Annotated in this window: 87 protein-coding genes, 1 tRNA gene, 3 pseudogenes and 1 riboswitch (2 of these 92 only partly in view); of the genes and pseudogenes, 51 read left to right on the top strand and 40 right to left on the bottom strand. The window is 73.9% G+C overall.

Going from position 1 to position 115,343, the window contains the following annotated elements:
• The 3 genes in view from nirB to EKH77_RS01810 are tightly spaced (at most 53 nt apart) and all read right to left on the bottom strand, a layout consistent with a single transcriptional unit that may run on beyond the window.
• Positions 1-2,334: the 5' portion of a nitrite reductase large subunit NirB gene (gene nirB, locus EKH77_RS01800; protein ID WP_240667681.1), read on the bottom strand. The gene continues 171 nt to the left of window position 1, outside the view; only the first 2,334 of its 2,505 coding nucleotides appear in the window; the start codon lies at positions 2,332-2,334; its stop codon lies off the left edge, out of view.
• 53 nt (positions 2,335-2,387) lie between these two features.
• Positions 2,388-3,608, bottom strand: coding sequence for an NAD(P)/FAD-dependent oxidoreductase (locus tag EKH77_RS01805; protein ID WP_126912680.1), 1,221 nt, complete (start codon positions 3,606-3,608; stop codon positions 2,388-2,390).
• Between the two features lie 14 nt (positions 3,609-3,622).
• Complete coding sequence (locus EKH77_RS01810; protein ID WP_126912681.1) at positions 3,623-5,743, bottom strand: molybdopterin oxidoreductase family protein; 2,121 nt, start codon at positions 5,741-5,743, stop codon at positions 3,623-3,625.
• Positions 5,744-5,934: 191 nt separating this feature from the next.
• Here EKH77_RS01810 and EKH77_RS01815 point away from each other — a divergent pair, with 191 nt between their 5' ends.
• The 3 genes from EKH77_RS01815 to EKH77_RS01825 are packed head-to-tail and all read left to right on the top strand — an operon-like array spanning position 5,935 to position 8,236.
• A complete protein-coding gene (locus tag EKH77_RS01815; RefSeq protein ID WP_126912682.1) occupies positions 5,935-7,080 on the top strand; it encodes a uroporphyrinogen-III synthase in 1,146 nt (381 codons plus the stop codon).
• Positions 7,080-7,859 carry a sirohydrochlorin chelatase gene (locus EKH77_RS01820; RefSeq protein ID WP_126912683.1) on the top strand — a complete coding sequence of 260 codons (780 nt, stop codon included), beginning with the start codon at positions 7,080-7,082 and terminating at the stop codon, positions 7,857-7,859. The genes EKH77_RS01815 and EKH77_RS01820 overlap by 1 nt, the downstream gene beginning before the upstream one ends.
• 2 nt (positions 7,860-7,861) lie before the next feature.
• The gene (locus EKH77_RS01825; RefSeq protein WP_126912684.1) at positions 7,862-8,236 is read left to right on the top strand and encodes a DUF488 domain-containing protein; all 375 of its coding nucleotides are present in this window, start codon (positions 7,862-7,864) and stop codon (positions 8,234-8,236) included.
• A gap of 16 nt (positions 8,237-8,252) precedes the next feature.
• Here EKH77_RS01825 and EKH77_RS01830 read toward each other — a convergent pair whose 3' ends face one another.
• Positions 8,253-9,572 carry an aminotransferase class I/II-fold pyridoxal phosphate-dependent enzyme gene (locus tag EKH77_RS01830; protein WP_126912685.1) on the bottom strand — a complete coding sequence of 440 codons (1,320 nt, stop codon included), beginning with the start codon at positions 9,570-9,572 and terminating at the stop codon, positions 8,253-8,255.
• Between the two features lie 120 nt (positions 9,573-9,692).
• On the opposite strand from EKH77_RS01830, the gene EKH77_RS01835 reads away from it, so the two are divergent.
• The 8 genes from EKH77_RS01835 to EKH77_RS01870 all read left to right on the top strand — a co-directional run bounded on the left by EKH77_RS01835 (position 9,693) and on the right by EKH77_RS01870 (position 17,406).
• Positions 9,693-10,901 carry an MFS transporter gene (locus EKH77_RS01835; protein ID WP_126912686.1) on the top strand — a complete coding sequence of 403 codons (1,209 nt, stop codon included), beginning with the start codon at positions 9,693-9,695 and terminating at the stop codon, positions 10,899-10,901.
• A gap of 141 nt (positions 10,902-11,042) precedes the next feature.
• A complete protein-coding gene (locus EKH77_RS01840; protein ID WP_126912687.1) occupies positions 11,043-11,984 on the top strand; it encodes an FkbM family methyltransferase in 942 nt (313 codons plus the stop codon).
• Positions 11,985-12,190: 206 nt separating this feature from the next.
• Positions 12,191-12,424: a hypothetical protein gene (locus EKH77_RS01845; protein WP_126912688.1), complete on the top strand. Its 234-nt coding sequence runs from the start codon at positions 12,191-12,193 to the stop codon at positions 12,422-12,424.
• Positions 12,421-13,743 (top strand): aminotransferase class III-fold pyridoxal phosphate-dependent enzyme, encoded by a 1,323-nt coding sequence (locus tag EKH77_RS01850; RefSeq protein WP_126912689.1) that lies wholly within the window; start codon positions 12,421-12,423, stop codon positions 13,741-13,743. Before EKH77_RS01845 ends, EKH77_RS01850 begins: the two co-directional genes overlap by 4 nt.
• A 36-nt stretch (positions 13,744-13,779) precedes the next feature.
• Positions 13,780-15,153: an aspartate kinase gene (locus tag EKH77_RS01855; protein WP_126912690.1), complete on the top strand. Its 1,374-nt coding sequence runs from the start codon at positions 13,780-13,782 to the stop codon at positions 15,151-15,153.
• Between the two features lie 37 nt (positions 15,154-15,190).
• On the top strand, positions 15,191-15,643 hold the full coding sequence (locus EKH77_RS01860) for a MarR family winged helix-turn-helix transcriptional regulator (RefSeq protein WP_126912691.1): 453 nt from the start codon (positions 15,191-15,193) through the stop codon (positions 15,641-15,643).
• 16 nt (positions 15,644-15,659) lie between these two features.
• Positions 15,660-16,568 carry an ABC transporter ATP-binding protein gene (locus tag EKH77_RS01865; protein WP_126912692.1) on the top strand — a complete coding sequence of 303 codons (909 nt, stop codon included), beginning with the start codon at positions 15,660-15,662 and terminating at the stop codon, positions 16,566-16,568.
• Positions 16,528-17,406, top strand: coding sequence for an ABC transporter permease (locus EKH77_RS01870; RefSeq protein WP_126912693.1), 879 nt, complete (start codon positions 16,528-16,530; stop codon positions 17,404-17,406). Before EKH77_RS01865 ends, EKH77_RS01870 begins: the two co-directional genes overlap by 41 nt.
• 1 nt (position 17,407) lies before the next feature.
• On the opposite strand, the gene EKH77_RS01875 is transcribed toward EKH77_RS01870, so the two are convergent.
• Positions 17,408-18,313, bottom strand: a complete 906-nt coding sequence (locus EKH77_RS01875) for a DUF2127 domain-containing protein (RefSeq protein ID WP_126912694.1) — start codon at positions 18,311-18,313, stop codon at positions 17,408-17,410.
• Between the two features lie 202 nt (positions 18,314-18,515).
• Between EKH77_RS01875 and EKH77_RS01880 the strand changes: the two genes are divergently transcribed.
• Positions 18,516-19,031, top strand: coding sequence for a hypothetical protein (locus EKH77_RS01880; protein ID WP_126912695.1), 516 nt, complete (start codon positions 18,516-18,518; stop codon positions 19,029-19,031).
• A gap of 35 nt (positions 19,032-19,066) precedes the next feature.
• On the opposite strand, the gene EKH77_RS01885 is transcribed toward EKH77_RS01880, so the two are convergent.
• The 3 genes from EKH77_RS01885 to EKH77_RS01895 form a co-directional block, all read right to left on the bottom strand.
• A complete protein-coding gene (locus tag EKH77_RS01885) occupies positions 19,067-19,345 on the bottom strand; it encodes a DUF1540 domain-containing protein (protein WP_206279985.1) in 279 nt (92 codons plus the stop codon).
• Between the two features lie 139 nt (positions 19,346-19,484).
• On the bottom strand, positions 19,485-20,465 hold the full coding sequence (locus EKH77_RS01890) for an NAD-dependent epimerase/dehydratase family protein (RefSeq protein ID WP_240667176.1): 981 nt from the start codon (positions 20,463-20,465) through the stop codon (positions 19,485-19,487).
• Between the two features lie 58 nt (positions 20,466-20,523).
• Positions 20,524-21,180, bottom strand: a complete 657-nt coding sequence (locus EKH77_RS01895; protein ID WP_206279793.1) for a class I SAM-dependent methyltransferase — start codon at positions 21,178-21,180, stop codon at positions 20,524-20,526.
• A gap of 87 nt (positions 21,181-21,267) precedes the next feature.
• Here EKH77_RS01895 and EKH77_RS01900 point away from each other — a divergent pair, with 87 nt between their 5' ends.
• The 4 genes from EKH77_RS01900 to EKH77_RS01915 all read left to right on the top strand — a co-directional run bounded on the left by EKH77_RS01900 (position 21,268) and on the right by EKH77_RS01915 (position 25,195).
• Positions 21,268-21,864 carry a helix-turn-helix domain-containing protein gene (locus tag EKH77_RS01900; RefSeq protein WP_126912697.1) on the top strand — a complete coding sequence of 199 codons (597 nt, stop codon included), beginning with the start codon at positions 21,268-21,270 and terminating at the stop codon, positions 21,862-21,864.
• Positions 21,865-21,944: 80 nt separating this feature from the next.
• Positions 21,945-23,813 carry a CASTOR/POLLUX-related putative ion channel gene (locus EKH77_RS01905; RefSeq protein WP_240667177.1) on the top strand — a complete coding sequence of 623 codons (1,869 nt, stop codon included), beginning with the start codon at positions 21,945-21,947 and terminating at the stop codon, positions 23,811-23,813.
• 97 nt (positions 23,814-23,910) lie between these two features.
• The gene (locus EKH77_RS01910; protein ID WP_126912698.1) at positions 23,911-24,486 is read left to right on the top strand and encodes a TerD family protein; all 576 of its coding nucleotides are present in this window, start codon (positions 23,911-23,913) and stop codon (positions 24,484-24,486) included.
• Between the two features lie 64 nt (positions 24,487-24,550).
• A complete protein-coding gene (locus EKH77_RS01915; protein WP_126912699.1) occupies positions 24,551-25,195 on the top strand; it encodes a transglycosylase SLT domain-containing protein in 645 nt (214 codons plus the stop codon).
• A 34-nt stretch (positions 25,196-25,229) separates the two neighbouring features.
• Here the strand turns inward: EKH77_RS01915 and EKH77_RS01920 are convergent, their stop codons facing one another.
• Complete coding sequence (locus tag EKH77_RS01920; RefSeq protein ID WP_126912700.1) at positions 25,230-25,967, bottom strand: pentapeptide repeat-containing protein; 738 nt, start codon at positions 25,965-25,967, stop codon at positions 25,230-25,232.
• Between the two features lie 256 nt (positions 25,968-26,223).
• On the opposite strand from EKH77_RS01920, the gene EKH77_RS01925 reads away from it, so the two are divergent.
• From EKH77_RS01925 to EKH77_RS01935, 3 genes are all read left to right on the top strand, one after another.
• Positions 26,224-26,520, top strand: coding sequence for a hypothetical protein (locus EKH77_RS01925; RefSeq protein ID WP_126912701.1), 297 nt, complete (start codon positions 26,224-26,226; stop codon positions 26,518-26,520).
• Positions 26,521-26,698: 178 nt separating this feature from the next.
• A complete protein-coding gene (locus EKH77_RS01930) occupies positions 26,699-27,499 on the top strand; it encodes a maleylpyruvate isomerase family mycothiol-dependent enzyme (protein ID WP_126912702.1) in 801 nt (266 codons plus the stop codon).
• Positions 27,500-27,657: 158 nt separating this feature from the next.
• Positions 27,658-28,443, top strand: coding sequence for an ATP nucleotide 3'-pyrophosphokinase (locus EKH77_RS01935; protein WP_126912703.1), 786 nt, complete (start codon positions 27,658-27,660; stop codon positions 28,441-28,443).
• Here EKH77_RS01935 and EKH77_RS01940 read toward each other — a convergent pair.
• Positions 28,428-28,841, bottom strand: a complete 414-nt coding sequence (locus EKH77_RS01940) for a RidA family protein (RefSeq protein WP_126912704.1) — start codon at positions 28,839-28,841, stop codon at positions 28,428-28,430. The genes EKH77_RS01935 and EKH77_RS01940 overlap by 16 nt on opposite strands.
• A 54-nt stretch (positions 28,842-28,895) precedes the next feature.
• On the opposite strand from EKH77_RS01940, the gene EKH77_RS01945 reads away from it, so the two are divergent.
• Positions 28,896-30,341, top strand: a complete 1,446-nt coding sequence (locus EKH77_RS01945) for a sensor histidine kinase (RefSeq protein WP_240667178.1) — start codon at positions 28,896-28,898, stop codon at positions 30,339-30,341.
• Between the two features lie 7 nt (positions 30,342-30,348).
• The gene (locus EKH77_RS01950) at positions 30,349-31,038 is read left to right on the top strand and encodes a response regulator (RefSeq protein ID WP_126912705.1); all 690 of its coding nucleotides are present in this window, start codon (positions 30,349-30,351) and stop codon (positions 31,036-31,038) included.
• Positions 31,039-31,137: 99 nt separating this feature from the next.
• Here the strand turns inward: EKH77_RS01950 and EKH77_RS33540 are convergent.
• Positions 31,138-31,356 (bottom strand): annotated as a pseudogene (locus EKH77_RS33540) (phosphatase PAP2 family protein); the annotation flags it as partial.
• Here EKH77_RS33540 and EKH77_RS33545 point away from each other — a divergent pair.
• Entirely contained in the window at positions 31,265-31,813 is a 549-nt protein-coding gene (locus tag EKH77_RS33545; protein WP_240667826.1) for a hypothetical protein, read from the top strand. The pseudogene EKH77_RS33540 and the gene EKH77_RS33545 overlap by 92 nt on opposite strands.
• 6 nt (positions 31,814-31,819) lie before the next feature.
• On the opposite strand, the gene EKH77_RS01960 is transcribed toward EKH77_RS33545, so the two are convergent.
• Positions 31,820-32,983, bottom strand: a complete 1,164-nt coding sequence (locus EKH77_RS01960) for an FAD-dependent oxidoreductase (RefSeq protein ID WP_126912706.1) — start codon at positions 32,981-32,983, stop codon at positions 31,820-31,822.
• 134 nt (positions 32,984-33,117) lie between these two features.
• Here EKH77_RS01960 and EKH77_RS01965 point away from each other — a divergent pair, with 134 nt between their 5' ends.
• The gene (locus EKH77_RS01965) at positions 33,118-33,660 is read left to right on the top strand and encodes a TetR/AcrR family transcriptional regulator C-terminal domain-containing protein (RefSeq protein ID WP_164737695.1); all 543 of its coding nucleotides are present in this window, start codon (positions 33,118-33,120) and stop codon (positions 33,658-33,660) included.
• Between the two features lie 74 nt (positions 33,661-33,734).
• Here the strand turns inward: EKH77_RS01965 and EKH77_RS01970 are convergent, their stop codons facing one another.
• Together EKH77_RS01970 and EKH77_RS01975 are read right to left on the bottom strand one after the other, a co-directional pair.
• Positions 33,735-35,189, bottom strand: a complete 1,455-nt coding sequence (locus tag EKH77_RS01970) for an MFS transporter (RefSeq protein WP_126912708.1) — start codon at positions 35,187-35,189, stop codon at positions 33,735-33,737.
• Positions 35,186-35,806, bottom strand: a complete 621-nt coding sequence (locus EKH77_RS01975) for a TetR/AcrR family transcriptional regulator (protein ID WP_126912709.1) — start codon at positions 35,804-35,806, stop codon at positions 35,186-35,188. The genes EKH77_RS01970 and EKH77_RS01975 overlap by 4 nt, the downstream gene beginning before the upstream one ends.
• Before the next feature lie 116 nt (positions 35,807-35,922).
• On the opposite strand from EKH77_RS01975, the gene EKH77_RS01980 reads away from it, so the two are divergent.
• Entirely contained in the window at positions 35,923-36,093 is a 171-nt protein-coding gene (locus tag EKH77_RS01980; protein ID WP_126912710.1) for a hydrophobic protein, read from the top strand.
• Positions 36,094-36,147: 54 nt separating this feature from the next.
• Positions 36,148-36,582: an SRPBCC family protein gene (locus tag EKH77_RS01985; RefSeq protein ID WP_126912711.1), complete on the top strand. Its 435-nt coding sequence runs from the start codon at positions 36,148-36,150 to the stop codon at positions 36,580-36,582.
• Between the two features lie 20 nt (positions 36,583-36,602).
• Here the strand turns inward: EKH77_RS01985 and EKH77_RS01990 are convergent, their stop codons facing one another.
• A complete protein-coding gene (locus EKH77_RS01990; RefSeq protein WP_126912712.1) occupies positions 36,603-37,511 on the bottom strand; it encodes a hypothetical protein in 909 nt (302 codons plus the stop codon).
• Positions 37,512-37,553: 42 nt separating this feature from the next.
• On the bottom strand, positions 37,554-37,736 hold the full coding sequence (locus tag EKH77_RS01995; RefSeq protein WP_126912713.1) for a CsbD family protein: 183 nt from the start codon (positions 37,734-37,736) through the stop codon (positions 37,554-37,556).
• A gap of 172 nt (positions 37,737-37,908) precedes the next feature.
• On the opposite strand from EKH77_RS01995, the pseudogene EKH77_RS02000 reads away from it, so the two are divergent.
• Positions 37,909-38,421, top strand: a pseudogene (locus EKH77_RS02000) (phosphatase PAP2 family protein); the annotation flags it as partial.
• A 107-nt stretch (positions 38,422-38,528) separates the two neighbouring features.
• Positions 38,529-38,613 (top strand) — tRNA-Leu (locus EKH77_RS02005).
• A gap of 78 nt (positions 38,614-38,691) precedes the next feature.
• Here the strand turns inward: EKH77_RS02005 and EKH77_RS02010 are convergent.
• Positions 38,692-39,477 carry an aminotransferase class IV gene (locus EKH77_RS02010; RefSeq protein WP_126912714.1) on the bottom strand — a complete coding sequence of 262 codons (786 nt, stop codon included), beginning with the start codon at positions 39,475-39,477 and terminating at the stop codon, positions 38,692-38,694.
• Between the two features lie 71 nt (positions 39,478-39,548).
• The gene (gene metE / locus EKH77_RS02015) at positions 39,549-41,873 is read right to left on the bottom strand and encodes a 5-methyltetrahydropteroyltriglutamate--homocysteine S-methyltransferase (RefSeq protein ID WP_126912715.1); all 2,325 of its coding nucleotides are present in this window, start codon (positions 41,871-41,873) and stop codon (positions 39,549-39,551) included.
• A 158-nt stretch (positions 41,874-42,031) separates the two neighbouring features.
• Positions 42,032-42,176, bottom strand: a riboswitch (cobalamin riboswitch).
• A gap of 396 nt (positions 42,177-42,572) precedes the next feature.
• On the opposite strand from metE, the gene EKH77_RS02020 reads away from it, so the two are divergent.
• From EKH77_RS02020 to EKH77_RS02050, 7 genes are all read left to right on the top strand, one after another.
• The gene (locus tag EKH77_RS02020) at positions 42,573-42,797 is read left to right on the top strand and encodes a CbtB domain-containing protein (protein WP_126912716.1); all 225 of its coding nucleotides are present in this window, start codon (positions 42,573-42,575) and stop codon (positions 42,795-42,797) included.
• 19 nt (positions 42,798-42,816) lie between these two features.
• On the top strand, positions 42,817-43,575 hold the full coding sequence (locus EKH77_RS02025) for a CbtA family protein (protein WP_126912717.1): 759 nt from the start codon (positions 42,817-42,819) through the stop codon (positions 43,573-43,575).
• 240 nt (positions 43,576-43,815) lie between these two features.
• Positions 43,816-45,315: a CoA-acylating methylmalonate-semialdehyde dehydrogenase gene (locus EKH77_RS02030; protein WP_126912718.1), complete on the top strand. Its 1,500-nt coding sequence runs from the start codon at positions 43,816-43,818 to the stop codon at positions 45,313-45,315.
• A gap of 5 nt (positions 45,316-45,320) precedes the next feature.
• Positions 45,321-46,469: an acyl-CoA dehydrogenase family protein gene (locus tag EKH77_RS02035; RefSeq protein ID WP_126912719.1), complete on the top strand. Its 1,149-nt coding sequence runs from the start codon at positions 45,321-45,323 to the stop codon at positions 46,467-46,469.
• Positions 46,466-47,515 (top strand): enoyl-CoA hydratase/isomerase family protein, encoded by a 1,050-nt coding sequence (locus tag EKH77_RS02040; protein WP_126912720.1) that lies wholly within the window; start codon positions 46,466-46,468, stop codon positions 47,513-47,515. Before EKH77_RS02035 ends, EKH77_RS02040 begins: the two co-directional genes overlap by 4 nt.
• Positions 47,515-48,441 carry a 3-hydroxyisobutyrate dehydrogenase gene (mmsB, locus tag EKH77_RS02045; RefSeq protein ID WP_126912721.1) on the top strand — a complete coding sequence of 309 codons (927 nt, stop codon included), beginning with the start codon at positions 47,515-47,517 and terminating at the stop codon, positions 48,439-48,441. Before EKH77_RS02040 ends, mmsB begins: the two co-directional genes overlap by 1 nt.
• Positions 48,441-49,220 (top strand): enoyl-CoA hydratase, encoded by a 780-nt coding sequence (locus tag EKH77_RS02050; RefSeq protein WP_126912722.1) that lies wholly within the window; start codon positions 48,441-48,443, stop codon positions 49,218-49,220. The genes mmsB and EKH77_RS02050 overlap by 1 nt, the downstream gene beginning before the upstream one ends.
• A gap of 144 nt (positions 49,221-49,364) precedes the next feature.
• Here the strand turns inward: EKH77_RS02050 and EKH77_RS02055 are convergent, their stop codons facing one another.
• Positions 49,365-49,841, bottom strand: a complete 477-nt coding sequence (locus tag EKH77_RS02055) for a GNAT family N-acetyltransferase (RefSeq protein WP_126912723.1) — start codon at positions 49,839-49,841, stop codon at positions 49,365-49,367.
• Positions 49,842-50,146: 305 nt separating this feature from the next.
• Here EKH77_RS02055 and EKH77_RS02060 point away from each other — a divergent pair, with 305 nt between their 5' ends.
• Positions 50,147-51,481 carry a wax ester/triacylglycerol synthase family O-acyltransferase gene (locus EKH77_RS02060; protein WP_126917831.1) on the top strand — a complete coding sequence of 445 codons (1,335 nt, stop codon included), beginning with the start codon at positions 50,147-50,149 and terminating at the stop codon, positions 51,479-51,481.
• A gap of 82 nt (positions 51,482-51,563) precedes the next feature.
• Here EKH77_RS02060 and EKH77_RS02065 read toward each other — a convergent pair whose 3' ends face one another.
• Positions 51,564-52,199 (bottom strand): hypothetical protein, encoded by a 636-nt coding sequence (locus EKH77_RS02065; RefSeq protein ID WP_206279794.1) that lies wholly within the window; start codon positions 52,197-52,199, stop codon positions 51,564-51,566.
• Positions 52,200-52,524: 325 nt separating this feature from the next.
• Here EKH77_RS02065 and EKH77_RS02070 point away from each other — a divergent pair, with 325 nt between their 5' ends.
• Positions 52,525-53,919, top strand: coding sequence for a cryptochrome/photolyase family protein (locus tag EKH77_RS02070; protein ID WP_126912724.1), 1,395 nt, complete (start codon positions 52,525-52,527; stop codon positions 53,917-53,919).
• Between the two features lie 25 nt (positions 53,920-53,944).
• On the opposite strand, the gene EKH77_RS02075 is transcribed toward EKH77_RS02070, so the two are convergent.
• From EKH77_RS02075 to EKH77_RS02090, 4 genes are all read right to left on the bottom strand, one after another.
• Entirely contained in the window at positions 53,945-55,750 is a 1,806-nt protein-coding gene (locus EKH77_RS02075) for a hydroxysqualene dehydroxylase (RefSeq protein ID WP_126912725.1), read from the bottom strand.
• 90 nt (positions 55,751-55,840) lie between these two features.
• Positions 55,841-56,383, bottom strand: a complete 543-nt coding sequence (locus EKH77_RS02080) for a DUF1707 and FHA domain-containing protein (RefSeq protein WP_126912726.1) — start codon at positions 56,381-56,383, stop codon at positions 55,841-55,843.
• Positions 56,384-56,479: 96 nt separating this feature from the next.
• Entirely contained in the window at positions 56,480-57,184 is a 705-nt protein-coding gene (locus tag EKH77_RS02085; RefSeq protein WP_126912727.1) for a hypothetical protein, read from the bottom strand.
• Positions 57,181-57,699, bottom strand: coding sequence for an RNA polymerase sigma factor (locus tag EKH77_RS02090; protein WP_126912728.1), 519 nt, complete (start codon positions 57,697-57,699; stop codon positions 57,181-57,183). The genes EKH77_RS02085 and EKH77_RS02090 overlap by 4 nt, the downstream gene beginning before the upstream one ends.
• 385 nt (positions 57,700-58,084) lie before the next feature.
• Here EKH77_RS02090 and EKH77_RS02095 point away from each other — a divergent pair, with 385 nt between their 5' ends.
• Together EKH77_RS02095 and EKH77_RS02100 are read left to right on the top strand one after the other, a co-directional pair.
• On the top strand, positions 58,085-59,644 hold the full coding sequence (locus tag EKH77_RS02095; protein WP_164737696.1) for a trypsin-like peptidase domain-containing protein: 1,560 nt from the start codon (positions 58,085-58,087) through the stop codon (positions 59,642-59,644).
• Between the two features lie 158 nt (positions 59,645-59,802).
• Positions 59,803-61,035 carry a styrene monooxygenase/indole monooxygenase family protein gene (locus tag EKH77_RS02100; protein WP_126912730.1) on the top strand — a complete coding sequence of 411 codons (1,233 nt, stop codon included), beginning with the start codon at positions 59,803-59,805 and terminating at the stop codon, positions 61,033-61,035.
• 89 nt (positions 61,036-61,124) lie between these two features.
• Here EKH77_RS02100 and EKH77_RS02105 read toward each other — a convergent pair whose 3' ends face one another.
• The 3 genes from EKH77_RS02105 to EKH77_RS02115 all read right to left on the bottom strand — a co-directional run bounded on the left by EKH77_RS02105 (position 61,125) and on the right by EKH77_RS02115 (position 64,436).
• A complete protein-coding gene (locus EKH77_RS02105) occupies positions 61,125-61,991 on the bottom strand; it encodes an isocitrate lyase/PEP mutase family protein (protein WP_206279795.1) in 867 nt (288 codons plus the stop codon).
• A gap of 310 nt (positions 61,992-62,301) precedes the next feature.
• Entirely contained in the window at positions 62,302-62,772 is a 471-nt protein-coding gene (locus tag EKH77_RS02110) for a VOC family protein (RefSeq protein WP_126912732.1), read from the bottom strand.
• A 167-nt stretch (positions 62,773-62,939) separates the two neighbouring features.
• Positions 62,940-64,436 (bottom strand): M28 family metallopeptidase, encoded by a 1,497-nt coding sequence (locus EKH77_RS02115; protein ID WP_126912733.1) that lies wholly within the window; start codon positions 64,434-64,436, stop codon positions 62,940-62,942.
• 244 nt (positions 64,437-64,680) lie between these two features.
• Between EKH77_RS02115 and EKH77_RS02120 the strand changes: the two genes are divergently transcribed.
• Positions 64,681-65,370, top strand: a complete 690-nt coding sequence (locus tag EKH77_RS02120) for a CBS domain-containing protein (protein ID WP_126912734.1) — start codon at positions 64,681-64,683, stop codon at positions 65,368-65,370.
• On the opposite strand, the gene EKH77_RS02125 is transcribed toward EKH77_RS02120, so the two are convergent.
• Complete coding sequence (locus EKH77_RS02125; protein ID WP_430980969.1) at positions 65,316-66,596, bottom strand: globin domain-containing protein; 1,281 nt, start codon at positions 66,594-66,596, stop codon at positions 65,316-65,318. The two genes, EKH77_RS02120 and EKH77_RS02125, sit on opposite strands and share 55 nt — an antisense overlap.
• 127 nt (positions 66,597-66,723) lie before the next feature.
• Complete coding sequence (locus EKH77_RS02130) at positions 66,724-67,251, bottom strand: GbsR/MarR family transcriptional regulator (RefSeq protein ID WP_126912735.1); 528 nt, start codon at positions 67,249-67,251, stop codon at positions 66,724-66,726.
• 106 nt (positions 67,252-67,357) lie between these two features.
• On the opposite strand from EKH77_RS02130, the gene EKH77_RS02135 reads away from it, so the two are divergent.
• Together EKH77_RS02135 and EKH77_RS02140 are read left to right on the top strand one after the other, a co-directional pair.
• Positions 67,358-68,284, top strand: coding sequence for an ABC transporter ATP-binding protein (locus EKH77_RS02135; protein ID WP_126912736.1), 927 nt, complete (start codon positions 67,358-67,360; stop codon positions 68,282-68,284).
• The gene (locus tag EKH77_RS02140) at positions 68,281-69,912 is read left to right on the top strand and encodes an ABC transporter permease (RefSeq protein ID WP_126912737.1); all 1,632 of its coding nucleotides are present in this window, start codon (positions 68,281-68,283) and stop codon (positions 69,910-69,912) included. The genes EKH77_RS02135 and EKH77_RS02140 overlap by 4 nt, the downstream gene beginning before the upstream one ends.
• 80 nt (positions 69,913-69,992) lie before the next feature.
• Here EKH77_RS02140 and EKH77_RS02145 read toward each other — a convergent pair whose 3' ends face one another.
• The gene (locus EKH77_RS02145; RefSeq protein ID WP_240667179.1) at positions 69,993-71,420 is read right to left on the bottom strand and encodes an NAD(P)/FAD-dependent oxidoreductase; all 1,428 of its coding nucleotides are present in this window, start codon (positions 71,418-71,420) and stop codon (positions 69,993-69,995) included.
• Positions 71,421-71,585: 165 nt separating this feature from the next.
• On the opposite strand from EKH77_RS02145, the gene EKH77_RS02150 reads away from it, so the two are divergent.
• Entirely contained in the window at positions 71,586-72,014 is a 429-nt protein-coding gene (locus tag EKH77_RS02150) for a hypothetical protein (RefSeq protein ID WP_126912738.1), read from the top strand.
• Here the strand turns inward: EKH77_RS02150 and EKH77_RS02155 are convergent.
• The 7 genes from EKH77_RS02155 to EKH77_RS34245 form a co-directional block, all read right to left on the bottom strand.
• A complete protein-coding gene (locus tag EKH77_RS02155; RefSeq protein WP_126912739.1) occupies positions 71,981-72,823 on the bottom strand; it encodes a polyphosphate polymerase domain-containing protein in 843 nt (280 codons plus the stop codon). The genes EKH77_RS02150 and EKH77_RS02155 overlap by 34 nt on opposite strands.
• The gene (locus tag EKH77_RS02160; protein WP_126912740.1) at positions 72,820-73,449 is read right to left on the bottom strand and encodes a DUF4956 domain-containing protein; all 630 of its coding nucleotides are present in this window, start codon (positions 73,447-73,449) and stop codon (positions 72,820-72,822) included. The genes EKH77_RS02155 and EKH77_RS02160 overlap by 4 nt, the downstream gene beginning before the upstream one ends.
• A 172-nt stretch (positions 73,450-73,621) precedes the next feature.
• A complete protein-coding gene (locus EKH77_RS02165; protein WP_397613564.1) occupies positions 73,622-74,203 on the bottom strand; it encodes a LuxR C-terminal-related transcriptional regulator in 582 nt (193 codons plus the stop codon).
• A 428-nt stretch (positions 74,204-74,631) separates the two neighbouring features.
• The gene (locus EKH77_RS02170; RefSeq protein ID WP_126912742.1) at positions 74,632-77,445 is read right to left on the bottom strand and encodes a helix-turn-helix transcriptional regulator; all 2,814 of its coding nucleotides are present in this window, start codon (positions 77,443-77,445) and stop codon (positions 74,632-74,634) included.
• A 4-nt stretch (positions 77,446-77,449) separates the two neighbouring features.
• Positions 77,450-78,124 carry a helix-turn-helix transcriptional regulator gene (locus tag EKH77_RS33550; protein WP_240667683.1) on the bottom strand — a complete coding sequence of 225 codons (675 nt, stop codon included), beginning with the start codon at positions 78,122-78,124 and terminating at the stop codon, positions 77,450-77,452.
• Between the two features lie 803 nt (positions 78,125-78,927).
• Positions 78,928-80,163 carry an AAA family ATPase gene (locus tag EKH77_RS33555; RefSeq protein ID WP_240667180.1) on the bottom strand — a complete coding sequence of 412 codons (1,236 nt, stop codon included), beginning with the start codon at positions 80,161-80,163 and terminating at the stop codon, positions 78,928-78,930.
• A complete protein-coding gene (locus tag EKH77_RS34245; RefSeq protein WP_276319213.1) occupies positions 80,150-83,107 on the bottom strand; it encodes a LuxR family transcriptional regulator in 2,958 nt (985 codons plus the stop codon). The genes EKH77_RS33555 and EKH77_RS34245 overlap by 14 nt, the downstream gene beginning before the upstream one ends.
• A 330-nt stretch (positions 83,108-83,437) precedes the next feature.
• On the opposite strand from EKH77_RS34245, the gene EKH77_RS02185 reads away from it, so the two are divergent.
• Genes EKH77_RS02185 through EKH77_RS02215 form a run of 7 tightly spaced genes read left to right on the top strand, consistent with a single transcriptional unit; the run spans position 83,438 to position 95,524 of the window.
• Positions 83,438-84,814, top strand: a complete 1,377-nt coding sequence (locus EKH77_RS02185; RefSeq protein WP_126912745.1) for a glycosyltransferase — start codon at positions 83,438-83,440, stop codon at positions 84,812-84,814.
• 15 nt (positions 84,815-84,829) lie between these two features.
• The gene (locus EKH77_RS02190) at positions 84,830-85,888 is read left to right on the top strand and encodes a DegT/DnrJ/EryC1/StrS family aminotransferase (protein ID WP_126912746.1); all 1,059 of its coding nucleotides are present in this window, start codon (positions 84,830-84,832) and stop codon (positions 85,886-85,888) included.
• A gap of 41 nt (positions 85,889-85,929) precedes the next feature.
• Positions 85,930-87,117, top strand: a complete 1,188-nt coding sequence (locus EKH77_RS02195) for a cytochrome P450 (RefSeq protein WP_126912747.1) — start codon at positions 85,930-85,932, stop codon at positions 87,115-87,117.
• Positions 87,117-87,311 (top strand): ferredoxin, encoded by a 195-nt coding sequence (locus tag EKH77_RS02200; protein ID WP_126912748.1) that lies wholly within the window; start codon positions 87,117-87,119, stop codon positions 87,309-87,311. Before EKH77_RS02195 ends, EKH77_RS02200 begins: the two co-directional genes overlap by 1 nt.
• Positions 87,312-87,356: 45 nt before the next feature.
• Positions 87,357-88,115 carry a thioesterase II family protein gene (locus EKH77_RS02205; RefSeq protein ID WP_126912749.1) on the top strand — a complete coding sequence of 253 codons (759 nt, stop codon included), beginning with the start codon at positions 87,357-87,359 and terminating at the stop codon, positions 88,113-88,115.
• Positions 88,115-90,235 carry an aminodeoxychorismate synthase component I gene (gene pabB, locus EKH77_RS02210; RefSeq protein ID WP_126912750.1) on the top strand — a complete coding sequence of 707 codons (2,121 nt, stop codon included), beginning with the start codon at positions 88,115-88,117 and terminating at the stop codon, positions 90,233-90,235. The genes EKH77_RS02205 and pabB overlap by 1 nt, the downstream gene beginning before the upstream one ends.
• Before the next feature lie 60 nt (positions 90,236-90,295).
• Positions 90,296-95,524, top strand: coding sequence for a type I polyketide synthase (locus EKH77_RS02215; protein WP_126917835.1), 5,229 nt, complete (start codon positions 90,296-90,298; stop codon positions 95,522-95,524).
• Between the two features lie 72 nt (positions 95,525-95,596).
• On the opposite strand, the gene EKH77_RS02220 is transcribed toward EKH77_RS02215, so the two are convergent.
• The gene (locus EKH77_RS02220; RefSeq protein WP_126912751.1) at positions 95,597-96,466 is read right to left on the bottom strand and encodes a N5-glutamine methyltransferase family protein; all 870 of its coding nucleotides are present in this window, start codon (positions 96,464-96,466) and stop codon (positions 95,597-95,599) included.
• Between the two features lie 224 nt (positions 96,467-96,690).
• Here EKH77_RS02220 and EKH77_RS02225 point away from each other — a divergent pair, with 224 nt between their 5' ends.
• Positions 96,691-97,698, top strand: coding sequence for an ATP-binding cassette domain-containing protein (locus EKH77_RS02225; protein WP_126912752.1), 1,008 nt, complete (start codon positions 96,691-96,693; stop codon positions 97,696-97,698).
• 51 nt (positions 97,699-97,749) lie between these two features.
• Positions 97,750-98,616 (top strand): ABC transporter permease, encoded by an 867-nt coding sequence (locus EKH77_RS02230; RefSeq protein ID WP_126912753.1) that lies wholly within the window; start codon positions 97,750-97,752, stop codon positions 98,614-98,616.
• A gap of 76 nt (positions 98,617-98,692) precedes the next feature.
• Here the strand turns inward: EKH77_RS02230 and EKH77_RS02235 are convergent, their stop codons facing one another.
• Both EKH77_RS02235 and EKH77_RS02240 read right to left on the bottom strand, forming a co-directional pair.
• Positions 98,693-114,415, bottom strand: a complete 15,723-nt coding sequence (locus EKH77_RS02235) for a type I polyketide synthase (RefSeq protein ID WP_240667684.1) — start codon at positions 114,413-114,415, stop codon at positions 98,693-98,695.
• Between the two features lie 173 nt (positions 114,416-114,588).
• Positions 114,589-115,343 (bottom strand): annotated as a pseudogene (locus tag EKH77_RS02240) (SDR family NAD(P)-dependent oxidoreductase); its annotated part runs 14,685 nt beyond the window's last position; the annotation flags it as partial.

The following is a 115,343-nucleotide window of genomic DNA, read 5'->3' on the forward strand; positions in this document are numbered from 1 at the left end:
GCGGGCCATCAGCTCGTCCAGTTCCCCGGCGATGCCGAGCGCGTCGTCGACGACGACGGCGCGCAGGTGGTCGAGGCCGCCTTCGAGGCGTTCGACCCAGGGGGCGGTGCGCTCCAGGCGGTCGGCGGTGCGGATGTAGAACATCAGGAAGCGGTCGATGGTGCGGATGAGGGTGCCGCGGTCGGTGTCCTGGAGGAGGAGGTCCGCGTGGCGGGGCGTGGCGCCGCCGTTGCCGCCGACGTAGAGGTTCCAGCCCTGGGCGGTGGCGATGACGCCGAAGTCCTTGCTCCGCGCCTCGGCGCACTCGCGGGCGCAGCCGGAGACGGCGGCCTTGATCTTGTGGGGGGAGCGCAGGCCCCGGTAGCGGAGCTCCAGTTCGATGGCGAGGGCCACGGAGTCCTGGACGCCGAAGCGGCACCAGGTCTGCCCGACGCAGGACTTCACGGTGCGCAGGGACTTGCCGTAGGCGTGCCCGGACTCGAAGCCCGCGTCGACGAGGCGGCGCCAGATCTCGGGGAGCTGGTCGACGGTGGCGCCGAACATGTCGATGCGCTGACCGCCGGTGATCTTGGTGTAGAGGCCGAAGTCCCGGGCGATGGCGCCGATGGTGATCAGGCCGTCGGGGGTGATCTCGCCGCCGGGGACGCGGGGCACGACGGAGTAGGAGCCGTTGCGCTGGAGGTTGGCGAGGAAGTGGTCGTTGGTGTCCTGGAGGGCGGCCTGTTCGCCGTCGAGGATGTAGGAGGTCTCGCCGAGCCCGGCCAGGATGGAGGCGACGGCCGGCTTGCAGACGGCGCAGCCCTGACCGGTGCCGTGTTCGGCCAGGAGCCGGGCGAAGGAGGTGATGCCCTTGACGCGGATGATCTCGTAGAGCTCGGCGCGGGTGTGGGTGAAGTGCTCGCACAGGCCGCGGCTGGTCGGGGCGCCCGCGGCGGCGAGTTCGCCGGTGACGATCGAGGTGAGGAGCTTCTCGCAGCTTCCGCAGCCGGTGCCGGCCTTGGTGCACTTCTTGACGGCGGGCACGGTGGTGCACTCGCGCTCGCTGACAGCGGCGCGGATGGTGCCCTTGGTGACGTTGTGGCAGGAGCAGACGACGGCCCCGTCGGGCAGCGCCGCGGCGCCGACACTGCCGCCGCCCGCCGACCCGGCGGGCCGGGGCAGGAGCAGTTGTTCGGCCGGTACGGGCAGGGGGGCGCCGTTGCCCGCGAGGGGGCGCAGGGTGGCGTAGTCGTCGGTGTCCCCGACGAGGATGCCGCCGAGCAGCGAGCCGTCGGGGCCGAGGGTCAGCTTCTTGTAGACGCCGGCCCGGCTGTTGGCGTAGGTGACGTCCAGGGCGCCCTCGGTGGTGCCGTGGGCGTCGCCGAAGCTGGCCACGCCCACGCCGAGGAGCTTGAGCTGGGTGGAGGTGTCGGCGCCGGTGAACTCCCCGGAGGCGTCGCCGGTGATGGCGCGGGCGGCGGTCTCGGCCATGGCGTAGCCGGGGGCGACGAGCCCGTAGACGCGGCCGTCGACGGCCAGGGCGCATTCGCCGATCGCGAAGACGTGCGGGTCGGCGGTGCGGCAGCGGGCGTCGACGACGATGCCGCCGCGTTCGCCGACGGGCAGGCCGCAGTCCCGGGCGAGCCGGTCCTGGGGCCGGACGCCCGCCGAGAAGACGACGAGGTCGGTGGGGAAGCCGGTGCCGTCGGAGAGCGTCAGGGCGCCGACGCGTCCGTCGGGGCCGGTCCCGACGGCCTGGGCGCCGGCGCCCGTGTGGACGGTGACGCCGAGTTCCTCGATCTTGCGGCGGAGCAGCGCGCCGCCGGCGTCGTCTATCTGAAGGGACATCAGCCGGGGGGCGAATTCGACGACGTGGGTCTCGAGTCCGAGGGCACGCAGGGCTCCGGCGGCCTCCAGGCCGAGGAGCCCGCCGCCGATGACGGCGCCGGCGCGGGCCCGGGCGGCGTCGGCGCGGATGGCGTCGACGTCATCGAGGGTGCGGTAGACGTGGCAGCCGTCGGCGTCGTGGCCGGGGACGGGCGGGACGAAGGGGTAGGAGCCGGTGGCGAGCACGAGGGTGTCGTAGGGCACGCGGGCGCCGGAGGCGGTGGTGACGGTGCGGGCCGGGCGGTCGACGGCGACGGCCGGGTCGCCCAGACGCAGGTCGATGCCGTGGGTGGTGAGGAAGTCCGGCGGGCACAGGGACAGTTCCTCGGCGGTGGTGCCGCTGAAGGCCGAGGTGAGGTGGACGCGGTCGTAGGCGGGCCGGGGCTCCTCCGCGAGGACGGTCACCGCGAAGCGCCCGGCCGTGCCGGTCCGCTCGTGGAGGGCTTCCAGGAAGCGCTGGCCGACCATGCCGTGGCCGACGAGGACCAGCCGGTGCGGGGCCGAGGTGGAGAGCGGGGGCGTCACGCGCGGGCTCCTTCGGGGTTGAGCAGGTAAGAGGGGTCTGCGGGCAGCGGTTCGTCCCGTTGCCAGGCGAGGGCGATGTCGCCCGTGGCGGCGAGGTCGCCCAGGAGGACGCCGGCGACGAGCCGGTCGCCGCGCAGGACGAGCGTGGTGGAGGTGCCGCGCGTGGTGTCGGAGTAGCGCAGCACGTCGTGGCCGGGGGCGTGTTCGGCGGTCATGTCGCCGAACGCGGCGAGCTGGAGGGGGCCCGCGGACAGCCGGGTCAGGGGGCGGGCGCCGGTGTGGCGGGCGCCGGGGTCCGTGCCGGAGAGGTGGGCGGCGAGCGCGTCGGCCTGGGCCCAGGCGGGTCCGGTCAGTCCGTGGACGGCGCCCCGGTGCTCGGCGCAGTCGCCGATGGCGTGGACGCCGGGGGCGGAGGCGGCCAGCCGGTCGTCGACGACGACGCCGTGGCGTACGCGCAGCCCCGCCGCCCGGGCCAGCGCGGTGCGGGGCCGGACGCCGCAGGCGAGCAGGACGAGGTCGGTCTCCAGCTTGGTGCCGTCGGCGAGTTCGAGGGCCTGGACGTGGTCGGTGCCGTGGAGGGTGACGGGCCGGGCGGCGAGGTGCGTGGTGATGCCGAGGGCGGCGAGCCACCCGCGCGCCAAGTGCGCGGAGCGGTCGTCGAGGTGGCGTTCCATCAGCCACGCGCCCCGGTGGACGATCGTGGTGGGCGTGCCGAGGGCGGCCAGGGCCCGGGCGGCGCTGACGCCGAGCACTCCCCCGCCGATCACGACGGCGTGCGTGGCGCGGCGGGCGGCGTCGGCCAGGGCCCGGCAGTCGGCGAGCGTGCGCAGGAGGTGGACGCCGCCGGGTTCCGGTTCGCCGTCGCGCAGGCCCCGCAGGGGTGGCACGACGGGGGCGGCTCCGGTGGCGAGGACGAGCGCGTCGTAGGGGGCGGTGGTGCCGTCGGCCAGGGTGAGGGAGCGGGTGGCGGGGGCGACGGCCGTGACGCGGGTGCCGGTGCGCAGGGTGGTGCCCTCCCCCAGCGGCAGGCCGATGGCGTCGGGGTCGTAACGGCCGGTGAGGACGTCGGCGAGGAGGGCACGGTTGTAGGGCGCGTCCGGCTCCGCCCCGTACAGCGTCACCTCGGCGGCACCGGGGGATGTGCGGGCGAGGAGTTGCTGGGCGAAGCGGGCGGCGGCCATGCCGGCGCCGACGACGGCGACGCGGCGGATATTCATGCTGCCGCTCGTGTTCATGGGCGGGCCTCGGCTTCGGCCGCCTTCTCCACCCGTACCGCGCAGACCTTGAACTCGGGCATGCGCGACTGGGGGTCCAGGGCGGGGTTGGTGAGGGTGTTGGCGCGGCCGGGTCCGTCCCAGTGGAAGGGCATGAAGACGGTGTCGGCGCGGATGGCCGCGGTGATCCTGGCGGGGGCGAGGGCGCGGCCGCGCCGGCTGGTGACGGCCAGGACGTCGCCCTCGCCGACGCCGAGGCGCTCGGCGAGGTGGGGGTGGAGCTCGACGAACGGGCCGGGGGCGGCCGCGTTGAGCTCGGCGATCCGGCGGGTCTGGGCGCCGCTCTGGTACTGGGCGGTGACCCGGCCGGTGGTGAGGTGCAGCGGATAGGCGGGGTCGGGCTCCTCGGCCTGCGGTCGGTGGCCGGCCTCGGCGAACCGGGCCCGGCCGTCGGGGGTGGCGAAGCGGTCGAGGAACAGGCGCGGCGTCCCCGGGTGCGCGGGGTCGGGGCAGGGCCAGAAGACGCCGTTCTCGGCGCGTATGCGGGCGTAGTCGATGCCCGCATAGTCGGCGGCGCCGCCCGCCGAGGCCCGGCGCAGCTCGTCGAAGACCTCCCGCGGGTCGTCGGGGAAGCCGTGGGTGGTGCCCAGGCGCGCGGCGAGCTCCTTGAGGAGGGTGAGGTCCGTGCGGACCCCGGGGGGCGGGGGGACGGCCGCCTGGCGGAGGATGACCCGGCCTTCGAGGTTGGTGGTGGTGCCGGTCTCCTCGGCCCACTGGGCGGCGGGCAGGACCACGTCGGCCAGTTCGGCGGTCTCGGAGAGCACGACATCGCTGACGGCGAGGAAGTCCAGCGCGCGCAGCCGCTCGGTGACATGGGCGGCGCGGGGCGCGGAGACGACCGGGTTGGAGCCCATGACCAGCAGGGCCCGGATGCCGTCGGGGGTTCCGGCGCGGTCGAGGAGCTCGTAGGCGGAAGGGCCCGGTCCGGGCAGGGAGTCGGGGTCCACGCCCCAGACGGCGGCGACGTGGGCGCGGTCGGCGGGGTCGGTCAGGGAGCGGTAGCCGGGGAGCTGGTCGGCCTTCTGCCCGTGCTCGCGGCCGCCCTGGCCGTTGCCCTGGCCGGTCAGGCATCCGTAGCCGCTGCCGGGGCGCCCGGCCTTGCCGGTGGCCAGGCAGAGGTTGATCCAGGCGCGGACGGTGTCGGTGCCCTTGCTGTGCTGTTCGCTGCCGCGCGCGGTGAGGACCATGCCGGTGCCGGCCCCGGCGAACATGCGTACCGCCTCGCGCAGTTGTGACACCGGCACCCCGGTGATCTGTTCCACCCGCTCGGGCCAGTGGGCCATGGCGGTGGCGCGGGCCCCTTCGAAGCCGGTGGTGCGGGCGGCGATGAAGTCCTTGTCCAGATGGCCGTCGGCGATCACCAGGTGCAACATCCCGAGGGCGAGCGCCAGATCGGTGCCGGGCACCGGGCGCAGGTGGAGGTCCGCCTGTTCGGCGGTGCGCGTCCGTCGGGGATCGACGACGATCAGCCGGCCGCCGGCCTCGCGCATGCGGGTGAAGTAGCGCAGCGCGGGCGGCATGGTCTCGGCGGGGTTGGCCCCGACGAGGACGACGCAGCCGGTCGTGGCGATGTCCTCCATCGGGAAGGGCAGGCCGCGGTCGACGCCGAAGGCCGCGCGGTGGGCGGTGGCGGCCGAGGACATGCAGAAGCGGCCGTTGTAGTCGATGTTCGGGGTGCGCAGGACCACGCGGGCGAACTTGCCGAGCGCGTAGGCCTTTTCGTTGGTCAGTCCGCCCCCGCCGAAAACACCGACGGCCTCGCGGCCGTGGTGTTCGGCGGCCCGCCGGAAACCGTCGGCCATCCGGTCCAGGGCCTCGTCCCAGGACGCCTCGCGCAAGGTTCCGTCGGCGGAGTCGCGAACCAGGGGCGCGGTCAGGCGGAGGGCGCGGGCGAGGAGGGCGGGCGCGGTGCGGCCCTTGCCGCACAACGCGCCCTGGTTGACGGGGAATCCGGGGCGTTCCTCGACATCGACCGGCGGGGCGGAGGGCGGCGTGCCGCCGGGACCGGTGGGTCGCGGCCGCAGTCGCATGCCGCACTGCAACGCGCAGTACGGGCAGTGGGTGTCGGTCGGAGTCATACGCCGAGCATGAGTCCGGCCCGTTACACGGCCGGGTCCGGAATGTTGCGGCCGTGGCACCAATTCCTCACGCCCCGGCGGCGGTTGTGTGATGTGGGTGGCATCCGCATTTAACATGAGCCGGGCAAACGCTGACGCCGCCATGACAGTGCGGCAACTCGCCGGTAACAAAGCGCCGCGAGCCTGAGCCCATGAGTACGGGGAACACGACCGCCGGCCGGGACGACGGGGCGGTGGGACCGCTGACGGGTTTCACGATCGGGGTGACGGCGGACCGCCGCCGCGAGGAGCTGGTGGCACTGCTCGTGCGCCGGGGCGCCCGCGTCGTCGAGGCCCCCGCGCTGCGCATCATGCCACTCGGTGACGACGCCGCGCTGCGCCGCGCCACCGAGCGCTGTCTCGAAGCCCCGCTGGACTACGTCGTCGCCACGACGGGCGTGGGCTGGCGCGGCTGGATGAGCGCCGCCGAGGGCTGGGGGACGGCCGACGCGCTGCTGGGCGCCTGCCGGGCCGCCACGGTCGTCAGCCGTGGCCCGAAGGCCACCGGCGCGGTACGGGCCTGTGGCCTGGCGGAGGCGTTCGCGCCCGGGACCGAGGCCAGTCACGAGGTGCTGACGTGGCTGCTCGCCCGGGACCTCGACGGCCGCCGGGTCGCGGTCCAGGAACACGGGGCGCCGCTGCCGGACTTCACGGCCGCGCTGCGCGAGCGGGGCGCGGAGGTGATCGAGGTCCCGGTCTACCGGTGGGGGCCTCCGGAGGATCCCGGCGCGGTCCGCCGCCTCGTGGAGGGCACCACGCGCGGCGAGGTGCACGCGCTGACGTTCACCAGCGCCCCGGCCGCCGTGGCATTACTGGAGGCGGCCGCGGCGGCCGGGCAGCGGGAACGGTTCCTGGCCGCGCTGCGCGAGGACGTGGCGGCGTTCTGCGTCGGCGAGCTGTGCGCGCACCCCCTGCGGGAGGCGGACGTGCCGGTGCACTGCCCGGAGCGGAGCCGGCTCGGGGCGCTCGTCCGGACGCTGGAGGACGTCCTGTCCCTGCGCGGCCGCCGGGCCCTCAGCCCCGCGCCGGACCCCCTGGTGCTCCAGGGCAACGCGCTCCTCGGCGACGGCGCCCCGGTGTGGCTGCCGCCTCTGCAGGCCGCGGTGCTGCGCGCTCTCGCCGAGCGCCCCGGCCAGGTGCTCAGCCGCACCGAACTGCTCGTCCGCGCCTGGCCCGACGGCCGCGCCGACCGGCACGCGGTCGACATGTCCATCGCCCGGCTGCGCAGGGCCCTGGGCCGCCACGCCGCCCTGGTCCGCACGGTCCCGAAGCGCGGCTACGCCCTGGCGGGGGCGTGATGGGAGGGCCCGCTCCCGTCCTCGTCGCCGTCGCGCACGGCACGCGGGATCCGGCCGGGGTGCGGACCGTGCGTCTGCTGCTGGACCGGGTGCGGGCACTGCGCCCCGGTCTGCGCGTGGAGTGCGGGTTCCTGGGGCTCGCCGCCCCGGCCCCGGGGGACGTGCTGGAGCGGGTGGCGGGGCCCGTCGTGGTGGTGCCCGTGCTGCTCGGGCCCGGCTATCACGTCCGCGTCGACATCCCCGCCGTGCTGGACGCCGCCGGCGCCGGCCACCGGGCCGTGACGGCGCCCGCGCTCGGCCCGGACCCGCTGCTCGCCGAGGCCCTGTCGGGGCGGCTGCGCGAGGCCGGCTGGTGCGGCCGGGCGCCCGGCGCGGCCGTGGTGCTGGCGGCCGCCGGGTCCCGGGACCCGGCGGCGACGGCGGCCACGCGCGCCATGGCCGGGCTGCTGAGCGCGCGGCTGGGCGCGCCCGTCGTCCCCGCGCACCTCGGCGGGCCGCTGCCCCCGCCCGCCGAGGCCGTCGCCGCGCTGCGGCGGCGCGGCCTCCCCGGGCCGCTGGCGGTGGCCCCCTACCTGCTGGCGCCGGGCGACTTCGCCCGGCGGGCCGGGTCCGGCCGCGGGGCCGACGCCGTGGCCGCGCCGCTCGGCACGCACCCGGCCGTCGCCCGCCTGGTCCTGCGCCGCTACGACCAGGCGGCGGCCCGCGCGGCACGGCCGGTTCCGGGTGCGCGGCCGGCCGGCGCGGTAGATCATGGAAGCCGGAGCCGGACCGGGAGGTGACCGTGACGGCGAAGAAGACCCGGGACATCCGGGTGCGCAGGGTCTACGAGGAACCCGCGACGGCCGACGGCAGCAGGGTGCTGGTCGACCGGATCTGGCCGCGCGGCCTCAGCAAGGAGGCGGCCGCACTCGACGAGTGGTGCAAGGACGTCGCCCCCTCGACCGGGCTGCGCACCTGGTACGGCCACGACCCGGGGAAGTTCGCCGAGTTCGGCCGCCGCTACCGGGCCGAGCTCCACGGCGACGCGACGCACGAGAACGCCCTCGGGCATCTGCGCGAGGTGGCCGGGGAGCGACCGCTCACCCTGCTGACGGCCACCCGCGACCAGGACATCAGCGCCGCCGCCGTCCTCAAGGAGGAGCTCGAGCGGCGCTGATCCCCCACCGTGGGTCTCATCCCCCGTACGTCGCCTGGGACTCGCCCAGCACCGCCGCGAAGTCGGCGGCCAGCCGCCGCCCGTCGGCGGGCGGCAGCCCGGCGGCGGTGATCCGCACCCCGGGCGCCCCGCCGATCCGGAAGCGCGCCCCGGCCGCGACCCACCAGCCGTGCGTCCGCAGTCCGTTGACGACGGCGGACTCGTCGCGCACGGGCACCCAGACGTTCATGCCGCTCACCCCGTGGGCCGTGATGCCGTGCCGGCCGAGCTCGCCGATCAGGGCCAGCCGCCGTTCCTCGTAGGCGTCGCGGGCCCGGCACACCAGGTCCCGGGTCGCGGGGTCCGTCATCAGGCCGAGCACCGTCTCCTGGAGCAGGTGGCTCACCCAGCCGGAGGTGAGCAGCATCCGCCCGTCGTGCCGGGCGAGGGTCGTCGCGTCGCAGGCGGCGGCCGCCCAGCGCAGGTCCGTGCCCAGGTACTTGGTGACGGTCGCGACGTGCGCCCAGCGCGCGAGCCCGCCGCCGGTGAGGGTGTGGAGGGGGGCCGCCGCGACGCTCCCCGCGTGGTCGTTCTCGATCACGAGGACCTCGGGCGCCTCGCGCAGGACCGCCACCAGCGCGTCCCTGCGGGCGGGAGTGAAGCGGCCGCCCCAGGGGTTCTGCGCCCGGGGACCGCACACCACGGCGCGCGCTCCCGCGCGCAGCGCGTCCCGCAACGCCTCGGGGCGCATGCCCTCGTCGTCGACCGCGACGGCGACGGTGCGCAGTCCGAGCGCCGTGACGAGGTCGAGCAGGTGGTGGTAGCCGGGGTCCTCCACGGCCACGGCGTCGCCCGGGCGGAGCTCGACGGACAGCAGCCGTCCGATCATGTCCAGCGCGCCGTGCGCGAACGTCACGTGCTCCACCGGCACCCCGTCCGCCCCCAGCCAGTCGCGGACGGCCTCCTCCAGGCCCGGCAGCCGGGGGGACGAGCGGTGGGAGCGGGCGCCGGGCGAGAGCCGGACGGGCGGCAGGAGGTCGGGGAGGAAGGCCGGGTCGGGGTGGCCGCCGGCCAGGTCGCGCAGTCCTTCGGGCACCTTGGGCGGGCGCCGGGAGGCCACGGCGGGGGCGGGGGCGACGACCGTGCCGCCCCTCCCCCGCGTGACGACGATCCCGCGCCGCCGCAGTTCCTTGTAGGCGGTCGCGACCGTGCCGGGGCTGATCCCGAGGTCCTCCGCGAGCCGCCGGACCGGCGGCAGCGCGGCGCCGGGCTCCAGGGCGCCCTCGGTCACCGCCCGTTCGACGGACGCGGAAAGGGCCTTGGCTGTCGTACCAGTGATCGCATATTGTGTTGCCACACCGTCAATTATGTATTGATACATATCTGGTTGGCAAGGGAACCGGGGGGAACGATGCGCGGCGCACGGACATCAGCATGGATATCGGGACGGATACCAGGAGGGCGGGACGGGCGGCGCATGCTCGCCGTCGCCCTCGTCGACCGGGTCGGCAGCGGCCTGTGGGCCGCCACCTCGGTCCTGTACTTCACCTATGTCGCCCACCTCGGCGTGGCTCAGGTCGGCACCCTGGTCGCCACCGCCGGGATCGTCGGCATCGCGGGCGCGCCGCTCGGCGGGCTGCTGGCCGACCGGCTGCCGGTCGTCCGCGTCCTCGCCGCCCTGCAGATCCTGCGCACGGCCGCCGCCGTGGGCCTGCTCCTGACCCACGACTACACGCTCCTGCTGGTCTGTTCGGCGGCCGGCGGCTTCGGCGACCGGGCGTCGAACGTGCTCACCAAGCTCTACGCCTCCCGCATCGCCGGGCCCGACCGGGTGCGCTACCAGGCGCTCCACCGCACCGTCGCCAACGCCGGCTGGGCCGTCGGCGGGCTCGGCGCGGCGGCGGCCCTCTCCGCCGGCACGACGACCGTCTACACGGGCCTGCTCCTCGGCGACGCCCTCTCGTTCGTCGCCGCCGCCCTGATCATCCTGCGCTGCGCGGAGACGTCCGCGCCCGCCCGCACCGTCACGGGCGCCGACGGTCCCGTACCGGCGGCACGCCCCACGAACCCCTGGCGGGACCGCGCCTACCTCGCGTACGTGGTCAGCGACACGGTGCTCTTCCTCGACGACGCCGTCTTCCGGGTGGGCCTGCCCCTGTGGGCGATCCGCGCCACCGACGCCCCGCATGGCCTGGTCCCGCTGCTGCTGGTGCTCAACAGCGTGCTGGTCGTGGCCCTCCAGGTGCCCCTCGCCCGCTTCGGCGCCACGACCACCAGGGCGCGGGCGCTACTCCTCCCCCTCGCCGCCGTCTTCGCCGCGTCCGGCGTCGCCATGGCCGCCTCCGCCACCCACGGCGCCGTGCCCGCCACCGCCTTCCTGACCCTCGCGGCCACCGGCTTCACCCTCGCCGAGATGCTCCACGCCACCGTGTCCTGGGAGTTGTCCGTCGCCCTGGCCCCCGACACCGCCCAGGGCGCCTACCTGGGCGTCCACGGCCTCGCCCAGGCGACCCAGCGCGCCGTCGGCCCCCTGGCCGTCACGGCCGCCATCGCCACGGGCCCCCTCGGCTGGACGGCCTTCGGCACCCTCATCGCCGCGACCTGCGCCGCCCAGCACCGCCTCGTCCGCGCCCGCCTCACCGAACCGGCCCCGCGGCCGGAGCCGGTCCCGGCGACGCGGGGCTGACCGCGTCCGTCCGGTCACCCGCCCGCGCCTCGCGTACTCCTTCCGACGGCATCCCTCGCCCGAACCGCCCGGAAGACACCGGTCCTTCACTACCGTGATGGTCTTCGGGACGCACCCGAAGGGCGCTGAAAGGGAGGGGCGATGGGACTCGCGTATCTGCGGTCGGACGCCGACCGGGCGGCGGGGACGGGCACGGCACGGGTGCTGGCGCGGGAGGCGGCCGGATGTGTGCGGGACATGGCGGTGGGCCTCCGGCGGGGGCGGGGGGCCGGGCGGGTGACGGTGCCGTACTGGATGGCCCGGCGCTTCGCCGGCGCCGCCGGCACGCCCCTCGACAGCGAGGCGTTACTCGCCTTCCGCTTCGCGACGCCCGACCGCCCCGCCTCGGTGGTCCTCCGGCGGGGCCAGAGCGACCTGCTGATCCTGTGGCAGGTGTTCCTGCGCCGCTTCTACGAGCTCGACGCCGTCTACGCGCTGGACGAGCCCCTCACCACCCTCGACACGGTGGTGGACCTCGGCGGCAACACCGGGCTGGCCGCCGCCTATCTGACCGCCCGCTACCGGCCGCGCAGGCTGCTGACGGTCGAGCCCATCGCGGAGAGTCTCGCGGTGCTGCGGCGCAACGCCGAGCTGTCGGGCCTGGACTGGATCGTCGAGCCGCTGGCGGTGGACGGCAGGGAGGGGGAACTGGAGTTCGCGGTGAGCGGCTTCTGGGACACCTGCACCGCCGTCCCCGCCGTCCGCGAGCTGCGCGGCAGCCGCCCCCACCGGCTGGAGAACGTGCTGGCCCGGCCGTCGCGCACGGTCCCGGCGGTCACCGTGGAGCGCCTGCTGGACAAGCACGGCATCGACCGCGTCGACCTGCTGAAGATCGACGTCGAGGGCAGCGAGGCCGGGATCTTCGCCGAGGCCCGGCCGTGGATGGCGCGGGTGGCGCGGATCGTCATGGAGATTCATGACAAGTACATCGACGGCATCGCCGTCCGCTCCACGCTGGCCCGGGCCGGTTTCCACCGCGTCCCGCCCCGGGTCCCCGACCCGGTCGGGTTCAACCCGGTGGAGCTCTACATCCGCCGCGCCTAGGCCCTCCGTTTCCCCTTCGCGGCCACGTTACCTACCGTGGAAGAAGGAGAGGGACAAAACGCTACATTCCATACGTCAAAAGCTCGACGTGAAGATTCCGCACCCGCCGTCGTCCGGGCCCATCGGATGAACGGCGCCCCTCGGCAATCCGTACATATGGACAGGTAAGGCGCACACGCTGCGGATCCGCCCCGCAGGGAGAGGTCATGACAGAGTCGACAACGGCCGCGGGGTCCGCCGGGACCCGGGCCACGGGCGTGCCGCCCGGCGTCCGGGCCCTGGCGGAACGGCCCGGATGCGCTCGCGCCGCCCTCGACCGCCTGCTCACCGTCGGCATGCCCCTGCCCACCTACGGTGTCCACCTCCTCGACGTCCGCCCTCTCGACGAGAGACTCCACCGCGGGCCGCCGCCCGAAACGATCGCAGGAGGTGCGTCATGACCGCGCTCGTCGCCGCCCGCCCGCTGACCGCCCCGTACGTCGACGGCGAGCTGCCCGGTCCGCTCTCCGCCGAGCTGCTGGCCCGTCAGGAGCTCCGGGAGTCGAGCGCCCGGACGTATCCGAGGCATCTGCCCATCGCGCTGGCGGAAGGTTCCGGGAGCTTCGTCCGCGACGTCGACGGCAATGTCTTCATCGACTTCCTCGCCGGTGCCGGAGTCCTCTCCCTGGGCCACAACCACCCCGAGGTCGTCGCGAGCGTGACCCGGCAGCTGGGGCTGCTCGCCCACGGCCTGGACTTCCCCACCCCCGCGAAGGACGCCTTCACCGAGGCCCAGTTGTCCATGCTGCCCCCGGAGCTGCGCGAGAAGATGAAGATCCACTTCTGTGGGCCGACCGGCGCCAACGCGGTCGAGGCCGCCGTCAAGCTGTGCAAGACCGCGACCGGCCGCGGGGACGTCGTCTCCTTCCAGGGCGGCTTCCACGGCAGCACCCACGCCGCCATGGCGCTCAGCGGCCTGGTGTCCGCCAAGCGGAACGTGCCCAACACCATGCCGGGCGTCCATTTCTTCCCGTACAACCGCGCCGAGCCCCTGGAACAGGCGCTCACCGACAGCCTCGGCGGCATCCCGCCGCCCGCCGCCGTCCTGCTGGAGCTGGTGCAGGGCGAGGGCGGCGTGGTCCCGGCCGGCCCCGAATTCGTCCGGCGGGTGCGGGAGCTGACCCGTGACCTCGGCGTGCCCCTGGTGGTCGACGAGGTGCAGACGGGCTGCGGGCGCACCGGCACGTGGTTCGCGTTCGAGCAGTACGGCATCGAGCCGGACGTCGTCGTGGCGTCCAAGGCCCTGAGCGGCATCGGCATGCCGGTCGCCGTCATCCTCTACGACGCCGCCCTGGACACCTGGGAGGCCGGTGCGCACATCGGCACCTTCCGGGGCAACCAGCTGGCGTTCGCCGCCGGGGTGGAGGCGATCCGGGTGATCCGGCGGGACGACGTGCTGGGCAACGTCCGGCGGCGCGGCGAGCAGATCGCCGGCCGGCTGGCGCCGCTGACGGGCCGTCCGGGGGTCCGCGAGGTGCGGGGCCGGGGCCTGATGTGGGGCGTCGAGCTGGCCGACCCCGTGACCGGCCGGCCCGCCACTGAGGCCGCTTCGGCCGCGCAGGCCCACGCGCTGCGCCACGGTCTGATCGTGGAGCTCGGCGGCCGCGACGACTGCGTCGTACGGATCCTGCCGCCCCTCAATGTGACGGCCGAGGTCGTCGACACCGCCTGCTCGATCCTCGTCGACGCGATCACCGCCCGCGCCGCACGTACTCCTTAAGCAGTGGCTCCTCAAAGCAGTGGAAGGCCCCGAACGATGCTCATCGTCCAGAAATACGGCGGCTCCTCGGTGGGGAGTACCGAGCGGGTCCGGCGCGTCGCCGAACGCATCGTCGCCACGCACGACGAGGGCCACGACGTCGTCGTGGTGGTCTCCGCCATGGGCGACACCACCGATCGGCTCCTCGGGCTGGCGCGGGAGATGGCCCCCGTCCCCTCCCGCCGCGAGCTGGACATGCTGCTGAGCGCCGGCGAGCGGATCTCCAACGCGCTGATGGCCATGGCGGTCCAGACCCTGGGGGTGCCGGCCTGTTCCTTCTCGGGCCCGCAGGCGGGTGTGATCACCAGCTCGGTGCACGGCCGGGCCCGGATCATCGGGGTCGAGCCCACCCGGGTCCGGCAGGCGCTGGACCGCGGGCTGGTCGTGCTGGTCGCGGGGTTCCAGGGCGTCAGCCGGGAGACCGGCGAGGACACGACGCTGGGGCGCGGCGGTTCCGACACCACGGCCATCGCGCTGGCCGCCGCGCTCAAGGCGGACGTCTGCGAGATCTACACCGACGTGGACGGCGTCCACACCGCCGACCCGCATCTGGTGCCGCAGGCCAGGCCGCTGTCCCGGCTGGACTACGACACGATGCTGGAGCTGGCCGCGAGCGGCGCCAAGGTGCTGGCCCCGCGCAGCGTGGAGTACGCGCGCCGGCACCGGGTGACCGTGCGCGTCCGCGCCGCCGAGGGCGGCTGCCCCGGCACGGTGGTGACGGCGTGCGCGGGCGAACCGGAGCGCGGGGCGTGCGCGGAACACGCCGCCTGTCCGGAGCGCGCGCCGTTCGTGGGCGTCGCGCACGACCTGTCCGCGGCCGAGATCACCGTGGCCGCCGTCCCGGCCCGTCCGGGGGCGGTGTCGGCGGCGTTCCGGGTGGTGGCGGACGCCGGTGCGGAGATCGACACGGTCGTCCAGTCGGCGCCGCGCGAGCCCGGGGAAGAGCCCGGCGAACGGGCCGGCGAACAGGCCGGTGACATCAGGTTCGTCCTACCGAAGAGCGACGTGCCCGCCGTGCTCGCGGCGCTGTGCGAACACCGCGCCGAGATCGGCCACACGGATGTGACCAGCCGCGACGACATCGGCAGGGTCTCGCTCGTCGGCTCCGGTGTCCGGACGGGCACGGGCGCGATCGCGGCGTTCTGCGAGACGCTGGCCCGGGCGGACGTGCGGTTCGAGTCCATCACGGCGACGGAGACCCGGATCTCGGTGCTCTGTCCCGCCGACCGGCTCCCGGACGCGCTGCGCGCGCTGCACCGGTCCTTCGGTCTCGGCGCGGACGCCGAACCGGCCAAGCGCGTCGTGCCGTCCGGCCGGGCGGCGCCGGCGGGCGCGGGGCCCGAACCGGCGCGTGCGGGCGTCTGCCGGTAGCTGGCCACTGGCTCTTACACAGAGCTAAAATGATGGTATGGCCGCAGGGAGTCTTCCCGACGAGCTCGCCGGGGTTCTGTCCGGTATCCAGCGGATGGCCCGCCGGAGGCTGTGGCACGGCCTTCCGGTACCACGGCCTCGTGGCGCCCAGGTCGAACTGATGCGACTGGTCACGACCCGCCCCGGCATCGGCGTCTCGGCCGCCGCCCGCGAGCTGTGTCTCGCCGCCAACACCGTCAGCACGCTCGTCAATCAATTGATGTCGGCCGGCCTGCTGCGCCGGGAGGCCGACCCCGGGGACGGGCGCGCCGTGCTGCTCTTCCCGACGCCGTCGTGCGGGGAACGGCTTCGGGACTGGGACGCGCGGCGCGCCGCGCTCTTCCGGGACCACGTCCGGGAGCTCACGGACGAGGACCGGGCGGCCCTTGCCGCGGCGCTGCCGGCGCTGCGCAGGCTGGCCGCGTCGATGCGGGCGGCGGAGCCCGTCTGACCACCACGGAGGTGCCATGACCACTTCCTTCCCCCACCACGTCGAGACCGCCGGACAGGCCGCCGGACGGACCGCCGGCAGCGCGGCGATCAGCTGTGTCGACCTGCACTACGCGTTCGGCGCCACCAAGGCCGTCGACGGCCTGGACCTGCGGGTCGAGCAGGGCGAGGTCTTCGGCCTCCTGGGCCCCAACGGCGCGGGCAAGACGACCACGATCCGCGCGATCACCACGCTGCTGCCCGTCCCGCCGGGCGTCGTCGAGGTCTTCGGGCACGACGCGGCCCGGCAGAAGATGGCCGTCCGGCGGCTGCTCGGCTACGTGCCCCAGCAGTTGTCCGCCGACGCCGGCCTCACCGGCCGCGAGAACGTGGCTCTCTTCGCCCGGGTCTTCGACGTCCCCCGCCGCGAACGCGCCGCGCGCGTCGCGCAGGCGCTGGACGCGGTCGGCCTGACCGACGCCGCGCAGCGGTCCGCCGGAACGTACTCGGGCGGCATGGTCCGCCGCCTCGAGCTCGCCCAGGCCCTGGTGAGCGCCCCGCGCCTGCTGATCCTGGACGAGCCGACCATCGGCATGGACCCGATCGCCCGCGACAGCGTCTGGGAGCGGATCTCCGACATCCGCGCGGGCACGGGCATGACCGTGCTGGTGACCACCCACTCCATGGAGGAGGCCGACCAGCGCTGCGACCGGCTGGCGCTGATGCACCGGGGACGCGTCCGCGCCCTGGGCACGCCCGAGGAGCTCAAGGCCGAACTGATCGCCCACCGCCGGGAGTCCGGCGACGCGGATCCGCGGCCGCCCTCCCTGGAGGACGTCTTCCGGCACTTCGCGGGCAGCGGCCTGGGCGACCCGGGACCCGACGAGCGGCGAGGGGAGTTCAGCGATGTCCGCCGTACCCGCCACACCGCGTCCCGCGTCGGCTGACGCCGCGCCGGACCGGCCCGCCGCCCCCGACCAGCGGTTCGCGCTGCTGCTGACCCCGCCGCGCGCCCGCGGCGGGCTGCGGGTCGTCCCGGCCCGGGTGGCCGCGATGTGCGCGGTCGAGCTGCAGAAGCTGCGGCACGACCGCACCGAGCTCTACACCCGGGCCGTCCAGCCGGCGCTCTGGCTGCTGATCTTCGGTGAGACCTTCACCCGGATGCGCGTCATCCCCACGGGCAACGTCCCGTACATCGACTACCTCGCCCCCGGGATCATCGCCCAGTCGGCGATGTTCATCGCCATCTTCTACGGCATCATGATCATCTGGGAGCGGGACTCCGGCGTCCTCACCAAGCTCCTGGTCACCCCCACCCCCAGGGCGGCGCTGGTGACGGGCAAGGCGTTCGCGTCCGGGGTGAAGGCGGTGATCCAGGCCGTGGTCGTGATCGCCATCGCCGCGGTGCTGGGCGTCGCGCTCACCTGGAACCCGCTGCGGCTGCTGGGTGTTCTCGTGGTCGTCCTCCTCGGCTCGGCCTTCTTCGCCTGCCTGTCGATGACGATCGCCGGGATCGTGCTCACCCGCGACCGTCTCATGGGCATCGGCCAGGCCATCACCATGCCGCTGTTCTTCGGCTCCAACGCCCTCTATCCGGTGGACGTGATGCCGGGCTGGCTGCGGGCGTTCAGCGCGGTGAACCCGCTCAGCTACCAGGTGGACGCCCTGCGCGGGCTGCTCATCGGCACCCCCGCCCACCTCCTCACCGACTTCGCCGTCCTCGCCCTCGCCGCGCTCCTGGGCATCGCCGCGGCGGCCTCCCTGCTGGGCCGGCTGGCCCGCTGAGCTACGGGTGGGCGCCGCCGGGCGTGCCGGGTGCGGCGGGCGGGTGGGCGTGCCCGGTGAAGACGCGTTCCAGCGCGCCCCATCCGGTGTCGTGGGCGCGCTCGGCGGCCTCGGCCCTCCCACCGCCCCGGATGCCGAACAGCCGCTTGGCGAAGAGCAGATACAGCACGACGGCCAGGTTGATGACCAGCGTCAGGACCTTGGTGGCGCTGATCCGCCCGGTGAGCTCGTACACCTCCGGCACCAGCAGCACCGACGTCGCCACGAAGGTGAGGTACTCCGCCCACCGCTTCGCGTACCAGAGCCCCACGGCCTCGACCCCTTCGAGCACCGCGTACGCCGCCAGGACCAGGCCGACGAGCCAGAGCGTGGAAGCGTGCGCGGCGAAGGCCCTGTCGAGGTCCTTGAGCAGCCCGTGGTTCGACATCCCGCTCGGCCCTCCGACGCCGTTCTGGATGGCGTCGACGATCCGGTAGAACGGCTTCTGGAGCCGGGTCCGCTCATGGGCGAACACGAAGACGGCGGCGGCGAGCACGGCCAGTACGACGAAGTGCAGCATCCGGTCGACGGCGATCAGCCGCAGGACGTACCGGTCCCGCAGGGGCCTGCCCCGCAGCGGGAGCGCGAGCTCCGCCCGGGCGGGCGGGAACTCCCGCTCCGGCGAGGCGGGCACGGGCAGCGGCAGCCACGCGTCACAGCGGAGGCAGCGGTGCCAGCGCGCCCCGTCGGACGTCTCGCGCACGACGAGCGCGTCCGCCTCGCGCACGGCGGCGGCGTCGGTGCCCACGAGGCGGTGCCCGTGGAGGGCGCAGTCGATCAGCTCGTAGACGGGGGCGCGGCGGCGTCGTCGCGGCCCGGGGTGGGGGTGCGCGCCGGGAGCGGGTACGAGGGCGGGCTTTTCCGTCACGGTCGTGGAGTATGCCCGGGTCCGGCGGGGCTACGCCCATGGGTGGGCAAACCGTGGGCGAGCCGGTCGGTCACCGCTATCTACCGTTCGAGTGAACCGACATGAGCGTTTGTGCTGTCAGAACGCCGAAGACGTCCCTGTACCGTAGCGGCGGCGGATTTCCCGGGCGGACGGTCCCGGCGACGACGGAGGCGGAGAGACCTTGAACGATCCCGGCCGGACCGAGGCGTACATGGCCGAGGACCGCGCGACCATGACCGGGCCCGCGTGCGCGTTCCTCGACCAGTGGCTGGCCACCATGGACACCGCGCTGGCGGAGTGGCGCCGGGCCCATCTCCCGGCCGGATTCCCCTTCGACTTCGGCCTGGATTCGCTGGACGCGCTGGAGCCGCTGCTGCTGTCGCGCTTCCCGGACCGGGCCGCCATCGACGCCGCGTCCAACGCCGACTTCACGACCGGTGCCGTGCGCTACATCGGCGAGACGCTGCTGCGCGCCGTGCCCGCCCGGTGGGGCTACGAGGACCGCGGTGCGGAGGACACCCACCGGTACAACCGGGTCCCGGTCGTCCGCTCCAACACCCCCGCCGCCTTCATGGAGGCGGTGGCGCCCTGTCTGGCCCTGCACGTGCTGGTCCGCGACCGGGGGCTGGGGACGCTGCGGCAGTTCACCGGCCCGCTCCTCGACGCCCACGAGGCGGCCGAACTCGCGGGCGGCTGACCTCGCGGGCGGCCGAACTCGCGGGCGGCCGACCGTCACCGGGCCGTGTACGTCAGGCAGTCCGCCGCGTCCTGGAGGGCGGCCACCGTGATGCCGGGCGCCTGGCACTCGAGCCCGACGTTGTGGAGGCACCCGGCCATGTGGCAGGCGCCCACCCGCCCGACGGCGGAGGTGTCGCCGCCCTTGACCGGGTGCACGAAGAACGTGTCGCAGCGCGCGCGGGTCGCGTCGCCCACGGTGATGGCCAGGGCATGGCAGGCGCTGTCCTCGTTGTACGCGCACTCGGCGACCTCGCACACGGCCACCTGGGGCATCTCCACAGCGCTCTCCTCGTTCCTGGGGGTTCGCGCCTGATGCCTTCCTCGGGCATGAGGGCCTGACACCGCCCGTCCCGTCCGTTCACCCGGAAGCCGGGGCCGGGCGGTTCTGGCGGCGGTCCTGCCGGCGGTCCTGTCACGCCAGCAGTTCCCTCTCCTGTTCGGGGCTGAATCCGCGCCGGAGCGGGGGCAGACCGCGGGCGCGGTCCCAGGCGAGGACGTCGGCCGCCGTCACCTCCAGCGGGGTCGCGGGCAGGCCCGCCGCGCGGGCGCGGGCCGGGCTGCGCTGCTGGGACGGCCAGTCCGGGCGCAGGAGGGGGAAGAGCGGCGGCAGCTCTTCGGGGGCCACCGTCACCGGGACGATCTCCACCCGCGTCCCGGCCACACGGGCGCAGGTGCGGATGAGCCCGCCGAGCGTGGTGGGTTCGGCGGGGCCCACGGCGTGGAACGCGCCGGGGCGGTCGTCGGCGAGCAGCCGGCCGACGAGGCGGGCCAGGTCGCGCGAGTCGACGATCTGGACCGGCTGGGTGGGGTCGGTGGGCAGGGCGACGCGGCCGCCGAGGGCGGCCCGCCGCACCCAGTGGGTGAAGGTGTCCGACGGGTCGTGGGGGCCCGCGACCTTGCCCGGCCGGACGATCGTGGCCCGGGTGCCGTACCGGGCCAGGACGTCATCTTCGCAGGCGACCTTGCACGGCCCGTACGTGGTGTTGTCGAGCACCTCGGTGTCGCGCACAGGCGGGCGGCGCGGGGTGTCCTCGTCGGAGCCGGGCCGCAGGCCCGTGTTGTCGTAGACGGCGTGGCTGGAGATGAACAGGTACCGGCCGACGCGGTCGCCCAGCGCGTCCATGGCCTGGCCGACGTGGCGGGGGACGAAGCCGCTGACGTCCACGACCGCGTCCCAACGGCCGTCGCGCAGCGCGGCGTAGTCGCCGGTGTCGCGGTCGCCGATGAGCCGGGTCAGCCCGGGGAAAAGGTCGGTGCCCGTCCTGCCCCGGCCGAACAGGGTCACCCGGGCGCCGGCGCGCAGGGCGTCCTCCACGATCGCGCGGCCCACGAACGATGTGCCGCCGAGCACGAGGACGCTCATGTCCATGGCGTTGTCGATGGCGTTGTCCATGGCCGTCGACCCTACCCGGCGGGGTCCCGGACGGAACCCGCCCGGCGGGCCCGGGTGTTCACCGCGCGCGGCGCCGGAGGGCGATGACGTTGTCGGTGACGGTGGCCGTTCGCCCGTCGGGGCCGGTGACCTGGCGGGCGGGGGCGTCCAGACGCTCGGTGTGCCACTCGTCGAGTGCGAGGCCCAGCGCGGCGAGCTCCTCCTCCGGGGTGGGGACGGCGTCCTCGTGGGGGTGCCAGGACCACGGGGGGACGGTGGCGTGGGTGACGACGAGCAGGAGGCCGCCGGGCGCGACCTGCTCCGCGACCGCGCGCAGGATCCGTTCGCGGGGCAGTTCCACGTTGGACTGGAAGAACTGGGCGGACACCAGGTCGAAGGGGCCGTCGGGGAGGGTGCGGGCCAGGTCGTGCCGCTGGAAGTCGATCCGGTCCGCGACGCCCGCCTCGGCGGCGTGGCCCGAGGCCCGCTCCAGGGCGGTGGCGGCCACGTCGGCGGCGGTCACCCGCCAGCCGCGACGGGCCAGCCAGACCGCGTCGGCGCCCTCGCCGCAGCCCAGGTCGAGGGCCGTGCCCGACGGCAGCGGCTCGACGACGTCGACGAGGACGGGGTTCGCCCGGCCGCTCCACACGCGTTGGCGCTCCTGGTAGCGCCGCTCCCAGTACTCGGCGGGGTCGACGTCCTCGGCCTGGTGGTGCCGGTGCTCGCTGATGCTCATGGGGAGCCCTCCCTCTCGGTTCACCGTGAGCCTCGCCCGGACCCCACCCGCTTGACAAAAATTCTTGCCGGATCGGCAAATAGGGGGATGACCGACGACGACATTCCCCAGGTGCTCAGCGCTGTCGGCCCCCGCCTGCGGGCGCTGCGCCACGAGCGCGGGGTCACCCTGGCGCGGCTGAGCGAGACCACCGGGATCTCGCTCAGCACCCTCTCCCGGCTGGAGGCCGGGCAGCGCAAGCCGACCCTCGAACTGCTGCTGCCGCTGGCCAAGGCCTACGGCGTCCAGCTGGACGAGCTGGTCGGCGCGCCGCCCACCGGCGACCCGCGCGTCCACCCCCGCCCGTTCAACCGGAACGGGAAGACCTTCATCCCGCTGACCCGCGACCTCGGCGGCGGTCTGCGCGCCTTCAAGCACATCGTCCCGGCCAAGGGGACGAAGGACGTCCGGCCCGAGCAGAAGACCCACGAGGGCTACGAGTGGCTGTACGTGCTGTCGGGACGGCTGTGGCTGGCGCTCGGCGAGCACGATCTCGTCCTCACCGCCGGCGAGGCCGCCGAGTTCGACACGCGCGTCCCGCACGGCTTCGCCAACGCCGGTGAGGAGCCGGTGGAGTTCCTCAGCCTCTTCGGCCCGCAGGGCGAGCGCATGCACGTACGGGCCCGTCCCGGTGGCGGCGCGTGAGGGGCGCGCGGACCGGGCTACCGGCGCCCCGACGGGGGTAGAACCACCCCCGTCGGCGGCGGACGGCGGGAGTGGTGCGGGTGAAGTGGCGGGACCGGCTGCGGTACTGGTTCGACAGCACCATGGACCGTGGCACGCCGGCCCTCATCGGCTGGCTGGCGCTGGCATCGGTGGTGCTGGTCGGCGTCACGACCGTACTGGTGGTGACCCTCACCAATGAGGACACCGAGGCCAACGGCGGCTGGGCGGGCGTGGCGTGGATGAGCATGCTGCGCACCCTGGACCCCGGCACCATGGGCGGGGACCACGGCGGCTGGATGTTCCTGGCGCTGATGCTGATGGCGACCGTCGGGGGCATCTTCATCGTCAGCACCCTCATCGGTGTGCTCACCACGGGGCTGAACAACCGGATCCAGCAGTTGCGCAAGGGTCACTCGCAGATCATCGAGAGCGGCCACACCGTCGTCCTGGGCTGGTCGGAGCAGGTCTTCACGGTGGTCGCGGAGCTGGTCGAGGCCAATCAGAGCGAGCGGCGCTCCTGCGTGGCCATCCTGGCGGACCGCGACAAGGTGGCCATGGAGGAGCAGATCCGGCTGCGCGTCCCCGAGACCCGCCGTACGCAGGTGATCTGCCGGTCGGGCAATCCGCTGAAGCAGGCGGACCTGGAGCTGGTGAGCCCGGACACGGCGCAGGCCGTCATCGTGCTCCCGTCGTTCTCCCCGGACAGCGACACCAGAGTGATCAAGATGCTGCTGATCCTCAACAACAGGCGGTGGTCCAGGAGCCGGCCGCCGCTGATCGCGGCCGTGCAGGACGCGGGCAACCTCGCCGCCGCCCGGCTCGCGGCGGGGCCGAGCGGACTGGTGGTCGACGCGGACGACCTCGCCGTACGGCTGACCGTGCAGTCGCACCGGCAGTCCGGCCTGTCCACGGTCTGCAACGAATTACTGAGCTTCTACGGCAACGAGATCTACATCGTCCCGGAACCGGCCCTCGCCGGGGTGGCCTTCGGGGACGCCCTCCATCGCTACGCCCTCGGCGTACCCATCGGCGTGGCCCGGGCGGACGGCCGGATTCTGCTGAACCCGCCCATGGACACTCTCATCGGCGCGGAGGACGGCGTCATCCTCGTCGCCTGGGACGACGAGTTCATCCGGCTCGCGGACGAGCCGCCGCCGATCGTGGAGGAGGCGATCGCCAGAGCCGCCGGGCGGCCGCCGGCCCCCGACCGTACGCTGCTGATCGGCTGGAACTCCCGGGCGCCCAAGATCATCGAATTGCTGGACCGGTTCACCCGGCCCGGCTCGGCCCTCGACGTGGCCTCCCCCGACCGCCCGGACGGCTTCGACGACCTGACACCGGAGCGCCTCACGCTCGGCCACAAGCACTGCGAGCCGACGAACAGACGGTCGCTGGAGGCCCTCTCCCCGGGCGACTACCAGCACATCCTCCTCCTCTCGGACGAGACCGTGGACCCCGAAGCGGCCGACAACCACACGCTGGTGACGCTGCTCCACCTCCGCGACATAGAAGTCGGCCTCGGCGACCCGTACTCGATCGTCTCGGAGATGAACAACGACAGCAACCGCGAGGTCGCCCAGGTCACCAAGGCCGACGACTTCATCGTCAGCAACAAGCTGATCTGTCTGCTGCTGACGCAACTGGCCCAGAACCAGCGCCTCTACCGGGTGCTGCGCATCCTGCTCGACCCGGCCGGCTCGGAGATCTACCTCAAGCCGGCGGACCACTATCTGGTGCCCGGCGTCGAGGCCACCTTCGCGACCGCCGTCGAGGCCGCCCGCAGACGGGGCGAGGTCGCGATCGGCTACCGCCTCGGCCGGGACCGCGACACCGCGCCCTCGTACGGGGTGCACCTCAACCCGTCCAGGACCGAGCCCTTGACCCTGCGCGAAGGGGACCAGATCGTCGTACTCGCAGAAGAGGGATGAAATACTTCATTGCTTGCGCAAGCTGGGAACCATGGGTTCTGGCCTGGCGTTATGCGAAATGACAAGCACGCGATCCAGCGAACTCCGGAGGAAGAACATGGCCGTGACCCTGGCCAAGGGCGGCAACGTCTCACTGAGCAAGGAGGCCCCGGGCCTGACGGCCGTCATGGTCGGGCTGGGCTGGGACGTGCGCACCACCACGGGCGCCGACTACGACCTCGACGCCTCCGCCCTGCTGTGCGACACGGCCGGGAAGGTCCTCTCCGACCAGCACTTCGTGTTCTTCAACAACCTCCGCAGCCCCGAAGGCTCGGTCGTGCACTCCGGGGACAACCTCACCGGCGGCGGCGACGGGGACGACGAGCAGATCCAGGTCTCGCTGGGCCAGGTACCGCCCGGGGTCGCCCGGATCGTCTTCCCGGTGTCCATCTACGACGCCGACCAGCGCGGCCAGAGCTTCGGGCAGGTGCGCAACGCGTTCATCCGCGTGGTGAACCAGGCCGACGGCCGTGAGCTCGCCCGCTACGACCTCACCGAGGACGCCTCCACCGAGACGGCGATGGTCTTCGGCGAGCTCTACCGGCACGGCGCCGAGTGGAAGTTCCGGGCCATCGGCCAGGGTTACGCCTCGGGGCTGGCGGGCATCGCCTCGGACTTCGGCGTCAACGTCTGACGGACGGCGGGAATCCCCGGGCGGGTGATCCCCGGGGCGGGGCGGGTGAGGAGGCGGACGGCGCATGGCAGCTCGGCGACCCCTGATGCGGCTCGTCGCGGCGGTCGTGGTGACCGCGGCGGCGGCCGGGGCCCTCACGGCCTGCGGCGGCACGGGCGACCGCGCCGCGCCGCCGCCCGCCTCGGCGAGCCCCGGCGCGCCGGGCGGGTCGTCACCGTCCGCGAACCAGGACCCCGCGCGCTTCGCGCCCCAGGTCGTGAAGTACGCGGGCCGGGCGAAGATCGACGCCCAGTTGCTGATGGCGATCCTCTACAACGAGTCGTACAAGCCGCACGACCCGGCGCTGGAACGGGCCTGGCAACGGATGAAGCCCGATTCGGCGTTCGGCATCGCGAACATGCACAAGGCGGCCTTCGACGACACCAAACAGGGCCGCGACTTCGCGAACCGGTCGTGGGACGAACTGCCCGACGACCCCGGCCTGGCCGTCGAGGCGGCGGCGTGGTTCCTCCACGACCTGGCCTCCCAGCTGCCGGGGCAGCCGTCCGGCCCCTACACCAGGAACGAGCTGCTGGCCCTGGGTTACAACGCCGGCGCGGGCAACATGGGCGCGTTCGCCCGGGGCGCGAAGCCCGGCCCTCAGGCCCAGTCGTATCTGGACCGGCTCCGCGCCAACTGGGCGAAGGCCGGACAGGCCGTCAAGCGATAGGGCCTCCGGCGGGGGCCCTCACCGGCCGGGGTCCTCAGCCGACCACCCGCAGACCGAGCGCGGCGCACACGGCGGCGGCCTGATCCGGTGAGATCACCGTGCCGCGCAGCCGGGACACCACGGTCTCGCCGATCTCGCCGAGGTCGGCACCGCGCAGATCGGCGCCGTCCAGCCGGGCATCCCTCAGATCGGCCTCGCGCAGCCGGCAGTCCTCGAAGACCGCGTCCCGCAGGTCGGTGCGGTGGAGGTGCGCCTCGGTCAGGTCGCAGCCGGTGAAGTGGATGCCGCGCAGGGCCGTGTCGCGCAGGTCGACGAGCTGCATCGCGCAGTTCCGCAGGGTCAGGGTGACGGCCAGGCCGCGCAGCGCGGACAGGTCCGCGCCGGTCATCCGGCAGCCCGTGAACGCGGCGTCGTCCAGCAGGGCCCGGGTGAAGCAGGAGTTGGCGAGGTCGGTCCGCTCGAAGACGGCGTCACCGAGGTCGGCGTCCTCGAAGTCCGCCGAGGCGAAGGAGCCGCCCAGGAAGCGGGCCCGTGTCAGCACGGCCTCCGTGAGCCGGGCCCCGACGGCGACGCAGTCGTCGAACACGGCCTCGTCGAGATCGGCGCCGCGCAGATCGGCCCCGCTCAGGTCGCAGCGGCGCAGGACCACGGGGGCCGTGCGCCGGGCGAGGGCCGCGCGCAGGTCCAGGCCGGTGAGGTCGAGGCCGGTGGGCTCGTCCCGCGCGGCCAGCGCGTCGAGGGCGTCCTGCGGGGTACGGGGAGCGGCGTTCATGCCGCCAGCATAGGCAACCGGCGGGAGGGGTTCCGCCGGCCGCCCATCGCGTCCCTCGGTGCCGCCCGGGCCACGGGACTTGAGCACACCGCACCGCCGCCCGCGCCCGGTCCGGCCGGGTCAGCTCCCGACGCTCCGACGAGCCGTCACCCACGCGGGTGTCCCGGGCGGCGTCCCGGGCGATCGTGGGTCCGTGCGGCCCGGCGGGCCGCGCCGCCACACCACACCCGGTTCTCAGGGACAGGAGCACGCCACCATGGCCATCGTCGTCACATTCCAGGTCGAGGGCACCGAGGGCAAGCAGCTCTACGACGACTGCATCACCCGGATCACCAACGGCCGCGGCTTCACCTCGCCGGCCGACCTGCCCGTGCCCGGCCTCCTCGCGCACATAGCGGGCCCGGTGGGCGGCGGCTGGCGGGTCGTCGACGTCTGGGAGTCCGCCGAGGCGCTGGAGGCCTTCGCCAAGCACCTCGGCCCCATCCTCGCCGACCTCGGGTACGGCGACCTCCAGCCCGACGTCACCCCCGCCTACAACGTCGTCCTCCGCTGACCGGATCACCACCGGCGGGCCCGCGCCGCACTCCCCTGCGGTGCGGCGCGGGCCCGCCCGCCCCTGGCGTCGCCCTCCACCCTGCCGTCCCCCACGCCCCGGAACATCCCTCCGGAGTCGGGTGCCCCTCCGCCGTACGGCGGAGGCGCCCTACGACCACCGGTCGTACCGTGGCGTCATGACACCGCTGAGCTTCGACCGCCTCCGCGCCGAAATCCTCACGCAGACCGGCCTGTTGCGGTCGCACGTCAAGGGCGCGGCCCTGAGCGTCCCCGTGCCGTCCTGCCCCGGCTGGAACCTCGGACAGTTGCTGCGTCACGTGGGCTGGGCGCACCGCTGGGCGGAGACGATCGTGCGGACGCGGTCGCCGGAGGCCGTGTCCCACGCGCGGCTCGACGACATCGCCGGGTACACCGACGAGAACGTGGACGTGGTCGGCCCGTGGCTGGCCGAGGGCGCGGAGCTGCTGGTGGCCACGCTGCGGGACGCCGGGCCGGGGGCGGCGGTGTGGACCCCGGTGCCCGGGCAGTCCTCCCCGGCGTTCTGGGCCCGCAGGATGACGCACGAGACGGTCGTCCACCGGGCGGACGCGGCACTGGCCGCCGGCGTGGAGTTCGCCGTCGACGGGGACGTCGCCGTCGACGCGCTCGACGAGTGGATGTCCTTCGGCTCGGTGCCGGAGGCGTTCGCCCCGGGCCCCGGGAGGCCCGCCCTGCTGGGCCCCGGCCGCACGCTCGCCTTCCGCGCGACGGGCACCGCGACCGGGGCGGGGGCGCACTGGCGGGTCGACCTGACCCGCGACGTCCCGGTCTGGAGCCGTGACCACGAGGAGGCCGCCGTCGTCGCGAGCGCCACGCCGGCCGACCTCCTGCTGTTCGTCTACGGGCGCCCCACGGCGGGCGGTGGCCCGGAGGTCACCGGGGACGCGGCGCTGCTGGAGCTGTGGCGGGAGCGGACCGGCTTCTGGCTCCACGAGTGAGCGTGCCGCCGACGTAGGAATCCCGCCACGGGAGCGATCGGATCACGCCGAAAGGCGGGACACGCGGGGAGCCGGTGTCACCGGTGAACACGTCCTGCGGTTGTGTCTGCGTGCCACACCGTCACGCGTACACACCACGAAAGGGACGCGACGCCTCCATGACCCTCCACCGCACCGCCGTCCGGGCCGTCTCCTCCGCCGCGCTGGCCACGGCGCTCAGCCTCGTCCCCCTCCACATGGCCTCGGCGGCTCCGGCCGGCGTGGCCGTCAAGACCTTGAAGGGCGACCCCGGCGACGGCGGGTGGCACGGCGACGGGCTGGAGCTCAACGCCGCCGACAACAAGAAGGTCGACACCTTCGTTCTCCGCGCCCGCCGCGCGGAGCGGAACATCAGCCCCCAGGTCAGGGCGGCGGCCGTGATCAGCCACGCCCAGGTGATCGGCTTCGACCACCGGCTGAAGTCCGCCGACTCGCTCAAGCGCAAGGTCGCCACCGCCCTGAAGGAGACCCCCGGCCGGACCGTGGACCAGGCGCTGGCGGGCATCAACGACTCCGTCCGCTACACCCTCCAGTGGCCCGACGGCCGGTACACGTCGGGCGTCGCCCTCGCCTCGTCGGTCCTGGCGGGCTGGGGCGACGACAACGTCAAGTGGTCCAACACCTGGAGCCGCGCGAAGGGCTACAAGGGCGTCAATTCCGCGTGGAAGGAGCCGCGCTCGGGGCACGTCTTCGAGGTGCAGTTCCACACCCCGGCGAGCAAGCGGGCGCAGGAGGAGACCCACAAGCTCTACGAGGAGGAGCGGCTGCCCACGACCACGCCCGAGCGCAAGAAGGAGCTCCAGGAGCAGCAGGACGCGATCTTCGCCGCCGTGCCCGTGCCCGCCGGGGCGCCGGAGCTGAAGGCGCCCGCGTCACGCCGCCACCCCGCTCACTCCGCCCCCTGACCTACGAGGGCGAACGCCTCCACCTCCAGCAGCAGCTCGGGCCGGAACAGCGCGGCCACCTGCACGGCCGTGCTGGCGGGCGGGCGCGTGGTGTCGATGTGCGCGTCGCGTGCCGCGCGGACGGCGGGGAGGTGGGCGATGTCGGTGACGTAGTAGGTGAGCTTGACGACGTCGTCGAACGTGGCGCCCGCCGCCGCCAGGCAGCGCCGCAGGTTCTCGAAGACCTGCCGTGCCTGGGCGGCGGGATCGCCCTCGCCGACCACCTCGCCCCGCTCGTCGAGGGCCACTTGCCCGGAGAGCGCGACGAAGCGGCCGGTGCCCATGACGACATGGGTGTAGCCGTTGCCGGGGAGGACGCCTTCCGGCGCGGGGATGTGGGTGAGTCGGGTGTCGGTCATGGCGGCATCCTGACCCGTGGAAGATCGTTTCCGCCACCTGCTTACCGTGGTCGGGTGGACGGAACGAGAACGACCGAAGCGATGACGGCTCCCGGCACGCCGGGGCCCCGCCGGGACCCGGGGGCCGTGCTGGCGCCGGTGGCCGTGGCGGCGGCCGGGCTGGGGACGACGAGCCTGTGGTGGGCCCTGCCGGCCATGGCCGCCGCGTTTCTGGCGGGGCGTCTGTCGGGGCGGACCCGGCCGCTGGTGGTGGCGCTGACCGTGCTGGTGACGGCGGCGTCGATCGCCGTGGTGGCCGTGCCGGGGCTGCTGGTGCTCGGCAGCCGGTTCGTGGTCGTCGTGGTCGGGGCCGCGCTGCTGCCGTGGTTCGCGGGCCGGGTGTGGCGGCAGTACCAGGAGCTGACCCGGCTGGGCTGGGACCGCGCAGGGCGGCTCGAGCGCGAGCAGCGGCTGGTGGCGGAGCAGGCACGGCTGCGCGAACGGGCGCGGATCGCCCAGGACATGCACGACGCCCTCGGGCACGACCTCAGCCTGGTCGCGCTGTCGGCGGGCGCGCTCAAGCTCGCCCCGGGCCTGGCGGACGAGCACCGGGCGGCGGCCGAGGACGTCCGGGCCCGGGCGGCGGGCGCGGTCGAGCGGCTGGGGCAGGTGATCGGCATCCTGCGCGAGGACGCGGACGGCGCGCCCACGGAGCCCGCGGACTTCGCCGTCGCGCGGCTGGTGGAGGACGCGGCGGCCTCGGGGCTGCCGGCCGTGCTGCGCACGGAGGGCGAGGAGTACGAGATGCCGCCCGCCGTGGAGCGGGCCGCGCACCGGGTCGTCCAGGAGGCGCTGACGAACGTCGCCAAGCACGCCCCGGGCGCGGCGGTCACCGTGCGGCTCTCCCGGACGGCCGGGGAGGTCGTGGTCTCGGTGGAGAACACCGCCCCGCCCGCGCCCGTGGCCCCACCCCTGCCCGGCGGCGGCCTGGGGCTGATCGGTCTGGACGAGCGGGTGCGGCTGGCGGGCGGCTCGTTCGACTGCGGTCCGCGCGGGAACGGTTTCGCGGTGACGGCCCGGCTGCCGCGCACGCCGTCCGCGGCCGCCCGGCCCCCGTCCTCCCCGCCTTCCGCGCCGGGCGGCACGCTGCCGCCGGAGCACCGGCGGGCCCGGCGGCGGGCCGGCCGGGCCCTGGCCGCCGCGGTCGCGGTGCCACTGCTGGCCACGGCGGTGCTCACGGGCGCCCTGACGGCGTGGGGCTCGCTGACGCTGTCCCACACCGTCCTCGACCCCGACGACTACGCCGCGTTGCGCGTCGGGCAGAATCGCGCGGAGGTGGCGCGTGTGCTGCCCGACCGTCAGTTGCCGTACCGGCCACGGGCGTACGAACCGAAGGGGCCGGGGATCGAGTGCGAGTACTACGCGGTGACGGCCGCCCGGTTCGTCTCGAGTTCCGGGGACGCGTACCAGCTCTGTTTCCAGGGCGGTCGGCTGATCGGCCGTACCGTCTTCGGCGGGTGACCGGGCGGTGATCCGGGTCCTGATCGCCGACGACGAGCCGATGGTCCGCGCGGGCGTCCGGGCGGTGCTGGCCACCGACCCCGGGCTGACGGTCGTCGCGGAGGCGGGCGACGGCGCCGAGGCGGTGGAGCTGGTCCGCCGGCACCGGCCCGACGTGGCCGTCCTCGACATCCGCATGCCGCGCGTGGGCGGCATCGAGGCGCTGGCCTCGCTCCGGGGCGCCGCGCCGGAGACGGGGGTCGTGATGCTCACGACGTTCGGCGAGGACGACTACATCCTCCAGGCGCTCGCGGGCGGCGCCGCCGGATTCCTCGTCAAGTCGGGCGCGCCCGAGGAGCTCATCGCGGGCGTCCGCGCGGTGGCCGGCGGCGCCGCGTATCTGTCACCGAAGGTCGCCGCCCGGGTGGTGGCCCATCTCGCCGCGACCGGCGCCGGGTCCGCCGCCGGCCGGCGCGCCGCCGCCCGGGAACGGGTCGCGGCCCTCACCGCCCGCGAGCGGGACGTGCTGGCCCATGTGGCCGCCGGGTTGTCCAACGGGCAGATCGCGCGGCGTCTGCACGTGGTGGAAGGCACCGTCAAAGCGCACGTCAGCTCCATACTGGCCCGGCTGGGCGTCGACAACCGCGCCGCGGCCGCCGTCATGGCCCACGAAGCGGGTGTGACGCCCCCGGCCGCCCCGGTCCGCTCCGAACCGTGACATCAGCCGGGCCACCGGCCCGACGGTGACGGGCAGCAGCACGAGGAAGAGGACGATCGCGGCCGCCGCGCCGAGCACGGAGCCGGCCAGCACGTCGTGCGGGTAGTGCACGCCCACGGCGACCCGCAGCAGCGCGCCCGCCGCGCCCAGCGGCAGGGTCACGGCGGCGAGCCGCGGCCGCGCCAGGGCCACGCCGACGGCGATCGCGACGGCGAGGGTGGAGTGGTTGCTGGGGAAGGACCAGTCCCCCACCTCGGGACACGGGTCGACGGCCGTGATACCGCTCAGCGCCTGGCAGGGCCGCTCCTCGTCCACCATCGTCTTCAGGACCTCGCTGATCCCGTACGCCACGACGGTGGCGGCACCGGCCAGCACCACTCCGGCGACCGTCCGCGCGTCCCCGCGGCGCAGCCCGCGCCAGGCGGTCCACACGAGCAGCAGCCCGAGCACCACCAGCGTTCCCTCGGTGGCCAGGCCGAGCGACGTCCCCACCCATCCCGGCGCGTCCGCCGCCGCCCCGGCGAGCGACCGGTACGCGGAGACAGAGGCCCCGCCGGTGACCTCGACGGCCCCGCCCGGCCCGGGCGTTCCGCCGGGCGTCAGCCACCACAGCAGCCCGGCGGCCGCGACCGCGACCCCCGCGGCGGCCGCCGGCCGCCGCCCGGGCCGGCCAGTGCTCGTTGACGTTCGTTCCCTGTTGCGCTGTTCCATGATCCCGAACCTACGGACCGCCGGACCGGCGCCACCTCTGCCGAACGGCATCGCCGACCCCTGACGATCGTCAGGGTTGCGAGGGCGCCAAGGAGTCAGATATGGGGAGGAAGGGGCCGGGGAGGAAGGGGCCCAGGGCGGCCAGGCTGTGCTCCACCGCCTCGGCGCCGTAACGGAGCATCCGGCGCTCGTACGCGTCGACGGCGTCGGGCAGGGTGCGGCGGCCCGCGTGGGCGTCGACGAGCAGGCTCCGCAGCAGGTCGGCGTCGCGCAGTGCCGTGTTCGCGCCGTTGCCGCCGCTGGGCGACGTGGCGTGGATGGCGTCCCCGAGCAGGGTCACCGGGCCCAGGAGCCATCTCGGTCCGGGCCGTACCACCCGGATGGAGAGCAGGGTGCTGTTGTCGGGGTCGGCGGCCTCGACGACGGCCCGCACCTCGGGGTGCCAGCCCTCCGTCCGGGCCAGTACGGTCTGTTGCGCCCCGTCGCGGCCGGGCTCGGGCGCCTGCCCGGGCGGCAGCAGCATGGCCCAGCGGAGGTAGTCCGCGGTGCCGGGCAGCGCGAGCCCGGGCGCCAGCTCGGCCGCCGCCCCCCGCGGCGGCCGGCGGAAGCGCATCAGGCCGAGCAGCATGCTCACGTCCCGGTCGACGACCCGGGTGCCGAAGCCGGGGACCAGACCGGCGAAGCGGTCGGTGAGCGGCGTACGGCCGATGACGAACCGGACGCCGGTGTCGTGGGGGCGGACGTCCGGCGCCAGCCGGGCCCGTACGGCGGAGTTGATCCCGTCGGCGCCGACCAGCAGATCGGCCGTGTCGGTGGTCCCGTCCGTGAAGCGGGCCTCCACCCGGCCGTCGGACCGTACGTGATAGTCCGTCAGCTCCTTGCCGAAGCACAGGGCGCCGTCGAGCCCCGCGAGCAGGATGTGGCGCAGGACGTGCCGGTCGGCGGCGGTGGCGCCCTCCATCGGGTACTCGCCGAGCGGGCGCAGCCACGGGTCGACGGCCCGGGCGGGGCCCGTCATGTCGCCCAGGGTCGCCTCGACCAGGGAATAGAGGTCTTCGGGCAGGCAGCCGCGCAGTGCGGCGCGCCCCTGTTCGGCGAGGCCGATCCGGAAGCCCTGGAAACGGGCCGTGACGCCCGGGTCCTTCTCGTGGACCGTCACGTCGACGCCCGCGCGCCGGAGCCCCTGTGCCAGGCACAGCCCTCCCAGCCCCGCGCCGATCACGATGACACGCATGTCTCCCCCTGTCTGTATTGAACACTCATTGAGCACTGTTCAATTGAACGGTGCTCAAGTTACTTGGTCGGTGTTCAATTCCGCAAGGAACAGCGGGCATCATGGGACGGCGAAGGAACAATGGGAGGTTCGCGATGCCGCTGGACAGGTCCGTCGTGCTGAAGGCCGCGCTGGAACAGCTCGACGAGGTGGGGCTGGACGAGTTCTCCACCCGCAAACTGGCGGCCGCGCTGGGCGTCCGGGTCGGCGCCCTCTACTGGCACTACCCCAGCAAGCAGGCGCTGCTGGACGCGGTCGCCGAACACATCGCCGCCGACGCGGCGGCCGCGCCGCTGCCCGACGGGGACTGGGCGGAGCGGCTGGCCGCGATCGCCCGGGCGCACCGCGACGCCATGCTCGCGCGCAGGGACGGGGCACGGGTCATCGCCTGTATGAGCGCGCCGGGCCCCATGGCGCACGCCTTCTTCGAGCGGCTCGTCGGCGTGCTCCGGGAGGCGGGGCTGGACGCCGAGGGCGCCGCCTCCGCCGGCGACGTCCTGACCAGCTACGTCAACGGGTTCACCGTCGAGGAGCAGGCCCGTGGGCTGCGACGGCAGAGCGAGGCCCATCGCGAACGGCTCTTCGGCTTCGGCGTCTCCGTGGTGATCGCCGGGCTGCGCCCGCTGGTCGAGGGCTGAGCCCGGGGGCCGTTCGGCTCAGCCCGTGGTGTGCCGCGCGACGGGGCGGCCCTCCTCCTCAACGGGCGGCCTCCTCACCGGACGTCCTCCTCGACGGGCGTTCCCGCGCGGGGCACCGCCTCCCCGGGGCTCCCGTCCTTCCCGGAGTTCCCGTCCTTCCCGGGCTTCGCGCCGCCGCGCGGGAGGAGGGCCGCCGGGAGCAGGCCGAGGGCGGTGACCCCGGCCAGGACCAGGAGGGCCGGGCCCATCCTGGGGGCCGCCCCGCCGCCGGCCTGCGGTCCGGTGAGCATCATGCCCGCGGCGACGGCGATGCCGAACGCCGGGCCGACGTTCATCGCGGTCTGCTTGAGGCCGCCGACGACCCCGGCGTACCCCGGCGGGGCGTCGCCGACGACCGTCCCGGTGGCGGTGACCATCACGGCGGCGAACCCCGCGCCGAGCACCGCGAAGGCGGCCCCGGCGACCGTCCACGGGCTGTCCGCGTCGAGCCGGGAGAGCCCTGCGACGCCGAGGACGACGAGGAGCGACCCGGCGGTCGCCGTGCGGCGCGGGCCGTGGCGGCGCAGGGCCGCGCCCGCGACGGGCGCGCCGAGGACCATCAGCGCGGTCAGCGGCAGCACGCGCAGGCCGCAGTCGAGCGGGCCGTACCCGAGGACGTTCTGGAGGAAGAACGTCGTCACGAACAGCGCGCCGAACATGCCGGCCGTGGTGACCAGCAGGAGCGTCATCGACGCCGTCACCGGCACGGACCGGGCCACGGCGCGCGGCACGATCGGCTGTGACGTGCGGCGTTCGTGCGCGGCGAACGCCGTCGCGAGTGCCGCGACGGCCGTGAGGCCGAGGAGCGTCGGCGGAGCCGTCCAGCCGTGTTCCGGTACGCCGACGAGGGTGTGCACCAGGGCCGCGAGCGCCGTCGTGAGCAGTGCGGCGCCGGGGAGGTCGAGCCGCTGGGAGCCGTCGCGGGGCGGCGCGGGGGCGCGGACGGCGAGGGTGACCGCGGCGCTCGCGAGGGCGACCGGCACGTTGATGACGAACACCGCGCGCCAGCCCAGCGGGCCGACGAGGGCGCCCCCGAGCACGGGTCCGGCCGCGGCCGCCACCCCGATCGCGCTCGTGCGGAGGGCGACGGCGCGGCCGAGCCGCTCCTCCGGGTACGCCGACCTCAGCAGGGCGAGGGTCGCGGGCTGGAGGAGCGCCCCGAACACACCCTGGGCGGCGCGCAGTCCGATCACCCAGCCGATGCCGGGCGCGAGCGCGATGCCCGCCGAGGCGGCCGCGAAGCCGAGCAGTCCGAGGCGGAGCATCAGCGGGTGCCCGTACCGGTCGCCCAGGCGTCCGGCGACGACGAGGAGCGCGGCGACGGCGAGCAGATAGCTCGTGCTGGTCCACTGGACCTGGGCGACGCCCGCGCCGAAGTCCCGTTGCAGGCTGGGCTGGGCCACGCTCAGCACGGTCCCGTCCAGCGCGACGATCATCGCGCCGGCGACGCTGACGAGGAGGACGAGGCGGGCGCGTGCGGTCTCCGTCACGGGTTCACCGGGCCGAGGTGGGCGTCCAGCGCGGCGGTGACGAGGGCGTCGAGGCTCTCCGGCGAGGAGGTACCCAGGGCGAGGGGCAGGCTCTCCGAGGTCCAGAGCTGGGCGATGCCGTGGAGGTTGGCCCAGAGGGCGGCGGCCGCGACGTCCGGGCGGTCGTCCTCGCCGGCGCGACAGTGGGCGACGAGCCCGGTGAAGAGGCCGAACATGGGGAGCGTCGATTCCCGGAGCCGGGGCCCGCCCCCGCCGCCCGTCGCGTGCTTCTCGCTGTCCAGCAGGTCGTGGCGGAACATCAGCTCGAACATGCCGCGGCGCTCCAGCGCGTACCCGACGTACGTCCGCGCCAGGGCGTCCAGCCGGGCGCGCGGCGTCGCGGCCTCGTCCGTGGTGGCGGCGACGCGGGCGCCGAGGTCCGCGAAGCCGCGGCGGGCGATCGCGGAGAGGAGGGAGTGGTGCGTCGGGAAGTACCGGCGCGGGGCCCCGTGCGACACACCGGCGCGACGGGCGATCTCGCGCAGGCCCAGCGCGGCGGTGCCCTCGGTCAGCACGAGCTCCACCCCGGCGTCGATCAGCCGTTCCCGGAGGGAGGAGGTATCGGGTTCCTGTGACATGCGCACTGTCTACCACCGGGGCGTAGACACTGTCTACGCGCGGCGGCGCGTGCCTCGCCCGATGGGACATGAACCGAGTCCGACTGGGCAGGCGAAGGCCAGGAGGTAAACGACTGATGGTTCCGATCCTTCTCGTCCTGCTTCTCGCCCTGCTCCTCTTCGGAGCGGGGTTCGCCATCAAGGTGCTGTGGTGGATCGCCGTGGCCGTGCTCGTGATCTGGCTGCTGGGCTTCGTGATGAGGTCCACCGGGCCCGGTGGCACACGGGGGCGGTGGTACCGGTGGTGAGCGAGCCCGAGCCGTTCCCCGCACGGGCCGCCAGGATGTGACATACCTTCAGGTGTGAGATCCATTCTGATCAGCCGGCGCTCCCGGCTGCCCGTCGACGAGGCGTGGCTGCGGCTCACGGACTGGGAGCGCCACGGGGCGCACGTCCCGTTCACCCGCGTCGTGGTGACGACGCCACCGCCGACGGGCGTGGGGACGCGGTTCACGGCCCGGACCGGGGTGGGCCGGGCGGCGTTCGAGGACGTCATGGAGGTCGTCCGCTGGCACCCGCCGGCCGGGGGCCGCCCGGGCCACTGCCGGCTGGAGAAACGCGGCTCCCTCATCACCGGCTGGGCCGAGCTGGAGGCGGGCCCGTCGGGGTCCGGCTCCTGGATCGTCTGGCGCGAGGTCCTGCACATCGCGGGATTGCCGGCGGCGTTCGACTCGGTGACGGCCCTGTGCGGCCACTGGGTCTTCGGCCGGGTGGTCCGGCGGCTGATGGAGGAGTGACACGCGGGCCCGTGCCGGGGTCAGCGCAAGCGATCGACCTCGGCGTCCGCGGCCTCTGCCGCCTCCCGGGCGGCGTGCCAGGCGCGTTCCGCCTCGTGGAGACGGTCACGGACCTCCCCCACCGTCTCCTCGGCGGAGCTCCGGCGGGCCCTGGCGGCGTCCAGTTCGGCGGTCAGCTCCGCGAGGTGCTGCCCGGCCGTGCGCTCGTCCCGTTCCGCCCGGTCGGCCGCCTCCCGGACGCGGGCCAGCTCCGCCTCGCAGGCGTGGACGTCGGCGGCCGCCCGCTCGGCCCGGCGCCGGGCGCGGTCGAGCTCCTCGCGCCGCCGCTCCCGCCGGCGCCGCTCACGCGCCTCGGCCAGGTCGGTGACCTCGGTCCCCTCCCCGGCCCCGGTCTCCCGGCCGGGCGCGGTCGGCGCCGGCGGGGCGGCCAGCCGGTCCGCCGGGCCGGGGAGCAGCCCAGGAAAGCCGGGCACCCCGGCCGGCGGCCGGGACAACCGGCCTGTGGCCCACGCCTCCGCCGCCCCGGCGTCGGCGAGGACGGCGTACAGGGTTTCCTCGACCTCACGCGCCACGGCGTCACCGACCTGGTGCCCGGCCTCCTCCGCGAGCAGGCGGGCCTCCCGCGAAAGGGAGGCGACCAGGACGCGCTGCCGACGGCCGAGCTCCCGCAACTGCCCGCCGTCCAGAGCCCGGTGGGCCTCGCGCAGCCCCTCGCCGAGACGGACGAGCGCGCGGGCCTCGTCCGGCCGTTTCCGGACGAGGAGGTTGCACACCCAGGCCGCCAGGGTGGGACGGCGCAGGGCCTTCAGACGGTGGGCCAGCTCCCGGTCGCCGTCGCGGACGGCCCGCGCGGCGAGCCGGTCGCGGGCGGCGGTGAACTCCTCCGGCCGCAGCAGGAAGAGCTCGTCGGCGACGCTGTCGACGTCCATGGCCGTCGCGTGCGGAACGCCTCGCGTGCGAACGGGCGGCGGCTACTTGTGCTTCTTCTTGAAGGTCTGCCGCGTCTTCTCCACGACGTCGCGGAGGTCGCCCTTGGCCCGCTCGTAGCGCCCCTGGGCCTCCATGCGCCGGTCGCCGGTCATCCGGCCGGCGGTCTCCTTGATCAGGCCCTTCGTCTGCTCGGCCTTCGCCCTGACCCTGTCCTTGGCGCTCATCCGGAGTCCGCCTTTCGCAAGCGAGGTGCTGCGGTCGTCGTGGTGCGGTCGTCCCCTCCGTCCACGAGTGTCAGTGGGCGGCGGCGCGGGCGCATGCCCCGTACGGCATACGGCTGAACCGGGCCCCCGTCCCCGGCGGCGTGCGCACCGCCGGAACGGGTACCCGCCAGGCATGCGGAACACGGTGAGCGCATGGGACCGGGCCCTGTTCCAGCGGGTCGCGACCCATCACTGGCCTGCGGGCGACCGGGTGCTGCCGCGACTGTCGCGCGGCGCCGACCACGGGATGCTGTGGCTCGGCATGGCCGCCGGCGCGGCGCTGCTGGGCGGCCGGCCGGCCCGGCGCGCCGCGATGCGCGGCGTGGCGTCGCTGGCGGTCGCCTCGGCGACGGTGAACACCCTCGGCAAGCGGACGGTACGGCGCGGCCGTCCGGTGCTGGACGCGGTACCCCTGGTCCGCCGGCTGCCCCGGCAGCCGTTCACCACGTCCTTCCCCTCGGGGCACGCCGCCTCGGCCGTCGCCTTCACCACGGGCGTCGGCCTGGAGAACCCCACCTGGGGCCTGGCCCTCGCGCCGCTCGCCTGGTCGGTGTGCTTCTCCCGTGTCTACACCGGGGTGCACTACCCCGGCGACGTCCTGGCCGGCGCCCTCCTCGGCGCGGGCGCCGCACTCGCGGTACGCGGCGCCCTGCGCCGGGACGACGAGGAGAACGGGGTGTGAAAAGGCACCCCGAAACCTTGGTATTCTTTTCCACGTCGCCACGGGGAAAACCCGGCGGTGACAAACATCCGGTCCGGGTGGCGGAATGGCAGACGCGCTAGCTTGAGGTGCTAGTGCCCTTTATCGGGCGTGGGGGTTCAAGTCCCCCCTCGGACACAAGGAAAACCCCCAGATTCTCTGGGGGTTTTTGCGTATCCCGTTACGTATCCCGCTGCGGATACCTGCCCTGGATACCTAAAGGCCCTCGCCGGGGATACCCGTGTACGCGTCGCGCAGTGCCGCCAGCACCGGGTGGTCCTGGGGGAACCGCACGTCGTCGAGGGCGCTGACGGTGCGGACGCCGATGGACGCGTTCGTGGCGAACGCGGCGGCCATGGCGGGGATGTCGGCCGGCCGTACCGGGGCGGTGATCTGTTTCGGGGCGTCGAGGCTCTGGAGCAGCAGCATCGTCGTGCCGGGAAGGACGGGGGCGTCCGGCCAGACGACCGTGCCCTGCTGGTCGACGAAGCCGAGGTTCCATGTGGCGCCCTCGGAGACGCGGCCGTCCGGTTCGGCGAAGACGGCGTCGTCGAATCCGGCGAGCTGGGCGTCGCGGCGGAGCTTGAGTTGCGGGTGGAGTCCGACATGCTTCACCTCCGCGTTGTCGCGGGTGAAAGTGAAGGTCTTCGCTGTCAACGGTGGCGGCGTCAGGGCGCCGGCGGGGCGCAGATTCACCAGGATGTGGGGGTCCTTGGCGGCGCTGGGGCGTGTGAGGTCGAGCGCGGGGTCGAAGACGGTGACCCGGATGCCGGCGACTCCGGTGACGCCCTCGGCCGCCTTGCGGATGTAGTGCAGCGTCCGGTCGCGGTCCAGTTCGACGCCGAACACGATGCGGCAGTCCCGCACCAGGCGGTCCAGGTGGAGCGACAGCCCCCGGATCGTGCCGTCCTCCATCCGCATGGTCGTGAAGTGCCCGTAGTTCGTGAGGGCGAGGCTCTGGAGGTCGTCGAGGGTAACGGGCTTTCCGTTGAGTTCGGCCATGCGGACAGTTTCGCAGTCGCCGAGGGGAGGGGGTGCCCCGGTGACCACCCGGGGCACCCCGTCCCCACGCCTTACGAGGACGAGCCGCGGAGTTCCTCCCTTATCGTGCGCGCCGCCGTCACCAGATGTTCCAGGGACGCGCGGACCTCGGGCCAGGCGCGGGTCTTCAGGCCGCAGTCGGGGTTGACCCACAGTCGTTCGGCGGGGACGGCCTCCAGTGCCCGGCGCAGCAGGGCGGCCGTCTCGTCGGCGGCGGGGACGCGGGGCGAGTGGATGTCGTAGACGCCGGGGCCCACCTCCCGGGGGTAGCCGGCGCCGGCGAGTTCGTCCGCGACCCGCATGTGGGAGCGGGCCGCCTCCAGGCTGATGACGTCGGCGTCGAGGTCGTCGATGGCCTGGAGGATGTCGCCGAACTCCGCGTAGCACATGTGGGTGTGGATCTGGGTGTCCGGGCGGACGCCGCCGGTGGTCAGCCGGAAGGCCTCGGTGGCCCAGGCCAGGTAGCCGGGGCGGGTGGCGGCGCGCAGCGGGAGGGTCTCGCGGAGGGCGGGCTCGTCGACCTGGATGACGGCGGTGCCCGCCGCCTCCAGGTCGGCGACCTCGTCGCGCAGGGCGAGCGCGACCTGGCGGGCTGTCTCGGCGCGGGGCTGGTCGTCGCGGACGAAGGACCAGGCGAGCATGGTGACGGGGCCGGTGAGCATGCCCTTGACGGGGCGTGCGGTGAGGGACTGGGCGTGGGTCGTCCAGCGCACGGTCATCGGCTCGGGGCGGGAGACGTCGCCGGCGAGGACCGGCGGGCGGACGTAGCGGGTGCCGTAGGACTGGACCCAGCCGTGCCGGGTGGCGAGGTAGCCGGTGAGGCGTTCGGCGAAGTACGCGACCATGTCGTCGCGTTCGGGCTCGCCGTGGACGAGGACGTCCAGGCCGGCCTTCTCCTGGAAGGCGACGACCTCGCGGATCTCGGCCTCGACGCGCCGCTCGTAGGTGTCGGCGTCGATGCGTCCGGCGCGCAGGTCGGCGCGGGCGGTGCGCAGTTCGGTGGTCTGGGGGAAGGAGCCGATGGTGGTCGTGGGCAGCGGGGACAGGCCCAGGCGGGCGCGCTGGGCGACGGTCCGTTCGGGGTAGGGCAGGGAACGGCGGGCGTCGGCGGGCGTGACGGCGGCGGTGCGGGCGCGGACGGCCGGGTCGCGGGTGAGGGCGGAGCCGGCGCGGAGGGCCAGGTCGGCGCGGTTGACGGCGAGTTCGGCGGCGATGGCGGCGGTGCCGTGGCCGAGGCCGCGGGCGAGGGTGGCGATCTCGGTGGTCTTCTGGCGGGCGAAGGCCAGCCAGCGGGCGATCCGCGGGTCGATGTCGCGTTCGGCGGCGGCGTCGAGGGGGACGTGGAGGAGGGAGCTGGAGGCGGCGACGTCCACGTGGCCGGCGAGGCCGAGGAGGGTGGCGAGGGTGGTCAGTGACGCCGTCAGGTCGTTGATCCAGATGTTGCGGCCGTCGACGACGCCCGCGACGAGCCGCTTGCCGGGCAGTCCGCCGACGGCGGCGAGGTCGTCGAGGTTGGCGGCGGCGGGGCCGGTGAAGTCGAGGGCGAGGCCGTCGACGGGGGCCTTGGCCAGCACGGGCAGGGCTTCACCCAGGCGGTCGAAGTAGGAGGCGACCAGCAGTTTCGGACGGCCCGTCAGGGCGCCGAGGTCGCGGTAGGCGCGGGCGGCCGCGTTGAGTTCGGCCGGGGTGCGTTCCTGGACGAGGGCGGGCTCGTCCAGCTGGACCCACTCGGCTCCGGCGGCGCGCAGCGCGGCGAGCACCTCGGCGTAGACGGGCAGGAGCCGGTCCAGGAGGGTGAGGGGGTCGAAGCCAGCCGGGGCGCCGGGGGCGGGCTTGGCGAGCAGGAGGTAGGTGACCGGTCCGACGAGGACGGGACGGGCGGCGAGGCCGAGGGCCAGCGCCTCCTGGAGCTCGCCGAGTTGTTTGGCGGGGTCGGCGGCGAAGACGGTATCGGGGCCGAGTTCCGGGACGAGGTAGTGGTAGTTGGTGTCGAACCACTTGGTCATCTCCAGGGGCGCGACGTCCTGGGTGCCGCGCGCCATGGCGAAGTAGCCGTCGAGGGGGTCGGCGGCGAGGGCCGCGCGGTGGCGGGCGGGGATCGCGCCGACCATGACGCTGGTGTCGAGGACGTGGTCGTAGTACGAGAAGTCGCCGGTGGGGACCTCGTGGAGGCCGGCGGCGGCGAGATCGCGCCAGGTGGCGGCGCGGAGCCCGGCTGTGGTCCGGTGGAGGGCGCCGGCGGTGACGCGGCCCTTCCAGTACCCCTCGACGGCCTTCTTCAGTTCCCGGTCGGGTCCCTGGCGGGGGTAGCCGTACACGGTGGCCCGGACTGCCGCGGCTGCGGTCTTGCTGGTCACGGAACTCTCCTTCGCGAGCTCGTCTCCTGGATCCCGGGAGGGCCGCGAGGGGTCGCGTCGGTGCGGGCGAGCCGCCGAGTGCTCGTCCGTGCGCGCCGACCCGCCCTCGGGGTCACCGGGATCTCCGCGCGCGAGTCGTTCGCGCGCGGGCAGCGGGCAGGTCTTCGGACTCGCGGGCACGTCCGCCCGAGGGCGGACACCTAGTGGCCGTCGCTTCCCGGGCCCTGTCGGGCCCAGTGCGTGTGACGGCGGTCGTTCCCGCTCACCGCTGCGGGGCAGTCCCGGATTCCCACCGGGTTCCCTCTTGCGACGCGTCTGCCTGGCGGGCAGGGCGAACCGGCTGCGGCGGCCAGCGTAGGCGGTGAAGTCTCCCGCTGGACAGTGCTGTTCACATACCGGTCACACACGGGCGGCGGAGGAGCGGAACGGGCGCGGCCCCGGCGCGCGCTCCAGAGCGTGCACGCCGGGTTGTACGCCGGTGCGCATCCTCCCGCCCCATGGCGCAACGTTGGCCGGAACGGTACGGTCGCGTGGACATGACGACGGGTGGCGGAAGCCGGTGGGAATCCGGCACGGTCGCGCCACTGTGAATCCGGCCGGCGTTCGCGGCAGCGCGGCGGCGCCCGGGGAGTCAGACCCGCCTCCAGTCGTCCGGGAACCCCTAGTTCTGGGACGCGTGTTTCCCCAGGAGGTTTGGTCATGGCCTATTCCGCCGCTCCCGTGTCCGGCTCGTCCGCCCGGCCGGAGATCGCGCCGATATCCCTGAAGGCGATCGCCCCCTGGGCGGTGTTCTTCGGCGTGCTCATGCTCGTCCTGCTGTACTTCGTCGGCGCCGAGCAGGGTGCCACCTCGCTGCTCTCCGGCGCGAGCGTCCACGAGTGGCTCCACGACGGACGTCACCTGCTCGGCTTCCCGTGCCACTGACGGCCGGGGAGTCGCTCTCGTGAACACCGTCTCCGTACGGTCGCTCCTGGTGCGCGGCATGCTCGCCGGACTGGCGGCGGGGTGCCTGGCCCTCCTCGTCGCCTATCTCCTCGGTGAGCCGTCCGTGGACAGAGCCATCGGCTACGAGGAGGCCCACAGCCACGGCGACCACGGCGTGGAGCTGGTCAGCCGCACCCTCCAGTCCACCGGGGGGCTGGCGACCGGCGTCCTGGTCTACGGCGTGGCGCTCGGCGGCATCGCCGCGCTGGCCTTCTGCGTCGCCCTGGGCCGGATCGGCCGGATCGGCCCGCGCGCCACGGCGGCCCTGCTCTCGCTGGGCGGGCTGCTGGTGGTCCATGTGGTGCCGTTCCTCAAGTACCCGGCCAATCCGCCGTCCGTCGGCGATCCGGACACCATCGGCAAGCGCACCGCGCTGTACTTCCTGATGATCGTGCTCAGTGTGCTGCTGGGCGTCGCCGCGATCTTCCTGGGCCGTGGGCTGGTCCCCCGGCTGGGCGGCTGGTGGGCAGGCGTCGTCGCGGTGGCGGCGTTCGTCCTGGTGGTGGGCGCGGCGTACGCCGTGCTGCCCGTGGTCGACGAGGTGCCCGCGGACTTCCCGGCCACCGTGCTGTGGCGGTTCCGCCTCGCGGCCCTCGCCGTCCAGGGCGTCCTGTGGGCGGGCTTCGGGCTGCTCTTCGGGCACCTGGCCGAACGGCTGCTCGTCCCCCGGGCCGGGCACGACCGCTCGGCCCGGGGCACGGCCGAACCCGTCTCCTGACCGATTCCGCTTTCCGTCCCTCTCCCGGTCCCTCTCCCCCAGTCCTTCCCCGTCCCCGGCGTGCGGGGCGGCCACCCGGCCGCCCCGCACGTTTTTTCAACCCTGGACTTAGTAGGACGTCCAACTATATGTTCGGGGGCAACCACGAGGACGGACAGGACGGACCGCGCCCCACAAGGGCGCGCGCCCGCGGCCCCGCCGTGCCTGTCCCCGGATCTCACCTGATGAGAGCAGGCTTCCATGGTCCGTGAACTGACCCATTTCATCGGCGGCAAGCACACCCCGGGAACATCGGGCGCCTTCGCCGATGTGTACGACCCCAACACCGGCGAGGTCCAGGCCCGGGTCCCGCTCGCCAGCCGCGCGGAGACCGAGGCGGCCATCGCCGACGCGGTCCGCGCCCAGCGCGAGTGGGGCGAGTGGAACCCCCAGCGCCGGGCCCGGGTCCTGCTGCGCTTCCTCCAGCTGGTCGAGGGCGAGAAGGACGCGCTGGCCCGGCTGCTGTCCGCCGAGCACGGCAAGACCGTCCCCGACGCGCTCGGCGACATCCAGCGCGGCCTGGAGGTCGTGGAGTTCGCCGCGGGCATTCCGCATCTCCTCAAGGGCGAGTTCACGGACAACGCCGGCACCGGCATCGACGTCCACTCCCTGCGCCGCCCGATCGGCGTCGCCGCCGGGATCACCCCGTTCAACTTCCCGGCGATGATCCCGCTGTGGAAGGCCGCCCCCGCGATCGCCTGCGGCAACGCCTTCATCCTCAAGCCCTCCGAGCGCGACCCCTCCGTGCCGCTCCGGCTCGCCGAGCTGTTCCTGGAGGCGGGCCTTCCGCCGGGCGTCCTCAACGTCGTCAACGGCGACAAGGAGAGCGTGGACGTCCTCCTCGAGGACCCGCGCGTCGGCGCCGTCGGCTTCGTCGGCTCCACCCCGATCGCCGCGCACATCTACGCCACCGCCGCCGCCCACGGCAAGCGCGCCCAGTGCTTCGGCGGCGCCAAGAACCACATGATCGTGATGCCGGACGCCGACCTCGACCAGGCCGTCGACGCCCTCATCGGCGCCGGCTACGGCTCCGCCGGCGAGCGCTGCATGGCCATCTCGGTGGCCGTGCCCGTCGGCGAGGAGACCGCCGACGCGCTCGTCGCCAAGCTCAAGGAGCGCATCGGCACCCTCCGTATCGGCCGCTCCGACGACCCCGAGGCGGACTTCGGCCCGCTCGTCGGCCGCGACGCCGTCGACCGGGTGCGCGGCTATGTCGACCTGGGCGTCGAGGAGGGCGCGGAACTGGTCGTCGACGGCCGGGACTTCGTCCTGCCGGGCCACGAGAACGGCTTCTTCGCCGGCGCCACCCTCTTCGACCGGGTCACCCCGGAGATGCGGATCTACCAGGAGGAGATCTTCGGGCCCGTGCTGTCGGTGGTCCGCGCCGCCGACTACGAGGAGGCGCTGCGGCTGCCCAGCGAGCACCCCTTCGGTAACGGCGTCGCCCTCTTCACCCGCGACGGGGACACCGCCCGCGACTTCACCCGCCGCGTCGACACCGGCATGATCGGCGTCAACGTCCCGATCCCCGTGCCCGTCGCCTACCACACCTTCGGCGGCTGGAAGCGGTCCGGCTTCGGCGACCTCAACCAGCACGGCCCCGACGCCATCCGCTTCTACACCCGCACCAAGACCGTCACCTCGCGCTGGCCCTCCGGGGTCAAGGAGGGCGCGAGCTTCACGATCCCGACGATGGGCTGACCGCCATGACGACCACCTTCCTCACCGAGGACCAGCGCGCCATAGCCGAGACGACCCTCGACTTCGCCCGTGAGCACCTCGCCCCGAACGCCGTCGACTGGGACCGCGACAAGCACTTCCCCGTCGACGTGCTCCGCAAGGGCGCCGACCTCGGCCTCGGCGGCGTCTACGTCCGTGAGGAGTCCGGCGGCTCCGGCCTCACCCGCGCCGACGGCGTCCTCGTCTTCGAGAGCCTGGCCACGGGCTGCCCCTCCGTCGCCGGCTACTTCTCCATCCACAACATGGTCGCCTGGATGATCGACCACTACGGCGACGACGCCCAGCGCGCCCGCTACCTGCCGGGCCTGTGCGCGATGGAGATCCTCGGCAGCTACTGCCTGACCGAGCCGGGCGCCGGCTCCGACGCCGCCGCCCTGACCACCCGCGCCGACCGCGACGGCGACGAGTACGTCCTCGACGGCGTCAAGCAGTTCATCTCCGGCGCGGGCTCGACCGACGTCTACATCGTCATGGCCCGCACCGGCGGCCCCGGCGCGCGCGGCGTCTCCGCCTTCCTCGTCCACCGCGACGATGCCGGCCTGTCCTTCGGGCCCAACGAGAAGAAGATGGGCTGGAACGCCCAGCCCACCCGCCAGGTGATCCTCGACGGCGTCCGGATCCCCGCCGACCGGCTGCTCGGCGGCGAGGGCGAGGGCTTCCGCATCGCCATGGGCGGGCTCAACGGCGGCCGCCTCGGCATCGCCGCCTGCTCCCTCGGCGGCGCCCAGAGCGCCCTCGACCGCACCCTCGCCTACCTCACCGACCGCGAGGCCTTCGGCGAGCCCCTCATCGACTCCCCGGCGCTGCGCTTCCGCCTCGCCGACATGGCCACCGAGCTGACCGCCGCCCGCGCCCTGGTCCGGCAGGCCGCCGAGGCCCTGGACCGCGGCGACGCGCAGGCACCGCAGCTGTGCGCCATGGCGAAACGATTCGCGACCGACACCGGGTACGAGGTCGCCGACCAGGCCCTGCAGCTCCACGGCGGCTACGGCTACCTCAACGAGTACGGCGTCGAGAAGATCGTCCGCGATCTGCGGGTCCACCGGATCCTGGAGGGGACGAACGAGATCATGCGCCTCATCGTGGCCCGCGGTCTGACGGGGGCCGGCCGGTGACCGACGATTCTGTTCTGTTCCGCGTCGAGGGCCGGGCCGCCCATATCGTCCTCAACCGGCCCAGGGCCCTCAACGCCCTCACCCACACCATGGTCTCCCGCATCGACGAGGCCCTCACCGCCTGGGAGCACGACCCGGCCGTCGAGACCGTCGTGATCACCGGCGCGGGCGAGCGCGGGCTGTGCGCGGGCGGCGACATCCGCTCCATCCACGAGGACGCCCGCTCCGGCGGCACGGCCTCGGCGGACTTCTGGCGCGACGAGTACCGGCTCAACGCCCGGATCGCCGACTACCCCAAGCCGTATGTGGCCGTCATGGACGGCATCGTCATGGGCGGCGGCGTCGGCATCGCCGCCCACGGCCGCGTGCGGATCGTCACCGAGCGCTCCCGGGTGGCCATGCCCGAGACCGGCATCGGCTTCGTCCCCGACGTCGGCGGCACCTACCTGCTGGCGAAGGCGCCCGGGGAACTCGGCACCCACCTCGCCCTGACCGGCGAGGCGGTGGGCGCCGCCGACGCCCTGCTGTGCGGGCTCGCCGACCACTTCGTCCCCTCGGACCGGCTGCCCGCGCTTCTCGCGGAGCTCGCCGACGCCCCGGCCCACGAGGTCGTCGCCCGGCACGCCACCGAGGCGCCCGGGGGCGAACTGGCAGGTCACCGCGAGTGGATCGACGCGTGCTACGCCGCCGGCACCGTCGAGGAGATCGTCGAGCGCCTCCAGGGCCATGGCACCCCGGCCGCCAAGCAGGCCGCCGAGACGATCCTCGCCAAGTCCCCCACCGCACTGAAGGTCACCCTCGCCGCGCTGCGCGCCGTGCCGGGGCTCGGCTCGCTGGAGCGGGTGCTGGAGCAGGAGTACCGCGTCTCGTGCGCGGCCCTGACCGCGCCGGACCTGGTGGAGGGCATCCGCGCCCAGGTGATCGACAAGGACCGGAACCCGCGCTGGTCGCCCGCCACGCTCGCCGAGGTGGGCGAGGCGGACGTCGCCCGGTTCTTCGCACCGCTGGGCGAGCGGGAACTCGCCCTGACCCAGGAGGTGTCGTGATGAGCAGCAGCACTCCCCTGACCGTCGGCTTCGTCGGCCTCGGCCACATGGGCGGCCCGATGGCCGCCAACCTCGTCAAGGCCGGGCACCGGGTGCGCGGCTACGACCTGGTGGCCGAGTCCCTGGAGGCGGCCGAGGCCGCCGGTGTCGAGCCCGCGGCCTCGGCGGCGGACGCCGCGACCGGCGCGGACGTGGTCGTCACCATGCTGCCCGCCGGGCGGCACGTCCTCGCCCTCTACCGGGACGAGGGCCTCCTCGCCGCGGCCGCGCCCGGCACGCTGTTCGTCGACTGCTCCACCATCGACGTCGCCGACGCCCGCGCCGCCCACGAGGCCGCGGTCGCGGCCGGTCACCAGGCCCTGGACGCGCCCGTCTCCGGCGGGGTCGCCGGTGCCGAGGCCGGCACGCTGACCTTCATGGCCGGTGGCGGCGAGGCCGAGTTCGCGCGGGCCGAGCCGCTGCTCGCCGTCATGGGCAAGAAGACCGTGCACTGCGGCGGCCCGGGTGCCGGGCAGGCGGCGAAGATCTGCAACAACATGATCCTGGGCATCTCGATGATCGCGGTCAGCGAGGCCTTCGTCCTCGGCGAGAGCCTCGGCCTGTCCCACCAGGCCCTTTTCGACGTGGCCTCCACGGCGTCCGGCCAGTGCTGGTCGCTGACCAGCAACTGCCCGGTCCCCGGCCCGGTCCCGGCCAGCCCGGCCAACCGCGACTACCGGCCCGGCTTCGCGGCCCCCCTGATGGCCAAGGACCTCGGCCTCGCCGCCGACGCGCTCCGCGCGAGCGGGATCGACTCCGCCTTCGGGATCGAGGCGGCGAAGCGGTACGCGGAGTACGCGGCGGGCGCCGGGGCGACGGAGGACTTCTCCGGGATCATCCGGGAAATCCGCGAGACGATCACCGAACGGAACGAAACGGCTTCCTGATGACGAATACGTACGAGACCATCCTCGTCGAGCGCAAGGGCCGCGTGGCCCTTGTCACCCTCAACCGCCCCAAGGCCCTCAACGCCCTCAACCTGCAGGTCATGAACGAGGTCGTCGAGGCCACGGAGGCCCTCGACCGGGACCCGGACGTCGGCTGTATCGTCCTCACCGGCTCGGCGAAGGCGTTCGCCGCCGGTGCCGACATCAAGGAGATGCAGCCGCAGGGGTACATGGACATGTACCTCAACGACTGGTTCACCGCCTGGGACCGGCTCGGCGCCCTCCGCACCCCGACCCTCGCGGCCGTCTCCGGCTACGCGCTGGGCGGCGGCTGCGAACTCGCCATGCTCTGCGACATCCTGCTGGCCTCCGACACCGCCGTCTTCGGACAGCCGGAGATCAAGCTCGGCGTCATCCCCGGCATCGGCGGCTCGCAGCGGCTGACCAGGGCCGTCGGCAAGGCCAAGGCGATGGAGCTGTGCCTGACCGGGCGCACCATGGACGCGGCCGAGGCGGAACGGGCGGGCCTGGTCTCCCGGATCGTCCCGGCGGACGAGCTCCTCGCGGAGGCGCTGTCCGTCGCCGAGACGGTGGCCGGGATGTCCGCGCCGGTCGCCATGATGGCGAAGGAAGCGGTGAACCGGGCGTTCGAGACGACGCTGGCGGAGGGCGTACGGTTCGAACGGCGCGTCTTCCACGCGGTGTTCGCTGTCGCGGACCAGAAGGAGGGGATGGCGGCGTTCGTGGAGAAGCGGAAGCCGGATTTCCGGCACCGCTGACGTTCCGGGCGCGCCCTGTCGCGGGGTGCGCCCCGCCAGGGGCGCGGGGAACTGCGCGATCAGCCCCCGACGGCGCGCGGTCGAGCGGCTGCGGGCCGTGCGTGGCTTGTCGCGCAGTTCCCCGCGCCCCTTCGGGGCACGTCTCTAAAGCGCCAGCTTGAACCCGTCGTGGCTGCGCGCGAAGCCCAGCGCGGCGTAGAAGCGGTGGGCGTCCTCGCGCCGCTTGTTGCTGGTGAGCTGAACCAGCGCGCAGCCACGCGCGCGTGCCCTTTCGACCGCGCGCGTCATCAGGGTCCGGCCGAGCCCGCCGCCGCGCCGGTCGGCGCGGATCCGGACCGCCTCGATCAGCGCCCGCTCGGCGCCGCCCTTGCCGAGCCCGGGGATGTACGTCGCTTGCAGGCACCCCACCACCGCGCCGGCCCCCTCCACCAGGACCAACAGCTCGTTGCGCGGGTCCTCGTCGATCGCCGCGAACGCCCGCTCGTACTCCTCCGTCACCACGACCGTCGACGGATCCACGACGTTCTCCTCGTCCGCGAGCAGGGCGAGCACGGCCGGCAGGTCGGCGCGGGTGGCGGGGCGCAGGGTGAGGGCGGGGGCGGCATCCGGAGCGGCTGACATGGCCCGACCATAACTGACGCCCACCGGGGGTCTCGTTCAGGACAAGTCGCGTACGGGGCCGACGCAATGGTCGGGTGGGGTTACCCGGGGAACCGGGGGCGGTCCGAGGGGGTTGGGAGGGGCTGAAACCCGCAGGTCTTCACATGTCACTAACGGAGCGTATCCAGTCGGCACTTGACCGTAGTTGGCCGACGGCGATTGACTTCTGTCCGCTTACGTACAGCAGCGCAGCGCCGTCCCCGGCTCACCCCGACGCGCGAGCACGTCCAATGCCCCGTGACCTCGGAGACCCCGTGACCCCTGAAGTGACCCCCGAACCGCTCACGCCGCTCGACCTCGCCTTCTGGAACATCGAGTCCGCCGGTCATCCCCTGCACATGGGCGGGCTCTTCGTCTTCGACGCCGACGCCCCGGACGCCGCCGAGCGTGCCGCCGGGCTGCTCGCGGGCCGTGCCGCCCGGATACCGGGGCTGAACACCCGCATCCGTCCCGTCCTGCTTCCCGTCGGGGGCGCCGCCCGGCATGTCGCCCCCGGCTACGACCCGTCGGACCACGTCCATCTCACCGCGCCCGTGCGGGACTTCTTCGCGGCCGCCGGGGCCCTGATGCAGCAGCCCCTGGAGCGGGGGCGGCCGCCGTGGGCCGCGCATGTGCTGCCCGGTGCGGACGGCACGTCCTTCGCCGTGCTGTTCACGTTCCACCACGCCCACGCGGACGGCATGCGCGCGGCGTCGTACGTCCTGTCGCTCCTGGATCCCGCCGTCGCCGACGGGGCGCCCGTTCCGGCCGTCGTGCCACAGAAGCCGAAGAAGGAATCCGGTCCGCGCCTCCCCGGGCCGCGCGAGCTGCCCGGTCTCGTGCGCGGTGTCGTCACCGATGCCGGGCGCGCGCTGTCCATCGGTTCCGCCATGGCCCGCGCCGCGCTGGACGTGCGCTCCTCGCCCGCCCTCGTCTCCCGCGCCACCGGCGCTCGCCGCGCCGACGGCGCGATCGTCGATCTGCGGGATGTGAACCGCGTCCGCGAGGCCACGGGCGGCACCGTCAACGACGTCCTCCTCGCCGTGGTCGCGGGCGGCATGCGACGCTGGCTCGACAAGCGTGGCGACGGCAGCGACGGCGTACGTCCCCGCGCCCTCGTCCCCGTCTCGCTGCGCGACCCGGGCGACCCGAGCGCCTCCGGCAACCGGCTCTCCGGCTATCTGGTCCGGCTCCCCGTCGCCGAGACCGAGCCGCTCGCCCGCCTGGGCGCGGTACGCCGAACCATGGAGAGCAACAAGCAGGCGGGACCCGCCAGCGGGCCGGGCGCCGCCGCGCTGCTCGCCGAGGTCATCCCGCCCCTCGGCCACCGCTTCGGCGGCGGCCTGATCGCCCGCTCGGGCCGCCTCTTCTACGACCTGCTGGTCTCCAGCGTCCCGCTGCGCGGCGCCCACGGCCTCCGGCTCGCCGGCAGCCGTGTCCGCGAGGCCTATCCGCTCGCCCCGCTCGCGCCCGGGCAGTCCCTCGCCGTGGGCATCACCACCTACGAGGACCGTGTCTGCTACGGCCTGATCGCCGACGCCGTAGCCGTACCCGACCTGGACCTGCTCGCCCGGTCGATCACGGAGGAAGCCGCGGAACTGGTGGCCGTCTGCGGCAGCTGAACCGTACGGGAAAGGGCTGCTGCCCCCGTCGAGGAGACGGGGGCAGCAGCCCTTCTTGCGGAGACTTGTGGAGAAACGCCTGTCAGTGGTGGCTGGTGGTGTTCATGAAGCCGATGACGACCGCGCCCCACCAGCAGATCTGGGAGATCATCGCCGTGGCCCCGCCCCAGGCCAGCAGGCGCGGCGACGGCTCGCCGGCCGGCTGTCGGGCCATGTGCTTGTTGAGCAGGCCCGCCTGGAGGCCGTTGAGGCTCAGGACGAGGACGAAGCCCAGCTTGATCGCGGTGGGCGTCGCCGAGGGGTTGGGGTGGAGGAAGACACCGCTCGCGACGAGGCCGGCGAGGCCGGCCCAGATGGGCAGGTGGAGCTTGCTCGCGCTGCCGAGGGCCTCGCGCAGGGTGGTGCGGCCGGTGATCCACAGCAGCCCGTAGTAGTCGGCGACGAGCACGGCGCCGAAGCCGAGGACGAGGCTGGCGAGGTGCACGAAGAGCGCGACCGTGTGCAGGGACGCGTCCGCCTGGAGGTGGATCGAGACCCACACGCTGGCGGCCCAGCCCGCGCACAGCGCGACGGCGGCACCGGCGAGCGTCCACCAGGTGTCGTAGAGGCCCAGCGGACGGGCGTGACGGGCGCCGCCGGTGCGGGGTGCCGCCATCGCGACGGGCGGGCGGGACGGTCGGATGACGGACAGAGGCGGCTGTGACGACAGAGCGGACACGAGAATCTCCCAACGCGGACCCTTGGCGAATGGCATGGCAGTGCCCCTCGCCGATCCTGGGCCGTACTGTGACCGGCCCTAGGCCGGTACCGAATGAGTCGCTTCCTCGGCTGTGAGGACCGACACCAGTGCCAGAGGTCTCCCCGGCCAGGTCTTCGGCCTCGGCGCGGCCGGTCGATCCGGCACGGCGTGTCCACACCAGAACATCCCTTCGAGGAATTCGCAAGCCCGGACGTCACAGTCAATGCCGTCGTTTCCGCCCCCGCTGTCCTAGCCTGAGCCCGCAGGACACGGCCAGGGCCACCGGAACGAGGCGGGTGGGGGCATGCGCGCCACTGTCGTCCTTTTCACAGCCGATCTGCGGTTGCGCGACAACCCCGTACTGGCCGCGGCGCTGCGCGCGGCCGAGCACGTGGTGCCCCTGTTCGTGATCGACTCCGGCATCGCCGGTGCGGGCTTCGTCACACCGGCGCGCGCCGCCTTCCTCGCGGACTGCCTCGCCGATCTCGACGAGGGCCTGCGGGCGCGGGGCGGCCGGCTGATCGTCCGGGCCGGGGATGTGGTGCGCGAGACGTGCCGTGTGGCCGCCGAGACCAATGCGACGGAGGTGCACCTCGCGAGCGGGGCGAGCGGCTACGCCCAGCGGCGCGAGGAGCGGCTGCGCTCGGCGCTGACGGTGGACGGACGGTCACTGCGGGTGCACGACGCGGTGACGACGGCCGTGGCGCCGGGGGTGCTCGTGCCCTCATCGGGTAACTCGGGCAAGGACCACTACGCGGTGTTCACCCCGTACCACCGCCGCTGGTCGGCCGAGCGGCTGCGGCCCGTCTCCCCGGCGCCCCGGCGCGTCGAGCTGCCCCGGGTGCGCTCGCTCCCGCTCCCCGGGCCCGGGGACCTGGCCCGGGGTCCCGCCCCGGCGGGGCTGCCGAAGGGCGGCGAGAGCGAGGGCCGGCGCCGGCTGGCGGCCTGGCTGCGCTCGGGCCTCGCGGGCTACGCGGCGGCGCACGACGATCTGGCGGCGGACGCCACGTCCCGGCTCTCCTCTTATCTGCACTTCGGCTGTCTTTCGCCGGTCGAGGTGATCTCCCGGGCGCGCCGGTGGGCCACAGAGGACGAGCCGCACGCCGGCGCGGAGGCGTTCGTCCGCCAGCTGGCGTGGCGCGACTTCCACCACCAGGTCCTGGCCGCCGTCCCCGGGGCGGCGCACCGCGACTACCGCACCCGGCACGACCGCTGGCGCACGGACCCCGACGAGCTCGCCGCGTGGCGGGCGGGCATGACGGGCTACCCGGTCGTGGACGCGGCCATGCGCCAGCTCGCCCACGAGGGGTGGATGCACAATCGCGCCCGGATGCTGGTGGCGTCCTTCCTCACCAAGACGCTGTACCACGACTGGCGCGAGGGCGCGGGGCACTTCGAGGGCCTCCTCGTCGACGCGGACGTGGCCGACAACCGGCTGAACTGGCAGTGGGTGGCGGGCACGGGCAACGACACCCGCCCCCACCGCGTCCTCAACCCCCTCGTGCAGGCCAGACGCTTCGATCCCCGGGGCGACTACGTGCGCCGCTGGGTCCCGGAGCTGGCCGCTCTGCCGGGCGCCGCCGTCCACACCCCGTGGCGGCTCGACGGCCCCGCGCGGGCGGCCCTGCGCTACCCCGCCCCGGTCGTCGATCTCACCGAGGGCCTGGCCCGCTTCCGGCGGGCGAGGGGGCTGGACTGACCGGCACCAGGCACGTCACCGCACCTCAGCGCACGTCGAAGACGTTCGGCCGGCCCGCGCGGTAGCGGGCCTCGTCCTGGCGCTGGAAGGGCTCCAGCTCGGGCGGCCGGTACAGGGTCCACACGCGGCAGCGCGGGGCCGGGGAGCCGTCCGCGTCGAGCAGGGCGTTGACCGCGCGGCGGGCGGATTCGTTGGCGCCCTCCATGGTCGCGAGGTCCATGTCGGTGGCGACGTAGTCGCCGGCGAGGAAGAAGTTGGGCACGGCGGTGCGGCTCGGGGGACGGTCGTACCAGGTGCCCGTGGGGTGGACGAGGAGTTGTTCGCGGTTGGCCGGGGACGGGCCGCCCAGCCCCGTGACCGCCGGGTCCATGAACCAGGAGTGGACGTCGTCGTCGGACAGCACGCGCCGCCCCGTGTCGTTCAGCCCGGCCTTCAGCTGGGCCCACACCTCACGGATCACCTCCTGTTTGGTGCAGGCGATCGCGGGTTTGCCGTAGAGGACGCCGGGCGCGTCCCATTGCGAGACGCACACGGACAGGCAGTCGGCCACCTGGCCGTCGCCGTAGTCCGCGCGGAAGTCACGGCCGGGCCAGAACTGCGCCTGGCTGATGGTGGTGAGCGCCCACGGGGAGTCCACGTGGTTGACGTGACCGTGCACGATGGGGGTGCGGGTGCGGAGGTAGAACTGCACGCCGACCATCCAGTCGGTGCGCAGCCGGTCGCAGCGGGCCAGCCGGGGCTCTGCGGCCCGCAGGGCGCCGCCCCAGGTGGCGCGGGCGTGCTCGACGGGCATCGCGCTGACGTAGTGGTCGGCGCTCGCGGCGCGGGGTACGCCGAGCTCCCGGGAGCGCAGCCGGATGTGGCTGACGCGGCCGCCGCGGTACACCACCTCCTCGACCTCGGCGCCGAGTGCGAACCGGACGCCGAGGCGGCGCAGGTGGGCGGCCCAGGGGTTGATCCACGCCTCGTTGGTCGGGGCGTTGAGCACCCGGTCCGGCTCCCCGTCGTCGCCCCGGCCGAGCCCGTTGTAGAGGAAGGCCTGGAAGACCCGGGCGACGGTCCGGGTGCTGGCGATCTCGGCCTTGGTGGCGATGACGTTCCGGGTGACGCCGGTGCCGAGGAGCCGCTGGTAGTCCTGTGACATGCGGGCCGCGTCGATGAAGTCCCACCAGGGCACCCGTTCCCACTGTCCGTAGCGGCGCTGGTCGCAGCTGGTGAGGTGGACGAGCACGCGGTGGGTGAAGTGGAGGACCTCGCCGGGTGGCAGGCGCAGGGCCGTGTCCAGGGCGCCCGCGAGGGTGCCGGGCAGGGCGTCGGGGAGCAGCGCGGCGAGGTCGGGCGGGGCGAGGAGGGTGTGGAAGGGGATGCGGAGGTCGGGGCGGCCGCCGGCGCGGGCGAAGAGTTCCTCGGTGGCGTTCACCAGGTTGTCGTGGACGCTGTGCCGGCCGTCCGGCAGCGGGATTCTGCGCAGGGTGTCGGGGAGGTTGCGGTAGAAGCCGGGGAAGAAGCGGAAGCCGTGTTCTCCCGGGAGCGGGCGCCGGCCGTCCCGGGCCGTGCCGGGGACGTCCATGCTGCGGGCCTTGCCGCCGAGCGCGGTGTTGCGTTCGTACACGGTGACGCGGTAGCCGCGTTCGGCGAGCTCCTGCGCGGCGCTGAGCCCGGCGACGCCGCCGCCGAGCACCGCGACGTCGCGGCCCGGTCCGCCGTGGCGGGCGGCGGCCCCGGCCCGCCCGGCGGACGCCAGGGCGGCCGCGCCGCCGGCGCCGCCCGCCGTCGCCAGGAATTCCCGTCGCGTGCGCTCGTTACGCTCGTTCCCCTGCCGTCTCCCCATGACCGGGCCAACGACCGGACGACGTCCGGGGCACCGGGCGGGCAGGGGGCGCGCTTCCCCGCGCGAAGGAGCGAAGAGGGATGCGCGGGATCAGACGGACAAACGGAAATGCAGACTGCCGAAAGCCACTTGATCCCCAGGGTGGACGCGTACGGTGCCGGCTATGCGCAGCCCGTTGACGTACGTGCCATTGCGCGAGCCCAGGTCGGACAGGCGCCAGTGGTTGTCCACGTAGCGCAGCTCGGCGTGGCGGCGGGAGACCGTGTCGTGGTCGAAGCGCAGGCCGGACAGGGGCGAGCGGCCGATGGTCAGCGTCTCCTCGCCCGGCTCGGGCAGCCTGAGCCCGGGCAGCCGGGCGCCGCGCCAGGCGCCGCGCAGCCGGCCCGTCAGCCCCGCCAGGCGGGTGACGGTGCGGACGAGGAAGTCCGAGAAGCGGCCGTTGGTGCGCAGGTCGGCCATGGCGAGGTCGATCTCGGCGCGGTGGCGGGCGGTCAGGACGATGTTCATCCGGCGCATGAACGTGTCGTGGGAGAGCCTGCCGTCGCCGGCGCCGTCCCGGAGGAGGACCAGGGCCTGGTTCCGTTCGGCCTCGGAGGGCCGGGTGAGGCGCGTACGGAAGTCAGGTGAGGTCATAAGGGTGATTCTCGGTCCGGCAGGCGCTCCCTGTCCATATCTCACGCCCCCGGGAGGCGACCGGCGCCCCGCCGGTCCCTCCGGGGTGCTCATCGCTCAGGCCGTGGCCGTGAGTTCCCCGATGCGTTCGGGGAAGTCGGGCTGGGGCAGGGGCAGATCGACCTCCTCGACGAAGCCGAGGGCGTCGGGGACGTAGGCGATGACGGCGCTGGCGGCGGGCGAGAAGCGCTCCCCGTCGCGGAGGCTGTCGAGCATCTGGAGGGCGGCGTTGAGATCGCCCCGGTCGATGTCCTCCGGGGTCTGCGGGATGAGCGCCTCCAGCCCGGCCTGGCGGCGCCACAGCTCCGCCTCCCTGCGTTCGCCGAAGGCCATGTGGTGGAGGTAGAGGCAGCAGGCGGCGCCGGCGGCGTCCGCGCCGGCGGCGAACTGCCACCAGAACCGGGCGCTGTCCTCCCGGTCGGCGAGCTGGAGCACACAGCCGAGGACCAGGGCGCCGTCGGGCTCCAGCATCCGGTGGGCCAGGAAGGCCCCCAGCTTGTGGAGGTCCTGGGCGACGACCGTCTCGCACAGGCTCCGCAGCCGCCGCCGGAAGGCCCGGTGCGGCAGCGAGTTGCGCTCGGCGGACCGTACGGCGGCCGCGCGGGCGGGCTCCATCTGGTCGTCGAAGTACAGCGCTCCGTGCCACATCCGCTCGGCCAGGCGGGCCCGCAGCCGGGCCTCGGCCTGGTCGGTGTCGGCGATCGTGTAGGGCCGGGGTTCGAGGCGGGCTTTGGCCAGGGCGTGGTCGAGGGACCCGATCACCGGTGCTCCTCTTCTCTCTCCAGTCCGAGGGCGTCGTGGAGACGGTGTCTCGCGAAACGGGCGGTGGACCGTACCCCGCCCTGGGTGATGCCCATGATGTCGGCGGTCTCGCGGATGCTGTAACCGAGGCAGTAGTGCAGGACGATGACGTCGTGCTGGCGCTCGGGCAGGGCGCAGATGGCCTTGTAGACCGACAGGCTCTCCTCGAGCTCGCCGATCGGGTCGACGGCGTGCCGCAGCGCGGAGGTCTCGAAGGCGGCGGTGTCGATGACGGTGGGGCGCCGGCCCCGGGCGCGGGCGCAGTCGATCGTGCGGTGCCGGACGACGGACCAGGCGTAGGCGTTCGGCGACTCGGTCCTCAGGACCTCGCTCCAGGTGAAGCAGAGGTCCTCGAAGGCCTGGTCGACGGCTTCCTCGGCGTCGTGGCGATTGCCGAGGTAGAGCTCGGCCCACTGCATGTAGCGGGGGCGGTAGAGCTGGTGGAACGCACGATAATCGGCAGGCAGTTCGGTCATGGGAAACGTACCCGCATGGCGGGAGAGCGTCACCGTTTCCCTCCCCGCCGCCGGCCCGTCGCCCCGTCGCCTGCATCGTGTGGGATCACGGAAGTACTGGTCCCTCCGGTTGTGGATGGTCATGAGCCGGGCGGGGCCTGTCCACGCCCCGGTGTCACCGCGCCCGGGAGGGGACGCCTTCGCTCCACCCCCTCCGCAAGTAATGGCGTTCGGGGCGGCGCGTTTGTGCATCGAGCGATCGTAAAGTCTTACGGAACATCGCCCTCCGCTTGAACTCTCCGTTGAACTCTCCGCGCCTGGCCGAAAGCGGACTCGCACCGTCGCCCGCCCGCCGGAGGCTCTGCCACAGTCGGCCCGTCAGCGGTCGACGATCAAGGAGATTGCCGTGAGGGACGTCGTTCCCCCCGCCCGAATACGTCTGCTGGCCGCGAGCGCGGCCGCTCTCATCACCGCCGGAACGCTCTGGGCGGGCCCGGCCCACGCCACCGACGGGCCGGCACCACGCGACCACGACGCGCCGCTGATCGACGCCGGGTCGGCCGACGGCCTCCGGTTCCGGGCCTCGGGCCGGCTCGTCGGGGGCGGCGGTACGACGTGCACGGCGACCGTCGTCCACGCCACGGGGAAGCCCGATCCCGCGCGGAAGGCGCTGATCCTCAGCAACGGGCACTGCGCCGACGACTCGATGCGGACCAATGACGTCGTCGTCGACCAGCCCGCGCCCGACGGCTGGAGCTTCACCCCCGCGTTCTTCCACGACAACGCCGCCGAGCACAGGAAGTTCACCGTCGAACGCGTCGTCTACGCGACCATGAAGGACATCGACGTCTCGCTGCTCCAGCTCTCGGCCACCTACGGGGAGCTCGCCGCGCTGAAGGTGACGCCCCGGACGCTCGCCGACCGCCCGGTCGCGGCGGGGACGCCGCTGCGGGCGGCCCACGCGCCGACCGACGGGGTCGAGGAGGACAAGCGGTTCCTGCGCCTGTCCACGTGCCGGGCGACGGCCGCCGCCGTGAGCCTCCACGAATCCTCCTGGCTGTGGCGGGACTTCACCCGTACCGACTGCCTCGGCATCAGCGGCGGCTCGTCGGGCGGTGCCGTCACCACCGCCGACGGGACCCGGCTCGTCGGACTGCTCAACACCGTGGCCACGCCCGGCTATCTGGGCTGCGGCCTCGGCCGGCCCTGCGAGGGCGGCCCGGCCGGGCTGGTCGTCCCCAAGGACGGCACCGCCTACGCCACGCCCGTCGATGCCGTGGCCTCCTGCCTGGACGGGACCGGCCTGCGGCTGCACCGGACGGGCTGCCGGCTCGACCGGGGCGAGCAGGTGACCGTCGAATCGCCCGGGCAGCACACGCGGTCGCACACGCCGCAGGGCCCGGCCCGCTGGGACGCGCGCGTCACTCCCGACAAGGCCGGCCGGCACACGTACGTCGCCTTCAAGAGCGGACTGTTCGGCGTCACCGACTGCACCAGCCCCCAGGGCTACGGCAGGCCCCAGCGGCTGACGGCGGCGGGCGTGGACCACAAGGACCCGCTGCCGCCGCGCGAGGGCCTCCACGTCCTGTGCGTCGCGGGCGGGCCCGACGGCACCGCGCACGGCCCCGGCTGGGCCGCCTCCTTCGCCCATCCGTCGTACGCCTGGGCCCGCGTGGACGACACTCCGCCCACCGTCGCCCCGACCGTCGACATCCGGAGCTTCGAGGGCGAGGACGGCGGCAAGCGCTTCTGGGTCCGCCCGGTGTACGCGCCCTGGGAGATCACCTCCTACAAGGTCAAGTACGGCCCGAAGGCCGGCACCGACTGCGCCGCCCCCGAGGGCTACCGCCCCTTCCTGGGCGTACCCACCACCCTCGAGGCGGCCAAGGGCCCCTGGACCTACTGCGTCATCGGCTACGACAACGCCGAGAACCCCACCCCGCCGACGCCCTTCACCGTCGCCTGACCCACTGTGGCGCCCATCTGTGGCGCCCGCCTGTGGCGCCCGTCGCCCTCTGTTGCCCGGCGGTGCGCCACTGCACGATGGGACGCGTGGTGCCCGCCGGGCACCACGCGTCGCCCGGCACCACCACCCGTGCCGGGCCGAGGACCTGAGGGGGTCTCATGCGGCGGATCGCCATCGTAGGAGCGGGACAGGCGGGATTACAGCTGGCGTTGGGGCTCCAGGCCCACGCCTACGACGTCACACTCATATCCGCCCGCACGGCCGGGGAGATCCGGGACGGGCACGTGCTGTCCACCCAGGCGATGTTCGGGCCGGCGCAGGCCGTCGAGCGCGAGGCCGGGCTGAACCTGTGGGACGACCAGGTGCCCGCCGTCCACACGATACGGGCCACCATGGTCGACCCGCCCGGCACCGTCGCCGCCGCCATCACCGGCAGGCTCGCCCACCCCCAGCGGTCGGTGGACCAGCGGGTGAAACTCTCCGGCTGGCTGGAGCTGCTCGAGCGGCGGGGCGGCCGCGTCGAATACCGCTCGGTGGACCGGGCCGGGCTCGCCGAACTGGCCCGCCGGCACGAGCTGACGATCGTCGCGGCCGGACGCGGCCCGCTCTCCGGCATCTTCCCGCGCGACCCCGCGCGCTCCCCCTTCGACCGCCCCCAGCGCACCCTGGCATGCCTCTATCTCCGCGGCGTGGAGGCTTCCCCGGAGCCGGCCGAGACGCATGTGCGCGTCCTGATGATCCCCGGCGTCGGCGAGGGTCTCCTCCAGCCCGCCCTGACGACGAGCGGCCCCTGCACCATCCTGCTGTGGGAGGCGGTCCCCGGCGGCCCGCTGGACTGCTGGCAGGACCGCCCCGGGCCGCGGGACAACCTCGAGCGCTCGCTGGCGCTGATGCGGGAATTCGTGCCGTGGGAATACGAGTTGTGCGCGAAGGCGGAGCCGACGGACGCGACGGCCACCCTCTACGGCGCGGTCGACCCCGTCGTCCGGCACCCCGTCGCCCGGCTCGACGGCGAGGTGTCCGTGCTGGGCATGGGCGACACCGTCGTCGTCAACGACCCGGTCACCGGGCAGGGCTCCAACAGCGCCGCCCGCTGCGCCGACGTCTACCGGCGCGCGATCCTCGCGCGCGGCGACCGGCCCTTCGACGACTCCTGGATGCGCGAGACCTTCGAGGAGTTCTGGGCCTACGCCCGCCACGCGACGGCCTTCACGACCGCGATGCTCGGCCCGCTGCCCCCGCACGTGGCACGGGTGCTGGGGACGGCGACCGTGCGCCAGGAGGTCGCCGACCGCTTCGCCGAGGTGTACGCGGACCCCTCCGGGGCCCGGTGGTTCCTCGACCCGGCGGAGGCCGACGCCTATCTGGACGCGATCGGCGCGCGGCCCTGACGAACCGGTCCCCTCGGAACGGCCGTGCGCCCCCGCCCGCCGGCCCGAGGGGACCGGTGGGCGGGGGCGACGCCCGCCGCCGTACGGGATCAGTTCCCGGCCACCGCCGGGGCCGGCGCGCGGTGGTGCCGGCTGATGTTCTTCTCCAGCAGGGCCAGGCACTCGGCGACGCCCACGCTCGACGGCGTCGTCTCGGGCAGCCGCCCGTCGTCCTCCTTCAGCCGGCGCAGCGCCTCGTCCATCGCGGACTGGGCGGCGAACAGGCAGGGCGTGCTGTAGATCGCGACGTCCACGCCCAGCTCGGTCAGTTCGGACCGGCTGAGGCGGGGGGACTTGCCGCCCGCGATCTGGTTGAACAGCAGGGGCTTGGAGCCGATGACGCCGCGTACCTTGCGGATCCACTCGACGCTGCGCACGCCGTCGACCAGGATCACGTCGGCGTCGCTGGCGGCGAGCGCCTCGGCGCGGCGCAGGATCTCGTCCTCCTCGGTGGCGTCGGTCCGGGCGACGACGACGAGGTCGCGCCGGGCGGACAGGACGAGTTCGAGTTTCTCCAGATACTCGGTCAGGGGCAGGATCTGCTTGCCGTCGACGTGGCCGCAGCGGCGCGGGCGCTTCTGGTCCTCCAGGATCACGCCCGAGGCGCCGATGGCCTCCAGGTGCTGCACGGTGTGGCAGGCGGTCTCGGGGTCGACGTAGCCGTCGTCGATGTCGACGAGCAGATGGTGGGCGGGGAACGCCAGGCGCATCCGCTGGACGAAGGCGACGATGTCGGGCCAGGCGATGAAACCTATGTCCGGCAGACCGTAGTGCGAGGCGGCGAAGCCGAATCCGGAGACGAACATGCCGTCGTAGTGCTGGGCGGCGACGGAGGCGGAGAACATGTCGAAGACGCCGATGAGGGGTGTGGTGCCGTTCTCGGCGATGGCGGCACGTAGCCGGTTGGGGTGATTCACGGTACCCTCCAGGACACTGGTCGCGCCGACGCGTGCTGATGACCGCTGCCCGGAAAAGCTCGCGGTCATGCCGTCGGCGTCAGAGAAGGAAAAGTGAAGAGCGGGGAAGCCCCGGGAGCTGTCGCGCGGTCAGGCGCGATACGACTCCCGGGGTTTTCTGCGTCTGCCATGCGAGTGCAGGTGCGCTGACGCGACAGGACGTTAGTCAAGCTTTGGTCATGGCACAATATTGGCGAGGTAAAACCGACCGCGCTGCGACGCTTTCACGCCGCCCCGTCCCTCGCCCCACCCCGGCCCCTCCGGGCCGTCCTCACCCCTCGTAGGCGTCCACCAGCTCCTGGATGTCGATTTTCTTCATGCCCAGCATCGCCCGCATGACCCGCTGGGACTTGACCGGATCGGGATCGCCCAGCAGCTCGGGAAGGGCCCTCGGTACGATCTGCCACGACACGCCGTACTTGTCCTTGAGCCAGCCGCAGGGACCCTCCGACCCGCCGGCGCCGAGTGCCGACCACAGCTCGTCGACCTCCTCCTGCGACGCGCAGTCCACGCTCAGCGAGATCGCCTCGTTGAACGTGAAGTCGGGGCCGCCGTTGAGCGCGAGGAACCGCTGCCCGGCGAGCTCGAACTCGACGGTCATCACCATCCCGGCGGGCCGCGGACCGGCCTCCCCGTAGCGCCGGATCTCCACGATCCGGGAGCCGGGGACGACGGACGTGTAGAACTCGGCCGCCTCCTGCGCCTGGTCGTCGAACCACAGACAGGGCGTGATCTTCTGCATGGTGTTCTCCCGACTTCTCGCACGGGGCGGCCCGCTGCCGCCGGCCGCGTCGACGCCACCCGCATCATCGCCCACGAGGGTGGCTTTGTCCGGGCGACCCGGGCGGCGTCCGGGGGGAAAACGACAGGACCGGGCGGCGCCCATGGCGCCGCCCGGTCCCTGGGGGCTCAGTGCCCCGCGGGCTCGCCGAGCGAGCTCAGGTCGTGGGCGTAGATGCCCACCGCGTGCGCGATGACCCCGATGTTGAGGTCGAACGCCTTGCGGTCGATGTTGGCGAGGGTGTCGCCCGCGCCGTGGTAGTTGGGGTCGTACGCGGTGCCCGCCGTGCCGCCGAACCGGGCCGCCTGGTCCTTGGTCTTGATGCCCTCGGCGCCGGTGAAGGTGCCGCCCGCCGGGATGCCCTTCTCGATGAACGGGCCGTAGTCGGAGCGGCCGTCGAAGTCGGTGCCCTCGTGCGGGGCGCCCTTGCGGTCGAGGTAGCCGTTGATCAGCTTCTCGATCTGCGCCGAGCCCTTGGGGCCGGGGCCCGAGCCCGTGTGGTCGGAGTCGTCGCCGTCGTAGACGAACTCCACCGGGTTCGGCGAGGCGATCATGTCGAAGTTGAGGTAGAGCGCGATCTGCTTGCGCTGCTTCTCGCTCAGCTGGGCCACGTAGTGCTCGGAGCCGAGGAGGCCGAGCTCCTCACCGGACCACCAGGCGAACCGCACCTTGTTGGTGGGCTGCTGGCCGTGGCCGCGGGTCTGCTGGGCGAGCTTGAGCGCGACCTCCAGCAGGCCGGCGGAGCCGGAGCCGTTGTCGTTGATGCCGGGGCCGGCGGGCACGGAGTCGAGGTGGCTGCCGAGCGTCACGACGTGGTCGGCGCTGCCACCCTTGGTCTCGGCGATCACATTGCGGGTGGGGCGCTTGATCGCCTCGGTGGCCACGTCGAGACGGACCTTGGTCTCGCCCTTGGCGACCTGCGCGGCCAGCGCCTCGCCGTCGGCGAGGGAGACGCCCGCGGCCGGGATGTGGGCCTTGTCCGGCGTCCCGACCGTGCCCCGGACCGGCTCGGTGCCGGAGTGGTTGTAGAGGATCAGGCCGGCGGCGCCCGCCTTGGCGGCGATCTCCTCCTTCTGCTGGAGGGCGCAGCTGCCGCGCTTGACCAGCGCGATCTTGCCCTTGAAGTCCTGGCCGGCGTAGTCGTCCAGGCCGCAGCCCGGGGTCTCGTCGACGCGGACGGCGGCCAGCGGGGCGACGAGGCCGCCCTCGGGTGTGGCCTTGCTGAACTTGTAGGCGAACGTGCGGATGTCGCGGGGCTCGGGCGAGACGACGCCCAGCTTCTCGCGCAGCGTCTTGGACTCGTAGAAGTCGAAGTCCTGGTACGAGACGTCGTAACCGGCCTTCTTCAGCAGGCGGTAGACGTACTCGGTGGAGGCCACATGGCCGGGGGTGCCGGCGGCGCGGTTGCCGCCGTTGGCGTCCGCGATCTTCTGGAGGGCCTGGAGGTGGCGGTAGGCGCTCTTGCCCGAGGAGTTCTTGACGAGCTTGCGGGCGAGCCGTTCGGCCTTCTCGTGCTGCCCGGCGGGCCGCGCCTCGGCGGGCGCCGCCGCGGCGAACAGCACGGGGGTGGCGACGACGGTGGTGACGAGAGCGGATATCGCTCTTCGGCGGAGGTGTGCGCGCACGGAGGTCCTTTCGGTGCGGGCGGCCCCGATGGCGGCCGCCCGGTCTGCGGTCGTCGCGATCGACGGCCGATCACAACCGACCGGACGGTATCGAGTCAACCCTGGTCAGGGGAAGGGTCCCGGGCGGTCGATACAAGATCGCCACATGCCGGTCATGCCCGACCCGGGCGGCGCCGGTACGTCCCCGTATGTGCGAGGCTGGGAGGGCAGCACTGCGGATCACCGAGGGATGAGGGACCGGTACATGCTCCAGCACAGAACCGTGGGCGATCTGATGACCCGCTCGGTCGTCCGGGTGCAGCGCGGCACGCTGTTCACCGAGATCGTGCACGTGCTGCAGGAGCACGACATCACCGCCGTCCCGGTGGTGGACGCCGAGGACCGGCCGGTGGGGGTGGTCTCCGAGGCGGATCTGCTGGCGAAGGCATCCCGGCGGCCGGATCCCCATGACGGGCCCGGCGCCCGGGCGAACGCGCCGGGCGCCGGCAACGGGACGGGCGCCAAGCACGAGGCGACCACCGCCGAGGGGCTGATGACCAGTCCGGCCGTGTGCGCCCGGCCGGACTGGAGCGTGGTGGAGGCCGCCCGCACCATGGAGGAACACCGCGTCAAGCGGCTGCCGGTGGTGGACGACGCGGGCCGGCTGGTGGGCCTGGTCAGCCGGGGTGACCTGCTGCGGGTCTTCCTCCGCACCGACCGGGCCATCCGCGAGGAGATCATCGAGGACGTCCTCGTCCGCACCCTGCGGCAGCCGCCGTCAGCCGTCGGCGTCGAGGTGAACCACGGTCAGGTGCGGCTCAGCGGCTCGGTGCGGCGCGCCAGCCTGGTGCCGGTCGTCGTCCAGCTGTGCCAGAGCGTCGACGGCGTGGTGAGCGTGGATCACCAGCTGGCGGCGGAGACCGACGACACGGGGGACGAGCCCAGCGGGTCGTGATGGATCCGCGCGGCCGGCACCCCGAGCTCGCGCAGCGCGCGCACGGTGGCCTCGACCATCCCGGCCGGGCCGCTGACGTAGGCGAGGCGGTCCGCCCACGCGCCGTGGCGCACCAGGGTGTCGGTGAGCGGGGACCGGCCGCCGGGCGGGGGCGCGTCGCCGAGGACGGGCAGCACGGTCAGCCAGGGGCGGCGGCGTTCGAAGTCGGCGAGCCACTCGCCGTCGTAGAGGTCGCCGCGGTCCCGGGCGGCGAGGAGGAGCTGGACCCGCGGGCCGCCGGCGCGGCGGGAGGTCAGCTCGTCGAGGAGGGCCTTGACGGGGGCGAGGCCGCTGCCGCCGGCGACCAGCAGCAGATCGCGGGAGAGTTCGTCGCCGAGGGTCATCGTCCCGGTGGCGGGGCCGAGCCGCAGGGTGTCGCCGGCGCGCGTCCGGTCGACCAGGGCCTCGCTCACCCCGTCGGGGCCGGTACGCCGCACGTGGAACTCGACGATGCCGTCGGCGCGCGGGGCGCAGGCCATCGAGTACTGCCGCCAGGCGTGCGGAAGTAACGGCGACTCCAGCGCGCCGTACTGGCCCGCGCGGTAGGGGTAGGGCTCGTGGGTGCGGACGCGCAGCACCGCCAGGTCCGGGCGGCGCAGGTCGTGGCGGACCACCGTGGCGTGCCAGTAGGGCGGTTCGGTGAGCGCGGCGTCGGCCCCGGCGACCATGGCGTCGACGGCGGACCGCAGCATCCGCAGCCAGGCCCGTTCCAGCTCCACGCTCCAGCGCCGGCCCGCGCGCAGGCGCAGCGCCTCGCGCAGGGCGTCCTCGAACGTCGCGTAGTGGGCGCGGCGGACGCCGAGTTTGCGGTGGTCGCGGCCCAGCCGGGTGAAGGTGGCGACGACGTCCTCGGGCCGGTCCAGGTTGTCGGTCAAGTACTGGAACATCTTGGCGAGATGGGCGCGCTGGAACGCCATCGACTCGGGGAACATCGAGCGCAGATAGGGATGGCGGCGGAACATCACCTCGTACAGGGGCGTGATGAGCTCCTCGAACGGGGTGACCAGGTCCAGATGACCCAGGATCAGCCGCCGGTCGGTCTCGTCGCAGTACGGGGTGGCCTGCGCGGGTCCGGCGCTGTCGGCGGGGCCGGGCGGCCCACCGGGTGCGAGCAGTTGCCGCCGCAACCGCATCGCGTCGTGCCGGGCCAGCAACGCGTAATAGTCGTTGCCCTTGGGGGTGTTCACGGGCTGGGTCTCCTGTACTCCGTCGTTCCGAGCGCAAAGCAGTATGGCAGTGCGGGAACGCACCCGATCGGCCCGGGATGACAGGGCCGTTCGGCCCTTCCGGCGGCCCGGAGGGAGGAGGTAGAGGCTACGGCCGGTCCTCACCGAGGGTGGCTCTGTGCTCGCGCCAGCGGTCCAGGACGCCCTCGAACTCCTTCTGCAGGAATTCGATGAACTCGGCGGTCTCCGCCACCCGCGAACCGGCCGGGCTGTCGGCCCCCAGGGTCTTCGCGCCGTCGCGCAGGACGCCCTCCCAGCGGATCAGCAGCTGGTCGCGGCGGGTGAGGGCCTGGAACCAGACCTCGGCGTTGAGCCGGTAGCGGTCGCGGCGCGTGCCCGGCTCCCGTTCGCGGCCGATCATGTCGACCTGGGTGAGGTAGCGGACGGCGCCCGAGACCGCCGCCGGGCTGATCCGGAGAGCCTCGGCCAGGCCGGCCGAGGTCATCACGCCCGCGTCGGAGGCGAGGAGCGCGGCGAAGACCCGGGAGGCCATGCGCGGCATGCCCGCGTCGGTGAGCTCGGCGGCGAAGCGCTCGACGAAACGGGAGACCGCTTCCTGGTCGCGTTCGCGGTCCCGCTCCCGGCCGTTGGCGCCCGCTCCGGTCGTCTCGGTCATCGCCCTCGCCCTCTCCCCTGTTCGATCCCGCCTGTTCGATCTCATCGGCCAATTTACACTCTTTCCAACCTTCACAAATTTCTGAAGGAAGCGTACGTTCGGAAGCATGACGAAGGCGATCCACGTGTCCGGCCTCGAGAAGTCCTTCGGCCGGACCCGTGCGCTCAGCGGCCTCGATCTCACCGTCGAGGCCGGTGAGACGCACGGATTCCTCGGCCCCAACGGCGCGGGGAAGTCCACCACCATCCGCGTCCTCCTCGGACTGCTGCGCGCCGACGGCGGCTCCGCGCGCGTGCTCGGCAAGGACCCCTGGCACGACGCCGTGGAGCTCCACCGCCGCGTGGCGTACGTCCCCGGCGACGTCACCCTCTGGCGCAACCTCTCCGGCGGCGAGGTCATCGACCTGCTCGTCCGGCTGCGCGGCGGCGCCGACCGGGCCCGCCGCGCCGAACTGCTGGAGCGCTTCGACCTCGACCCGACGAAGAAGGGGCGCGCCTACTCCAAGGGCAACCGGCAGAAGGTCGCCCTGGTCGCCGCCTTCGCCTCCGACGTCGACCTGCTCGTCCTCGACGAGCCGACCTCCGGCCTCGACCCGCTGATGGAAGAGGTCTTCCGCGCCTGCGTGGCCGAGGAGCGCGAGCGCGGCCGCACCGTGCTGCTCTCCAGCCACGTCCTCGGCGAGGTCGAGGCCCTGTGCGACCGGGTCAGCATCATCCGCGAGGGGACGACCGTGGAGACCGGCTCCCTCGCCGAGCTCCGCCACCTCACCAGGACCTCGGTGACCGCCGAACTCACCGGCGCGCCCAACGGGCTGGCGCGCCTGCCCGGCGTCCACGACCTCACCGTCCGAGAGCTCCACGGGGGCGGGGGGAAGCAGGTGCGGCTCCAGGTGGACACCGACCGACTGGGGCCGGTCCTCCGCCAGTTGAGCGAGTCCGGCGTCCGCAGCCTGACCAGCGTGCCGCCCACCCTGGAGGAGCTGTTCCTCCGCCACTACCAGCAGGACGCCCCCGCCCGGACGGTGACCACGTGAGCGCCTCCGCCGCCTCGTCCCGGCCGGCCTCGCCCCGGCTGGCCGGCACGGGCACCCTGACCCGCCTCGCGCTGCGCCGCGACCGGGTGCTGCTGCCGGTGTGGGCCGTAACCCTGTCCCTCACCGTCGCCGGCGTCGCGAGCGCCTTCGAGTCGCTGTACGCCACGCCCGCCGACCGGGCCGGAGTGGCCCGCTCCACCAACGCGAACGCCTCGGTCCGCGCGCTGTACGGGCCGGTGTTCGGCGACTCCACCGGCGGTCTGGTCGCCTGGCGCATGGCCGTCCTCGGCGGCGTCCTCGCCGGGATCATGAGCCTGGTGATCGTGGTGCGGCACACCCGCGAGGAGGAGGAGACCGGCCGTCAGGAACTGCTGTCCGCCGCGGTCGTCGGCCGCCGGGCCCCGCTGACCGCCGCGCTGCTGACGGCCCTGGCCGCCGACGGCCTGGTCGCCGTCCTCGTCACCGCCGGGCTGGCCCGCGCCGGGCTGCCGGCCGGCGGCGCGGCCGCCCTGGGCCTGGCCGTCGCCGGTACGGGCCTGTGCTTCGCGGGCGTCGCCGCCGTCACGGCCCAGCTCACCGACACCGCCCGGGCGGCGCGGGGCCTCGCGGGCGCGACGGTGGGCCTCGCCTTCCTGCTGCGCGCGGCCGGTGACGCGGCGAGCGCCGGCGCCTCCTCGCCGCTGGTCTGGGTCTCCCCCGTCGGCTGGGCCGAGCAGACCCGGGCCTTCGCGGGCGAACGCTGGTGGGTCCTCGCCCTGCCCTACGCGGCGGCGGGCCTCGCCGCGGCGGCCGCCTTCGCCCTGGCCGGGCGCCGCGACATCGGCGCGGGCCTGCTGGCCGGACGCCCGGGCGCCGCGACGGCGCCACGCCACCTCACCGGCGCGACCGGACTGGCGTGGCGGCTCCAGCGCGGCACGCTGCTGGGCTGGACGGTGGGCTTCGCCGTCGCGGGCACCGTGTTCGGCTCCCTGATCGAGGGCGCCGCCGGTCTCGTCGGCGACAACGAGGGCACGCGCGAGATCATCGAGCGGATGGGCGGCCGGGAGGGCCTCGCTGACTCCCTGCTGGCCGCCCTGACGGGCCTGCTCGGCATGGTCGCCGCGCTCTACTCGGTGGGCTGCGTGCTGCGGCTGCGCGCGGAGGAGACGAGCGGGCGCGCCGAGCCCGTCCTGGCCGGAGCGACCGGCCGGACGCGGTGGGCGGCCGGGCACCTGGCCTTCGCCGGGCTGGGCACGGCGGTCGTCCTGCTCGCCGGCGGCCTGGGCATGGGCCTGGCGTACGGCGTCTCGGCCGGGGACGTCGGGGGGCGACTGCCGCCGGTGCTCGGCGCGGCGCTCGCCCAGTCGCCGGCGGCGTGGGTGCTGGCCTCGGTGGCCGTCCTGCTCTTCGGGGCGCTGCCCCGGTGGGCGGTGGCGGCGTGGGGGCTCGCCGGGGGCTGCCTGGCCATCGGCTGGCTGGGGCCGGCGCTTCGGCTGCCGGGGTGGGTGATGGACCTTTCGCCGTTCGGGCACCTGCCGAGGTTGCCGGGGGCGGGGGTTTCGGCGGGGCCGTTTTTCTGGCTGCTTGGGCTTGCCGCCGTGCTCACGGCCGTGGGCTTGGCCGCTTTCCGGCGGCGGGACATGGGGTGAGGGTGCCCCAGTCCCGCCCTTTCACCGTTTCCCGGGGCTCCGCCCCGGACCCCGGTCCTCCAACCCCGGACAGGCTGAAATCAGCCCTCCGCCACCAGCTGCGGTTCCACCGGGGACTGCGGGTCCGGGCCGAAGAGGACCGCCTTCGCCACCGGTGGTGCGAAGAGGGACGTCACCGGGGCGGTCAGGGAGAGCACCCGGCGAAAGGCCTCGCCCACGACGGGGTCACCGGTGGCCCGCCGCTGGACGCGGGCGAGGTACCAGTCCCCGGGCCGGTCGACCGGTCGGCCCCGGGGGATGTTGCCGGTCGCGCCGGGCACGTTCTTGTCCGCGCCGGAGGAGATGTCCCACGCCTGCCGGGCGGCGTCGAGGAGGGCTCGCTGCACCCGGCCGGTCGTGGGGGTGCGGCGCGGGTCGGTGAGGGCGTCGCGCAGGGCGACGGCGCAGAGCGCGGCGACCGACATGCCCTGGCCGTAGACCGGGTTGAAGGCGCACAGGGCCTCGCCCGTCGCGAGGAAGCCGGCCGGGCGGCGGCCGGGGCCGTCGTAGCGGCGGCGGACGTTGCCGGTCTTGCGGAAGCCGTGGATGGGGGTGAGGGGCTCGGCCTTGAGCAGCCAGTCGTGGAGGACGGGGTGCGGGAGCTTCGAGGCGAAGTCGAGGAAGCCCTCGTCGTCGGTGGGCGGTTCGTTGCCCCGCAGGCCGGAGAGGATCACGGACCAGCGGTCGCCGTCCAGGGGCATCAGGATGCCGCCGTAGCGCTGGTCGGGGTTGGGGATGATGTAGACGCCCCGGAAGCCCGGGTCCGTCAGGCCGGCGGGGGTGCGGTAGAAGCGGGTGGCGTAGGCGAGGCCGGTCTCGAGGACCTCCTCGTGGGGTGGTTCGGCGCCCAGGGCGGCCAGCCAGGAGGGGGCGCGGGAGGAGCGGCCGGAGGCGTCGACGACGATGTCGGCCTCCAGGGTGGTGCCCGCAGTGGCGGCGGCGGGCAGGCCGCGCTCGCGCAGGCGGACGCCGCGGACTCGGGTGGCGTCGCCGAGCAGGCCGGTGACCTCGGCGCCCTCTACGGTCTCGATACGGGATCCGGGCCCGAGGACGCGGCGGCGCACGACCCAGTCGGTCAGGGGCCGGGAGCCGGTGAGGACATGGGTGGTGGGGCGGGTCCGGCGGTACCAGTGGCCCACCTGCCACTGCAGGACGTCGGTGGGCATCGCCACGCGCGGCGAGCCCTCGTCGAGCAGCTCGCCCACGATGCCGGGCAGCAGTTTCTCCAGGGCGCCCTGGCCGCCCTCCAGCATGACGTGGGTGTGCTTGTCCTGGGGGATGCCGGAGCGGTTGTCCGGGCCCTCCGGGAAGCGGTCGCGCTCGACGAGCGTCACCTTGTCGGCGTGGGCGGTGAGTACGTGCGCGGCGAGGAGGCCCGCGAGGCCGCCACCGATGACGACGGCGTGCCGCCGGGCCCGGTCCTCGTCCTCACTCGCGCGCGGTCCGCCTTCGGCGCCCTCTGCTGTCACGTCGACACCCCATTCGTTCCGTCGTCCGAACCGGAAAATGCTGCGATCACCGTACCGGCAGGGCCCGTTGGGTGTGACCCGGTGCGTTCGGCCGCGCCACAGTGACTTGAGGGGCTTTGGTTCGTTTTCGTGGTGTACGTCGTTCCGGTACCGAGAGAGGCTCTCATGCGTCTGCGTCACACCGTCACCCCGCTGCTGGCCGCCCTGTCGTTCGCCGTGGTCGCACCGGCGGAGGCGTCGGCGGCGCCCCCGAGCGCCGAGCAGCTGCCCGAGACGCTGTCCTTCCAGGCGGCGGCGGACCTCCCGAATCCGGGGGCGCTCGTCAAGAAGGAGCAGGCCGCCGCCATGGACCGGATGCGGGAGGACGCCCCGCAGTCCGCACCTCAGGCGGCGCCTCAGTCCGGTCCGCAGGCGGCGCCTCAGTCCGCGCCCCAGGCAGCGCCGCAAGCGGCTCCGGCCCCGTCCGTGCCGGTGAGCAACGCGGGTAACTCGCTCGGGGGCCCGCTTCAGCCGCTCGTGGGGCCGCTCCAGCACCAGTTGACGCACCTGCCGGTGGTGGGTCAGCTCCTCGCGGGGCCCGGCGGAGGGCACTGAGCCCCGAAGGCGTGCCGGGCCGCGCGGCGCCAGCGGTTGCCGGGGAGGCCCGGCCGCAGGGCCGCGTACGCCCCGCAGTACTTAGTGAAGACCGCCGGGCGTACGCCGCTGTCGTGCAACAGCCGGTCCGCCTCCGTCAGATGACCGGCCGTCTTGGTCTCCACCAGGACGAGGCCGGGCGCGCAGCGCACGCTCCGCCCCGCCCGCAGGTCGTCGCAGACCAGCCCGACGTCACAGGTGACGCGCTCGCCGTCGGCCACGAAAGTGGTGCGGACGTAGTCCGTGGTGAGGGACGGCCGCAGCACCGGGGGCGAGTCGATGCCGTAGGCGTCGCGCAGGGTGTCCGCGAGGAAGGCCCGGAAGGGCGGGTCGAGCGGGGTGTCCTCGCCGGTGAGGGGGCGGCGGTGTTTGACGGTGTCGCCGCGCCCGCCCTTGAGCTTGATCTCGAACTGCCGCTCGCCGCTGTCCTGGTAGACGCGTTCGCGGATCTTGAAGCGGAGGCGGCGGCCCTGCCGGTGGTCGTGGAAGGAGCGGAGCTCCGGGGTGTCGTAGTACACCGAGTGGTACCGGAAGGCCCGCCGCCCGTCGATGGTGAGGGCGCGGAAGGGGCCGCCGGGGCGGCGGGGGTCGGTGAGCCGTCGGGCCATCGCCAGGAAGACGTCGGCGGGGACGAGGTAGCTGCGGTCGAAGCGGGCCATGAGCTCCGCCCGCGCGTTGACCTCGGCCAGGGAGATCGGCGCGGCGGCGCCGGCCGCCTCGCCGACGGCGCGGACGGCCGCGGGGAGCGGTGGCGCCGGTGTGGTGGTCATACGGTCTCCCACGCGGGCGCGGCGCGGTGCGCGGTCCGGGACTTTCCGGCCTGGTGGGCGGCGCCCGGGGCGGGTTCGCGGTAGCGGACGTCGACGACCATCAGGTCGCGGACGTAGTCCACTTCCATGACCGTCCAGTGGGAGGGTTCGCCGAGTCTGCGGGCGAGGTCGGCGCGGAGGGCGGCGGGGTCGGCGTGGACGGTGTCGAGGGTGACGACCGTGCGGCGGGAGCGGGCGAACAGCCGGGGGTGGTCGGCGGCGTAGACGACGAGGAGCAGGACCGTGCTCAGGCCGGCCGCCGCGGTGAACGGGAGGTGCGGCAGCCCGCACAGCAGGCCGAGGACCAGCGTGGTGAAGTAGTAGGCGACTTCCTCGTGCTGGACGGCGTCGGAGCGGAGCCTGATGATCGAGAGCACTCCGAAGAGGCCGAAGCCGAGCGCCGCCCCGCCGTCGCCGCCCACCTGGGCGAGGGCGGCGACGACGGTGAACAGGGCGACGTTCAGGGCGAGATAGGCCGGTACGAGGTCGCGGCGGCGGTGCCGGGGGTAGTAGATCGCGAACGTCAGCAGGCATATGGCGGCGAGGTCGAGCCCGAGATGGGCGACGAGGTGCCGTGACGAGTCCATGGGTCGGCGCTCCTGGGTGATCGGGAGGGAGAGCTCAGACCCTAGGAAAACGGAGAGTGAACGCGCAGCAGCTTCCGGGTGAACCATGCGCTTCCTTGACGGAAGCGGACGGCAAGTGTCCGGAACGGCACCGCTCCTGTCCCGTCAGGCACTCTTGCCGCCGCGCCGCAGGTCACTTGACGAAGTCCTCCACCACCTTGGGCGGCCAGGTGCCGACCTTGAGCACGCCCATGGAGTAGGCGCGCGAGACCAGCGCGGCGCGGTTGGGCACCTTCAGCTTCCGCAACAGACACGTCACGTGGTACTCGACGCCCTGCCGGCTGAGGTAGAGGCGGGACGCCAGCGGGATGGTGGACACCCCGGCGGCTATGCCCTCCAGGATGCGCGCGTCCATCTCGGACAGGATCTTCTTGCGGCCCGCCACCACCCGGGCGCCCTCGGCGCCCCGGGTCGCGGGCATCATCACCAGGATCGCGGTGGTGTCGGGGAGGCCGCCGCGCACGGAGACCGCCGTCAGGGGCACGGTGAAGGGGGAGTCGTCCGCGCCCACGGCGATGACGGGGGTGACGAAGCGCTGGTGCTTGCCCTCGATCAGGTGGGAGAACTGCCGCATCAGCGGCTGCCGGACGCTGGGGTGGACCACGTCGCGGAAGCTTCTGCCGCACAGCTCCTCCGAGGAGCCGTCGAACTGCCGGAAGAACTCCTGGTTCGCCTGCTGGATGGTCAGGGACGTGTCGAGGCTCGCCAGGCACAGCCCCGACTGGTCGGGCTGTGTACGGGCGTCCGGGTACCCCGCCTGGCCCTCCGGGCCGTCCTGGGAGATGACCCGAGCCGAATCGACCGAAGCGAGAACAGAATTCAACAAGAGATGGAACCCTTTCATGGCACTTCACACATGCGGAATCGCTATGCAATCGCGCTGTAACGCGGAATCCAGACCCTCGTCCCGAGGCCCGGCAGCCGAACTGGGCGAACTGCTTGAAAGACTAGATAGCCGCCGGTCGGCGGTCAACGACCGTCCTGTCGCCGGGCCTAAACCTGCGGTCGGTCGCCGGAGAGGTACGGTCCGCCCTTCGGTCTTCGGTGCCCGCGTTCACCTGCGCGTACGGCGCGCCCGGACATCCGGGCGCGCCGTACCGACGGTTTATTGGAAGCCGCGCGCAACAAGCGCGGACAAAGGATTCAGCCGGTCATCCCCAATGCCGGTCCACATTGCCCGGCCGCCAACTCGGCGCGGCCCCGGATCCCCAATTTTCGATAAGAATTCGTAAGGTGTTTCTCGACGGCCCGGGGGCTTACCCCGAGTTCCCGGGCGATGTTCTGGTTGGTGAGGCCGCGGCCGACGAGCGCGACCACCCGGCGTTCGGCCGGGGTGAGCACCGCCGCGGGCACCCCCGGGGCGCCGAGCTCCTCGCGTCCGGCCCGTTTCACCAGCCGGGGCACGCCACAGGCCACGGCGAGCTCCCCGGCCTCCCGCAGCGCGGCCTCCGCCCGGGGGCCGCCCCCGAGCCGTCGGCCCAACTCCTGGAGGGCGCGGGCGAGTTCCAGCCGGTTGGCCGAACCCCTGAGCACGGTGACCGCCTCGGTCAGCAGGGCCTCGCCCCGGCCGCCCCCGTACAGCCGGCCCTTCAGCCGCAGGGCGCGGCCGAGTACGGCGGGCGCGCCCCACCGCTCGGCCCGCGCGTGCTCCTCGTCGGCGAGGGCGCGCGCCGCGCCGGAGTCGCCGAGCCGGTGGTGGAGGCTGACGGCCCAGGGGCGCCAGGGGAACAGCGCCGAGCTGTGCCAGCCCGACGCCGCCAGTTGCCGGCCGCAGGACAGGACGGTCTCCAGGGCGCCCGCCCAGTCGCCGCGGCCCGCCTCCAGGGACGCTTCCAGGAGTCCGAGCATGGACGTGGTGACCAGCCCCGGCGCCCGGCACCGGCCGCCCAGGGCCAGTACGCGCTCGCTGAACGCCGGGTCGCGCACCTCCAGCGCGACGGCGGCGAGCACCACGGCGAAGGCCGCGCTCCCCTCGCCCTCCGGCTCCCCCGGCCGGTCGACGACGACGCGTTCGGCGTGCTCGCGCGCCTGCGTCAGCCGTCCCTGGGCCAGCAGCGTCAGCGCCCGCTCCGCGTGGTCGACGGCGCACGCCACGAGGCCGTCCCCGCGAGCGGGGGAAGGGGCTCTGAGCCGGTGCCCGGCGGTCAGCCAGGAGGAGACGGCGTCCACCGAGTCGGCCCCGCACAGCGCGAGCACCACCAGGGGCAGCGCCGAGTGGGTGCGGTCGGGGGCGGCCGGCTCGTGCTCCAGGATCCGGTGGCCCAGCCGGGCCGCCTCCGCCGCCGTCAGGGCACCGGAGACCGCCGCCGCGTAGAGCAGGACGGCCGCGAGCTCCCGCTCGCCCGCCGAGCGCAGCGCGGGCTCCTCCCCCATGCTCCGCAGCCGCAGGACCGACGCGCCCAGCTCGGCGGGGTCCTCGCGGCCCGCGTGGCGCAGCCGCGCCTCCAGACGCAGGGCCGCCTCCCGGGCCGTGCCCTTCAGCAGCGCGGCGGGGCCCAGCTCCCCGGCCGTCCGGCGGAGCAGGGCGATGGCGGGGGCGGGCAGCGCGCCGAGGAAGGCGGGCGGTATCCGCAGGGCGGCCAGGGCCCGTTCGGTGGGGTCGGAGAGCAGGGAGACGGCCTGGGTGACGTGGCGTTCGCAGGCGGCGGCGTCGGTGTCGCGGACGGCCGCGGCGAGGTCGGCCAGCAACCGGGCGCGGTCGGGACCGGGTTCGGGGGTGTCCTGGAGCGCTCTGCGCAGGGCGCGGGCGGCCGTCTCGGGGTCGCCGGCGCGCAGCGCGGTCTCGGCGGCCTCGCGGAGGATCGCGGCGGCCCAGGGCCGGGGGGCGGTGGCGGACTCCACGAGCCGCTCGGCTATCAGGGCGGCGGGGGCGCCGTGCCGGTGGAGGAGGTCCACGGCGACCTCGTGCCGTTCGCGGCGCTCGTCCGGGGTGGTGGAGGCCGCCACCGCGTCCTGGACCGCGCGGTGAACGAAGCGCGGCTCGCCGGGTCCGGTGAGCAGGCCGAGCCGGTGGAGGTCGGCCAGCGCCCCGTCGGCCTCCCAGGGGTCCAGGCCGGCCAGTTCGGCGGCGAGGTCGGGCCCGGCGTGCCCGCCGAGGGCGGCGAGGGCCTCGGCCAGGTGCCGTACGGGGCGGGACTGCGCGCGCAGGCAGTCGGCGAGCCGTTCCGTCAGCAGCGGGGGCCGCAGCGTGTACGCCCGGCCGGCGTGGGCGGCCGTCGGCTCGTCGCCGTCGGCGGCCATCCGGTCCAGGAGGGAGGTCAGGAGGAGGGGGTTGCCGCCGGTGGCGTCGTGGCAGGCGGCCGTGAACTCCTCGTCGCCCGGGGTACCGAAGCGCTCGAGGACCAGCGTCCGGGTGGCGTCGGGCGTCAGGGCGGCGGGGCGCAGGACGCGCGGGCCCGCGTCCAGCAGGTCGAGGACGGCGGGGCGGCGGCCACCCGGGTCGCCGTCGCGGAGGGTGCCCACGACGGCCGCGCGGAGGCCGTGCGGGCGGGCGACCAGGTGGGCGAGCCAGCGCAGCGACGGGGTGTCGGCCCACTGGAGGTCGTCCACGAGGATCAGCAGCGGGGCCTCCGCACCGATATCGGCGAGCAGCGAGCGCAGCCCTTCGAGGACCGCCCACTCCTCGGCGGCGTCACCGGTGGTCCCCCCGGCGCGGTCGATCGCCGTGAGCCGGGGGTCGTCCTGCCATCGTTCGCTCTCCTCGCGGGGCGCCCGGGACCGGAGGCTGTCGAACAGCTGGTGTGCCACTCCGAAGGCGAAGTCCGCTTCCATGGGGGCGGCGTGGGCGCGCAGGACGCGTACGCCCTCCCCGTCGGCCGGGCCGGGCAGCGCGCGCAGCAGCGCGGACCGGCCCGTCCCCACCGGGCCGGTCAGCAGCAGGCATGACGCCTTTCCTCCGGCGGCGGCGCGCAGGGCGTCCCCGGCCGCGGTGAACTCGGTGCCTCGTTCGAGCAGCATGTGTTCAGTTACTCTCCATTCCCCGGACGAGGGCGCGCAGTTCGCCGCGCCCACTGACGCCGAGCTTCTTGTAGACGCTGCTCAGCCGCAGCTCCACGGTGCGCCGGGAGACCGAGAGCATCTCGGCGATGACCCGGTTGGCGTGGCCGTGGCCGGCGAGCGTCGCGGTGTGCGTCTCGGCCTGGGAGAGGGTGGCCCACTCCCGGAGCCGGCGGACGTCGGTCGGGGACGGCGCGGGCCCGCGGTCCCCGGCGAGCCGGCGCACGGTGTCCGCCAGTCTGCTGCTCGGGTGGGCGGTGATGAGCGCGGAGAGGTCGCTCGCCCAAGGGGTGGCGGGCCGCTCGTGGGCCGTGCGGAGTTCGAGGGCGGCGAGGTCGGCGAGCGCCCAGGCGTGGGCGAGGCCGGCGGGGGTGTCGCGCAGGACGTCCACGGCGCGGCCCACCTTGGCGGGCCGTTCCTCGCCGGTGGGCAGGGCGGCGTTCAGCTCGGCCCAGCCGATGGTGCCGGCGGCTCCCCAGCGGCGGGCGAGTGCCAGCTCCTCTCCGCTCAGGCGCCGGGCCTCGGCGTGCTCGCCGAGCGCGAGGGCGGTGCGGGCCGCGAGGGAACGCCAGGGCAACAGGGCGGGGTTGACGTACTGGCGGCGCAGCAGGATCCGGCCGGTCTCACGGAAGAGGCCCATGGCCTCGGGCAGGTCGTCGTCGGCGACGGCGACCAGGGCCCGGGCGAAGAGCTGGTACGCCCAGGGGGCGCTGCCCTCGGTGCCGGCGGGGGCCGGTGCGCAGGCGTGGGCGCGGGCCTTTTCCCGGTCGCCGTTCTCCAGGGCGACGGCGGTGCGGACGGCCGTCAGGTAGGGGGCGGTGGCGGGGTGCCAGCCGCCCGGCGGCAGGGAGCGCTCGGCTTCGGCCACGTACCGCTCGGCGTCGGAGAGCAGGCCCCGGCGCAGGCTCAGCTCGGCGCGGACGGTGAGCACCCGGGCGACGCCGGCCCGCAGCCGGTCGCGGCGGACGTCGGCGAGGAGGGCGGCGATGCCGGCGTCGGCGGTCTCGTAGTCGTCGGCGAGGTAGAGGGCGCGGCAGGCGGCGAGGCGGGGCAGCAGGGGCGTGTCCCGGCCGGCCGGGGGGACGAGGGCCGCGCGGGCCAGCCGGAGCGTGCCGGCCAGGTCCTCGCCGTCGCGGGCCAGTTGCCAAGCCCGGACGCCGGCCTGGGCGGGGGTGCGGGGGACGCGGGGCAGGCCGGGGACGCGGGGGGTGCCGGGGTCCGTCTCCTCGCGCCAGCCGTGATGGGCGGCCCAGTACAGGGCGACGAGGTCGTCGCGCTCGGTGTCCTCGGCGCGGGCGAGGGCGTCGGCCAGCGCGTGGCCCAGTCCGTGGGTGTAGCCGCGCAGGAGGCCGTGGTCGACGGCGCGCACGCGCGCGGCGGCGAGGGCGGGGCCCGGGGTGCGGGCGATCGCGCCGAGCCTGCGGTCGGCGGCCTCGGGGGCGGTCAGGGCCTCGGTGGCGGCCAGTTCCAGTTCCAGCCGGGCGCGTTCCACGGGGTCCTGGGGTTCGGCGAGGGCGCGGCGGAGGCAGGCGGCGGCGTGGGCGTGGTCCTCCCGGCGGAGGGCCGCCGCGTGGGCGTGGCGCAGGGCGGGCACGAACCGGTCGTGGCCGGTCGGCGGGGTGTCGAGGAGGAGCGCGGCGAGGTCCTCGCCGGTCGTTCCGGCGCGGTGGGCGAGTTCGGCGGCGCGCCCGCACAGGGCGGCCCGGTCGCCGGGGGCATGTCGGCGAGGACGCGGGTCCTGGTGGCCGGTTCGAGGCCGGGCAGCGGCCGGCCGGGGGTGACGAGCCCGGTCGCCTCCAGGGCGCTCCAGAGGGCGGGTTCGTCCTCGGGCCGGGTGCCGGCGAGGTGGCGGAGGGCGGGGAGGTCCAGGACGCCGCGGGCGGCGGCGAGGGCGCGCAGAGCGGTGCGTTCGGCGGGGCGCAGGGTGCGCAGGACGCGCGCGACGTGGTCGGTGGTGGCCGCGGCGGCCAGCTCCCGTATCCGGGGGATGTGCGCGGCGACGGGCGGGTGTCCGCGCTGGGCCAGGCGGCGCAGCGCGTCGTCGAGTATCGCGGGGTTGCCCCCGGCGGCCTCGGCGGCGGCCCGGGCGAACCGCTCGTCGACGGACGGGTCGGTGCCGCAGATGGCGGCCGCCATGGTGGCGGCGCCGTGCTCGTCCACCGCCGGGAGGACGAGCTCGGTGACGCCGGCGCCGCTGCCCATCCGGGCGAGGACTTCGGGGAGCCGGGGCGGGGTGCCGTGGGTGCTCATCAGCAGCAACAGGGGGGCCGCCCCCTGTTGCCGGCCGACGAGCGCGGCCAGCAGCCGCGCGGACTCCGGGTCGGCCCGGAACGCGTCCTCGACGGCGAGCAGGGTGGGACGGGCGTGGAGGGCCGCCAGCAGGGCGTCCGGGCCGTCGCCGGGGGCCGGCGCAGGCGCGGCAACGCGGCTCGCCAGGAGCGCTGACGTGAGGGCGTGCGGGATCGTCGCGGCGGGCTCCGTGGCGCGGGCGGTCAGGGCTTGGAGGCCGCGCGCCTCGGCGGCGGTCGCGGCCCAGCGCAGCAGGGCGTGCTGGCCGTGGCCCGGGGGGCCGGTCACGACGACGGCGGCGGAGCCGCCCTGTTCCAGGCGGGTCAGTGCCGAGGTCAGCCGTCCCCGGGCCCGGCCGCAGTGGGCCAGGAGGGGGTCAACGAGCGGCACGGGCGGGCCTCCCGTACGCCACCGTGGGCATTCCGGCGGGGGGTTCCGGCGGGGCCTCGGGGGGCAGTGCCGAGGCGAGGGCGGCGCGGTCGCCGACGCCGAGCTTGCGGTAGACGCCGGTGAGGTGCATCTCCACGGTCCGTACGGTGACGAACAGCGCTTCGGCTATCTCGCGGTTGCTCGCCCCGGCGCGGGCGAGGGCGGCGACCTTGCGCTCGGTGCGGGTGAGGAGGTCGGTGCGGCATCCGGTGGCCTTGCGCATGCGTCCGCCGGCGGTCACGAGGCCGCCGCGGGCGGCCTCGGCGAGGGCGAGGGCGCCGCACTGCCGGGCCAGGCCGACGGCGGTGCGCAGGTGCTCGCGGGCGGCGGGCTGGTCGCCGGCCGCGAGCAGGGCCCGGCCCAGGTGGTACTCGGCGCGGGCGTGTTCGGCGCGGGCCGGGGAGCCGGCCAGCCACTCCACCGCCTCGGTGTGGAGGACGACGCCCTCGGGCCCGGGGGTGGTAACCGCCAGGGCGTGGGCGGCGAGTCCGAGGGCGCGCGGGGTGCCCCAGGACCGGGCGGGGCCCCTCCAGCGCTCGGCGATCTCGCGGGCCTCACCGGTCCGGCCGAGGGCGGTCAGCTGGCGGACGGCGTGCACCCACCAGGGGTGGAGGACGGCGTTGGCGACGCCCGCCGCCGCCAGGGCGTCCCCGCAGGCGAAGAGGAGGACGAGGGCGTCCTCGTGGTCGCCGAGCGCCCGCCGGGCGCGGGCCCGGGCCATCAAGTAGGCGGGCTGCTCCAGCACATGGCCGTCCAGGTCCCCGGGCTCGATACGGGCGAGGGCCTCCTCGGCCCGTCGGGGCTCGGCGTGGTCGACCAGCGAGGTGGCCAGCACGATATGAGGCATCGTCAGCTCGGCGCACTGGTCCTCCTCCGCGGTCAGCCCGACGGCGGTGCGGGCGTCGGCGAGGGCGTCGGGGATCGCGCCGATGCCGTGGAGGACGAGCGAGCGGGCGGCCAGGGCGAGGGTGTACACGCGGGCCTCGCCGTACTCCTGACCCTGGGTCAGGACGCGTTCCAACGCGCCGAGCGCGTCGTCGACCTCGTCGGCGAGGGCGAGCGGGAAGGCCGCGGCGAAGGCGGCCCAGCCGCCGGGCTCGGCGGCCGGGGAGCGCAGGGCCCGGCGGGCCTGGAGGACCGTGCGCGCCGCCGAGCGGCCGTCGAGGGCGGTCAGGGTGCTCATCATGGCGGCCTTCTGCCGCTGGGCGGGGGTGTCGCCGTGGGGCAGGGTCATTCGCGCGGCGCGGTCGCGGACGGCGGCGATCGTCTCCCGCCGGACGGTCCCGGCGAGCAGCAGGACGGACTCCAGGAGCACGGTCAGCTCGCGGTCGGCGGGCCCGGCGCCGGGCCCGGTCTCGGCGGTGAAGGCGGCCACGGCCTCGTCGAGGACCCGGACGGCGGTGGGGACGCGGCGCAGGGCCAGGCAGGTCAGCCCGTACTGGGCGGCGACGGCCGCCTTCGTGCGCGGGTCGGTGCGCAGCGCGAGCGTCTCCTCGATCAGCGGTAAGGCCTCCTCGGGGTTGATCTCGGCGAGTGCCCGGGCCAGTTCGGTGCGGGCGGACAGGTCGTCCGGTTCCGCGCGGAGCACGGCGTGGAGGTAGCGGGCCGCCGTCTTGTGGGCGCCCCGGGCGGCGGCGCGCGCGGCGGCGTCCCGCAGGGTGGCGGCCATCCAGGGCGGTACGGGGCCGGGCAGCCGCAGCACGTGTTCGGCGATGTCCTCGGCGGGGCGGCCCGCGTCGCTGAGCAGGAGGACGGCCCGGGTGCGCAGCGCGGTCAGCTCCGGCTCGGTGAGCGGGGCGAGGACGGCGGCGCGGGTGGCGGCGTCCGCGAGGGCGGCGCGGCCGGGGGTGACGAGGCCGGCGCGGCGCAGCGCGGTCAGGGCGTCCTCGGCGAGGGCGGTGGTCACGCCGGCGAGGGCCGCGACGCGCCGGGGTTCGTCCTCGCCGAGGACGGCGACGGCCGTGGCGACGTCGCGGACCCAGCCGGGCTGGTGGCCGAGCCACCGGCGGGTGGTCGTGGCGGTCAGGGCGGCGCAGAGTTCGGTGGCGCGGCGCGCGCCGTGCTCGTCGGGCGCGGTGCCTTCGGCGCGCAGGGTGCGCAGGGCGTGGGTGAGGGTGCGGGGGTTGCCGCCGGAGGCCTCCGTGAGGTGTGCGGCGAAGGCGGGGCCGACGGGGGCGCCGAGGATCCGGCGGGCGAGCTCGGCGGCTTCCGCTTCGGCCAGCGGGCCGAGGGACAGGAGCGTGGTCCGGTGGGGTGCGCAGGCGGCGGCCAGGGCGGCTCCGGCGACGGGTTCCGCTTCGGGGCGGTGGGCGAGGACGACCAGCAGCGGCAGGTGGTGCTCGGCGCGGCGCAGCAGGAAGTCGAGCCAGCGCAGGGAGTGTTCGTCGGCGTGGTGGGCGTCGTCGAGGACGAGGGTGAGCGGGCGGTCCGTCATCAGGTTGCCGGCGAGGCGGTAGAGGCCGTGGAGGACCTGGTGCGGGGGCGGGGCGGTGGTGTCCGCGCCGGGGGCCAGGGCGGGCAGGGCGTGGTGGGCGCCGCCCCGGAGGAGGGGGGAGGGGCCCGTGCCGGTGAGGCCCAGGGGGCCGAACAGGGCGCGCACCGCGCCGTAGGGGGCGGCGGCGCCCCCGGATATGCCGTCGGGCAGACCGTCGTAGGCGCTGGGGACCCGGTGGGCGGCGGGTTCTCGGCCACAGGCGGCGTAGAGCGTCCGGGTGCCGTGGGTGGCCTGGTCGTCGAGTAAGGCGCGCAGCAGCCGGGTCTTGCCGATGCCGGAGGGGCCGCCGATCAGGACCGCCTGGGCGTGGCCGGCCCGGGCCGAGGCGGCGCGGGCGGCGAGCGCCGCCAGTTCCCCGCCACGGCCGGGCGGCGGCTCCGTTAAGCCGCCGGCGGGCGGGCGGTGCAGCACGGTCGTTCTCCTCACGCCCCGCGGGGGGATTCGGCGCTCAGACATCACATTCCGCTCAAGTCCCGGCAAGGTGGATCTTGGGCCACCTCGTCAGGTCTCTTGTCACTCTAGAGCGTTTTGTATGACTAGGGGTTCCACTTGCTCGAACTCCTGGACATTAGAACCTCTTGTTGTCTTGTCGTGGTAAGAGGCCGTGCCCGGCGCGTCGCGTCCGGGGGGAGTCTAAGGATTTCCCGGCGCGTGGCGTGAGATCACAGTGCGGGGAGGCCGAACGGCCCGCCCGGGGGCGTCCCGTGCCCCGCCCCGACGGCCACCACTGAAAGGGATGCCATGGACTCCGCGCGACGGCCGATCCTGTTCGTCAGCCTTCCGGAGAGCGGACTGCTCAATCCGCTGCTCGTACTGGCGGGCGAACTCTCCCGGCAGGGCGTGGAGGACCTGTGGTTCGCCACCGACGAGCCGCGCCGCGAGGACGTGGCGAGGATCGCCGAGCGGTCGCCGGTGGAGTTCGCCTCGCTCGGCGAGGTGATACCGGAGCTGTCGGCCGTGACCTGGGACGACGAGGTCTACCGGGAGGTGACCCAGTCCTCCCGCTTCCGGGCGCACCGGGCCGTCATCAAGCAGTCCTACAAGCCGGCCCTGCAGGCGGGGAAGTTCCGCAAGCTGGAGGCCGTGGTCGAGAAGGTCCAGCCGGCGCTGATGGTCGTCGACTGCATGGCGGGCTTCGCCGTGGACCTGGCCATCGCCCGGGACATCCCGTTCGTGCTGAGCGTCCCGTTCCTGCCGAGCAACGTCCTCACCTCGCTCAACCCCTTCGCCAAGGGCCACACCCCCGGGGACTTCCCGGTCCCCCACTCCGGGCTGCCGCGGAAGATGACCCCGGCGCAGCGCCTGAGCAACGAGCTGTTCAAGTACCGGACGCTGGCGATGTTCTTCAACCCGGCCATGGGCAAGGTGCTCCAGGAGGACGCGCGGATCCGCAAGGAGCTGCGCATCCCGCCGCCCAACCCGATGACCAGGATCGACAAGGCCGAGCTGGTCCTGTGCAACTCCATCGCCGAGCTGGACTACCCCTTCCCGATACCGGAGAAGATGCGGCTGGTGGGTGCGATGATGCCGCCCCTGCCGGAGGCCCCGGCCGACGAGGACGTCCGTACCTGGCTCGACGCGCAGTCGTCGGTCGTCTACATGGGCTTCGGCACGATCACCCGGCTGACGAAGGAGCAGGTCCACGCGCTGGTGGAGGTGGCCCGCCGGCTGGAGGGCGAGCACCAGGTGCTGTGGAAGCTGCCCAAGGAGCAGCAGCACCTCCTGCCGCCGGCGGAGTCGCTGCCGGCCAACCTCCGTATCGAGGGCTGGGTCCCCTCCCAGCTCGACGTCCTCGCCCACCCCAACGTCAAGGTGTTCTTCACCCACGGCGGCGGCAACGGCTTCCACGAGGGCATCTACTTCGGCAAGCCCCTGGTGGTGCGCCCCCTGTGGGTGGACTGCTTCGACCAGGCCGTACGCGGCCAGGACTTCGGCATCAGCCTGACCCTCGACCGGCCCCAGACCGTCGCGGTCGACGACGTCGTCGACAAGCTCACCCGGGTGCTCGGCGACCCCTCGTTCCGTGAGAAGGCGGAGCGGCTGGGCGCCCTGCAGCGCGCGGCGGGCGGTCGCGAGACGGCCGCCGGGCTGGTCCTCGGTCTCCCCGCGCTGGTCTGATCAGGAGAGGAACCCATGTCGTTCAAGTACCCCGTGTCCCGTCCCGCCCTCGACGGCAAGGAGCTCGAGTACGTCACCGCGACCATCGGCGACGGCTGGATATCCTCGCAGAGCCCCGTCATCCAGCGGTTCGAGCAGGCCTTCGCGGACTGGAACGCGGTCGCCCACGGCGTGGCCTGCTCCTCCGGGACGGCCGCGCTCACCCTGGCCCTGCGGGCCCTGGGCGTCGGACCCGGCGACGAGGTGATCGTCCCCGAGTTCACCATGATCGCCTCGGCGTGGGCGGTCACCTACACCGGCGCCACCCCCGTCTTCGTCGACTGCGGGGACGACCTCAACATCGACGTCACCCGCATCGAGGAGAAGATCACCCCCCGGACCAGGGCGATCATGCCGGTGCACATCTACGGCCGGCGCTGCGACATGGACGCGATCATGGACATCGCGTTCCAGTACAACCTGCGGGTCGTCGAGGACTCCGCCGAGGCCCACGGCATCCGCCCGGTGGGCGACATCGCCTGCTACTCCCTCTTCGCCAACAAGATCATCACGGCGGGCGAGGGCGGCATCTGCCTCACCGACGACCCCCGGCTCGCCGGCCAGCTGGCCCACCTGCGCGCCATGGCCTTCACCCGGGACCACAGCTTCCTCCACAAGAAGCTCGCCTACAACTTCCGGATGACCGGGATGCAGGCCGCCGTCGCCCTCGCCCAGGTCGAGCGGCTGGACGAGATCCTCGCGACCCGCCGGGAGATAGAGAAGCGCTACGACGAGGGCCTCGCCGGCATCCCCGGCATCACCCTGATGCCGTCGCGCGACGTGCTGTGGATGTACGACCTCCGCGCCGAACGCCGCGAGGAGCTGCGCGCCTTCCTCGCCAAAGCCGGCATCGAGACCCGGCTCTTCTTCAAGCCCATGAGCCGCCAGCCCGGCTACCTCCACCCCGACTGGCCCTCGCTGAAGGCCAACCGGTTCGCGGAGGACGGCCTTTACCTGCCCACCCACACCGGGCTGACCGCCGCCGACCAGGACTTCATCACCGCCCGGGTCCGCGAGTTCCACACCGCCCGATGACCGGACCCGCAGGCACGCCACGAGGGAATGAGTTCTCCGACATGACGCACGCCGACCCGATGGTGGTCGACTTCCCGCTGCGCAAGCCCGGCGAGGCCTTCCCGCCTCCCCGGTACACGACCTACCGCGAACAGGAGGGGCTGGTCCTCTCCTACCTGCCCAACGGCAACAAGTGCTGGCTGGTCACCCGGCACGAGGACGTCCGCGCCGTCTTCACCAACCCGAAGATCAGCTCCAACCCGGACCACAAGGGCTTCCCCAACATCAGCGAGACCATGGGCGTGCCCAAGCAGGAGCAGATCCCCGGCTGGTTCGTGGGCATGGACTCCCCCGAGCACGACCGCTTCCGCAAGGCGCTCATCCCCGAGTTCACCGTGCGCCGGGTCCGGGCCATGCGCCCGGCGATCGAGGAGACCGTCGACAAGCTCATCGACGAGCTGCTCGCCTCCGGGAACTCCGCGGACCTCGTCGCCGACTTCGCACTGCCCGTGCCCTCGCTGGTGATCTCCGCCCTGCTGGGCGTGCCCCCGGTGGACCGCGACTTCTTCGAGTCCCGCACCCGCACCCTGGTCGCCATCCGCTCCTCCACCGACCAGCAGCGCGACACCGCCACCAAGGAACTCCTGCGCTACATCAACCGGCTCATCGACATCAAGTCGAAGTGGCCCCAGGACGACCTGGTCAGCAGGCTCCTCGCCACCGGCACCATCGCCCCCCACGAGCTGTCCGGCGTCCTGCTGCTCCTGCTGATCGCCGGCCACGAGACCACGGCCAACAACATCGCGCTCGGTGTGATGACCCTGCTGCAGAACCCCCAGTGGATCGGCGACGACCGCGTCGTCGAGGAGACGCTGCGCTTCCACTCGGTGGCCGACATCGTCTCCCTGCGGGTGGCCGTCGAGGACGTGGAGATCGCCGGGCAGCTCGTCCGGGCCGGGGAGGGCATCATCCCGCTGGTGGCCGCCGCCAACCACGACGAGAAGGTCTTCGCCTGCCCCCACGCCTTCGACCCCTCCCGCACCGACCGCCACCACGTGGCCTTCGGCTACGGCATGCACCAGTGCCTCGGCCAGAACCTGGTGCGCGTCGAGATGGAGATCGCCTACCGCAGGCTCTTCGAGCGCATCCCCACCCTCCGGCTGGCCGTCCCCGTGGAGGAACTGGCCTTCAAGCACGACGTCGTACTCTTCGGGCTGCACGAGATGCCCGTCCAGTGGGAGAGCTCCTGATGCGTGTCACCGCCGACAACGAGCGCTGCATCGGCGCGGGCCAGTGCGTGCTGACCGCCCCGGACGTCTTCGACCAGGACGACGACGGACTCGTCACCGTCCTGGCCCCCGAACCCGGCGCCGAACTCACCGACGCCGTATGGCGGGCGGGCGACCTCTGCCCGGCACGGGCCATCACCGTGCACGAGGACTGACCCGCGAAACGCCCCGCCACCCCCACCGAGAAAGGACCCGAGCCCTTGAACAGCGCGGACAACGACCTGGCCCTGTGGGCCCGGCGCTACCACCCGGCCGAGACCGCCACCACCCGGCTGGTCTGCTTCCCCCACGCGGGCGGCTCGGCCAGCTTCTTCCACCCCGTCTCGGCCCGGTTCGCCCCCGGCGTCGACGTCATCGCCCTGCAGTACCCCGGCCGCCAGGACCGCCGCCACGAGCCCTGCGTCACCGACATCGCCACCCTCGCCGACCGGATCACCGACCGGCTGCTGGACCTGGACGACAAGCCCACCGTCTACTTCGGCCACAGCATGGGCGCCGTCCTCGCCTTCGAGGTGGCCTGGCGGCTGGAGAACAAGGGCGCGGCGTCCGCCCCCAGGGCCGTCATCGCCTCCGGCCGGCGGGCCCCCTCCACCTCCCGCCCCGAGACCGTCCACCAGCGCGACGACGACGGCGTCATCGCCGAACTCAAGCTCCTCAACGGCACGGACGCCGGGGTCCTCGGCGACGAGGAGATCCTGCGGATGGCCCTGCCCGCGATCCGCGGCGACTACACCGCGATCGAGACCTACCGCTGCCCCGAGGACCGCGTCGTCCGCTGCCCCGTCACCGTCCTCACCGGCGACGCCGACCCCCGCACCTCCCTGGACGAGGCCAAGGCCTGGGAGCGGCACACCGAAGGGGAGTTCCGGCTCGAGGTGTTCCCCGGCGGCCACTTCTTCCTCACCGGCAATCACGTGGCCGTGAACGCCGAGATAGCCCGCGAACTCGGGAAACTCTGATGCGCACGCTCCTCGTCGACAACTACGACTCCTTCACCTACAACCTCTTCCACTACCTGTCCGAGGTCAACGGCGAAGAGCCCGAGGTCATCCACAACGACGACCCGGCGTGGCGCCCGGAGCTGCTCGGCGCCTTCGACAACGTCGTCCTCTCCCCCGGCCCCGGCACCCCCCACCGGCCCGCCGACTTCGGGTTCTGCGCGGAGATCGCCGCCGAGGGCCGGATACCCGTCCTCGGCGTCTGCCTGGGCCACCAGGGCATGGCCCTGGCCCACGGCGCCTCCGTCGGCCGGGCGCCCGAACCCCGCCACGGCCGGGTCTCCCCCGTCCGGCACGACGGCACCGGCCTCTTCGAGGGACTCCCCTCCCCCCTCGACGTCGTCCGCTACCACTCGCTCGCCGTCACCGACCTCTCCCCCGACCTCGAACCCACCGCCTGGTCCCCGGACGGCGTGGTCATGGCCCTGCGCCACCGCACCCTCCCCCTGTGGGGGGTTCAGTTCCACCCCGAGTCCATCAGCACCCAGGGCGGCCATCGCATCCTGGAGAACTTCCGGAAGCTGACGGAACACCACCAGCGCGCGACCAACACCCCCCGCGCCGAAGCCAGAACGGCGGCGACGAGAACCACGCCGGGAACCGCGCCCGCCCCGGCGGAGCACGCCGCCCCCACCCGGCGGCTGCGCGTGCTGACCGAGTCCCTCGCCACCCGCTGGGACCCCGAGGTCGTCTTCGACCGGCTCTTCCGCACCGGGAACCACCCCTTCTGGCTCGACAGCAGCCGCACCGGCGGCCCCCTCGGCGAACTCTCCGTCATGGGCGACGCCTCCGGCCCCCTCGCCCGCGTCGCCACCGCCGACGTCGCCCGGGGCACCGTCACCGTGACCGCCACCACGGAACCCGCCCGGACCGTACCCGGCGACTTCCTGACCTGGCTGGAGCGGGACCTGCGCACGGCCCGCGTCGAAACCCCCGGCCTGCCCTTCGACTTCGCCCTCGGCTGGGTCGGCTACCTCGGCTACGAGCTCAAGGCCGAGTGCGACGGGGCCGCCGCGCACCGGCCCGCCGAGCCCGACGCCGTGATGGTCTTCGCCGACCGCGCCGTCGTCTTCGACCACCGCACGGACACCACCCATCTGCTGGCCCTCGCCGAGGACACCGACGAGGCGCCCGCCCGCGCCTGGCTGCGCACCACCGCCGACCTCCTCGCCGGGGCCGCCGGCCACGCCCCCGGCCCCTGCGACCGGCCCGTGCCGCCCGGCACCACCGGGATCCGGCTGCGGCACGACCGCGACACCTACCTCAAGCTCATCGCCGCGTGCCAGGAGGAGATCAAGGCCGGCGAGACCTACGAGGTCTGCCTCACCAACATGATCGAGGCGGAGGCCGACCTCGACCCCTGGCAGGCGTACCGCTTCCTGCGCCGCACCAGCCCCGCCCCCTTCGCCGCCTACCTCGGCTTCGCGGACCTGTCCGTCCTCAGCACCTCCCCGGAGCGCTTCCTGCGCATCGACCGGAACGGGCTGATGGAGTCCAAGCCCATCAAGGGCACCCGGCCGCGCGGCGGCTGCGCCGAGGAGGACGCGGCCCTCGTCGAGGAGCTCGCCTCCTGCGAGAAGGACCGCGCCGAGAACCTGATGATCGTCGACCTGGTCCGGCACGACCTGGGCCGCTGCGCCGAGATCGGCTCGGTCACGGCGTCCCCCGTCTTCCAGGTGGAGTCCTACGCCACCGTCCACCAGTTGGTGAGCACGGTCCGGGCCAGGCTCCGGGAGGACGACTGCGCGGTCACGGGCGTCCGGGCCGCGTTCCCCGGCGGCTCGATGACGGGCGCGCCGAAGATCCGCACCATGCAGATCATCGACCGGCTGGAGGACGGCCCCCGGGGCGTCTACTCCGGGGCCATCGGCTACTTCTCGCTGACCGGCGCGGCCGACCTGAGCATCGTCATCCGCACCGTCGTACTGAGCGGCGGCGTCCTCCGCTACGGCGTGGGCGGCGCGATCATCGCGCTGTCGGACCCGGAGGCGGAGTTCGAGGAGACGGCGGTGAAGGCCACACCGCTGCTCGAGCTGCTCGGCGCCGAATTCCCCGGCCGCGCGCCCGCGACCCACCTCTGACCGCCGCACCGGGCCCGGCCGGCGACACCGGCGCCCTCATTTGAACCTCCGGGAGTGACGATGCCCGTCCGCACCACCGACTACACGATCGACCCGCCGGCCGGTTCCCCCGGCGCCCTGGGCGGCTTCACACTCCCGGACGTGTTCCAGGCCGCCGTGAGCGCCGCCCCCGACGCGGTGGCCCTCGTCGACGGGGACCGCTCCTGGACCTGGCGGCAGTGGCACGCCGACGTCGACGCCCTGGCCAGAGGCCTCCAGGAGCTCGGGGTGGCGCCCGGCGACGTGGTGGCGGCGCACCTGCCCAACAGCTGGGAGTTCCCCACCCTCCACCTGGCGGTCGCCGCCGTCGGCGCCGTGCTGCTGCCCGTCCACCAGGGCAACGGCCCCAAGGACGTCCACGCCCTGCTGAGCCGGGTGGAGCCCGCGCTCGCCGTCCTCCCCGCTGCCACTCAAGTCGGCGACGGCGAGCATGAACTGATGGTGCATCACCTCCTGCGGACCGTGCCCTCGCTCCGGACCGTCCTGCTTACCGGAGCGGCCGACGAAGGGGCGGCCGGTGAAGGGACGGCCGGTGAGGGGGACGAGGGGCCCGGCACGGCCCGGCTGGACACCCTGCTGGCCACCTGGTCCGGCAGCGCCCCCCACCCCGTGACCGTGACCCCGGACATGCCGTTCGTGCTCGTCCCCTCCTCCGGCACCACCTCCGCCCGGCCGAAGATCTGCCTCCACAGCCACGACGGCCTGCTGTCGAACACCTCGGCCGTCACCGCCGAGGCCCCGGAGGCGTTCGCCCGCGCGGTCGTCACGGCCTGCCCCCTCACCCACCTCTTCGGCCTCCAGTCCCTCCACTCGGCCCTGTTCGCCGCCTGCCGGCAGGTGCTGCTGGGGTCCTGGGACCCCGACCGCTTCCTCGCCCTGGCCCGGGAGGCCGGCCCGAGCGTCGTCTTCGCCGTCCCCGCGCAGCTCCACGACGTCGTCACCCGGCTCGCCGAGACCGGCGAACCGGCCGGCTTCCGGCCCCACGAGGTGCGCACGGCGGGCGCGGCCATCCCCGGCGCGCTCGTCACGGGCGTGCGGGACGCGCTCGACTGCGCGCTCGTCGTCGTCTGGGGGATGTCCGAACTGGGCACCGGCACCCGCACCCGCGCCGACGACCCCGCCGACGTCGCCACCCGCAGCGTGGGCCTGCCCACGAGCGGCGCCGAGATCCGCGTCGTCGACGAGGACGGCCGCGACCTCCCCCCGGGCACGGTCGGCGAACTGCGCTACCGCGGCCCCGGGATGTTCCGCGGCTACTTCCGCGAGCCGGAGCTCACCCGCGCCGCCGTCACCGACGACGGCTGGCTGCGCACCGGCGACCAGGCCGCCCTGGGCACGGACGGGCAGGTCGCGTTCCACGGCCGGTCGGCCGAGATCGTCAACGTGGGCGGCCGGAAGTTCAACGCCACGGAGGTCCAGGGCCTGCTCGCGGACCTCCCCGGCATCGGCCCCCTCGCCGTCCTGGGTGTGCCGGACGCCCGCCTCGGCGAATACCCCTGCCTGGTCGTCACGGAGAAGGCCGGTCCCGCGCCCGGCCTCGCGGAGGTGACGGACTTCCTGCGGCGGCGCGGCGTGGCCGACTACAAGATCCCGCTGGAGGTGGTCACGGTGCCGGAGCTCCCGCTCACCCCCGCCGGCAAACTCCACCGCCGGGCACTGGAGCAGGCGCTCGCCACGGGCGAGATCGCCCGTGGCCCGGTCTGCGACGGCCCGGACCGGCGGCCGTGCACGGTCGAGGAGGCGCTGGACCTCGTCCGCACATGCGTGGCCGACGTGCTCGCGGACGCGGAGACGGAGGTGCGGGCGGAGGCGACCTTCCGTGACCTGGGCCTCGACTCGGTCCTCGCCATCCGGCTGCGCAACCTCCTCCAGGAGGCGACGGGCCTGCCCCTGCCCACCACCCTGGCCTTCGACTTCCCCACCCCGCTCGCCGTGGCGCGTGCCCTGACCGGCTGCCCCGCCGAGGAGACGGCACCGGAGGCCGTCCCCGCGCACGGCGCGGACCCCGGCGAGCCCGTGGCCGTCATCGGCATGGCCTGCCGGCTGCCCGGCGGCGCGAACTCCCCCGAGGAGCTGTGGGCCCTCCTCGCCGACGGCACCGACGCGGTCTCCGGCTTCCCCACGGGCCGCGGCTGGGACCTCGAGCGGCTCTTCGACGACGACCCCGAGCACCGGGGCACCTCCTACGCGCGGGAAGGCGGCTTCCTCCACGACGCGGGCCACTTCGACGCGGGCTTCTTCGGCCTCTCCGACCGGGAGGCCCTGGCCACCGACCCCCAGCAGCGACTGCTGCTCGAGATCTCCTGGGAGGCCCTGGAACGGGCGGGCATCGACCCGACGACCCTCAAGGGCACCCGCACGGGCGTCTTCACCGGCGCCATGTACCACGACTACGCCACCGACCGGGCGGGCGCGGCGGCCGGCCTGGAGGGGCTGCTGGGCATCGGCACGGCCGCGAGCGCCCTGTCCGGGCGCGTCGCCTACACCTACGGCTTCGAGGGCCCGGCCCTGACGGTCGACACGGCCTGCTCGTCCTCGCTCGTCGCCCTGCACCTGGCGTGCCAGTCCCTGCGGTCCGGGGAGTCCTCCCTGGCCCTGGCGGGCGGGGTCGCGGTCATGGCGACACCGGCGTCCTTCGTGGAGTTCTCCCGGCTGCGCGGCCTGTCCCCCGACGGGCGCTGCAAGTCCTTCGCGGACGCCGCCGACGGCGCGGCCTGGTCCGAGGGCGCGGGACTGCTCCTGCTGGAGCGGCTGAGTGATGCCCGTCGCAACGGCCACCCGGTGCTGGCGGTCGTCCGGGGCTCCGCCGTCAACCAGGACGGCGCCTCCAACGGCATCACCGCCCCCAACGGCCCCTCCCAGCAGCGCGTCATCCGCCAGGCCCTCGCCAACGCCGGCTTGAAGGCGGCGGACGTCGACGCCGTGGAGGGCCACGGCACGGGCACCGCCCTCGGCGACCCCATCGAGGCGCAGGCGCTGCTGGCCACGTACGGCAGGGACCGGGACGCGGACCGGCCGCTGTGGCTCGGGTCCGTCAAGTCGAACATCGGCCACGCGCAGGCGGCCGCCGGTGTCGCCGGTGTCATCAAGACGGTGCTGGCGCTGCGCCACGGCGTGCTGCCCGGGACCCTGCACGTGAACCAGCCGTCCTCGCACGTGGACTGGGCGGCGGGTGCGGTGGAACTGCTGACGGAAGCGCGGGCGTGGCCCCGGGAGGACGGGCGGACGCGCCGGGCGGGCGTGTCCTCGTTCGGGATCAGCGGCACCAACGCGCACGTGATCCTGGAGGAACCGCCGGCTTCGGACTCCGTGGAACTTTCCGGTGAGGACCAGGGGACGGCCGTCCCGTGGGTCCTGTCCGCCCGCACCGACGCGGCCCTGCGCGCCCAGGCGCTGCGGCTGGCCGAGCACGCGCGGGCGAACCCCGCCCTGCCGGCCCGGGACATCGGCTACGCCCTGGCCACCACCCGGGCCCTGCATGGCCACAGGGCCGTCGTCACCGGCGCCTCACGCGAGGAACTGCTGGCCGCCACCGCCGCGTTCGGCGGCGGCGAGCGCGCGCCCGGCGTCGTACGCGACGAGAGCGCGCCCGGCGACCTGGCGTTCGTCTTCACGGGCCAGGGCAGCCAGCGCCTGGGCATGGGCCGCCGGGCCGCCGCGGCATTCCCCGTCTTCGACGCGGCGCTGCGCGAGGTCTGCGCGGCCCTCGACCCGCTGCTGGAACGGCCGCTCACCTCGGTGATGTGGGCGGCCCCCGACTCGGAGGAGGCCGGGCTCCTCGACGACACCGCGTACGCCCAGCCGGCGTTGTTCGCCGTCGGGGTCGCGCTCCACCGGCTGTTCACCTCGTGGGGAGTGGTCCCGGACCATCTGGTGGGCCACTCGGTCGGCGAGATCACCGCCGCCCATGTGGCGGGAGTCCTGAGTCTGCGGGACGCCTGCGCCCTGGTCGCGGCCCGGGGCAGGCTGATGGGGGCGCTGCCGCCGGGCGGCACGATGGTGGCGGTCCGCATCGCCGAGGACGAGCTGACGCCGTGGCTGGCCGGGCTCGCCGACAGCGTGTCCGTCGCCGCGGTGAACGGGCCGCGCTCGGTGGTGCTGTCGGGGGCGGAGGGCCCGCTCACCGGGCTCGCCGACCGGCTCGCGGCCGCCGGGCACAAGACCCGGCAGCTCGTGGTGAGCCACGGCTTCCACTCGCCGCTGATGGAGCCGATGCTGGCGGAGTTCCGGGAGGTCGTCGAGGGCCTGTCCTTCGCCGCCCCGGTCGTTCCGGTCGTCTCGGCCCTCACCGGCCGTCCGCTGACCGCCGAGGAGGCCCGCGACCCCGGCCACTGGGTGCGGCACGTCCGGGAGGCGGTGCGCTTCAAGGACGCCGTCGACCGGTTGCGGGTCGGTCCGGCCGCGACGACGTGCTTCCTGGAGCTGGGCCCGGACCCGGCGCTCACGCCGATGATCGACGAGTGCGTCCAGGCGACGCCCGGCCGGCCGGGGGCCGTCGCGATCGTCCCGACGCTGACGACGGGTCAGGACGAGGCGCGGGCCGCGCTCGCCGCGGCGGCCCGGCTCCACGCCCACGGCGCGTCCGTCGACTGGCGGGTCGTGCTGCCGACTGCCGTACCGGTGCCCCTGCCGACGTACGCCTTCCAGCGTCGCGAGTACTGGGTGAGCTCGGCGGCCACGGCCACCGCGCCCCCGGTGCCGCCTGTGGTCCCCTCGACGCCCGCCGTCGACGACACGGGCGCGTCCCCGCTGCGGGAGCGGCTGGCGGGGCTCGACGGGCCGGAGCGGGACGAGCTGCTCCTGGGCCTGGTCCTGGCCGAGGTGGCCGCCGCCCTCGGCGGGCACGGGCCGCAGGGCGAGGACGCCGGCGCGCAGCCCTTCACGGAGATGGGCGTCACGTCCGTGAACGCGATCGAGCTGCGCGGGCGGATCATCGAGGCGACCGGCGTCCGGCTCCCGGCGACGCTGGTCTTCGACCACCCCACGCCGGACGCCGTCGTCGCCCTGCTGCGGGAACGCCTGGAGGAGGCGGCCACCCGGTCCCCGCGCGGCGTGACCGGCCTGGTGGACGAGCTGGAGTACCTGCTCTCCACGGGCGTCACGGTCAACGCGGAGACGGCGGCCCGGTTGCGGGCCCTCGCGACCCGCTGGGGCCCGGAGACCACGCCCGAGGCCGACGTGCCGGAGAGCGGGCTGGACCTGGACTCGGCCAGCGATGAAGAGCTGTTCCGGCTGATGGACGGGGAGTGATCCGGCTGACGAGTGGGGGGTGATGATGCGCCGGCGCCCGTTCCCGGGGCCGGCGCGCCCTCACCCGGCCCCCTACTCGCCGGCCCGCCGGGCCAGGGAGTACAGGGGCCAGCCGTCGTGGTCGGCGTGGGTGGACACCTCGGTGAAGAGGCCGCCCGCCCGCAGCAGTTCCGGCACGGACTCGCCGTGGACGTGCCCGTGCTCCACGACGAACCCGCCCCCGGGCCGCAGCAGCCGCTCGGCCGCCGCGACCACGTGCCGGATGACCCGCAGCCCGTCCGGCCCGCCGAAGATCGCCTGCCGGGGCTGGTGGGTGCCGAACTCCGGGGGCACCTCCGCCCCGTCCGGCATGAACGGCGGGTTCGCCACCACCAGGTCCACCCGCCCGGTCAGCTCCTCCAGGAGCCCGGGGCGGGTGACGTCCGCCTCGTGGAGGACGATCGGGGTGTCGCCCAGCTTGACGCGGCGCTCGCGGTTGCGGCGGGCGAAGTCCAGCGCCAGCGGGTCGAAGTCGACGGCGTGGACGGTGGCGTCGGGCCGCCGGTGGGCCAGGGCCAGCGCGATCGCGCCCGAGCCGGTGCACAGGTCGGCCACGAGCGGCGCGGAGACCTCCGCGACGGCCGCCAGCCCACTGGCGAGCACCAGCTCGCTGTGCGGGCGGGGGACGAACACCCCGGGGCCCACCGCCACCTCGACGCCGCCGAGCTCGGCGAGGCCGGTCAGGTGGCCCATCGGCGCCCCGTCGGCCCGGCGCCCCACCAGCCTGCGGAACTTCGCGGCGACCCGGTCGTGCGGTTCGAAGTCCGCGACCAGCTCGCCCACCTTTCTGCCGAGCACATGGGCGGCGATCTCCTCGACCTCGCCCCGGGGGGCGGGATGCCCCTTGCGGCGCATGATCGCCACCGCCTCGTCCAACAATTCCCCGAGGGGCTCTCGTGCCATGGATCCTCCCTCTGCGCGGCCATCGGTCGACGGACGCCGAAGCTGCAACCATGCACCCGACAGCCCTAGGTGAGACCCGAGACTTTTCGTGTTACGGCCGGTGGCCGGTCAACTCCCGGTTCCCGCATGCTCGCTGTCGGAAATCACTCGAAAATCACGGCGTTTTCGCCATCTCATCCATCTCATCCATCTCATCCATCTCATCCATCTGCGGGAGATCAGCCATGAGTGGGCTCACCGTACCTGTCGACGCCCCGATGGCCGGGGACGACATCATGATCGAGACCGAGGACGTGGGCAAGGTCTTCGGTTCCGTACGCGCACTGGACTCGGTGAACATCACCGCCCGGCGGGGCACCGTCCTCGCCCTGCTCGGCCACAACGGCGCGGGCAAGACCACCCTCGTCAACATCCTCGCGGCCGCCCTGCCGCCCAGCTCGGGCCGGGCCAGGGTGGCCGGTTTCGACGTCACGCGCGAACCCCGCGAGGTCCGCCGACGCGTCGGCCTGACCGGCCAGTTCGCCTCCGTCGACGCCCAGCTCAGCGGGCGGGAGAACCTCGTCCTCATCGCCCGGCTGCTCGGCGCCGACCGCAGGTCCGCCCGGGCCAGGGCCGACGAACTCCTGGAGCTCTTCGGGCTCCAGGACTTCGCGACCCGCCGGCCGGGCACCTACTCCGGCGGCCTGCGCCGACGCCTGGACCTCGCCGCGAGCCTCGTCGGCCAACCGGACGTCATCTTCCTCGACGAACCCACCACCGGGCTCGACCCGTCCAGCCGACTGAGGCTGTGGGAGATCGTGGAAGGGCTCGTCGCCCAGGGCACCACGGTCCTGCTCACCACCCAGTACCTCGACGAGGCGGACCGGCTGGCGGACTCCATCACGGTGCTCTCCGCCGGATCCGTCATCGCCGGCGGCACGGCCGCCGAGCTCAAGGCCACCGTCGGCCAGCGCACCGTCACCGTCACCCCCGACCCGGCCGCCGGCCCGGACGCCGCCGCCGCGGCCCTGCGCCGCGCCGGGATGGAACCGGTCCCTGACCGGGAGAACGGCACGGTCGTCATCGCCATCGAGGCGTCCAAGGACATCGCGGCCGTCATCAGGGCTCTCGACCACGCGGGCATCGAGGCCACGGAACTGTCCTTCGGCGAACCCAGCCTCGACGACGTCTACCTGGCCCTGGCCGACCAGCAGACCCGCCCCCGGCCGACGGCACCGGCGGTCGCCCCGTAACCCCCACCCACACCTACCCATTCGCATGCTCGCGTTCACTGTGGAGACTCCATGACCGCACCGCTCACCCGGACCCCCGAGGAGGGCACGGCGGCGCCGGTCGCCCACGCCCCCGGCCGCCCGGGCAGCCCCACCGCCTGGGCCGGCAGCTCCATGCTCGGCCAGGTACGGGTGCTCACCGGCAGATCCCTCCGGGCGATGGCCACCGACCCCGGAACGGTCCTGTTCGGCCTGATCCAGCCCGTGATCATCCTCTTCGTCCTCACCCAGGTCTTCAGCAAGATGGGCCACCCGCCCCACTTCCCCAAGGGCGTCAGCTACCTCGACTTCGTCCTGCCCGCCGTCCTCATCGACAACGCCGTCCAGTCCGCCATGCAGAGCGGCGTCGGCCTCGTCGACGACCTCAAGAACGGCATCGTCGCCCGGCTGCGCTCCCTCCCCATCCACCCCAGCTCGCTGCTCATCGCCCGCAGCATCTCCAGCCTCGTGCGCAGCGCGATCCAGGTCGTCATCATCCTGCTGCTGGGCATCACCGTGCTCGGCTACTCCCCCAAGGGCGGCGCGGGCGAACTCGCCGCCTCCGCCGGGCTGACGCTGTTCATCAGCTGGACGCTGGGGTGGGCGTTCATCGCGGCCGGCGCCTGGCTGCGGCGCGCCGAGCCCATGCAGAACCTCGCGATCATCGCCATCTTCCCCCTGATGTTCGCCTCCAGCGCCTATGTGCCCGTCGACGACCTGCCCGCCTGGCTCCGGGTGGTCGCCGAGGTCAACCCGCTGACCTACGCCATCGACGCCACGCGCGCCCTGGCCCTCGACGTGCCGGGCGCCGACGCCGCGCTGCCCGCGGTGCTCATCAGCGGCTTCATCGCCGTGGTGGGCGCCGTGGCCGCGGTGCTGGGGTTCCGGCGTCCGCTCTGACGGTTCTTCCCCTCACCTCTACACGACGCTGCCCGTACCGGGATTCCGGTACGGGCAGCGCTATTCGGGGCTGGTGTCAGATCTCGTCCGAGAGGCCGAGCTCGTTGTCGAGGAGGTCGAAGACGTCCTCGTCGGAGGCGGACTCGAAGTCGAACTCCGCGTCCTCCCCGGAGCCGGTCGCGTCCCCGGCACCCGCTCCCTTGCCGCCGTCGCGCAGGGCGCCCCACTTGGACCGGAGCACCTCCAGACGGCCGGCGACCCGCTCGAACATCTCCTCGGTGACCTCCAGACCGAGGAAGGCCTTCTCGAGCTTCTCGAGCTCGCCCAGGACCGCCTCCGGACCGGCGGGCGAGTCCGCCGGGGCCACCTTGGCGTACAGGTGGTCCACGAGCTCCCCGGCCGTCGGGTAGTCGAAGAGCAGCGTCGCCGGCAGCCGGACGCCCGTGAGCGCGCTGAGCCGGTTCCGCAGCTCGACCGCGGTGAGGGAGTCGAAGCCCAGGTCCCGGAACGCCTTGGCCGGGTCCACTTCCGCGCCGCCGGCGTGGCCGAGGACCGTCGCGATCTGCCCCCGGACGGCGTCCAGCAGCACCTCGCGCCCCTCCGCCGCCGAGAGCGCGGACAGCCGCTGGGCGAGATCGGCGGCGGCAGCGCCGCCACCGGCCCCGGCGGAGGCCGCCCGCCGGCCCGCCGGCGTCCGGATCAGGCCGCGCAGCAACGGCGGCACCTCACCCCGCGCGCGCAGCGCCGCGAGGTCCAGCCGCAGGGGCAACGTCACCGGCTCGTCCGCGAGGGCCAGCGCCCTGTCGAACAGTGCCACGCCCTCCTCCGCGGAGAGCTCCGGCATGCCCGTCCGGGCGATCCGCTGGACGTCGGCCTCGGTCAGCGTGCCCGTCATACCGCTGTCCTGGGCCCACGGGCCCCAGGCGAGCGACGCTCCCGCGAGTCCCTCGGCCCGGCGGTGCCGGGCCAGGGCGTCGAGGAAGGCGTTGCCGGCCGCGTAGTTCGCCTGGCCGGGGGTACCGAAGGTGCCCGCGGCGGAGGAGAAGACGACGAAGGCGTCGAGGTCGAGGTGCTTGGTGGCCTCGTGGAGGTTCCAGACAGCGTCGACCTTCGGCCGCAGGACGGCGGAAACACGATCCGGGGTGAGGGAGGCGACGATTCCGTCATCCAGCACACCGGCGGTGTGCACGACGGCGGTGATGCGACCGTTCCGGGAGACGAGATCGGCCACGGCAGCCGGGTCCGTGACGTCGCACGCTTCCACGGCCACGTCGACACCCTCGGCGGCCAGCTCGGCCACCAGCGCCTCGGCGCCCTCGGCGGCCAGACCGCTACGGCTCACCAGGAGGAGGTCGCGTACGCCGTGGTGGGTGGCCAGGTGCCGGGCGACGATGCGGCCCAGGCCGCCCGTGCCGCCGGTGACGAGGACCGTACCGTCGGGGCGCCAGGGGGCGTCCGCCACCGGCTCGGCCGTCACCCGGGCGAGGCGGGCGGCGAGGAACTCGCCGCCACGGACCAGGAGCTGGGGCTCGTCCACGGCCAGCGCGCGGGAGAGAACCGAGGCGTCGGCATCATCGTCGAGATCCACCAGGCCGAACCGGCCCGGGTTCTCCGACTGCGCCGAGCGGACCATTCCCCACACCGCCGCACCGGCCAGATCACGGCCCGTGGTGGCGCCGCGTGTCACAAACGTCAGACGCGACTCCTCGAACCGCTCCTCCACCAGCCACGACTGCAGCAGACCGAGAACACGAGCGGTGAGCTCGTGCGTCGACCCCACCACATCAGCCTCGCCACTGACCTCGACCACGACCGCGGCAGGGACGGCGTCCGTCTCGCTCAGCTGGTCGAGATCCACGTACGACACGGCCTCGACGTCCGCGACCTGGACCGGAGTCCAGTCGAGCCGGAACAGCGAGTCCCTGTCCACTGTGTTGAGCTGGTCGGCCGCGATGGGCCGGACCACGAGCGACTCGACGGAGGCCACGGGCGCGCCCGTCGTATCGGCGATCGCGATCGACACCCCGCCGCCGTCGGCGGCCGTACGGATGCGGACCCGGACGGCGGAAGCGCCTGTGGCATGCAGCGAGACGCCCGTCCACGAGAACGGGACTCCGCCCTGGCCCTCACCGCCGCTGAAGGCGGCGGCGTGCAGGCTCGCGTCGAACAGCGCCGGGTGGAGGCCGAACGCCCCACCGTCGGTGCCTTCGGGCAACGCCACCTCGGCGAACACGTCGTCGCCGAGCTTCCACGCCGCCCGCAGGCCCTGGAACACCGGACCGTACGCGAAACCGGCCTCCGCGAACCGCTCGTAGGCGCCCGCCACATCGACCGCTTCCGCTCCGGCCGGCGGCCACGCTGCGGCATCGAATTCCTGCGTCTGCGCGGCGCTCGCGGTGAGGAAACCGCTGGCATGCAGCGTCCACGGCTCCTCTCCCGTACGGGAGTGGATCGTCACCGCGCGACGGCCCGCCTCGTCGGGCTCACCGACCCAGACCTGCGCCTGGACACTGCCCTGCTCGGGCAGGACGAGCGGCGCGGCCAGCGTCAGCTCCTCCAGCAGACCGCAACCGGCCTCGTCACCGGCCCGCAACGCCAGCTCCACCAGCGCCGTACCCGGCACCAGCACCGACCCCATGACAGCGTGATCCGCCAGCCAGGGGTGGGACTGGACGGACAGCCTGCCCGTGAAGAGGAAGCCATCGGTGTTGACCAGTTCCACCGCCGCGCCCAGCAGCGGGTGCTCGGCGGAGCCGAGGCCCGCGAACCGGACGTCCCCGGCGCGTACGGCCGTGCCCGTGGGCCAGAACCGCTGGTGCTGGAACGCGTACGTCGGCAGGTCCACGCGCCGCGCGCCCGCATCCGCCCCCGTGAAGAACGCTGTCCAGTCCACCTTCCCACCGTGGACGTGGAGTTCGGCGAGCGCGCTGACGATCGCCGTCTCCTCGTCCCGGTTCCTGCGGAGCGCGGGGACGAGGGTGGCCGGGTCGGTCAGGGACTCCTCGGCCATGGCGGTCAGGACGCCGTCGGGGCCGAGCTCCAGGAAGCGGGTCACGCCCTCGGTCTGAAGGGTGCGTATCCCGTCGGAGAAGCGGACCGCCTCACGGACGTGCCGCACCCAGTAGTCGGCGGAGGCCAGTTCCTCGGGCTTGGCGAGGTCGCCGGTGAGGTTGGAGACGACCGGGACGGCCGGGGCGCCGAAGGAGATGCCCTCCAGGGCCTCCCGGAACTCCGCCAGCATCGGCTCCATCAGCGGGGAGTGGAAGGCGTGCGAGACGCGAAGGCGGCTGGTCTTGCGACCCTCGGCCTCGAAGTGCCCGGCGATCCTTGCCACCGCTTCCTCCGCGCCCGAGACCACGACCGACGACGGGGCATTGACGGCCGCTGTCGAGACGTCGTCCGTCAGCAGCGGCAGGACCTCGTCCTCCGTGGCCCGGACGGCCAGCATCGCCCCGCCCAAGGGCAGGGCCTGCATCAGCCGCCCGCGAGCGGCGACGAGCCGGCAGGCGTCGTCCAGCGAGAAGACACCCGCGACGTGGGCGGCCGCGACCTCGCCGATCGAGTGCCCGGCGACGAAGTCCGGGCGCACGCCCCACGACTCCACCAGCCGGAACAGCGCGACCTCGACCGCGAAGAGCCCGGCCTGGGTGTAGACGGTCTGGTTGATCAGCTCCTCGTCCTCGCCCCAGACGACCTCCCGCAGGGGGCGGTCCAGGTGCTCGTCCAGGCCCGCGCACACGGCGTCGAACGCGTCGGCGAAAACGGGGAAACGGGCGTGCAGCTCCCGTCCCATGCCGAGCCGCTGGGAGCCCTGGCCCGAGAACAGCAGTGCCGTCCTCCCCGAGCCGACCGAGCCCTCGACCACACCGGCGCCAGGTTCACCCGACGCCAGTGACGCGAGCGCTCCCGTCAACGACTCCGCGTCGGCTGCCAGTACGACGGCCCGGTGCGCGAAGCTCGACCGGCTCGACACCAGCGAGAATCCGACATCCGTCGGCCGGCTTCCGCTGATGTGCGCCAGCAGGCGCGCAGCCTGATCCCGCACAGCGGCTTCGGTCTTGCCCGACAGCACCCAGGGAACGACCGCACCCGACGCGGGGGTGTCGTCGCCTTGCGGCTCAGGCTCCGGCTCCGGGTCGGCCTGCTCAAGGATCACGTGCGCGTTCGTCCCGCTGATGCCGAACGACGACACACCCGCCCTACGCGGCCCCTCACCCTCCGGCCAGACGGTCCGCTCCGTCAGCAGTTCCACAGCGCCGGCCGACCAGTCCACGTGAGAGGACGGCTGGTCGACGTGCAGCGTCCGCGGCAGGACGCCATGGCGCATCGCCATGACCATCTTGATGATCCCGGCCACGCCCGCCGCCGCCTGCGTGTGCCCGAGGTTGGACTTCACCGAACCGAGCAGCAACGGCCGCTCCTCCGAACGCCCCTGACCATACGTCGCCAGCAGCGCCTGCGCCTCGATCGGGTCACCCAACGTCGTACCCGTACCATGCGCCTCGACGACATCCACATCACCGGCCGACAGCCCGCCACTCGCGAGCGCCTGGCGGATCACCCGCTGCTGCGACGGACCATTCGGCGCCGTCAGACCGTTCGACGCACCGTCCTGGTTGACCGCCGAACCCCGCACGGTCGCCAGGATGCGGTGGCCGTTGCGACGGGCGTCCGACATGCGCTCCAGCACGAGCATGCCCACGCCCTCGGACCAGCCGACGCCGTCGGCCGCGTCCGCGAACGCCTTGCACCGGCCGTCCGGGGAGAGGCCGCGCTGACGCGAGAACTCGATGTACGTGGTCGGGGTCGACATGACCGTCACACCGCCGGCCAGCGCCAGCGAGCACTCGCCAGAGCGCAGCGCCTGCGCCGCCAGATGCAGAGCGACGAGCGAGGACGAGCACGCCGTGTCGACAGTCACCGCCGGGCCCTCGAAGCCGAAGGTGTACGACACCCGGCCCGACGCCACACTGCCCGCACTGCCACTGCCCTGATAGCCCTCGAACTCAGGGCCGGAGAGAAGGTTGGCGTAGTCGTTGTACATCACGCCGGCGAAGACGCCCGTCTGGCTGCCGCGCAGCGACACCGGGTCGACGCCGGCCCTTTCGATCGCCTCCCACGTCGCCTCCAGGAGCAGCCGCTGCTGCGAGTCCGTCGCCAGGGCCTCACGAGGGCTCATCCCGAAGAACGCCGGGTCGAACTCCGCCGCCTCCCGCAGGAAGCCGCCCTCACGGGTGTAGACGGTCCCCGTGTGGTCGGGGTCGGGGTTGTAGAGAGCGTCGAGGTCCCAGCCGCGGTCGGCCGGGAAGCCCGAGACCGCGTCCACGCCGTCCGACACCAGCCGCCACAGGTCCTCGGGCGACGAGACCCCGCCCGGGAAGCGGCAGCTCATACCCACGATCACCACCGGATCGTCCGCGACGGACGGGAGCGCCCGCACCGGGACGACCGCCTCGGCCTCGGTGTCCCCGCCGAACAGCTCATCCAGCACGAAACGGACGAGAGCCTCCGCCGTGGGGTAGTCGAACACCACTGTGGCCGGCAGCCGGAGGCCGGTCACCGAACCCAGCCGGTTGCGCAGTTCGACAGCCGTGAGGGAGTCGAAGCCGAGGTCCTGGAAGGCCCGCGTCGGGTCCACCTCGGCGGAACCGGCGTGGCCCAGGACCGTCGCGATCTGTCCACGCACGACGTCGAGCAGAGCCTCGCGCCGTTCGGGCGTGGACAGCCCGCCCAGGCGCTGGATCAGCCCGGAGGCTGCAGCTGTGCCCGCGCGGCGCGTGGCCCGCGTACGGATGAGCCCGCGCAGGAGCGGGGGCACTTCGCCCTGGTTCCGGAGCACCGGCAGGTCGAGGCGGACGGGCAGCACCGCTGCCTCACCGCCGGCGACGGCACCGGCCAGCGCCGCGTCGAACAGCGCCAGCCCCTGTTCGGGCGACAGCGGCGGCATGCCCGCGCGGGTCATCCGCCCGGCCTCGGCCTCGCTCAGCGTGCCGGTCATGCCGCTGTCCTGGGCCCACGGGCCCCAGGCCAGCGACACACCCGGCAGCCCCTCGGCCCGGCGACGCACGACGAGCGCGTCGAGGAAGGCGTTACCCGCCGCGTAGTTCGCCTGACCCGCGCTGCCGAAGGTACCGGCGACGGAAGAGAAGACGACGAACGCGTCGAGGTCGAGGTGCTTGGTGGCCTCGTGGAGGTTCCAGACAGCGTCGACCTTCGGCCGCAGGACGGCGGAAACACGATCCGGGGTGAGGGAAGCGACGACTCCGTCGTCCAGCACACCAGCGGTGTGCACGACGGCGGTGATGCGGCCGTGCCGGGAGACGAGATCGGCCACGGCGGCCGGATCCGTGACGTCGCACGCTTCCACGGCCACGTCGACGCCCTTGCCCTCCAGCTCGGCCACCAGCGCCTCGGCGCCCTCGGCGGCCAGACCGCTACGGCTCACCAGGAGAAGGCTGCGCACGCCATGCACACTCACCAAGTGCCGGGCGACGATGCGGCCGAGGCCACCCGTACCGCCTGTGATGAGGACCGTGCCGTCAGGACTCCACGAGACCTCCGCCGACGCCTGCTTCTGCACCCGCGCCAGCCGAGCGGCCAGCACCTCGCCATCCCGGACGAGCACCTGCGGCTCGTCCACGGCCAGTGCCCGGGACAGAACCGAGGCATCGGCATCACCATCGAGATCCACCAGACCGAACCGGCCCGGGCTCTCCGACTGCGCCGAGCGGACCATGCCCCACACCGCCGCACCGGCCAGATCACGGCCCGTGGTGGCACCACGCGTGACGAACGTCAGACGCGAGTCCGCGAACCGCTCGTCCGCGAGCCACGACTGCAGCAGACCGAGAACACGGGCGGTGAGCTCGTGCGTCGAACCCACTACGTCTGCCTCGCCAACGACGTCGACCACGACTGCCGCAGGGACAGCGGCATCCGTCTCGCTCAGCTGGTCGAGATCCACGTACGACACGGCTTCGGCGTCCGTGGCCTGGACCGGGGTCCAGTCGAGCCGGAACAGCGAGTCCCTGTCGACTGTGTTGAGCTGATCGGCCGCGATCGGACGGACCACGAGCGACTCGACGGAAGCGACAGGCACGCCCGCCGTGTCAGCCACGGCGATGGACAGCCCGCCGTCGGCGGCCGTACGGATGCGGACCCGGAGGGCCGAAGCCCCCATGGCATGCAGCGAGACACCCGTCCATGAGAACGGGACTCCGCCCTGGCCCTCACCCTCGCCACCGCTGAAGGCAGCGGCGTGCAGGCTCGCGTCGAACAGCGCCGGGTGCAGACCGTACGCGCCGCCGTCCACGTCCTCCGGCAACTCGACCTCGGCGAACACCTCGTCGCCGAACTTCCACGCCGCCCGCAGACCCTGGAACACCGGACCGTACGCGAAACCGGCCTCGGCGAACCGCTCGTAGCCACCTGCCACATCGAGGGGCTGGGCGCCTTCCGGCGGCCATACCGTCGTGTCGAACGCGACGGCGGAGCCGACTCCGTCGGCCAGTGTGCCCTGCGCGTGCAGCGTCCACGGCTGGTCCTGACCGTCGTCGGGCCGGGAGTGGACGGTCACGGCCCGGCGGCCGGTCTCGTCGGGCTCGCCGACCCGGACCTGTACCTGCACGCCGCCCCGCTCGGGCAGAACCAGCGGCGCGGCCAGCGTCAGCTCCTCCAGCAGGCCGCAACCGGCCTCGTCACCGGCCCGCAACGCCAGCTCCACCAGCGCTGTTCCCGGCACCAGCACCGACCCCATGACAGCGTGATCCGCCAGCCAGGCGTGGGTCTGGAGCGACAGCCGCGCTGTGAAGAGGAAGCCGCCGTCGGAGCCGGCCAGCTCCACCGCCGCGCCCAGCAGCGGGTGCCCGCCCTCGGACGAGATGCCGAGGGGCGTCATCACCGCCGGCCAGAAGCGCTGGTGCTGGAAGGCGTAGGTGGGGAGGTCGATGCGACGGGCACCGGTGCCGGTGAAGAACGCCGCCCAGTCCACCTGCTCACCGGAGGTGTGCAGCCGGGAGAGGGCATCCACGACAGCGGTTTCCTCGGCCTGGTTCCGCCGCAGAGCGGGGATCACGCCGGCTTCGCCGGTGAGCGAAGCCTCGGCCATGGCGGTCAGGACACCGTCGGGGCCGAGCTCCAGGAAGCGGGTCACACCTTCCGCCTCCAGGGTGCGCACCCCGTCGGAGAAGCGGACCGCCTCACGGACGTGCCGCACCCAGTACTCGGCGGACCCAATCTCCTCGGCCGTCGCCAGCGCGCCGGTGAGGTTGGAGACGACCGGAATGGCCGGAGCGTCGAAGGACAGGCCCGCCACGACCTCCCGGAACTCCGCCAGCATCGGCTCCATCAGCGGCGAGTGGAACGCGTGCGAGACGCGCAGCCGGCTCGTCTTACGCCCCTCGGTCTCGAAGCGCTCGGCGATCCTCGCGACCGCCTCCTCCGTTCCCGACACCACCACCGACGACGGGCCGTTGACAGCCGCGATCGTGACATCATCCGTCAGCAGCGGCAGGACCTCGTCCTCCGTCGCCTGGACCGCCACCATCGCACCACCGGCAGGAAGCTCCTGCATCAGACGACCACGAGCCGCCACCAACGCACACGCGTCCGCCAGCGAGAAAACCCCGGCCACATGCGCCGCCGCCACCTCGCCGATCGAATGCCCGGCCACATACTCCGGCCGCACACCCCACGACTCCACCAACCGGAACAACGCCACCTCGACCGCGAACAACCCGGCCTGGGCATACAAAGTCTGGTTGATCAGCTCCTCGTCCTCACCCCAGACCACGTCCCGCAGGGGCCGGTCCAGGCGCCCATCCAACCCCGCGCACACCGCGTCGAACGCATCCGCGAACACCGGGAACCGGGCGTACAGCTCCCGCCCCATCCCCAGCCTCTGCGAACCCTGACCCGAGAACAGCACGGCCAGCAGTCCCTCGGCCCGCGAGCCGTGCGCCGCCGCCTCGCCGCGGGCCAGGGCCCGCAGGCCGGCGACGAGTTCGTCCGGCTGTGCGCCGACGACCGCCGCGCGGTGGTCGAGGGCGGCCCTGGTCGTGGCGAGGGAGAAGGCCACGTCGAGCGGGTTGTGCTGCTGCGCCCCGGAGTCCAGCAGGGTCAGCAGGCGCTCGGCCTGCGCCCGCAGCGCGGTCTCGTCACGGGCGGACAGCAGCCACGGCACCACGACCGGTGCCGCGTCCCTCTCCTCCTCGATCGCCACCGGCGGTGCCTGCTCGACCAGGACGTGCGCGTTCGTGCCGCTGATGCCGAAGGACGAGATGCCCGCGCGGCGCGGACGGCCGTTCGTACCCCATTCCCTGGTCTCCGTCAGCAGGCGCACGCTTCCCTCGGACCAGTCGACCTTCGACGACGGCTCGTCCACGTGGAGGGTGGAGGGCAGGACGCCGTGCCGCATCGCCATGACCATCTTGATGACGCCCGCGACGCCTGCGGCGGCCTGCGTGTGACCGATGTTGGACTTCACCGAGCCCAGCCACAGCGGCTCGCTCTCCGGCCGGTCCTGGCCGTAGGTGGCCAGCAGCGCCTGGGCCTCGATCGGGTCACCCAGCGTCGTGCCCGTGCCGTGGGCCTCGACCGCGTCGATCTGGTCGGCGGCGAGGCGGGCGTTGGCGAGGGCCTGGCGGATGACGCGGCGCTGGGACGGGCCGTTGGGCGCCGTCAGGCCGTTGGAGGCGCCGTCCTGGTTGACGGCGGAGCCGCGGACCACGGCGAGCACGGGGTGACCGTTGCGGAGGGCGTCCGACAGCCGTTCCACGACGAGGAAGCCGGCGCCTTCGGAGAAGCCCGTGCCGTCGGCGGCCGAGGCGAAGGACTTGCAGCGGCCGTCCGACGCGAGCGCGCCCTGGCGGCCGAACTCCGCGAACACGCCCGGCGTCGACAGCACGGTGACACCGCCGGTCACCGCGAGCGAGCAGTCGCCCTGCCGCAGGGACTGCACGGCGAGGTGCAGCGCGACCAGGGAGGACGAGCACGCGGTGTCCACGGACACGGCGGGCCCTTCCAGGCCGAGCTTGTAGGAGACCCGGCCGGACACCACGCTGCCGTTGCCGTCGCTGCCGGGGTAGTCGTGGTACATCACACCGGCGAAGACGCCGGTCCGGGTGCCCTTGAGCGAGGTCGGGTCGATGCCCGCCCGCTCCAGGGCCTCCCAGGACAGCTCAAGGGTGAGCCGCTGCTGGGGATCCATGGCGAGGGCCTCGCGCGGGGAGATCCCGAAGAACGCGGGGTCGAAACCGGCCGCCTCGTCGAGGAACCCGCCCAGGCGGGGGTACTGGCCCGCGTCCTGGAAGCCCTCCCAGCCACGGTCGTCCGGGAACGCGGAGATCGCGTCTCCACCGGACGTCACCAGCCGCCACAGGTCCTCGGGGGACGCGACGCCGCCGGGGTAGCGGCAGGCCATGCCGACGATGGCGATGGGCTCGTGCCGGGCCGCGGAGAGCTCGCGGTTGTGCTTCCGGAGCCGGGCGGTCTCCCTGCGGGCGGCCAGCAGCGCGTCACCGTCGCCGTTGTCCGTGTCGTCGGTCTCGTCGGTGACTTCCTCCGCGTCCGGGTCGGTCGGTAGATCTCCCGCCTCCGCGAGTTCGAGGAGGCTGTCCATCAGGCCCGCGTCGCGCAGCCGGTTCGTCGGAATCGCCTGCAATGCCCTGCGGATCTCGTCCTCCGCGCCGTGCCCGTCCGCCACCGGGGCCAGCCGGCCCTCGATGTGGTCGGTGACGGCCCGGGAGTTGGGGTGGTCGAAGACGAGCGTGGCGGGGAGGCGCAGACCGGTGATGCGGTTGAGCTGGTTGCGCAGCTCGGTCGCCGCCAGGGAGTCGAAACCGAGCTCCTGGAACGCCCGGTCCGGACCGATCGCATCGGCCGAACCGTGCCCCAGAACCGCCGCGACCTGACCGCGCACGATCTGCAGCACCACACGGTTCCGCTCGTTCGCCGACAGTCCCGCGAGCCGCTGTTCGAAGCCAGCCGGTTCGCCCGCCGCCACGCCGTCCCCGGCGGCCGCCGACCGGCGTGCCACAGGGGCGAGGCCGCGCAGCAGCGCGGGGATCTCGTCGGTACGGTTGCGCAGGGCGGCCGTGTCGACGTGGATGGGGACGACCGTGGGCCGCGGCGACCGCAGCCCGGCCGCGAACAGCTCCAGACCGGCCTCGTAGGAGAGAGCCGGGACGCCCTGGTTGGCCATGCGCTTGCGGTCGATGTCACTGAGGTACTGGCCGAGCCCGGCGCCGACCTCCCAGAGGCCGTACGCCATCGCGGTGGCAGGCAGCCCCTCGGTGTGGCGCTGCTGCGCCAGGGCATCGAGGAAGACGTTGGCGGCCGCGTAGTTGCCCTGTCCGCCCGTCAGCACGAGGCCTCCGGCGGACGAGAACAGGACGAACGCCGCCAGGTCCATCTCACGGGTCAGCTCGTGCAGCCACCACGCCGCGTCCGCCTTCGGCGCGAGCACGGAGTGCACCTGCTCGTGCGTCAGAGCGTCGACCAGTGCGCTGTCACCGATTCCGGCAGCGTGGACCACTGCGGTGAGCGGCCGGTCGGTGGTGATTCCGTCCACCACGGCGGCCAGCGCCCCACGATCGGACACATCGCAGGCGACGACGCGCACGTCAGCACCCGCAGCGGTCAGCTCCGCCACGAGCTCCGACGCACCCGGGGCCTCCAGGCCCCGACGGCTCGTCAGCGTCAGGTGCCGGATCCCGTGCTCGGCGACCAGGTAACGGGCCACAACCGCGCCCAGACCACCCGTACCACCGGTAATCAGCACCCCACCCTCGACATCGAGGGAGACTTCCGCTGCCTCAACCGCAGGAGCCAAGCGCACCAGGCGCGGCACCAGCACCTCACCGCCGCGCACCGCCACCTCCGGCTCACCCGAAGCCAGCGCCGCGACCAGCGCCTCCCCCGGCTCGCCATCGGCGTCCACCAGGACGAACCGACCCGGGTTCTCCGCCTGCGCCGAACGCACCAGACCCCACACCGGAGCCTGTGCCACGTCCAACGCCACACCATCAGCCACAGCCACCGCGTTGCGGGTCACCACGGCCAACCGCGAGCCCGCGAAGCGCTCGTCGGACAGCCAGCGCCGAATCGCCTCCAGTACGTGGTGCAGCACGGCCCGTACGTCGCCGGGCACATCGCCCTCCGACGTCACCGCACCACAGTCCAGCACCACCACATCCGGCACAGCGCCGGACTCCGCGTCCATGGCCTCGTCCCACAGCGCCCACGACACCGCCGCAGCACCATCCGCCACCGCCGCACCGGACCACTCGATCCCGTACAGCGACTCGCCCGGGCCGTCGCCCGCGTCGAGTTGCTCGGCCGACACCGGCCGGCCGACCATCGAGCCCACGGACAGGACCGGTCGCCCGGTCGTGTCGGCGACTGCCAACGCCAGCCCGCCGCCGTCGAGCCGCGACAGGCGCACCCGGACCGCCGAAGCGCCCACGGCGTGCAAGGCAACGTCGGTCCACGCGAACGGAATTCGGGTCTCGCCGTCGCCCGCGCCGACGAAGATCGCGGCGTGCATGGCAGCGTCCAGCAGCGCCGGGTGGAGACCGAACGCCCCACCATCGGTGCCTTCCGGCAGCGCCACCTCCGCGAACAGCTCATCGCCCACCCGCCACGCGGCCCGCAGGCCCTGGAACACCGGACCGTAGCCGTAGCCGTGCTCGCGCAGCGCCTCGTACGCGCCGTCGAGCAGCACCGGTTCGGCACCGGCCGGCGGCCAGGCGCTCAGGTCGAACAACGCCGCCCTCTGAGTATCAGCCGTGAGGAACCCGGAGGCGTGGCGGACCCATGCGCGGTCGCCCGCGTCCTCCCGCCGCGAGTACACGGCCACCGGGCGACGCCCGGCCTCGTCCGTGCCCACGACGACCTGGACCTGTATCGCGCCGCGCTCGGGCAGCACCATCGGCGCGGCGAGCGTCAGCTCCTCCAGCACGTCGCAGCCGACCTCGTCACCGGCCCGGACGGCGAGCTCCAGCAACCCGGTGCCCGGCACGAGGACCGTGCCCCGCACCGCGTGATCGGCGAGCCACGGGTGCGAGGACACGGACAGCCTGCCCGTGAGGACCACGCCGTCCGAGTCGGGCAGCCGCAGGACCGCACCCAGCATCGGGTGCGCCACCGTGTCCACACCGGTGGCGCTCAGGTCGCCCGTGCCGGTCGTGGCGTTCACCCAGTACCGCTCGCGCTGGAAGGCGTAGGTGGGCAGATCGACACGGCGCGTGCTCGGGCCGGCGAAGTACGCGTGCCAGTCCACGGAGGCACCATGCACGTGCAGGCGGCCGAGAGCGTTCGCGAGGTTCGCGACGTCGTCCCTGCCCTTTCGGAGGGCGGACACCGTCAGGGCAGCGTCCACGGCGTCGTCGCCGAGGGTGTCCTTGACCATCCCGGTGAGCACGGCGTCGGGGCCGAGCTCCAGAAAGCGGCTCACGCCTTCGCCGAGGAGGGTGCGGACTCCGTCCGCGAAGCGGACCGCCTCGCGGACGTGCCGCACCCAGTACTCGGCGGACCCGATCTCCTCGGCCGTCGCCAGCGCGCCGGTGAGGTTGGAGACGACCGGAATGGCCGGAGCGTCGAAGGACAGGCCCGCCACGACCTCCCGGAACTCCGCCAGCATCGGCTCCATCAGCGGCGAGTGGAACGCGTGCGAGACGCGCAGCCGGCTCGTCTTACGCCCCTCGGTCTCGAAGCGCTCGGCGATCCTCGCGACCGCCTCCTCCGTTCCCGACACCACCACCGACGACGGGCCGTTGACAGCCGCGATCGTGACATCATCCGTCAGCAGCGGCAGGACCTCGTCCTCCGTCGCCTGGACCGCCACCATCGCACCACCGGCAGGAAGCTCCTGCATCAGACGACCACGAGCCGCCACCAACGCACACGCGTCCGCCAGCGAGAAAACCCCGGCGACGTATGCCGCCGCCACCTCGCCGATCGAGTGCCCGGCCACATACTCCGGCCGCACACCCCACGACTCCACCAACCGGAACAACGCCACCTCGACCGCGAACAACCCGGCCTGGGCATACAAAGTCTGGTTGACCAGCTCCTCGTCCCTACCCCAGACAACACCCCGGAGCGGACGCTCAAGGTGCTCGTCCAGCCCCGCACACACCGCGTCGAACGCGTCGGCGAACACCGGGAAGCGGGAGTACAACTCCCGGCCCATGCCCAGCCGCTGCGAACCCTGGCCCGAGAACAGCACCGCCGTCGAGTCGTTGCCGCGCGCGGAGGCCGTGAAGGCGGTGGGTACGGACTCGCCGTGCGCGAGGGCCTCGAGTCCGTCGAGCAGCTCGGCGCGGTCCGTGCCGACGACGACCGCGCGGTACTCCAGGGGCGCTCGGGTCGTGGCCAGCGAGTGCGCCACCTCGAACGGCGTGAGCTCCGGGCGGGCCGCGACGAACGAGCGGAGTCGGCCGGCCTGGGCGCGCAGCGCCTCCGGCGTGGCGGCGTGGACCAGCCACGGCACGACGTCGGCCGTGTCACCGGCCGTATCTCCGTCCGGTTCGACGCTCTCCGGCTGCGACGTCGAAGACGTCGACTTCGACGGGCCCTGTTCCAGGACCACGTGCGCGTTCGTGCCGCTGATACCGAAGGCCGAGACGCTCGCGCGTCGCGGATGTCCGGTCTCGGGCCAGGCGGTCGGCTCGGTCAGCAGTGCCACGGCACCGGCGGACCAGTCGACGTGCGGCGAGGGCTCGTCCACGTGCAGGGTCTTGGGCAGCAGACCGTTCCGCATCGCCATGACCATCTTCATGACGCCCGCGACACCGGCCGCCGCCTGCGCGTGACCGATGTTGGACTTCACCGAGCCCAGCCACAGCGGCCGGTCCTCCGGCCGGTCCTGGCCGTAGGTGGCCAGCAGCGCCTGCGCCTCGATCGGGTCACCCAGCGTCGTGCCCGTGCCGTGGGCCTCGACCGCGTCGACGTCGGTGGGCGCGATGCCGGAGTTCTCCAGGGCCTGGCGGATCACCCGCTGCTGCGAGGGGCCGTTGGGTGCGGAGAAGCCGTTGCTCGCCCCGTCCTGGTTCACCGCTGTACCCCGCACCACCGCGAGCACCTCGTGGCCGTTGCGCAGGGCGTCGGAGAGCCGCTCGACGAGGAGGACGCCCGCGCCCTCGGACCAGCCGACGCCGTCGGCCGCGCCGGCGAACGCCTTGCAGCGGCCGTCCGCGGAGAGCCCGCGCTGGCGGCTGAACTCGATGAACATGCCCGGCGTCGACATCACCGTCGCACCGCCGGCCAGCGCCAGCGAGCACTCGCCCGAGCGCAGCGCCTGCACCGCCAGGTGCAGGGCGACCAGCGACGACGAGCACGCCGTGTCCACCGTCACCGCCGGACCCTCGAAACCGAAGGTGTAGGAGACGCGGCCGGACACGACGCTGCCTCCGCTGGTGCCCGAGGGCGACACGTTCAGGGCGTAGTCGTGGTACATGACACCGGCGAAGACGCCGGTCCTGCTGCCCTTGAGCGTGGCCGGGTCGATGCCGGCGCGCTCCATCGCCTCCCAGGACACCTCGAGGAGCAGTCGCTGCTGCGGGTCCATGTAGGTGGCCTCGCGGGGCGAGATGCCGAAGAACCCGGGGTCGAATTCCGCCGCGTCGTGGAGGAAGCTGCCGCGGCGCGTGTAGCTCTTGCCGTCCTTGCCCGGCTCGGGGTCGTAGAGGTCCTCGACGTTCCAGCCGCGGTCGACGGGCAGGTCGGAGACGGTGTCGACGCCGTCGACGACCAGCCGCCACAGGTCCTCGGGGACGCGACGCCGCCGGGGTAGCGGCAGGCCATGCCGACGATGGCGATCGGTTCGTCGTCCAGGGGGCGGGGACGCCGGCCGACGTCGGCCGTGGTCACCGCACCCGCCACCGTCCCGTCCTGGTCGGCGACCAGGGCGAGGATGTGGTCGGTGACGGCCCGGGAGTTGGGGTGGTCGAAGACGAGCGTGGCGGGGAGGCGCAGGCCGGTGATGCGGTTGAGCTGGTTGCGCAGCTCGGTCGCCGCGAGCGAGTCGAAGCCGAGCTCCTGGAACGCCCGGTCCGGACCGATCGCGTCGGCCGAACCGTGCCCCAGAACCGCCGCGACCTGACCGCGCACGATCTGCAGCACCGTACGGTTCCGCTCGCCGTCGGTGAGTCCGGCCAGGCGCGCCCGCAGGCCGGTGGCCGTGACGGCGGTCGCGTCGGCGGCCGCGGCACGCCGGATCCTGGGCGCGAGGCCGCGCAGGAGGGCGGGAATCTCGTCGGTACGGGTGCGCAGGGCGGCCGTGTCGACGTGGATGGGGACGACCGTGGGCCGCGGCGACCGCAACCCGGCCGCGAACAGCTCCAGACCGGCCTCGTGCGACAGCACGGGCACGCCCTGGGTGACCATGCGCTTGCGGTCGATGTCGCTCAGGAACTGGCCGAGCCCGGCGCCCACGTCCCACAGGCCGAAGGCCATCGACGTCGCGGGCAGCCCCTCGGCGTGGCGCTGCTGCGCCAGGGCGTCGAGGAAGACGTTCGCGGCCGCGTAGTTGCCCTGACCGGCGGCGAGGACGAGCCCGCCGGCGGAGGAGAAGGTGACGAAGGCCGTCAGGTCCATCTCGCGGGTGAGCTCGTGCAGCCACCAGGCGGCATCGGCCTTCGGCGCGAGCACGGCGTCGACGCGCTCGGGGGTGAGCGCTCCGACGAGGCCGTTGTCACCGATTCCGGCAGCGTGGATCACGGCGGTGA

The organism is Streptomyces luteoverticillatus, from assembly GCF_003970715.1.
Lineage (GTDB): Bacteria > Actinomycetota > Actinomycetes > Streptomycetales > Streptomycetaceae > Streptomyces > Streptomyces abikoensis.

Excerpts from the sequence above, each read along its gene's own strand:
- EKH77_RS02195 (WP_126912747.1), top strand. The coding sequence starts at position 85,930 with ATGACGCACGCCGACCCGATGGTGGTCGACTTCCCGCTGCGCAAGCCC.
- EKH77_RS01845 (WP_126912688.1), top strand. The coding sequence starts at position 12,191 with ATGACAGAGTCGACAACGGCCGCGGGGTCCGCCGGGACCCGGGCCACG.
- EKH77_RS01865 (WP_126912692.1), top strand. The coding sequence starts at position 15,660 with ATGACCACTTCCTTCCCCCACCACGTCGAGACCGCCGGACAGGCCGCC.
- EKH77_RS01850 (WP_126912689.1), top strand. The coding sequence starts at position 12,421 with ATGACCGCGCTCGTCGCCGCCCGCCCGCTGACCGCCCCGTACGTCGAC.
- EKH77_RS01840 (WP_126912687.1), top strand. The coding sequence starts at position 11,043 with ATGGGACTCGCGTATCTGCGGTCGGACGCCGACCGGGCGGCGGGGACG.
- EKH77_RS02150 (WP_126912738.1), top strand. The coding sequence starts at position 71,586 with ATGCGTCTGCGTCACACCGTCACCCCGCTGCTGGCCGCCCTGTCGTTC.
- EKH77_RS33550 (WP_240667683.1), bottom strand. The coding sequence starts at position 78,124 with ATGGGCCTCTTCCGTGAGACCGGCCGGATCCTGCTGCGCCGCCAGTAC.
- EKH77_RS01855 (WP_126912690.1), top strand. The coding sequence starts at position 13,780 with ATGCTCATCGTCCAGAAATACGGCGGCTCCTCGGTGGGGAGTACCGAG.
- EKH77_RS02225 (WP_126912752.1), top strand. The coding sequence starts at position 96,691 with ATGAGTGGGCTCACCGTACCTGTCGACGCCCCGATGGCCGGGGACGAC.
- EKH77_RS02030 (WP_126912718.1), top strand. The coding sequence starts at position 43,816 with ATGGTCCGTGAACTGACCCATTTCATCGGCGGCAAGCACACCCCGGGA.
- EKH77_RS02050 (WP_126912722.1), top strand. The coding sequence starts at position 48,441 with ATGACGAATACGTACGAGACCATCCTCGTCGAGCGCAAGGGCCGCGTG.
- EKH77_RS02075 (WP_126912725.1), bottom strand. The coding sequence starts at position 55,750 with ATGGGGAGACGGCAGGGGAACGAGCGTAACGAGCGCACGCGACGGGAA.
- EKH77_RS01885 (WP_206279985.1), bottom strand. The coding sequence starts at position 19,345 with ATGCCCCAGGTGGCCGTGTGCGAGGTCGCCGAGTGCGCGTACAACGAG.
- EKH77_RS02130 (WP_126912735.1), bottom strand. The coding sequence starts at position 67,251 with ATGACCGAGACGACCGGAGCGGGCGCCAACGGCCGGGAGCGGGACCGC.
- EKH77_RS01920 (WP_126912700.1), bottom strand. The coding sequence starts at position 25,967 with ATGAACGCCGCTCCCCGTACCCCGCAGGACGCCCTCGACGCGCTGGCC.
- EKH77_RS02200 (WP_126912748.1), top strand. The coding sequence starts at position 87,117 with ATGCGTGTCACCGCCGACAACGAGCGCTGCATCGGCGCGGGCCAGTGC.
- EKH77_RS01915 (WP_126912699.1), top strand. The coding sequence starts at position 24,551 with ATGGCAGCTCGGCGACCCCTGATGCGGCTCGTCGCGGCGGTCGTGGTG.
- EKH77_RS02220 (WP_126912751.1), bottom strand. The coding sequence starts at position 96,466 with ATGGCACGAGAGCCCCTCGGGGAATTGTTGGACGAGGCGGTGGCGATC.
- EKH77_RS01935 (WP_126912703.1), top strand. The coding sequence starts at position 27,658 with ATGACCCTCCACCGCACCGCCGTCCGGGCCGTCTCCTCCGCCGCGCTG.
- EKH77_RS01890 (WP_240667176.1), bottom strand. The coding sequence starts at position 20,465 with ATGGACAACGCCATCGACAACGCCATGGACATGAGCGTCCTCGTGCTC.
- EKH77_RS02020 (WP_126912716.1), top strand. The coding sequence starts at position 42,573 with ATGGCCTATTCCGCCGCTCCCGTGTCCGGCTCGTCCGCCCGGCCGGAG.
- EKH77_RS02055 (WP_126912723.1), bottom strand. The coding sequence starts at position 49,841 with ATGTCAGCCGCTCCGGATGCCGCCCCCGCCCTCACCCTGCGCCCCGCC.
- EKH77_RS01980 (WP_126912710.1), top strand. The coding sequence starts at position 35,923 with ATGGTTCCGATCCTTCTCGTCCTGCTTCTCGCCCTGCTCCTCTTCGGA.
- EKH77_RS02120 (WP_126912734.1), top strand. The coding sequence starts at position 64,681 with ATGCTCCAGCACAGAACCGTGGGCGATCTGATGACCCGCTCGGTCGTC.
- EKH77_RS01820 (WP_126912683.1), top strand. The coding sequence starts at position 7,080 with ATGGGAGGGCCCGCTCCCGTCCTCGTCGCCGTCGCGCACGGCACGCGG.
- EKH77_RS02100 (WP_126912730.1), top strand. The coding sequence starts at position 59,803 with ATGCGGCGGATCGCCATCGTAGGAGCGGGACAGGCGGGATTACAGCTG.
- EKH77_RS02190 (WP_126912746.1), top strand. The coding sequence starts at position 84,830 with ATGTCGTTCAAGTACCCCGTGTCCCGTCCCGCCCTCGACGGCAAGGAG.
- EKH77_RS02090 (WP_126912728.1), bottom strand. The coding sequence starts at position 57,699 with ATGACCGAACTGCCTGCCGATTATCGTGCGTTCCACCAGCTCTACCGC.
- EKH77_RS02230 (WP_126912753.1), top strand. The coding sequence starts at position 97,750 with ATGACCGCACCGCTCACCCGGACCCCCGAGGAGGGCACGGCGGCGCCG.
- EKH77_RS02110 (WP_126912732.1), bottom strand. The coding sequence starts at position 62,772 with ATGCAGAAGATCACGCCCTGTCTGTGGTTCGACGACCAGGCGCAGGAG.
- EKH77_RS01835 (WP_126912686.1), top strand. The coding sequence starts at position 9,693 with ATGCTCGCCGTCGCCCTCGTCGACCGGGTCGGCAGCGGCCTGTGGGCC.
- EKH77_RS01860 (WP_126912691.1), top strand. The coding sequence starts at position 15,191 with ATGGCCGCAGGGAGTCTTCCCGACGAGCTCGCCGGGGTTCTGTCCGGT.
- EKH77_RS02185 (WP_126912745.1), top strand. The coding sequence starts at position 83,438 with ATGGACTCCGCGCGACGGCCGATCCTGTTCGTCAGCCTTCCGGAGAGC.
- EKH77_RS01975 (WP_126912709.1), bottom strand. The coding sequence starts at position 35,806 with ATGTCACAGGAACCCGATACCTCCTCCCTCCGGGAACGGCTGATCGAC.
- EKH77_RS01810 (WP_126912681.1), bottom strand. The coding sequence starts at position 5,743 with ATGACTCCGACCGACACCCACTGCCCGTACTGCGCGTTGCAGTGCGGC.
- EKH77_RS01930 (WP_126912702.1), top strand. The coding sequence starts at position 26,699 with ATGACACCGCTGAGCTTCGACCGCCTCCGCGCCGAAATCCTCACGCAG.
- mmsB (WP_126912721.1), top strand. The coding sequence starts at position 47,515 with ATGAGCAGCAGCACTCCCCTGACCGTCGGCTTCGTCGGCCTCGGCCAC.
- EKH77_RS02035 (WP_126912719.1), top strand. The coding sequence starts at position 45,321 with ATGACGACCACCTTCCTCACCGAGGACCAGCGCGCCATAGCCGAGACG.
- EKH77_RS01870 (WP_126912693.1), top strand. The coding sequence starts at position 16,528 with ATGTCCGCCGTACCCGCCACACCGCGTCCCGCGTCGGCTGACGCCGCG.
- EKH77_RS01815 (WP_126912682.1), top strand. The coding sequence starts at position 5,935 with ATGAGTACGGGGAACACGACCGCCGGCCGGGACGACGGGGCGGTGGGA.
- EKH77_RS01960 (WP_126912706.1), bottom strand. The coding sequence starts at position 32,983 with ATGCGTGTCATCGTGATCGGCGCGGGGCTGGGAGGGCTGTGCCTGGCA.
- EKH77_RS01805 (WP_126912680.1), bottom strand. The coding sequence starts at position 3,608 with ATGAATATCCGCCGCGTCGCCGTCGTCGGCGCCGGCATGGCCGCCGCC.
- pabB (WP_126912750.1), top strand. The coding sequence starts at position 88,115 with ATGCGCACGCTCCTCGTCGACAACTACGACTCCTTCACCTACAACCTC.
- EKH77_RS02010 (WP_126912714.1), bottom strand. The coding sequence starts at position 39,477 with ATGGCCGAACTCAACGGAAAGCCCGTTACCCTCGACGACCTCCAGAGC.
- EKH77_RS02170 (WP_126912742.1), bottom strand. The coding sequence starts at position 77,445 with ATGCTGCTCGAACGAGGCACCGAGTTCACCGCGGCCGGGGACGCCCTG.
- EKH77_RS01895 (WP_206279793.1), bottom strand. The coding sequence starts at position 21,180 with ATGAGCATCAGCGAGCACCGGCACCACCAGGCCGAGGACGTCGACCCC.
- EKH77_RS01940 (WP_126912704.1), bottom strand. The coding sequence starts at position 28,841 with ATGACCGACACCCGACTCACCCACATCCCCGCGCCGGAAGGCGTCCTC.
- EKH77_RS02215 (WP_126917835.1), top strand. The coding sequence starts at position 90,296 with ATGCCCGTCCGCACCACCGACTACACGATCGACCCGCCGGCCGGTTCC.
- EKH77_RS02155 (WP_126912739.1), bottom strand. The coding sequence starts at position 72,823 with ATGACCACCACACCGGCGCCACCGCTCCCCGCGGCCGTCCGCGCCGTC.
- EKH77_RS01965 (WP_164737695.1), top strand. The coding sequence starts at position 33,118 with ATGCCGCTGGACAGGTCCGTCGTGCTGAAGGCCGCGCTGGAACAGCTC.
- EKH77_RS01900 (WP_126912697.1), top strand. The coding sequence starts at position 21,268 with ATGACCGACGACGACATTCCCCAGGTGCTCAGCGCTGTCGGCCCCCGC.
- EKH77_RS02160 (WP_126912740.1), bottom strand. The coding sequence starts at position 73,449 with ATGGACTCGTCACGGCACCTCGTCGCCCATCTCGGGCTCGACCTCGCC.
- EKH77_RS01995 (WP_126912713.1), bottom strand. The coding sequence starts at position 37,736 with ATGAGCGCCAAGGACAGGGTCAGGGCGAAGGCCGAGCAGACGAAGGGC.
- EKH77_RS01990 (WP_126912712.1), bottom strand. The coding sequence starts at position 37,511 with ATGGACGTCGACAGCGTCGCCGACGAGCTCTTCCTGCTGCGGCCGGAG.
- EKH77_RS02080 (WP_126912726.1), bottom strand. The coding sequence starts at position 56,383 with ATGACCTCACCTGACTTCCGTACGCGCCTCACCCGGCCCTCCGAGGCC.
- EKH77_RS02070 (WP_126912724.1), top strand. The coding sequence starts at position 52,525 with ATGCGCGCCACTGTCGTCCTTTTCACAGCCGATCTGCGGTTGCGCGAC.
- EKH77_RS01925 (WP_126912701.1), top strand. The coding sequence starts at position 26,224 with ATGGCCATCGTCGTCACATTCCAGGTCGAGGGCACCGAGGGCAAGCAG.
- EKH77_RS01910 (WP_126912698.1), top strand. The coding sequence starts at position 23,911 with ATGGCCGTGACCCTGGCCAAGGGCGGCAACGTCTCACTGAGCAAGGAG.
- EKH77_RS02135 (WP_126912736.1), top strand. The coding sequence starts at position 67,358 with ATGACGAAGGCGATCCACGTGTCCGGCCTCGAGAAGTCCTTCGGCCGG.